Source organism: Pedobacter psychrodurus (genome assembly GCF_004331735.1).
GTDB classification, from domain to species: Bacteria; Bacteroidota; Bacteroidia; order Sphingobacteriales; family Sphingobacteriaceae; genus Pedobacter; species Pedobacter psychrodurus.
Map to the genome: position 1 here is coordinate 57,672 of NZ_SJSO01000013.1, position 99,176 is coordinate 156,847.

The 99,176-nt window shown below is 38.5% G+C and carries 80 protein-coding genes and 1 tRNA gene (1 of these 81 only partly in view); 53 read left to right on the forward strand and 28 right to left on the reverse strand.

Annotated elements, in window-relative coordinates; translation table 11 throughout:
• A protein-coding gene (locus EZ456_RS15650) for a Crp/Fnr family transcriptional regulator (RefSeq protein WP_131531699.1) crosses the window boundary here: on the reverse strand, window positions 1-566 show its 5' portion. Its footprint begins 76 nt before the window's first position; only the first 566 of its 642 coding nucleotides appear in the window; its start codon is at window positions 564-566; its stop codon lies off the left edge, out of view.
• A 78-nt stretch (window positions 567-644) separates the two neighbouring features.
• On the opposite strand from EZ456_RS15650, the gene EZ456_RS15655 reads away from it, so the two are divergent.
• The 15 genes from EZ456_RS15655 (at window position 645) to EZ456_RS15725 (ending at window position 17,767) form a co-directional block, all read left to right on the forward strand.
• Window positions 645-1,340 (forward strand): HAD family hydrolase, encoded by a 696-nt coding sequence (locus EZ456_RS15655; RefSeq protein ID WP_131531701.1) that lies wholly within the window; start codon window positions 645-647, stop codon window positions 1,338-1,340.
• Window positions 1,337-1,981, forward strand: coding sequence for a chloramphenicol acetyltransferase (locus EZ456_RS15660; protein WP_131531703.1), 645 nt, complete (start codon window positions 1,337-1,339; stop codon window positions 1,979-1,981). The genes EZ456_RS15655 and EZ456_RS15660 overlap by 4 nt, the downstream gene beginning before the upstream one ends.
• 77 nt (window positions 1,982-2,058) lie before the next feature.
• The gene (locus EZ456_RS15665) at window positions 2,059-2,259 is read left to right on the forward strand and encodes a hypothetical protein (protein ID WP_131531704.1); all 201 of its coding nucleotides are present in this window, start codon (window positions 2,059-2,061) and stop codon (window positions 2,257-2,259) included.
• A gap of 120 nt (window positions 2,260-2,379) precedes the next feature.
• Window positions 2,380-2,453 (forward strand) — tRNA-Ala (locus tag EZ456_RS15670).
• A 656-nt stretch (window positions 2,454-3,109) separates the two neighbouring features.
• The gene (locus tag EZ456_RS15675) at window positions 3,110-3,688 is read left to right on the forward strand and encodes an RNA polymerase sigma factor (RefSeq protein WP_131531706.1); all 579 of its coding nucleotides are present in this window, start codon (window positions 3,110-3,112) and stop codon (window positions 3,686-3,688) included.
• 140 nt (window positions 3,689-3,828) lie between these two features.
• On the forward strand, window positions 3,829-4,956 hold the full coding sequence (locus EZ456_RS15680) for a FecR family protein (protein WP_131531708.1): 1,128 nt from the start codon (window positions 3,829-3,831) through the stop codon (window positions 4,954-4,956).
• A gap of 127 nt (window positions 4,957-5,083) precedes the next feature.
• Window positions 5,084-8,497, forward strand: coding sequence for a SusC/RagA family TonB-linked outer membrane protein (locus EZ456_RS15685; RefSeq protein WP_131531710.1), 3,414 nt, complete (start codon window positions 5,084-5,086; stop codon window positions 8,495-8,497).
• An 18-nt stretch (window positions 8,498-8,515) separates the two neighbouring features.
• A complete protein-coding gene (locus tag EZ456_RS15690) occupies window positions 8,516-9,976 on the forward strand; it encodes a RagB/SusD family nutrient uptake outer membrane protein (protein WP_131531712.1) in 1,461 nt (486 codons plus the stop codon).
• Window positions 9,977-9,988: 12 nt separating this feature from the next.
• On the forward strand, window positions 9,989-10,681 hold the full coding sequence (locus EZ456_RS15695; RefSeq protein ID WP_131531714.1) for a DUF4843 domain-containing protein: 693 nt from the start codon (window positions 9,989-9,991) through the stop codon (window positions 10,679-10,681).
• Window positions 10,682-10,702: 21 nt separating this feature from the next.
• Window positions 10,703-12,289 (forward strand): PKD-like family lipoprotein, encoded by a 1,587-nt coding sequence (locus tag EZ456_RS15700; protein ID WP_131531716.1) that lies wholly within the window; start codon window positions 10,703-10,705, stop codon window positions 12,287-12,289.
• 137 nt (window positions 12,290-12,426) lie between these two features.
• Window positions 12,427-13,440 carry a TlpA disulfide reductase family protein gene (locus tag EZ456_RS15705; protein WP_131531718.1) on the forward strand — a complete coding sequence of 338 codons (1,014 nt, stop codon included), beginning with the start codon at window positions 12,427-12,429 and terminating at the stop codon, window positions 13,438-13,440.
• A 5-nt stretch (window positions 13,441-13,445) separates the two neighbouring features.
• The gene (locus tag EZ456_RS15710) at window positions 13,446-14,441 is read left to right on the forward strand and encodes a thioredoxin family protein (protein ID WP_131531720.1); all 996 of its coding nucleotides are present in this window, start codon (window positions 13,446-13,448) and stop codon (window positions 14,439-14,441) included.
• A gap of 1,161 nt (window positions 14,442-15,602) precedes the next feature.
• Window positions 15,603-15,959 carry a response regulator transcription factor gene (locus EZ456_RS15715; protein WP_131531722.1) on the forward strand — a complete coding sequence of 119 codons (357 nt, stop codon included), beginning with the start codon at window positions 15,603-15,605 and terminating at the stop codon, window positions 15,957-15,959.
• A gap of 180 nt (window positions 15,960-16,139) precedes the next feature.
• Window positions 16,140-17,222, forward strand: a complete 1,083-nt coding sequence (locus tag EZ456_RS15720) for a sensor histidine kinase (RefSeq protein ID WP_131531724.1) — start codon at window positions 16,140-16,142, stop codon at window positions 17,220-17,222.
• Window positions 17,223-17,455: 233 nt separating this feature from the next.
• Window positions 17,456-17,767: a YtxH domain-containing protein gene (locus tag EZ456_RS15725; RefSeq protein ID WP_131531726.1), complete on the forward strand. Its 312-nt coding sequence runs from the start codon at window positions 17,456-17,458 to the stop codon at window positions 17,765-17,767.
• Between the two features lie 283 nt (window positions 17,768-18,050).
• Here the strand turns inward: EZ456_RS15725 and EZ456_RS15730 are convergent, their stop codons facing one another.
• Window positions 18,051-18,242, reverse strand: a complete 192-nt coding sequence (locus EZ456_RS15730) for a cold-shock protein (RefSeq protein ID WP_131531728.1) — start codon at window positions 18,240-18,242, stop codon at window positions 18,051-18,053.
• A 280-nt stretch (window positions 18,243-18,522) separates the two neighbouring features.
• On the opposite strand from EZ456_RS15730, the gene EZ456_RS15735 reads away from it, so the two are divergent.
• A complete protein-coding gene (locus EZ456_RS15735) occupies window positions 18,523-18,867 on the forward strand; it encodes a hypothetical protein (protein ID WP_131531730.1) in 345 nt (114 codons plus the stop codon).
• Between the two features lie 240 nt (window positions 18,868-19,107).
• Here the strand turns inward: EZ456_RS15735 and EZ456_RS15740 are convergent, their stop codons facing one another.
• Together EZ456_RS15740 and EZ456_RS15745 are read right to left on the reverse strand one after the other, a co-directional pair.
• Window positions 19,108-19,563, reverse strand: a complete 456-nt coding sequence (locus EZ456_RS15740; protein WP_131531732.1) for a MaoC family dehydratase — start codon at window positions 19,561-19,563, stop codon at window positions 19,108-19,110.
• 178 nt (window positions 19,564-19,741) lie between these two features.
• Window positions 19,742-20,821, reverse strand: coding sequence for a 3-oxoacyl-ACP synthase III family protein (locus EZ456_RS15745; protein WP_131531733.1), 1,080 nt, complete (start codon window positions 20,819-20,821; stop codon window positions 19,742-19,744).
• Window positions 20,822-21,339: 518 nt separating this feature from the next.
• On the opposite strand from EZ456_RS15745, the gene EZ456_RS15750 reads away from it, so the two are divergent.
• The 9 genes from EZ456_RS15750 (at window position 21,340) to EZ456_RS15790 (ending at window position 40,324) form a co-directional block, all read left to right on the forward strand.
• Window positions 21,340-22,131 (forward strand): alpha/beta fold hydrolase, encoded by a 792-nt coding sequence (locus tag EZ456_RS15750; RefSeq protein WP_131531734.1) that lies wholly within the window; start codon window positions 21,340-21,342, stop codon window positions 22,129-22,131.
• 20 nt (window positions 22,132-22,151) lie between these two features.
• The gene (locus EZ456_RS15755) at window positions 22,152-23,654 is read left to right on the forward strand and encodes a sensor histidine kinase (protein WP_131531735.1); all 1,503 of its coding nucleotides are present in this window, start codon (window positions 22,152-22,154) and stop codon (window positions 23,652-23,654) included.
• A gap of 490 nt (window positions 23,655-24,144) precedes the next feature.
• Window positions 24,145-26,421, forward strand: coding sequence for a catalase/peroxidase HPI (gene katG, locus EZ456_RS15760; RefSeq protein WP_131531736.1), 2,277 nt, complete (start codon window positions 24,145-24,147; stop codon window positions 26,419-26,421).
• 1,023 nt (window positions 26,422-27,444) lie between these two features.
• Window positions 27,445-30,645, forward strand: coding sequence for a SusC/RagA family TonB-linked outer membrane protein (locus tag EZ456_RS15765; RefSeq protein ID WP_131531737.1), 3,201 nt, complete (start codon window positions 27,445-27,447; stop codon window positions 30,643-30,645).
• Window positions 30,646-30,671: 26 nt separating this feature from the next.
• Complete coding sequence (locus tag EZ456_RS15770; RefSeq protein ID WP_131531738.1) at window positions 30,672-32,228, forward strand: RagB/SusD family nutrient uptake outer membrane protein; 1,557 nt, start codon at window positions 30,672-30,674, stop codon at window positions 32,226-32,228.
• Window positions 32,229-32,985: 757 nt separating this feature from the next.
• The gene (locus EZ456_RS15775) at window positions 32,986-36,129 is read left to right on the forward strand and encodes a SusC/RagA family TonB-linked outer membrane protein (RefSeq protein ID WP_131531739.1); all 3,144 of its coding nucleotides are present in this window, start codon (window positions 32,986-32,988) and stop codon (window positions 36,127-36,129) included.
• Between the two features lie 12 nt (window positions 36,130-36,141).
• Window positions 36,142-38,022, forward strand: a complete 1,881-nt coding sequence (locus EZ456_RS15780) for a RagB/SusD family nutrient uptake outer membrane protein (protein WP_165501347.1) — start codon at window positions 36,142-36,144, stop codon at window positions 38,020-38,022.
• 141 nt (window positions 38,023-38,163) lie between these two features.
• Complete coding sequence (locus tag EZ456_RS15785; RefSeq protein ID WP_131531741.1) at window positions 38,164-39,195, forward strand: LacI family DNA-binding transcriptional regulator; 1,032 nt, start codon at window positions 38,164-38,166, stop codon at window positions 39,193-39,195.
• A gap of 253 nt (window positions 39,196-39,448) precedes the next feature.
• Window positions 39,449-40,324, forward strand: coding sequence for a polysaccharide lyase (locus EZ456_RS15790; RefSeq protein WP_131531743.1), 876 nt, complete (start codon window positions 39,449-39,451; stop codon window positions 40,322-40,324).
• A gap of 217 nt (window positions 40,325-40,541) precedes the next feature.
• Here the strand turns inward: EZ456_RS15790 and EZ456_RS15795 are convergent, their stop codons facing one another.
• Complete coding sequence (locus tag EZ456_RS15795) at window positions 40,542-41,708, reverse strand: chondroitinase-B domain-containing protein (RefSeq protein ID WP_165501348.1); 1,167 nt, start codon at window positions 41,706-41,708, stop codon at window positions 40,542-40,544.
• Between the two features lie 269 nt (window positions 41,709-41,977).
• Here EZ456_RS15795 and EZ456_RS15800 point away from each other — a divergent pair, with 269 nt between their 5' ends.
• The 9 genes from EZ456_RS15800 to EZ456_RS15840 all read left to right on the forward strand — a co-directional run bounded on the left by EZ456_RS15800 (window position 41,978) and on the right by EZ456_RS15840 (window position 52,435).
• Window positions 41,978-42,475, forward strand: coding sequence for a cupin domain-containing protein (locus EZ456_RS15800; RefSeq protein ID WP_025142534.1), 498 nt, complete (start codon window positions 41,978-41,980; stop codon window positions 42,473-42,475).
• Window positions 42,476-42,618: 143 nt separating this feature from the next.
• The gene (locus tag EZ456_RS15805) at window positions 42,619-43,347 is read left to right on the forward strand and encodes an acyl-CoA desaturase (RefSeq protein WP_131531747.1); all 729 of its coding nucleotides are present in this window, start codon (window positions 42,619-42,621) and stop codon (window positions 43,345-43,347) included.
• A 534-nt stretch (window positions 43,348-43,881) separates the two neighbouring features.
• On the forward strand, window positions 43,882-44,211 hold the full coding sequence (locus EZ456_RS15810) for a DUF1475 family protein (protein ID WP_131531749.1): 330 nt from the start codon (window positions 43,882-43,884) through the stop codon (window positions 44,209-44,211).
• Between the two features lie 92 nt (window positions 44,212-44,303).
• Complete coding sequence (locus EZ456_RS15815; protein WP_131531751.1) at window positions 44,304-45,116, forward strand: DUF1295 domain-containing protein; 813 nt, start codon at window positions 44,304-44,306, stop codon at window positions 45,114-45,116.
• 110 nt (window positions 45,117-45,226) lie between these two features.
• Window positions 45,227-46,255 carry an SAM-dependent methyltransferase gene (locus EZ456_RS15820; RefSeq protein ID WP_131531752.1) on the forward strand — a complete coding sequence of 343 codons (1,029 nt, stop codon included), beginning with the start codon at window positions 45,227-45,229 and terminating at the stop codon, window positions 46,253-46,255.
• Window positions 46,256-46,342: 87 nt separating this feature from the next.
• Window positions 46,343-47,587, forward strand: a complete 1,245-nt coding sequence (locus tag EZ456_RS15825; RefSeq protein ID WP_131531753.1) for an NAD(P)/FAD-dependent oxidoreductase — start codon at window positions 46,343-46,345, stop codon at window positions 47,585-47,587.
• A 138-nt stretch (window positions 47,588-47,725) separates the two neighbouring features.
• Window positions 47,726-48,538, forward strand: a complete 813-nt coding sequence (locus EZ456_RS15830) for a DUF1365 domain-containing protein (protein WP_131531754.1) — start codon at window positions 47,726-47,728, stop codon at window positions 48,536-48,538.
• Window positions 48,539-48,548: 10 nt separating this feature from the next.
• Complete coding sequence (locus tag EZ456_RS15835; RefSeq protein ID WP_131531755.1) at window positions 48,549-49,787, forward strand: SAM-dependent methyltransferase; 1,239 nt, start codon at window positions 48,549-48,551, stop codon at window positions 49,785-49,787.
• A 197-nt stretch (window positions 49,788-49,984) separates the two neighbouring features.
• A complete protein-coding gene (locus tag EZ456_RS15840) occupies window positions 49,985-52,435 on the forward strand; it encodes an outer membrane beta-barrel family protein (protein WP_131531756.1) in 2,451 nt (816 codons plus the stop codon).
• A gap of 70 nt (window positions 52,436-52,505) precedes the next feature.
• On the opposite strand, the gene EZ456_RS25830 is transcribed toward EZ456_RS15840, so the two are convergent.
• The 3 genes from EZ456_RS25830 to EZ456_RS15855 form a co-directional block, all read right to left on the reverse strand.
• On the reverse strand, window positions 52,506-52,796 hold the full coding sequence (locus tag EZ456_RS25830) for a type II toxin-antitoxin system RelE/ParE family toxin (protein ID WP_131531758.1): 291 nt from the start codon (window positions 52,794-52,796) through the stop codon (window positions 52,506-52,508).
• Complete coding sequence (locus EZ456_RS15850; RefSeq protein WP_131531760.1) at window positions 52,796-52,999, reverse strand: DUF2683 family protein; 204 nt, start codon at window positions 52,997-52,999, stop codon at window positions 52,796-52,798. The genes EZ456_RS25830 and EZ456_RS15850 overlap by 1 nt, the downstream gene beginning before the upstream one ends.
• A 105-nt stretch (window positions 53,000-53,104) precedes the next feature.
• A complete protein-coding gene (locus EZ456_RS15855; protein ID WP_131531762.1) occupies window positions 53,105-54,739 on the reverse strand; it encodes an ABC transporter substrate-binding protein in 1,635 nt (544 codons plus the stop codon).
• A gap of 46 nt (window positions 54,740-54,785) precedes the next feature.
• Between EZ456_RS15855 and EZ456_RS15860 the strand changes: the two genes are divergently transcribed.
• Window positions 54,786-55,238 (forward strand): substrate-binding domain-containing protein, encoded by a 453-nt coding sequence (locus tag EZ456_RS15860; protein WP_131531764.1) that lies wholly within the window; start codon window positions 54,786-54,788, stop codon window positions 55,236-55,238.
• Window positions 55,239-55,510: 272 nt separating this feature from the next.
• On the opposite strand, the gene EZ456_RS15865 is transcribed toward EZ456_RS15860, so the two are convergent.
• Window positions 55,511-56,848: a sigma-54-dependent transcriptional regulator gene (locus EZ456_RS15865; RefSeq protein WP_131531766.1), complete on the reverse strand. Its 1,338-nt coding sequence runs from the start codon at window positions 56,846-56,848 to the stop codon at window positions 55,511-55,513.
• 204 nt (window positions 56,849-57,052) lie between these two features.
• Between EZ456_RS15865 and EZ456_RS15870 the strand changes: the two genes are divergently transcribed.
• The 6 genes from EZ456_RS15870 to EZ456_RS15895 all read left to right on the forward strand — a co-directional run bounded on the left by EZ456_RS15870 (window position 57,053) and on the right by EZ456_RS15895 (window position 65,479).
• On the forward strand, window positions 57,053-59,521 hold the full coding sequence (locus EZ456_RS15870; RefSeq protein ID WP_131531768.1) for a PIG-L family deacetylase: 2,469 nt from the start codon (window positions 57,053-57,055) through the stop codon (window positions 59,519-59,521).
• 100 nt (window positions 59,522-59,621) lie between these two features.
• Window positions 59,622-61,316 carry a sodium:solute symporter gene (locus EZ456_RS15875; protein WP_131531770.1) on the forward strand — a complete coding sequence of 565 codons (1,695 nt, stop codon included), beginning with the start codon at window positions 59,622-59,624 and terminating at the stop codon, window positions 61,314-61,316.
• Between the two features lie 86 nt (window positions 61,317-61,402).
• Entirely contained in the window at window positions 61,403-62,026 is a 624-nt protein-coding gene (locus EZ456_RS15880; protein ID WP_131531772.1) for a class I SAM-dependent methyltransferase, read from the forward strand.
• A 145-nt stretch (window positions 62,027-62,171) separates the two neighbouring features.
• A complete protein-coding gene (locus EZ456_RS15885) occupies window positions 62,172-62,690 on the forward strand; it encodes a DUF2911 domain-containing protein (RefSeq protein ID WP_131531774.1) in 519 nt (172 codons plus the stop codon).
• Between the two features lie 439 nt (window positions 62,691-63,129).
• Window positions 63,130-65,214: a glycoside hydrolase domain-containing protein gene (locus EZ456_RS15890; RefSeq protein ID WP_131531776.1), complete on the forward strand. Its 2,085-nt coding sequence runs from the start codon at window positions 63,130-63,132 to the stop codon at window positions 65,212-65,214.
• A 73-nt stretch (window positions 65,215-65,287) separates the two neighbouring features.
• On the forward strand, window positions 65,288-65,479 hold the full coding sequence (locus EZ456_RS15895; protein ID WP_131531778.1) for a hypothetical protein: 192 nt from the start codon (window positions 65,288-65,290) through the stop codon (window positions 65,477-65,479).
• A 116-nt stretch (window positions 65,480-65,595) separates the two neighbouring features.
• Here EZ456_RS15895 and EZ456_RS25365 read toward each other — a convergent pair whose 3' ends face one another.
• On the reverse strand, window positions 65,596-66,012 hold the full coding sequence (locus EZ456_RS25365) for a hypothetical protein (RefSeq protein ID WP_205945115.1): 417 nt from the start codon (window positions 66,010-66,012) through the stop codon (window positions 65,596-65,598).
• A 355-nt stretch (window positions 66,013-66,367) separates the two neighbouring features.
• Between EZ456_RS25365 and EZ456_RS15905 the strand changes: the two genes are divergently transcribed.
• Entirely contained in the window at window positions 66,368-66,826 is a 459-nt protein-coding gene (locus EZ456_RS15905; RefSeq protein ID WP_131531782.1) for an NUDIX domain-containing protein, read from the forward strand.
• On the opposite strand, the gene EZ456_RS25565 is transcribed toward EZ456_RS15905, so the two are convergent.
• Window positions 66,815-67,414, reverse strand: a complete 600-nt coding sequence (locus tag EZ456_RS25565; protein ID WP_225876556.1) for a hypothetical protein — start codon at window positions 67,412-67,414, stop codon at window positions 66,815-66,817. The genes EZ456_RS15905 and EZ456_RS25565 overlap by 12 nt on opposite strands.
• Before the next feature lie 3 nt (window positions 67,415-67,417).
• Complete coding sequence (locus EZ456_RS25570; protein WP_225876557.1) at window positions 67,418-67,918, reverse strand: hypothetical protein; 501 nt, start codon at window positions 67,916-67,918, stop codon at window positions 67,418-67,420.
• A gap of 174 nt (window positions 67,919-68,092) precedes the next feature.
• Between EZ456_RS25570 and EZ456_RS15915 the strand changes: the two genes are divergently transcribed.
• From EZ456_RS15915 to EZ456_RS15930, 4 genes are all read left to right on the forward strand, one after another.
• Window positions 68,093-68,947, forward strand: a complete 855-nt coding sequence (locus tag EZ456_RS15915; RefSeq protein WP_131531784.1) for an NAD(P)-dependent oxidoreductase — start codon at window positions 68,093-68,095, stop codon at window positions 68,945-68,947.
• 828 nt (window positions 68,948-69,775) lie between these two features.
• Entirely contained in the window at window positions 69,776-70,165 is a 390-nt protein-coding gene (locus tag EZ456_RS15920) for a BlaI/MecI/CopY family transcriptional regulator (RefSeq protein ID WP_131531786.1), read from the forward strand.
• 33 nt (window positions 70,166-70,198) lie between these two features.
• On the forward strand, window positions 70,199-72,130 hold the full coding sequence (locus EZ456_RS25670; RefSeq protein ID WP_131531788.1) for a M56 family metallopeptidase: 1,932 nt from the start codon (window positions 70,199-70,201) through the stop codon (window positions 72,128-72,130).
• 31 nt (window positions 72,131-72,161) lie between these two features.
• Entirely contained in the window at window positions 72,162-74,609 is a 2,448-nt protein-coding gene (locus EZ456_RS15930) for a TonB-dependent receptor (protein ID WP_131531790.1), read from the forward strand.
• Window positions 74,610-75,603: 994 nt separating this feature from the next.
• On the opposite strand, the gene EZ456_RS15935 is transcribed toward EZ456_RS15930, so the two are convergent.
• From EZ456_RS15935 to EZ456_RS15955, 5 genes are all read right to left on the reverse strand, one after another.
• Window positions 75,604-76,134: a Panacea domain-containing protein gene (locus EZ456_RS15935; protein WP_131531792.1), complete on the reverse strand. Its 531-nt coding sequence runs from the start codon at window positions 76,132-76,134 to the stop codon at window positions 75,604-75,606.
• A 126-nt stretch (window positions 76,135-76,260) separates the two neighbouring features.
• Window positions 76,261-77,550: a gluconate:H+ symporter gene (locus EZ456_RS15940; protein WP_131531794.1), complete on the reverse strand. Its 1,290-nt coding sequence runs from the start codon at window positions 77,548-77,550 to the stop codon at window positions 76,261-76,263.
• Between the two features lie 21 nt (window positions 77,551-77,571).
• A complete protein-coding gene (locus EZ456_RS15945; protein WP_131531796.1) occupies window positions 77,572-77,754 on the reverse strand; it encodes a hypothetical protein in 183 nt (60 codons plus the stop codon).
• A 691-nt stretch (window positions 77,755-78,445) separates the two neighbouring features.
• Window positions 78,446-80,980, reverse strand: coding sequence for an ABC transporter permease (locus EZ456_RS15950; RefSeq protein ID WP_131531798.1), 2,535 nt, complete (start codon window positions 80,978-80,980; stop codon window positions 78,446-78,448).
• On the reverse strand, window positions 80,973-81,662 hold the full coding sequence (locus tag EZ456_RS15955; RefSeq protein WP_131531800.1) for an ABC transporter ATP-binding protein: 690 nt from the start codon (window positions 81,660-81,662) through the stop codon (window positions 80,973-80,975). The genes EZ456_RS15950 and EZ456_RS15955 overlap by 8 nt, the downstream gene beginning before the upstream one ends.
• 104 nt (window positions 81,663-81,766) lie before the next feature.
• Here EZ456_RS15955 and EZ456_RS15960 point away from each other — a divergent pair, with 104 nt between their 5' ends.
• Window positions 81,767-82,450 (forward strand): arylesterase, encoded by a 684-nt coding sequence (locus EZ456_RS15960; protein ID WP_131531802.1) that lies wholly within the window; start codon window positions 81,767-81,769, stop codon window positions 82,448-82,450.
• A 288-nt stretch (window positions 82,451-82,738) separates the two neighbouring features.
• Here EZ456_RS15960 and EZ456_RS15965 read toward each other — a convergent pair whose 3' ends face one another.
• The 9 genes from EZ456_RS15965 to EZ456_RS16005 form a co-directional block, all read right to left on the reverse strand.
• Entirely contained in the window at window positions 82,739-84,532 is a 1,794-nt protein-coding gene (locus tag EZ456_RS15965) for a cytochrome-c peroxidase (protein ID WP_131531804.1), read from the reverse strand.
• Window positions 84,533-84,606: 74 nt separating this feature from the next.
• Complete coding sequence (locus tag EZ456_RS15970; protein ID WP_131531806.1) at window positions 84,607-86,094, reverse strand: PhoX family protein; 1,488 nt, start codon at window positions 86,092-86,094, stop codon at window positions 84,607-84,609.
• Between the two features lie 135 nt (window positions 86,095-86,229).
• On the reverse strand, window positions 86,230-87,111 hold the full coding sequence (locus EZ456_RS15975; RefSeq protein WP_131531808.1) for a hypothetical protein: 882 nt from the start codon (window positions 87,109-87,111) through the stop codon (window positions 86,230-86,232).
• The gene (locus EZ456_RS15980; protein ID WP_131531810.1) at window positions 87,111-88,100 is read right to left on the reverse strand and encodes a hypothetical protein; all 990 of its coding nucleotides are present in this window, start codon (window positions 88,098-88,100) and stop codon (window positions 87,111-87,113) included. Before EZ456_RS15980 ends, EZ456_RS15975 begins: the two co-directional genes overlap by 1 nt.
• A gap of 54 nt (window positions 88,101-88,154) precedes the next feature.
• Window positions 88,155-89,075 carry a hypothetical protein gene (locus tag EZ456_RS15985; RefSeq protein ID WP_131531812.1) on the reverse strand — a complete coding sequence of 307 codons (921 nt, stop codon included), beginning with the start codon at window positions 89,073-89,075 and terminating at the stop codon, window positions 88,155-88,157.
• A gap of 176 nt (window positions 89,076-89,251) precedes the next feature.
• Window positions 89,252-89,704, reverse strand: a complete 453-nt coding sequence (locus EZ456_RS15990; RefSeq protein ID WP_131531814.1) for an ankyrin repeat domain-containing protein — start codon at window positions 89,702-89,704, stop codon at window positions 89,252-89,254.
• A 119-nt stretch (window positions 89,705-89,823) separates the two neighbouring features.
• Window positions 89,824-90,204, reverse strand: coding sequence for a hypothetical protein (locus tag EZ456_RS15995; protein WP_131531816.1), 381 nt, complete (start codon window positions 90,202-90,204; stop codon window positions 89,824-89,826).
• Window positions 90,205-90,494: 290 nt separating this feature from the next.
• A complete protein-coding gene (locus EZ456_RS16000) occupies window positions 90,495-91,019 on the reverse strand; it encodes a hypothetical protein (protein ID WP_131531818.1) in 525 nt (174 codons plus the stop codon).
• Between the two features lie 11 nt (window positions 91,020-91,030).
• On the reverse strand, window positions 91,031-91,360 hold the full coding sequence (locus EZ456_RS16005; RefSeq protein ID WP_131531820.1) for a DUF4870 domain-containing protein: 330 nt from the start codon (window positions 91,358-91,360) through the stop codon (window positions 91,031-91,033).
• Window positions 91,361-91,590: 230 nt separating this feature from the next.
• Here EZ456_RS16005 and EZ456_RS16010 point away from each other — a divergent pair, with 230 nt between their 5' ends.
• The 5 genes from EZ456_RS16010 to EZ456_RS16030 all read left to right on the forward strand — a co-directional run bounded on the left by EZ456_RS16010 (window position 91,591) and on the right by EZ456_RS16030 (window position 96,676).
• Window positions 91,591-93,435: a hypothetical protein gene (locus EZ456_RS16010; RefSeq protein ID WP_131531822.1), complete on the forward strand. Its 1,845-nt coding sequence runs from the start codon at window positions 91,591-91,593 to the stop codon at window positions 93,433-93,435.
• A gap of 704 nt (window positions 93,436-94,139) precedes the next feature.
• Window positions 94,140-94,670, forward strand: coding sequence for an ester cyclase (locus EZ456_RS16015; protein ID WP_131531824.1), 531 nt, complete (start codon window positions 94,140-94,142; stop codon window positions 94,668-94,670).
• A 69-nt stretch (window positions 94,671-94,739) separates the two neighbouring features.
• Window positions 94,740-95,492 (forward strand): SDR family NAD(P)-dependent oxidoreductase, encoded by a 753-nt coding sequence (locus EZ456_RS16020; RefSeq protein ID WP_131531826.1) that lies wholly within the window; start codon window positions 94,740-94,742, stop codon window positions 95,490-95,492.
• A 90-nt stretch (window positions 95,493-95,582) separates the two neighbouring features.
• Complete coding sequence (locus tag EZ456_RS16025) at window positions 95,583-96,380, forward strand: helix-turn-helix domain-containing protein (RefSeq protein ID WP_131531828.1); 798 nt, start codon at window positions 95,583-95,585, stop codon at window positions 96,378-96,380.
• A gap of 47 nt (window positions 96,381-96,427) precedes the next feature.
• Entirely contained in the window at window positions 96,428-96,676 is a 249-nt protein-coding gene (locus tag EZ456_RS16030; protein ID WP_165501349.1) for a putative glycolipid-binding domain-containing protein, read from the forward strand.
• Window positions 96,677-96,779: 103 nt separating this feature from the next.
• On the opposite strand, the gene EZ456_RS16035 is transcribed toward EZ456_RS16030, so the two are convergent.
• Entirely contained in the window at window positions 96,780-97,430 is a 651-nt protein-coding gene (locus EZ456_RS16035; protein WP_131531832.1) for a class I SAM-dependent methyltransferase, read from the reverse strand.
• 225 nt (window positions 97,431-97,655) lie between these two features.
• Between EZ456_RS16035 and EZ456_RS16040 the strand changes: the two genes are divergently transcribed.
• Window positions 97,656-98,648 carry a helix-turn-helix domain-containing protein gene (locus EZ456_RS16040; protein ID WP_205945116.1) on the forward strand — a complete coding sequence of 331 codons (993 nt, stop codon included), beginning with the start codon at window positions 97,656-97,658 and terminating at the stop codon, window positions 98,646-98,648.
• Window positions 98,649-98,906: 258 nt separating this feature from the next.
• Here the strand turns inward: EZ456_RS16040 and EZ456_RS16045 are convergent.
• A partial coding sequence (locus EZ456_RS16045) for a transposase (protein WP_165501350.1) occupies window positions 98,907-99,176 on the reverse strand: 270 nt, incomplete at its 5' end.

The following is a 99,176-nucleotide window of genomic DNA, read 5'->3' on the forward strand; positions in this document are numbered from 1 at the left end:
CCTTTATCTATCATTTGCTTTAAGCTTCTGTTAAAGCTCCTTACGGAAATGCCCAGATAGGCGGCCATGTCTTCTTTGGAGATGGAAATATGTTCGTCGGCCTGCAGTTTGAGCAATTTTAAAAGTGCATACTCTAAGGTGTATAGCTGTTGGAAGGATGCCCGTGTACTGGTTTGTATAATTCTGGTAGACAACTCCTGGAGTAAGATTGTAGTAAATTCGCTACTTTTATCAATTAGTGAAAGGAAAAGATGATCGGGGATAACATAGGCCGTAACCTCACTTATAGCGGTTACATTACACAAACAATCAATCTTTTTTATGGCTTCTAATTCGCCAACCACTTCGCCCTTACCTAAAAATTCGATAATAAAATCTTTGCCGTTTTCTTCAGAAATAAAACATTTGCTAATCCCATCTTTAATAATGTAGATATTGCTGATTTTTTCACCTTGTTCAATAAATCTATACCCTGCTCTAAAGTTTTTAAGTGTAATGGTTTCTCCTTCATTTTCAATACAAAAACGTTCGATAAAGGATAAGAAAGTAAGATTGGTACGAAGCATATTTATTTAGTCGAGACAAATGTCCTTTTTTAACGGTATCGGTTGCTTTACTTTTGTGGCACTAAAGTAAGCATATCCATGAAAAATCAAATTACTGTAATTGCTTTTGATGCTGATGATACCCTTTGGGTAAACGAACCTTATTTCCGCGAAACCGAAGAGCAGTTTGCAGGTCTTCTGGAAGATTTTATGCCTCATCATAGCATCTTAGCAGAGCTTTATAAAACTGAGATTGCCAATTTATCGCTTTATGGCTACGGAATTAAAGGTTTTATGCTGAGTATGGTCGAAACCGCATTGAGGATCACTTCGGGCAAAATAGATCCTATCATTATAAATAGAGCGATTGAATTGGGACAGGAAATGCTCAATAAACCAGTCGAACTGCTTGATGGAGTAGAAGAAGTACTTAAAGCCCTACACGGAAAATACAGATTAGTGGTTGCAACCAAAGGCGACCTGCTCGATCAACAGCGCAAGCTCACCAAATCAGGACTTGATCACTATTTTCACCATATCGAAATTATGAGCGATAAACAGGAGAAGGATTATCAAAAACTGATCAAACACCTGGATTGTAAACCTGAGGAGTTTTTAATGTTGGGCAACTCCTTAAAATCGGATGTTTTACCAGTATTGAATATTGGCGGACATGCCATTCATATCCCCTTCCATACCACATGGGTACATGAGCGTATAGATCATACCATTGAACATGAAAATTTTTATCAGATGGAAAGTCTATCTGAGGTTTTACCAAAATTAATTGAATGAAAGAAAAAATAGATATAAACACCTGGATCAGAAAAGATCATTTTAAATTTTTTAGCGCCTTTGAAGAGCCTTTCTTTGGCGTAACCGTAGAGGTAGACTGTACAGCTACCTACGAAGAAGCAAAAGAACATAACATTTCTTTTTTCCTGCTTTATCTGCACAAATCGCTGGTTGCTGCAAATCAGATAGAACCTTTTAGCTACCGCATTATTGATGGCGAAGTTTGGAAGTACGATAGCGTGAATGCCGCGGCCACCATTAATAGGCCAAATGGCACATTCGGATTTGGCTATATTGATTTCTACAATGATTTTGAAGCTTTTAGAACAGCGGCCAATAAGGAGATTGAAAAGGTGCAGGTCAGCACAGGTTTAATCCCTTCCTCATCAGGCGAAAATGTAATCCATTATTCTGCACTACCCTGGTTAAATTTCACTTCTTTATCGCACGCACGAAATTATGCTTATCAGGATAGCTGCCCTAAAATATCTTTTGGCAAGGTTAGAGATGAAAACGGAAGAAAAATAATGTCGGTTTCTATACATGTAAACCATGCTTTGATGGATGGCTATAATGTTGCCCAGTTCGTAGATCGCTATCAGGAGCTGTTAAACAAAAAAGAGGTTAACGAATATATTTAGCTCAAAACTTTAAGGAATAAAACCTAAAGCATATTTAATGTTCGGTTAATATTAGGAATTTATTTTCGGCGATGTTCATGGCTGCGGTTATTATTCCTTTCTATCTTTTGGCAATTGTAGCCATGTGTTATATGGATACCGCTTTTAAGGCCATTATGTTTTTTGTACTGTTACTTATTGCCACATTTGTACTTTTTCTGTTCATCAATTATCCTATGCAATCGGTTTTTGCGGTAATTTGCTTTATGGCGCTGTTTGCTATTAAACTTAAAGATTAATTAAAAAGATAAATTATCATTTGCATTCGAGAAAGTATTTGCTATTTTTGCTGCTCAAGCAAGAAGCTTGTTTCAATTACTGAATGATTATTTAATTTTTTGGTGTTGAATATTAAAATTGGGGGATTAGCTCATTTGGCTAGAGCGCTTCGCTGGCAGTGAAGAGGTGATCGGTTCGAATCCGATATTCTCCACTTTAACACATAAATATCTTTTTTTTAGATATTTATGTGTTTTTTTTTATTTAATATTTGTTTGAAATTTGCCTGTAAGCAGTAAAATTTGTCTCTAATACTGCCCGATAGTTATCAATTGTCTTTATGTGGAGAATATTGCATTCATTACAATTTAAAGTCAATTTGTGTATTTCAGTTAAAAATATCCATCTTGTTTCATTCCAAACTGTCCAGCTCGATCGGGGACTTTTGTTTTTAGTGCCCTTCCATCCAGACCGGCCTAAATGCCAACACCATTCCTTTTGCGCGGCAAAAGCCCATAAGAACCTTCAGAGTACTAGCGAAAAATGATAATAGATATTGGTCAGACAACGACGGGAACCCTTGTTTTTTAGCGGCTTTTAGCAGCCAGGATTCCTTTACTGCAAACCAACCAATCAATTAGTTAAGAAGGTGCTTTTCAGATATCTAGATAGTTTAATAATTAGCCGCTTTCAGTATGGTCTTTTGGTGAAAAATGGTTAACAGGTAATTTAAGGTTAGCATTATATGCTACTTTAATTTAGCTGATCCGAATTGTTTAGACCATTTAAATTTATTTCTTAAATGCTCCATCAAGTAAATATTTATTATCATTGCGAATATTCATAAATTTATAGCATAAGTTATTGACGATGTTAGACTACAGTAAACATATTGATTCGGACCTTGCCAGGTTATTTCGGTCAGGTGACGACCTTGCGTTTAAAGAAATCTATATCAGGTATGACAAACTACTTTTTCTATATGCCTTCAATAAATTACATAATGAAGAAGAGGCTAAAGATGCCGTTCAGGACGTATTTCTATGGCTACTGAAAAACAGGCATAGCTTCATTCTTAAAACAACACTATCTGGTTATCTCTATAAATCAACCCTTAATAAAATATTTGATATCTTTCGCCATAAGGATATTGTTAAAAAATATATAGATGCAGGAGATTATTATATTGATGTTGACAGTGAAGAAACGGACTATCTTATCCGGGAAAAAGATATCGCCTTACGCATTGAACAAGAAATTTCATCAATGCCGCCTAGGATGAAGAAAATCTATGAATTAAAGCGGAAACATTTTTTAAGTACAAAAGAGATTGCAATGCAACTGAACATCTCAGAAAATACAGTATCCAACCAGCTAAAAAAAGCTTCCAAAAATCTCAAAAACAAGTTGGGTGTGGTGATATATGTATTGTATATATTAAATTCTTAAATTTTACTAAATTTTTATTGCTGATTATCAGTGTTTTATATATTTAATTAACTTTTTGTTAATATTTATTTAAAGCAGAATGGCCAATTCGCATTTCATAAACGCCTTTGTATTAAATCGGGGAAATTATCACAGGTGATATGCAAAGGAAAAACATTAAATCAGTACTTGAAAAAATCAGCTCAGGTGATTTTACTGCAGATGAAGAAATAATTTCGAAATATTGGATACATCAGTTAAATCCAAAAATAGCGTCTGGATATTCAGATGATGAGTTGGAACGCGTGAGCAATGAGATGTGGATTATCCTTAGCAAAGAGAAAGAAATGCAGCCTGCAAAAGTCTATCGCTTGTGGCCGAGAATCGTGAAAATTGCCGCTGCGGTTGTATTGATAATTTTCGGAATTTATTTTTTCAATTACCATCCACATAAAGCTGCTCAAACAACAAATTTAACTACCCAGAAAGTTGTCCCGGGAACTATCGGAGCTACCCTAACCTTAGCCAATGGCAAAAAAATTAGATTAGCTGATGTGGGTAATGGAACAATTGCACAGCTGGCGGGCATTGATATTACTAAAACCGCAAATGGTGAACTGATCTATGAAATCAAAAATAATGCGGGAAGTATTCAAGAAATGAATACTCTTACTACCGCCAAGGGAGAAACTTATATGGTAATACTACCAGATAAAAGTAAGGTTTGGCTCAATGCAGCTTCAAGTTTAACTTATAATGCAACTAATTTTAATCAAGGTAAACGCGTGGTCGAGCTTAGAGGTGAAGGTTATTTCGAAGTTGCAAAAGATAGAGCACATCCTTTCGTCGTAAAGACAACAAAACAAGAGGTTGAAGTATTAGGCACACATTTTAATATCAATTCTTATGTTGATGAACCTACTACTATAACCAGTTTATTGGAAGGTGCTGTGAAGATAACTTCAGGTCAGCTCAAAGAGACTTTGAGGCCAGGCGAGCAATCCATTCTGAAAAATGGAGCGATGCAGATAAGCTTAGCTGACGTTGATGCTGACATTGCCTGGAAAAATGGAGAATTTATTTTTGAGGGGCAAGAATTTAAAAGCCTAATGCGAACCATTGGCAGATGGTATGATGTAATCGTAGTTTATGATTATGAACCAGAAAACCTTCATTTGGGAGGAAAGATTTCAAAATATGAAAGTATACAAGAAGTTTTAGATCTGCTCCAGGGAACTGGTGATGTTAAATTTAAAATAGAAGGAAGGAGGATTAGGGTGATTAAATAAGCTACTTGATCAAAGCCCCTAAGATGTAACCAGGAGTGCTACTAACACTCCTGGAGAGATTGGGCAATAAATTAAATTATTAACCACTGCGGCCTGAGTTAAGCGCCAGCATAAACCAACCAACTAAATGTATAAAAATTTTACCGAATATCTAGGTAATCCGCCTGGTTATGCCTTAAAATTCATATTAATTATGAAAATAACGCTTGCTATTTTTTTTGTAGGAATTTTACAGCTTAGAGCAAATACCTCATTTGCACAGACAATCTCTATAAATGAAAAAAACATTTCATTGAATAAAATCTTTAAACTAATACGTATTCAAAGTGGTTACGATATCATTTATAATAATGATGTAATAAGCTCGCTGAAAAATGTCAGTTTAAATGTAAATCGGGTAAGTGTTGCTGAAACACTTCAAAAAGTACTTGCAGATCAGCCATTAAGTTTTACGCTCAAGGATAAGAAAATCATGATCCAACGTAAAATAAGTTCAGTAGCTGATCCAATTAAAGAAAACAGATCAATTAGGGCCGATACATTAATTACCGGAACAGTTATCGATGCTAAATCGAGAACAGGTATTTCTGGAGTTACCATTTCTGTAAATAATTCTCCTATTAGGGTACAAACCGATAAAGAAGGTAATTTTAGTATAGTTGTTCAAGGCAATTCAAGTTTGCTATTTAATTACGTAGGTTATGAACCAAAAGTAGTGAAAATAGGAAAGTCGTTAAAATTACAGGTTATTTTAACTGAATTAAACCAAACCATGAACGAAGTGGTTGTTACTGGTATTTTCGAAAGAGCGAAAGAAGGATATACTGGTTCAGCTACTACTATTAAAGGCGCTGAATTAAAGCAGTATAGCGCGAATAATTTAGCTAAAGCACTTCAGGCTATAGATCCAAGTTTTAGGGTAATCGAAAATTTAAAAGCTGGATCAGACCCAAATGTCTTGCCAGATTGGCAACTTAGGGGTTCAACAACTGTTCAGGGTACCACAATTACAGGTGCCAATAATGCGGTAGCCTTTAAAGGTGAGTATGCCAGTAACCCAAATCAACCTTTAATTATATTAGATGGTTTTGAGTCTACACTTCAGATCATTCTTGATATTCCAATTGAGAGAATTGAAAGTATTACCCTATTAAAGGATGCTGCAGCTAGTGCAATTTATGGCTCTAAAGCATCTAATGGAGTAGTAGTAATTGAAACTACAAAACCTCTGCCTGGTAAAATTCGCTTCTCTTATAGTGGTAACATTAGCGTGCAAATGCCTGACTTAAGTGATTACAATTTGGCAAACGCAGCAGAAAAATTAGAGTTCGAAAGATTAGCGGGTGTTTACGAAGATCCTAATCCAGCGCAAGGTGGTTTACTAAAGGGAAATAGATACGCGGCATTAAAAGCAGATGTAATAAGTGGAGTGAATACCTATTGGCTATCTAAACCTTTACATGTATCTGTACCAACAAGACACAATTTAACCATGGATGGCGGTACAGAACAATTTCGTTATGGATTAAATTTAGGATTAACCAGCTCTCCCGGTCTGATGAAGGGATCATCTAGAGAAAGTCAGTCTGCTGCATTGAACATATCTTACAGACTACACAAGTTTCTATTTTCCAATCGGCTTAATGTAATCAATACCAGAGGAGATAATTCGCCGTATGGGACATTTAGTCAGTATGCCAGCATGAATCCTTATTACCGTGCATATGATGACAATGGAAATGTGATCAAGGTTTTAGACAGGAATGCCCTAGGGACAGGTACAACTGTGACTAATCCGCTTTATAATTCGACGCTACATCTTAAGGACTATACCAAAGTATTGAACATTATTAATAATATGAGTTTTGAATACCGTCCTACGGCTTATATGAGGTTAAGTACTGATTTGGGAATTACCAAAGATATCGGTGAAGCGGATGTTTTTAAACCAGCACAACATACAGACTTTGCTACCATTACTGATCCCACAAAAAAAGGAAGTTATGCGCTTACCAAAAGTGACAACCTAAATTATACTTTTAATCTTTCAGCTTCCTACAACAGGCTGTTGGGAGACGATCATATGACGGGTATTAACTTTCGTTATACGATGAATGAAGGTAAATCAAATAGCTTACAGACTACTGCAACAGGATTTCCAAATGCATTCTTGGATGATATCCTGATGGGACAACAATTTAACCAGACCATTTCTGGCGCAGAAGGTACGACAAGAAGTATGGGGGTTATTGGTGCATTCAATTATGCTTATAAAAGCCGATATGCATTTGATTACAATATTCGTATTGATGGCTCTTCCCAATTTGGCAGCGATAATCGTTTTGCTCCTTTCTGGTCTGCGGGTGTAAGGTGGAATGTATTCAATGAAGAATTTATGAAACAGGTCAAATTTGTGAATAACCTGACCATTCGTGCAACCTATGGTACCACAGGCTCCCAGGGATTTCCGCCATATCAATCACTAAAGCTTTATACCTATTCGAATTTAACCGGACGCCCATATATTGCATCCAGTGGGTCAGGAGCTGAATTAATTGGATTGGATAACCCTAATCTAAAATGGCAGGACACTAAACAAAGCAATTTGGGCTTGGATTTCTCTCTCGTTAATAATAGAATTTCCTTTCGATTTGATTATTATTCAAAGCATACTACCAATCTTGTAACAGATATGACTGTCGCTCCATCTTTGGGATTTTCAAATTATACCAACAATATTGGTTCTCTTGACAATAAAGGATATGAGGTTAATCTTAGCGTAATTCCGTATCAGGATATTTCAAAACAGGCTTATTGGACTTTGCGTTTCAATGCGGCCCATAATAGCGACAAATTGACCAATATTAGTAGTGCACTTAAGGCATTAAATGATATGAATGCAGCTAATATTACAAGCACACCATTACCTCGTTATGTGGAAGGCGAATCTTTAAGCAGAATTTGGGTAGTTCCTTCATTGGGCATTGATCCCTATACTGGTAAAGAAGTTTTTGTGAAAAGAAATGGCGAGAAGACATACTTATGGAATGCAGTAGATCTAGTTCCAGTTGGCAACACCTCTCCTAAGATTAATGGTAACATCAATTCTAATTTCAGCTATAAAGGTTTTGGATTGAATTTGAACTTCAACTATAATTTTGGTGCCCAAATTTATAATAGTACGCTGATAGACAAAATTGAAAACGTCAGTTTGTATAATAACGTGGATAGAAGAGCTCTTGATTTGCGTTGGAAAACCTATGGAGATGAAGCTTTATATAAGGCAATCTCATTAAATGGATCTTCTACACAGGCATCTTCAAGATTTGTAATGGATGCAGATGAATTTCGCTTAAGTTCGGCATCATTATCTTATCGTTTTCAAGAGCAAACTAGTATGTTAAAAAACTTAAATATGCGTTCTCTTCAGCTCTCCTTTAATATGGAAGATATATTTAGAGTAAGTGGTGTTAAACAAGAACGTGGAACAGAATATCCGTTTGCCCGCGTATTCAGTTTTTCAGTAAGCAGTACATTCTAAACACTAATCGATTAAAATATGAAATCTATTAAAATAAAAATAATCATATTATTTATGCTTTGCAGTGTAGGGCTGTTAACCTCCTGTAAAAAGTGGCTAGATGTAAAACCTAAAACTGCTGTAAAATCAGATGATCTTTTTAGCACTGAATTTGGGTTTGTAGATGCACTTACAGGTGTATATGTGAAAATGGGTGCCCAGACCTTATATGCTAAAAATTTGAGTTATGGCTTTATCGATGTGCTGGGTCAGCGATATGATAAACCCACTTACAACACCGCCGCATGGTATAATTATAAGAATAATGAAGTGCCAAGTAGTGCCCAGTCTACTGTTGGAGGCATTTATAGCAACATGTATAACATCATTGCAAATATTAATAACCTATTGGCGGCTGTTGAAGAACATCCAGATGTGTTAACCACACCAAAATATCATAACCTAATTAAGGGAGAAGCAATAGGTTTACGGGCATTTTTACACTTTGAACTTTTAAAAATGTATGGGCCTGTTTACGTAAAAACACCCAATGGATTAAGCATACCTTACCGTAATACCAATGCTACGGTGGCAACCTCGTTATTACCGGCATCAAAAATTATGGACAATGTAATTGTTGATCTGCTGGAAGCTGAAAGGCTGCTTAAGGACAGTGATCCGAAGAATTTTGCACAAACTGGCACCGATCCTTTCTTGTATCTGCGGCAGTTTAGAATGAATGTTTATGCGGTAAAAGCTTTATTAGCCAGAGCTTACCTGTACCGGTCCGCAGATGGTTTACATGCAGACGACAAAAGCCAGGCAATGGTTAGAGCAAATGATGTAATAAACAGCACCTACTTTAATTTTACTGTAAATAATGCTGATAACAAAATCTTATTCTCAGAGCATATATTAACATTGAATGTGGCTAAGATGACTGACTTGGTATTTCCAGATTTTGGATCATCACTTGCATTAACCAATCTGTACCTATCCTCAAGCTTGCTCAATACTATTTATGAAAAAAATAGTGGAGGAGCTACTGATTTTAGGGGAGGAGATAATGCATTTGTAACGGGTTCTGATGTGAAGGTGACTACCAAATATACATGGGGATTAAGTGCTGGTCCTCATAAGGAGTCTGTCCCCTTGGTTAGGCTTCCTGAAATGTATTATATTTTAGCAGAATGTGATCCTGATCCAGTGAGGAGTGCCTCTTATCTGAATACGGTAAGAAACAACAGGAACATATCGCAGTCGTTTAATCTGGTTCCAGGCACCAATTGGGATTCGATAGAATCTAATGGACAAACCCGCCGCACAAATGAAATCATGAAGGAATATCAGAAAGAATTTTATGGTGAGGGACAATTATTCTATTACTATAAACGGAAAAACTATAGCACATTTTTAAATTGTCCAGTACTGGGCGGAATGACAGACTTGCAATACGTTTTTCCTGTTCCAGACGATGAAATTACTTACGGTAAAAAATAAAGGAGATTAACCATGAAAAAAATATTTTATAGCTTATTGATGACTGCATTATTTTTTGCCGCTTGCAAAAAGCAGGAGTTGAGCCCTTATGACCAACCTGACGGCATTAATTTTGGTAGTAGTGATGCGCTAAAAACAGTGCTTTTTAGTAGTCCTGATGATTTTGTAAATGGGAAAGACAGTGTTCTAGTAACTATTAGTGTTACGCCGATGGGGAAAAAAAGAACTGAAAAAACCACCCTATATTTCAATAAAGTTGCTGATGTAAGTAATATAAATATTGCTGATGTAAAGATATGGAGGGATCCTTTATTGATTGATTATCTGAAAGCTACCTATATCGACACCATTGTTGTAAGAAGACCAAAAACTCCGAAAGCTTTACATGCATTGAATATTACTTTTGATTTTGGCAAATCGACTAAATTCACAACTGGAGTTACAGAAAATCAGACCGTTAGGATTGAAGTAAGTGACAAGTTTGAAGAGCCTTCTTGGTGGTCTTTCTATACTTCACAATTCGGAAGTTTTAGTGACGCAAAATATAGGCTAATGTTGAAGGCAACCAGTGATGTGTACTATTATTTTTCAGTTACAAGTGCATTGAATAAATCAAAAGCTGCATTAGCTGCGTACAATGTATCTAATCCAGGTAAGCCCCTAATGGACGATGCTACTCCTTCAAGACCAATTAGTTTTCCTTAATTATCATCTTAAATAAAAGTTATGAAATCAATAAAATACCTGTTTTCTATTTTGTTCACATCTGCACTTTTACTCGGGTGTTATAAAGACAAAGGAAACTATGAATATACTCCTGTAAATAAATTGAAAGACAGCGTTGTTACTACCTTAGTGGCTCGTATACCAACAAAAGATTCCACTATAGTTGAATATTTACCCCTATTTACTCAAACCATTAATAAAGATGAAAGCAAGCTTTCTTTTGAATGGCAGAAAAGTAATCCGACTGGACAATGGATTAGCTATAGCAAAGTAAAAACATTAAAATTTTCTGTCAAGGCTGGCTCTCTTGCTGAGAGAGATTTCTTCAGGCTTATTACTATAGACAACAGTGTTGGAATTAAATATTACAATGACATCATGATAAACTACGTTCAGCCTTTTGTAAAATGCTGGTTCGTTTTGCAAGATGATAACAGTAAATCCCTACTAGGAACGGTAGAGAACATGGGCCCCAGTGCATTGGTTTCCGCTGATGCTTATGGAAAAGAAAATGCAGGAGCGGTAATTGATGGAAAGCCCAGAGTTTTGATGGTGAATGGGTTATACAACAGCTTTACAAGTACAGGTTCCTGGCCGTTTGCTTCACTATATGTTTTTACAGATCAAGGTGGTAAGTTCTATAATGCGGGGAATTTAACTCCTTTATTGAACTATACTGGTTTTATGCGGCAATATACTGGAACACCAAATCCAACAAAAGCTTATTGGTATACTTCTAGAGAAGCTATATTAGATAAGGGAGAATTATGGCAGCAAGGTGGGGCTACAAGGTTTTACATGGCCCCATTGGATGGAACCTTACCTATCTTATCCCATAATTTTACGGGAGGAGCTTTCATATATAATGCGATGATTTTGTTTGATGAACTAAATAAGCGGTTTCTTTATTTTAACAATGCCGGTAATTCATATAGTTCGTCTAACACCAATCCTGAAAATCCAACAACAGAAAACAGAACTAAAATTACCAATATACCAGTAGCTGGAGCTTACCCTAATAAGTTTAACCCAACTGCAATAGGTGGGGATAAAACCTTTCTTTACGGTGGAATGTCTTATGGACTGTTTAATTTTGAGGCTAAAGCGCTCATTGCAACTTACAGCGAAATCGATGCAAATAAGCTGCATGTTTACGAATTTTCTTCCAATGGGATCCGAACCGGAACAGAAGCAAGCTGCTCAGCATATTGGCCTTGTAACCCTCCGGGCATATCAACAGCCTCAAAACTCGCAACGAGTTTTGCCTTTCAACGTATCTTGTTTTATTCCAGTGGTAACAAAATATACAAACTTGATTTAAATGCTACGCCTGTAAATGCTTCGGTTATTTATCAGCATCCGGATCCAACCGCAACAGTAACTGCTATGCGTTTCCGTACAGAATACAATGGTTTTTCAGATAATGGTACAATCAATTGGCTAGGCATTGGTGTGATGCGCGCTAATGGAGTAGGTTCATTAGTAGAACTTCATTTAAAAGCTAGTGGAGACTTAGTATCTGGGGAAACAGTCCAAGAATATTCAGGATTTAAAAGAATCGTTGATATAGCCTATAACAACAAATAACAAAGAACACACAAATTAGCCCTTTATTCTATATGTTTTCCTTAATGCAGTCTAATTTTCTTACTGCGCCAGAAACTGGGATTAGAAGATTGATTTTAGGGTAACTGTGTATTATAAGAACAATTAAAAAAATAAAAATGAAAAATCTCTTTAAAATTTTATTTCTCTTGAGCCTGATTGGCTCATATGCATACGCACAGAAAAAGCCAGATGATAAGTTTAGTCTTTCAATTGATGTGAGTAATATTCAGCCACAACCAAGAATAGTCATACTAACTTATTTTTTTGGTGGTGAAAATGGCATGCAAGGCAAAAGTGATAGCGTAATGGTAGAAAATGGTAAAGTCTTTTTTGAAGGCAGTATTCCTGAGCCCGCAATTGCCGTGATTGGTACTAAGTACTTTGGCCCAACAGGTGTATTTTGTTTAAGTGCAAATAAAATTGTAATTAAAGCAGGGACAGACATTACGAAATTGGAGGTGAAAGGCTCACCTTATAATAAAGACTTCCAAGAGCTTTTTGAGACCAAAAATTATACCGAACCCTTTAAACAATATATCATTACGCACGGAAAAAAATCTGCGCTAAGTTTATATGCCTTAAGAAGCTATTGGCAGTCTAAAGAATCTGGATTAGATTCCCTATACCAATTGTTAGCTGATGATTTTAAAAAACTTCCCTCCGCATTGATGGTGAAAAAAGATTTAGACTACAAAGCTGACTTATCATTGGGTAAAATAGCACCAAACTTTGCACAGCCAGATGCCGCAGGTAAGGTAGTCTCTTTAAAATCTTTCAGGGGAAAATATGTTTTTGTTGATTTTTGGGCTAGTTGGTGCCACCCATGTCGAGCAGAGAGCCCGTATATCATTAAGGCATACCAAAAATTCAAAGATAAAAACTTTGATATCCTAAGTGTTTCGCTTGATGACAAGGGAGGTCGTTCTGCCTGGTTAAAAGCAATTAATGATGATAAAGTGGGATCTTGGACACATGTATCTGATTTGAGTGGCTTTAATAGTGAGACTGCGAAAATTTATAAAATTAAGGCTATTCCTACAAATTATTTATTAGACCCTGATGGCAAGATCATAGGAAAAGATTTGCGGGGTGAACAACTGGAAAAGAAATTAAATGAAATTTTAAAATAGAAAATATGCAATTTATTAAAATATTCAAGCCTTTAACTTTAATCCTTCTGTTATCCGCAATTACCTTATCCAGCACTGCTCAAGAAAAAATAATAACGGCTGAAAAAATGCTGCAGCAGGCTTCAGTTAAAGCAAAGAAACAAAAGAAAGACATCTTGATTGAATTTTACGCTTCTTTTAATCCATGGTCAAAAATATTGCGTGAAAGTTTAGATGACCCTGAAATTAAACGAATTCTTGAAAAGCATTATATCATTTGCCCAATGCAAATCAAGGAGATTTCATTAGCCACGAGAAAAAGAGAGACCCCAGGAGGAGTTGAAATTTTTGAGCGTTTCGATAATTTTGTAGATACCAGCTACTACAGGGAGACAAGAAAGGTTCCAACACTGATTTCATTAGATGCCGTCTTAAAAAAGACTGGGCAGTATACAGGATTTCCTGCGACGGATAAGGAAACGCAAAATTTTGTCGATATGCTAAGGCTAACTTTAGAGGAGAAAGCGGTGGTGAAAGCAAAGATGATGGCTACCTATAGGGAATTAGGCCCTCCTAACGCGAAGGATATCATGGAAAGGGCAATGGAGGAGGCCAAGAGGGACCACAAAAAGATTTTCCTTTCCTTTACCGCTTCTTGGTGCCACTGGTGCCATGTGCTAGATACGGCGATCAATCATCCTTTATGCCAAAAAATATTTAAGGATAAATATGTTTTTGTTCATTTACTTGCCCACGAAGACGATCTTGAGATACACAAGCAGCAACTTGGCGCTTCGGAGCTTTTAGAGCGTTATCAGGGTAGGAATAGACGAGGTATTCCCTTTTCTGTCATCTTTGATGAAAATGGAAAATATCTTGCAGACTTTAATGGCTTTCCAAGCACAAATTCCAAATATGCAGCTGAATATAGTGTATTTGAGGAGATGCTGAAAAAAACCGGTGGGATCACTAATGAAGAACTTAAGATTATTAAGCAGGCTTTTTCATTAGCTAGCCCGTAGTGATCGTTCTGCATCATCTTATAGCAAAGGTAGCTTCCATATCCATACTCAACTTGATAAAGTGCTGAATTCCTAGGAAGAAATGAACAAGAAAATACATTTGATAATAGCATTGGTTCCACAAACGATTGAGAATAGGCGAGAAATTTAAATACGTAATATAAGGAAATGTTAATTTGCATACGCGGGAATAGTCAATTTTGGCTGCTCCCGCTTTCTAGTATGCTAGGTTTGGCAATGAGCTATAGGGTGAAAGTCCCGAATACATTTTGCAATAGGATGTGTTAGTCAATAGCAAGGGTGTCGTGTGGGCAACTGCGAATCTGACGGCAAATATGAACCATCTGAGTCGGAACTACATATAAGGCGAGATGATGGAGTGTTGCAAGACAAACATAGTGTTGTCACGGTAAAGTGGAAGTCTACTCCACCAACTCGGTACTTTCGGTAAGTGCGGTCACCATCCCAAAAAACTCTGCCAGTAAACCAAAAATTTTAGAATATTTTTTGCTCAAAATTCATCCATGGAAAGATGCAATAAGTGCTGATTTTTCTATTAAATTCCAGTTTTTCTATGAGATTTTTTAGTGAACCATAACATATTCGCCACATTATAAGTATTTAAATATGGTTTTTAAGCGGTTTAAACGGTGTTTTTTGTTTATCTTTATTTTAGCTAATCGATTGAAAACTCAGCCAGAACTCAGCCAAATTGCCCAATATGACGAATAAAAAACCGCTTTTAAAGCACCAAAGACAACGTTTAAGTAACGCAATTGATGAAATTTCAAATCCGATATTCTCCACAGTAAACTTAAATCACTGAAAAGCAGTAGTTCAACTGCTTTTCAGTTCGATAACTCTCCCCGTAAATGCCCAGGGAGCCGGAAATTATCCTCGTCCGGCAAGATGAAAAATCAAAACCTTACCAGTCAAAATCCTGAAAACATTGGGTATTCCAAACGTAAGTCCCAAGGGAAAGTGAAGTTAAATTTTAGGTATTTCTATCAAAATATGGCTGCATTTTTTTTTAGAAAGTGCTACTCTTTTCCACTTCAAATCTGCTGGCTATGTTGAGTGTCAGCTTAATTTTTATGGATTTTTTTATGTTTTTTCAAACGAAAGTGGCCTTACCTTGTTTGATAGTAACAAATAAATCATATGGCTAGGATAATTTTATTGGAGGACGATACAGATATACGAGAAGTGGTACAATGGATACTGGAATCCGAGAACTATGAGGTTTTTGGTTTTGTGAATGTTGCTGACTTCATGGACCGGGACCTAAATCTTGTTCCTGATCTATATATATTAGATGTTATGCTTCCAGATGGCTCAGGCCTGGATGTATGTAGCCATATTCGCAATGAAAGCAGAGATGCCCAGGTACCCATCATCATCATGAGTGCCCATGCCAGCCTGGAACAGGTAAGTAGTGGATGCGTGGCTGATGCCTTTATCCAGAAACCATTTGATGTAGATAGCTTGTTGAAAAAAGTAAATGAACTTGTTAACTAATGATAGGGAGTCTTCGTTGTCAGTTCAGCAGTTCTGTGCTGAGTTTTGAAATCAGGTCGTGCAATGATTATAACAACATGTCACTTAATCAATAGAAAAAATAAAAAATTTCATCAGAGGATTAATCAATGATTTTGATATTATCCTTTAAATAAATGCAACTCCATAAAGAACAACGATATGGGAAATGAAAAGCAGAAAATAAGCGCATTGATAGAACTTAACGATGAGCTTGAAAACTATTTCCAGAATACTATAATCCCCCAACTTTTCGTGGATGCCGATTTTGTGCTGAGAAAATTTACGCCACCGGCCATGAAACAGTTTAGGCTCCGTCCGGATGACATAGGCCGGCCGCTTGCCGAAATAAAGGACAATTTTCGCTTTCCAAGCATTCTCGAAAATATCCAGCATGTTATTGAGACCGGTGAAATCCTGGAGAAGGAAATCCAGACGACAGACATGAGCTGGTTTCAGATGAACATCATCCCTTATGTGATGATCAGGGAAAAGAAAACAAATGGGGTGATTATCACATTTGTAGACATTACTTCGCGAATTCGGGAACTAAAAGATCAGGAAAGCTTAATCCTGGAGCACGAATTACTCCTGGACACGATTTCACATGACATAAAAACTCCATTGACAAGTTTGGGATTAACGATTGAAATGCTTAAGAAGATCCCCGAAAAGGGAATGGACAAGTTCCCTGTATTGCTTGAAAAAGTTGAAAATAGCCTTTTTAAAATCAAGGACATCATCATGGACCTCACAGAGTCGCGCAGGTCTGATCAGCACTATCAGGCGCGGGCAGAACTTCTCGATGTTGAACAGATCCTTGAAGATGTACGGCTAACCCTGGCACCCCAGATACTGGAATCCACAGCGAAGATCAGCTGGGAAGTTCAACAGTCCGAGCTCTTTTTCGTCAGGCGTAAGCTTAGGAGTATCCTCTATAATCTCATAGGCAATTCCATCAAATACCGCTATAATGGACGCATCCCGGAGATCAAGATCAAAACCTATGTGGATGAGGATTATACCGTATTCACCATTACAGACAATGGCCGGGGAATTGCAGAATGGGACCAGGAGAAGATTTTCACCAAGTATGAGCGGATTTCAAGAGATGTGGAGGGAACCGGAGTTGGACTTCATCTAGTGAAGGAATTTGTATACCTATCGGGCGGTAGGATTGAAGTGGAGAGCAAGTTGGGCAAGGGTACGCAGTTTAAGCTTTACTTTAAAAACCATAACCATTAGTAATGCAACTATGCCGCTGTGTTATAATAATTGCCCTTCATAACCTGGGTTTTGATAATTTGATTTGGGTAATTTGGTAATACAGGGCTGGCTTTTTATGGTTGGCGATAAAAAAAGCGCACCTTTCGGTCAACAGAAATTTTGATAAGTTTACTAATAGCGAAAATACATAAAAACTCAAAACAATATGCCAAATCTTTGGTTTTAAGATAGAAATATTAATCCATTTAATTATGAACGACAATTCAAAAACAGTAGTAGCATTATTGGCAGGCCTTGCGGCAGGTGCTGCTTTGGGTATATTATTTGCACCAGAAAAGGGCGAAGAAACGGTAGACAAGCTATCACGGTCTCTCCGGGATTTAAAGGATAGAGTTGTCGATAAGGCGCAAAGTGAGATTGAAAGCTTGGGAAGGATTGGCAAGGAATATGCTGACAAAGCTGTCGACACCTTGGGAATTAAAAGGGACGAGGTGAGAGATGAGTTGGTCGCAGTCAAAGAAGACGCAAAGGACGCCCTAACGGATTCGATCGAAAAAGTATAATGTGGTAATTGCCTGCTCGGTAAATTGAATTACACAAATAAATATATAAAGCGGTTATACCGCTTTTTTTTGTTTTATTAGCCCGAATTAATAGGCTATAAGGGTTTATTTTGGGTTAATGCTATAGGATATAGTTGGTACTATCACCGACCCTCTACAGGATCATGGTGTTAGTAATGATACAGTGGCAAGTCAGCATCAATATCCAGTATCTTTAAACAGGGCAAAAAAAAACATCTGCCTTATGGGCAGATGTTTTTAACAATGTATGAAGGTTATTATCTTATCCTATCTTAACGTTGATTGCGTTCAGGCCTTTTCTGCCCTCTTCTACATCATAGCTTACTGAATCATTCTCACGAATGTTGTCCAATAGGCCAGATACGTGTACAAAAAGTTCTGCATCGCCATTAGCTGGTACGATAAATCCAAAACCTTTTGTTTCATTGAAAAATTTTACTGTTCCTTGTTGCATTATATTTTATTTAATTATTTTCAAATATAACAAAATTATTTGAAAACCAATGAATTATATTGCATGTGATGATTGAAAGATAATCTAATGCCATTGTCTCCTGGAGCAAAAATCATAACTATGGTCCGCTTCACCAAAAATAAATTTACTTAGGCCGATTGCAATCGGTTAGATGGGAAGCGGAGCTTTCTGGTTTTTCACTATAATGTTAGGTTCTGGATGCAGAAATTAAAACATAAGGGCATTTAATCTGTTCTTTTAGTTAAAGCATAAAAAATATATGAACGAAGATAAAAGACAAAAAGCCCTTGATCTGATTAAACAGGGACTGGAAACGGTAAGAGACAGGGAATACACTGAAATTGCTGAAATCCCTTCAGATGATCTCAATCTGTTACAGGTGAAATACAGTTTTGTGCATGACGGCATAGAAGGGATTTTTACCGTAATCGGTCAAAGCCATGAAGAAGAATCTGATACCGGAGAAGGTTTATTGAAATATTCCTTATTTAGCCAGTTCGATGAAGATTCCGTTCATTATCAGTCAATGACCGCTAAAGAACAGGTTGACAATGATCTGCTCAATGTTGAAGAATACCTTCACCGGCACATCAATGAGGGATAGAAGCATAAGTGTTGTCAGTCTGAGCCTGTCGAAGACTTTTACTAGTTGAAAGCAAAAAAATATTTGTCCTTCGACAGGCTCAGGATGACAATATTTTTTTTGCTTTCTCCTTAACTTAATGTCATTGGGCTCTCCGTATGATTCCTTTGGGCAGGATGACAATTCTATAATTTATGAAACAGCCTCATCTTTAATGATAAATTTTGATTTCTGCTAACAGCCTATTGCCCGGCACTCATTTCAATTAAAGTGGTATAAAAACACCACATTCCCCGTGTATGCCATTTTTGTCTGCCCCATAATGTCAAGATCAGCCTGGATTACAACTTTTGTTATGCCCCTTAGGTCTGAAATTGAAATCAGCTTCGCACGGAGCTGGACTTCATCATTGACCCGAACGGGAAGGTTAAACCTAAATTTCTCGATGCCATAGTTAACTTCCATTTTAACATCCCTGATGTCCGCAATCTGCTTCCACAGATATGGGATAAGCGATAGTGTAAGATATCCATGAGCAATGGTGGAGCCGAATGGGCTATTTAGCGCTTTATCCGCATCCACATGTATCCATTGAAAGTCAAGCGTTGCCTCTGCAAATCTGTTGATCTGCTCCTGATCGATCTTATGCCACATAGATTTGCCGATCTGTTTCCCCAGATAGGCTTTGTATTCTTCAAAACTGTTAATGATAACCATAAATATTTGGAATGTTATATATCAAATAGCATACAATATATTACTCAACTTGTTTGCCAGACAGTTAAATATGCTTTAAATTTTAAGGCTGTCTGAAGCGATCATCCATGCCCAATTGTCCGCTTTAGTCCTGTTAATAACAGATCGCCTAATAAATTTCAATTTTTAGGGTGTATGATCAGAATCTGTACAGGAAGGCATTGATGTGCATCCCCGCCCCGACTGATGCAAATACTGCAACGTCGCCCTCTTTTACGCTGTAACCCTTGATTTGCCCATGTAGTACCAGATCCAGTAGCGTAGGTACCGTTGCTACTGAGCTATTGCCAAGCCATGAAACGGTCATTGGTACTAGTCCCTGCGGCACACTGTTCCTGCCGTATAGCTTGAACAGATTTCTCATTATTGCAGCATCCATTTTTTCATTAGCCTGGTGCACAAAGATAATGTTGATGTCTTCAAGGGCCAGACCTGATTTTTCGATCGCTTTCTGGATTACCAATGGCACCTGTACAATAGCGAACTCATATAGCTTTCTGCCGTTCATCTTCATGAAACGATTAGCATCGTCTGCTGTAGGATCATTGGTTTTACCCATATACAGGTGGTTACCATGGCCCATTGCAAAAGTCTGTGTTTTGTGGGCCAGGATACCTTTGTTCTGTTCTGCCTCTTCGCCTGCCTCAAAAATGACCGCGCCCGCACCATCTGCAAAGATCATGCTGTCACGGTCGTGCGCGTCTATGATCCTGCTTAGTGTTTCGGAGCCGATAACCATTACTCTGCGCGCATCTCCACTCCTGATATAATAGTCTGCCTGTATGGAGCCCTGGACCCAGCCCGGGCATCCAAAAATAATATCGTATGCAACACAGTCTGGGTTCATAATGCCTAAGTGCTGTTTAACCTTCGAGGCCAGTGAAGGCAGAAGATCACTTCTGTTTGATCCTGGTTGGATGTCCCCGAAATTATGGCAGAAGATGATATAATCAAGGGTTTCTTTATCTATTCCCGAATCGTTCAGTGCCATTTGCGCCGCGCGGGCTGCAATGTTGCTACACAGCTCGTTCTCACCGGCATAGCGCCGCTCCAAAATCCCTGTGATCTGCGAGAACTTATTGATGACCTCAGCATTGGGCTTATCCAAGGGGACCCCGTTCTCAAAAAAAGTGGCATCCATAAAATATTCACTTCCAATTACTTTTTCGGGTATATAACTACCCGTGCCCCTAATAACAGACCTTGTCGTTTCTTTCATGGTATAGATGCGTAAGCGCTTAAATTTTAGGTTTCAAAAATATTATGAAATGTGATAAAAAAAAATAAAAATTGCAGATTAACCATCTGATCCCTTTTTTCTATAACGGAAAGCACTGGCAGCGCTTTCTATAATCCATTGGTATATAGTCACAATCGGGAAATCTGTAGAACACTTGCCAGCTGTAGCCGAAATAGTTTCACTGTTAACTTTAAGATCAATGCAGAACATGGTTAAGTAGGTACCAGAACACCCGCAAACGGACAACCGGAGACTATACATTAATCTGCACTTTGGCCCGAATTTAAATTGGTTATTCATTAACGTGGTATGCTTAACCTGATCGTTTTGACTTCGGTAGCTACCTGATAACCTGGAGATTCCGAATTGGTTGTCCGCTTTGCACATTAATCTGTTATTGTAAACTTTTTTCCAAATTCGCTGTTTTACAGATGTTAAGTGTTGATCGAAAAGAAAATTATATAGATTTGTCTGCATTTCTCTTGACAAACTATTTTATGGATATTTTAAAACGAAACAATGTAAAAGTATTTGGCGAAGGCAATACGACGATGGTATTTGCCCATGGCTATGGATGCGACCAGAATGTATGGCAGGATATCATCAATACCTTTGCTACCGGTTACCGGGTAGTCAGCTTTGATTACGTCGGCGCTGGCCTATCTGATCTTTCCGCTTATGATCCCGCGCGCTACAGCACTCTTGAAGGATATACCCAGGATATCCTGGAGATCTATGAAGCGTTGGGACTGACCGATACAATCCTCGTAGCCCATTCGGTAAGCAGTATGATCGGTCTTCTGGCAGGTATTAAGCGCCCTGATTATTTCAGGAACATTGTTTTTGTAGGCCCCTCACCCCGTTATCTGAACGATGGTGAATATTTTGGTGGTTTTGAAAAGGAAGACCTGGATGGCCTGTTCGAGATGATGGACAACAATTACCTTGGATGGTCTAGAGCACTTGCGCCGTCGATTATGGGCAATGCCGAGCGGCCGGAACTTGGTGAACGCCTGACCAACAGTTTTTGTGCGACCGATCCGGAGATAGCCAAACAGTTTGCCAGGGTGACCTTTTTGTCGGATAACCGTGCCGATCTACCCCATTTGACTGTGCCGAGCCTGACCTTGCAATGTAGCAACGATATGATCGCACCGATTGCGGTAGGTGAGTACATGAACCGGAACATGCAGGGCAATACCCTTGTTGTTATGGATGCGACGGGCCACTGTCCTCATATGAGCGCACCTGGGGAAACGATCAAGGCGATCAAAGACTATCTTAACTAACCACGATAAATCCTAACAGCTTGGAGCAATCTACAAACGATGATTTTTTAAGGGCGCTAACCGACCCCGAGCTGCTGTATGAGAATGCGCCCTGCGGCTATCTTTCCTTTGCTGCAGATGGCAAGATCGTGAAGGTTAACCAAACCCTGATCTCCTGGCTGGGATTTTTCAGAGCAGAAGTGGTGGATAAACTGACCTTCAAAGACCTGGTATCAAAGGGTGGAAAAATCTATTATGAGATGTTTTATATGCCGCTATTGCGCATGCAGCCTATGGTGAACGAAATCAACTTTGATTTTATCAGGAAGGATGGTTCAGCCTTCCCTGCGCTGATCAATTCCAGTGTATTCCACAACTCGGAGGGCAAGGTAGTGGCGGTGAATGCAACTGTATACAACATTACCGACCGCAAAAAATACGAGAAAGAACTATTGGATGCCAAAAAACAGGCCGATTCCGAACGTAGCAAATTTGAACTGCTTGCAGACTTTACACCGGAAATAATCTTTACTGCGGAGCCCGATGGGGAGATCAGTTATGTCAACCGGCGTTTCACCTCTTTCTTTGGCCTGCCCGCAGGAGGGTTTAAAACCCGGGATGTGCTCAGCAAAGTCCATGCGCAGGATCAGTTTAAGTTAATCAGAAACTGGACTGCTGCTGTAATGGCAAAAGTGGACTTTCAGATGGAAATCAGGCTGCAGACACTAAATAGTGAATCCCACTGGCATATGGTACGTGCCCTTCCCATCATCTCCGCCACCGGAAATGTAGAGAAATGGATGGGTTCCTGCACGGACATCAATCAACATATCAAAGCGATCCAGCACCTGGATGAGTTTATCACGGTGGCCAGCCATGAACTGAAAACACCCATTACCAGTTTAAACGCCTCGCTGCAACTGATGGAAAGGATGGTGGAGGTGCAAGGTAATGCCAAGCTATCCACACTCATGTCTCAGGCTAACCGGAGCGTGCAGAAGGTGCGCCACCTGGTTGAAGACCTGTTGCATACCGGGAGCATCAAAGAAGGGCAAATTTCCTTACAGAAAAAAGTGTTCAGCATATCTGACTGGTTGGCTGGGAGCTGCGGACATGTTAAGCTTGAGGAAAAATTCAACTTGCATATCGCCCCATCAGGGATTATTTTTGTAGAGGGCGATGAGCAAAGAATCGATCAGGTTTTAGTGAATTTTGTGAACAATGCGATGAAATATGCACCAGGTTCTACTGATATCTATATTTCCGCTGAAATCCTGGGTGAAAGGGTAAAAATTTCTGTTCGGGATCTGGGGCAGGGTATTCCTGCCGATAAGCTTCCCTATCTGTTTGACCGCTATTACCGGGTCGATTATACAGGCGGCAGTGCCTCCGGACTCGGACTTGGGCTGTACATCTGTTCAGAAATTATCAGGCGGCACGGCGGGGAGATCGGTGTAGATAGCCATCTTGGGGAAGGCAGTACCTTTTGGTTCACTTTGCCACTTTTTAAACCTGATCTTGAATATCAGCGTAACATGAACTGACTGGAATACCATAACCATTGACCCCTCTTCGCCGAAGCCTGTTAGCCCTTTGCTTTTCTTTGAGAATAACATTGCCAATACGAAGCCATAAACATAGCCATTCCTACCAGCAGCATTCACCAAAAGCGCTGATTAGGAGGAACTGGAAACACAGGTGCTGCCTCCATTCAGTGCTAAGCCCAAAGCGATCAAATATTGGGTTCCCAAAAACCTTTAAATTTAAAACTTTTAAAAGTATCTCGATAAAATTGTATTAACTACTAATGGGGCATTTTAATTTTAAGAAAGAATTAATATCAGGTTAAATTTTAATTGATCCAAGCCCTGGCATCCTTCTAAATTGCTGATATAGAACAATAATAGATTCTAACTATTCCATTATAGAATTAAATGATTGTGATTAGTTGTTCCAATTTTCTAAATTTATAATAATCCTGTTTAACCTGTTACAACGGATTAGTATTTCACTAACAAAATAGCATATATATATATGGAAAAAGAATCGAACGATATTAGCAAGTGCCCGTTTCATAATGGCAGCATGAAAAGTAATGTAGGTGGTGGTGGTACCAGAAATGGCGACTGGTGGCCAAAGCAGTTAAAACTGGGTATTTTGCGTCAACATTCTAACTTATCCAATCCAATGGACGGCGAATTTAGTTATGCCGAAGCTTTTAAAAGTTTAGATTTAGCCGCATTAAAAGCAGACCTTCATGCACTGATGACCGATTCACAAGATTGGTGGCCAGCAGATTTTGGTCATTATGGAGGTTTATTTATCCGCATGGCATGGCACAGCGCCGGAACCTATAGAGTGGGCGATGGCCGTGGTGGTGCAGGTGCCGGGTTACAGCGTTTTGCACCGCTAAATAGCTGGCCAGACAATGTGAGCCTTGATAAAGCCCGCAGATTGCTTTGGCCAATTAAACAAAAATATGGCCGCAAAATTTCGTGGGCAGATTTAATGATCTTAACAGGAAATATCGCCTTAGAATCGATGGGTTTCAAAACCTTTGGCTTTGCTGGTGGGCGTGAGGATGTTTGGGAGGCAGATGAATCGGTATACTGGGGTTCCGAAACAACCTGGTTGGGAGGCGATCTTCGTTATGCACACGGTTCAGACGGAGCTAATAAAGCACATGGTGTAGTGGTTACTGATGATGATGCCGATGGTGATGTTCACTCCCGTAATTTAGAAAAACCACTTGCAGCAGTGCAAATGGGATTAATATATGTAAACCCTGAAGGACCGGATGGAAATCCAGACCCAATTCTTGCCGCTAAAGATATCCGCGATACTTTTGGTCGCATGGCCATGGATGATGAAGAAACGGTGGCATTAATTGCAGGTGGACACACTTTTGGTAAAACCCATGGTGCAGCTTCAGCAGATCATGTAGGCAAAGAACCTGAAGCCGCTGGTATCGAAAGCCAAGGTTTGGGATGGAACAACAGTTATGCTTCTGGTAAAGGTGCTGATGCCATTACGAGTGGATTAGAAGTAACCTGGACCACAACGCCAACGCAATGGAGCAATAATTTTTTCGAAAACCTGTTTGGATTTGAATGGGAATTATCGAAAAGCCCTGCTGGTGCACATCAGTGGAAAGCTATAAACGCAGCGGCCATTATTCCTGATGCATTTGATGGATCAAAAAAACATTTGCCAACTATGCTTACTACCGATCTTTCTTTAAGATTTGATCCGGCTTATGAAAAAATATCAAGACGTTTCTTAGAAAACCCTGATCAGTTTGCTGATGCATTTGCAAGGGCATGGTTTAAATTAACCCATCGCGATATGGGACCTTTGGCGCGTTACCTGGGACCAGATGTGCCACAGGAAGAATTGCTTTGGCAAGATCCAATACCTGCTGTTAACCATGCATTGATCAACGAAAGTGATATTGCAGCATTAAAAGCAAAAGTATTGGCCTCAGGATTGACTGTTACTGAACTGGTTTCTACCGCCTGGGCTTCGGCTTCTACTTTCCGTGGTTCTGATAAGCGTGGTGGTGCTAATGGTGCACGGATCCGTTTGGCACCACAAAAAGATTGGGCCGTTAACAATCCTCCACAATTGCAAAAAGTATTGGGCGTATTAGAGGGGATTCAAAAAGAATTTAATGGTGTACAAGTTGAAGGCAAAAAGGTTTCCTTAGCCGATTTAATTGTACTGGCAGGCACTGCCGCAGTAGAAAAAGCTGCCGCCACTGCCGGACATTCAGTTACAGTTCCTTTTACGCCAGGCCGTATGGATGCTTCGCAAGCACAAACCGATGTAGAATCTTTCGGTTATTTAGAGCCAGCAGCAGACGGTTTCCGTAACTACCGTAAATCAAATTCTTCTGTTCCTACAGAAGAATTCCTGATTGATAAAGCCCAGTTGCTTAATTTAACAGCACCTGAGTTAACGGTGTTAGTAGGCGGTTTACGTGCTCTCGATACCAATTTCGACGGTTCAAAAAATGGTGTTTTAACCGAAAAGCCTGGTCAGTTAACTAACGATTTCTTTGTGAACCTGTTGGATATGGAAACCGTATGGAAAGCTATTGCTGAAGATAAAGAACTTTATATTGGAAGCAGCCGTTCTACTGGTCAGCCAAAATGGACAGCAACCCGTGCTGATCTGGTATTTGGTTCGAATGCAGAATTAAGAGCAATTGCAGAGGTATATGCAAGTACAGATGCTCAGCACAAATTTGTAAAAGACTTTGTGGCCGCCTGGAATAAAGTAATGAATTTAGATCGTTTTGATTTGAATTAATCTGAGGGTACAAAACTATTTTCATCAAGGCATCGCAAATCGCGATGCCTTTTTTAGTATAGGGCAAGTATAGGACAATTTGGAAGCCTATCAGTTCGAACGGGGTTGGTTCGGGGTTAGTTCGGACTTCAGACAGCGTTGTGACAATTGTATCCGAACAAACTCCGTTTTGAAATTGTATAAACTGCTGCTTAATAGCTTAAATGTCTTTTCAGGAAATTGTCTTTTGCCTTGGGAGGGTTTGAGAATGGTAGTTTGAGCGGCTTCTATTTTTCTTGAATAACCCAAATACAAAAAAATATTAAAGATTTTTTTTATTTATTAAAAACAAATCTCAATCTTATTTGTCTTTTATTTTCATTAGTTTGTTTGGTTTAGTTTTATTGGTGGATGCTAATAAGACAAAATAATTGGCCTCATAGAAATATGGGGCTTTCTCGTTTATTTACGGCAATAGTCCATTACACCACAATTGGAAATAGCAATGCTGATAAAAGTTATTGATCAGAAAACTGATGTCCTTTCTTTTGAAAAAAACTAAAATTTTTTACCCAATTCTTAAAAATAGACTTAAGTAGGTGAGGGATAATGAATTTCAGCTAAGCTGTTTTTTATTTATCCAAAATATTTATCCAAAAATTTTAGTGCCTGTAAAAGTAATCATACTGTAATCGGATTTGTACGATCGAGTATTTCTAATTACCAAAATAATATTCTTGATTTTGTGATAAAATATTTAATATTGATTTGATAAATCGTTTTATCAACAACCGAATATGAAGATGAGCTTAGGTACATTTACTCGCCATGGTGCGGTATATGTCTGTGTAGTTTATTTGCGTGTAGTTTTTAACTTTTCTAAAAATACGATCTCCCATCACGCAATTGCTTTTAACTCAAAGCCTTCAGATTAGAAATGATTATTTGCTGTCGATTGTTTTTATTGAATAATCGATAAAACGTTTTAGCTATTAGCAGTTGAATTATATATTATTAACTAACCATTTACTAAACCTAAAACCGATGAAAATCAATCTACTAAAGATTTCAGGGCTTTCCGTGCTTTTTTTGCTCAATAGCCCTGCTTTTTCAATGAATCCGGTTGCTGAAAAATCCGAGGGGTTTTCCGAGCTAAATATGCCTTTAATGCATATTCAAAACCGAAAAGTAATTACAGGAACCGTATTAGATGAAAAAAACATGCCTATTCCAGGAGTTGGCATCAAAAACATTTCTTCAGGTAAAACTGCTGTAACTGATGAAGCTGGTAAATTCAGCATTGAAGCCAATCCGAATGACGTGATCCGTTTTTCTTATATAGGCTATCAAAATAAAGATGTTACAGTAGGCAACGAAGCTAACATTAGCGTTAAAATGACACCTGCCGAAGCCAATAAGTTAGATGAAATAGTGGTAATTGGTTATGGATCGGTGAAAAAAACAGACCTTACGGGTTCTGTTGGTGTGGTAAAAGCCAGCGAACTACAAGAACGTCCGTCCTCATCGCTAAACCAGGCACTTGCGGGCCGTATCTCCGGCGTACAGGTAAACACCAACTCCGGTAGGCCCGGCGGTCAAACGAATATTAAAATCCGTGGATTTAGCTCAATCAATACCAGTAACAACCCGCTTTATGTGGTAGATGGTGTGGCTTTGCCAGTGGGGTCGCAAACGCAGAATAGTAATGCTATCGATTACATTAACCCCAGCGATATTGCTTCGGTAGAGGTGTTAAAAGATGCTTCTTCAACGGCCATATATGGTGCAAGGGGTGCAAACGGGGTAATTTTAATCACCACCAAAAAAGGAACAGCAAATACCCAACGCATTACTTATGATGCTGATTTTGGTGTAAATACATTGGCAGCACACCACGTTAAGATGCTTGATGCCTTCGAGTATGTTAAAGTGCAGGATCTGGCCTACGAGAATATTAAAGTTTACGATCCGGTAGGATGGGCAGCAGGAAATTATGCATCCACACCCGTTCCAAAAGCAGCCAGAATTGCTTTACCTCAGTTTTTCAATAGCAATGGAAATCCATTATACAACACCGATTGGTTAAAGGAATCTACACAGAACAAACTTTCGCAAAATCACCAGCTGGGTTTTACAGGTGGAAATGAAAATAGTACCTATGGCGTTTTTGCAGGTTATCGAGATGACCAGGGACTTTTGCTAAACTCTTATTTAAAACGTTATTCGGGCAGATTCAATTTCGATAGTAAAATTAAATCCTGGTTAAAAGTAGGCGGTAATTTGAGTTACAATAACCAGGATGAAAACATAGTTGATCAGGGAACAGGCGGTTTAAATTCTGTCCGCATGATTACTGAAGCATTTCCTTTTTTACCAATTAAACTGGCAGATGGTAAATGGGGCGATAATAAATTGATTCCATGGGCCGAAGGTGGCTCTAACCCGGTGCACATCTTAACGGATCAAAAATATGGCATGATCACTCAAACTGCCTTGGGAAGCATTTACTCTACCATTAGTTTTAACAAAGACCTGGAGTTCCGTACCCAGTTAGGTGCCAATATTGTGAGCCGTAACATTAATGAGTATAATGCCAAACAATTATATGGTATATCTGATGGACAGAATGGAACAGCCAACGTAACCAATGATAGGGAAACCTTCTGGTCATTAGAAAACTATTTAACCTATAACAAACGTTTTGCCGAATCGCATGCCATTAATGCGTTATTGGGTATTTCTTGGCAGGCCACCAATTTCTTTAGCAATACCAGCCATGCCGAGAATTTTGTAACCGATTTTTACGGGAACAATAATATGGGTTCTGGAAGTAAATCGATTACGGTTGGTTCTAGCCGTAACAGATCCGCTTTTAACTCTTATTTTGGAAGATTAAACTATGCTTTTAAGGATAAATACCTGGTTACTTTTACAGGTAGGGTGGATGGATCATCCAAATTTGGAGATAACCATAAATTTGCATTTTTCCCTTCAGCGGCACTGGCTTGGAAAGCTTCAGATGAAGATTTTCTTAAAGGAAACAAAACCATTTCTAATTTGAAATTAAGAACCAGTTATGGTTTAAGTGGTAATTCGGAACTTCCTGCTTACCAATCTTTAGCTACATTGGTTAATAACGCTGCCATTATTAATGATAGTAGGGTAACTGGTATAGGTATAGGCCGTTTGGCAAATCCAGATTTGGTTTGGGAAAAAACAGCACAATATGATGCTGGTTTAGAGTTAGGCTTATTTAATAACCGGATTAATTTAGAGGCCGATCTTTATTACAGAAAAACAACCGATATGTTATTGGATGCACCTGTACCACGTACCACAGGATACTCGGTGATCAGGAAAAATATAGGGTCTATGCAGAATAAAGGTTTAGATTTAGGTATCAATACGGTAAACGTACAAACTGATAATTTTACCTGGAAAACCAGTTTTAACATCTCCCTAAATCGTAACAAAGTACTTTCTTTGGCCACTCCTGATGATATTTTTGGTGTGGGTAATCCGAATTTTACCAATCAAACTGGTATTATCAGAGTTGGTGAGCCTGTGGGTTCATTCTGGGGGCTCGTACGTTTAGGAACCTGGAGCGAGGCCGAAAGGGCAGAAGCAGCTAAATATGTAAGTTATCGTGGTGGTAAAACTTTACTTCCGGGCGATATTAAATATTTGGATGTAAACGGTGATCATGCCATTACAGATGCCGACCGTCAGATTATTGGTAATGGAACGCCAAAAGGCTGGGGATCATTTGGCAACTCGTTCCGCTATAAAAACTTAGAGCTGATTGTAGAACTTCAATATTCTTATGGTAATGATGTGTTGAATATGACCCATCACTCGGGTGAAGACAGACAGGTACAGGCCAATAGTTTTGCCAGCGTATTAAATGCCTGGACCCCTCAAAACCAGAATACACCGATTGCTGCAATCAGGGATCAATCTGCCGGATATGTAACCAATGTAGATACCCACTGGTTAGAAGACGGTTCTTTCATCCGTGGAAAAAACCTTTTACTCGGTTATACTTTTGATAAAACACTTGTTGAAAAATTACGCTTAAGCAAACTCCGCGTTTACGCGTCTGTTCAGAATTTCTTCCTGGCCACCAAGTACACGGGTAATGATCCTGAGGTAACTACTTATGGAAATGCATTTGCGCAGGGACAAACATTTTTCGATTATCCAAAGCCAACTACTTTCATGGTAGGCTTAAACATTGGATTATAAATATTAACTAAAGAAAGGATATCAAAATGAAAATAAATATAAAAAATATCGCTGCTTTGTTGTTGCTAAGCGGTGCTATAATCGGGAACTCGGGATGTAAGAAGTTTTTAGATGAAACAGATCCCACCAATCTTTCGCCCAATAGTTTTTATACTTTACCAGAACATGCAGAAGCAGGTATTGCCGCTGTTTATGCAGAGATCAGGTTTATTGGAAACGGTGCTGGTATTTACTCCAACAACTGGCAGATGCTTGATGCACCAACCGGGATACAATCTACCGAAACAGCACAGAACTCCGATCTGAACAATTTGTATTCGTTAATCTATGACGGAACAAACCTGCACGTTAACCAAACCTGGAACGGATTTTATAAAGTAATTGCGCAAACCAACCTGGTGTTGGATAAAGTTCCGGGCATTAACCCGATGGATAATGCACAGAAAAAAAGGATTTTAGGCGAGGCTGCTTTCATCAGGGCCTGGGCTTATTTCTACCTGGTACGTTTATGGGGCGATGTGCCTTTGATTACAAAACCCATTACCAGCCCTAACGATCCTAATTTTTCTCCTTCCCGTACGCCACAAGAACAGGTTTACAAACTGATTGTTGATGATCTGGTTGCTGCAGAAGCGGCTGGTTTGCCTTTTATGGATGCAAGTGGACGTGTTTCTACAGCAGCAATTAAATCAGAACTGGCAAAAGTATATTTAACCATGGCCGGACAACCCCTTAACAAAGGAGCTGCATATTATAAATTAGCTGCAGATAAGGCCAAAGAGGTAATCGATTATTCAACCGGGAATCCGGCAACACTTGGTTTGTTTCCAAGTTATGGAGCCCTGCACGATGCGAAGAATGATAATAAAATGGAGCATTTATTCGGAATCCAGTACAATGATGCTGCCGGTTCCGGTAACCCTTTACAGTCGTCGTACCTACCATTGCACCAGCCCTTGGTTTCTAAAATTGATGGAATTGGAACTTCTATTCCAACCGCTAGTTTTTATGGCTCGTATGAGGCAGGAGATTTAAGGGCTAAAAACAGAGAAGGTTATTTCTTTACCGATTATTATACCGATGGATTTAAAATGCCGCTGGTTAACCGTGGTAAACCTTATGTTTTCAAACACTTTGATCTGATTGCAAATGGAACACTGGGGGTAGAAGGCACCAGCAGGAGCGACCTGAATATTCCACAGATCCGTTATGCCGAAACATTACTGATTTATGCCGAAGCACAAAACAGGGCAGATGGTAGTCCGAATGTTGCTGCCTATGCTGCGGTAAATACCGTGCGAAAAAGAGCTCAATTGACTGATCTTGCAGGTTTGAGCCAAACACAGTTTGAAGAAGCTGTATGGAGAGAACGCTGGCACGAGCTATGTTACGAAGGCATTAGCTGGTTTGATATGGTGAGGTTGCGTAAAGTGTACAACGAAACCACTAATGGTTTTGATAATTTTGTTGGCCACATTAATAAAAGTGTAAACCAACCTTTGCAAACCAAACATTTATTGTTTCCGATTCCTACTTCAGAAATCAAAAATAACCCTAACCTGACACCAAATCCAGGTTATTAAACTGAAAATTTCAATAAGAAAATGGTGCCGAAAATATTTTCAGGCACCATTTTTTTGTTTAGAGGGGTTTAATGAACGTTTCGTCATTCTCGCGCAGGCGGGAATCTTAAAGCTTATTGCATTACGATTCCCAATCAACCCGATAGCTTTCGGGTTGGGAATGACGATTCCACGCAATAAATAATCCCGTAGGATAACAAACGTGTAGGCATTCCGTGTGCTGAGCGCCTCCGTAGCTAACTATTAAGAATACGCTAATAAGATATTTGTGCTCATCTGTGGTTAAATACACAAAAAAGATCCTTCGACTCCGCTCAAGATGACAGACGATTGAGTGTTTTGTAATCTCTGAGCTTCCGTGGCTAATTACTAAAAAACACACTAATAAGATCTGTTTTTATCTGTTCCATCTGTGGTTAATGAAGCCAATGAAGTATAAACCCGAAATTAATTACATCGTTGTAAATCCAATCTGATGCAGATTTTGGGCTTATTCGGATTATAGTTTTTTACATCTCGCACCACAGATTTTTATATTAGATAAAATAAGTCTAACCAAATCATCTATGTTCAAGAGTCAACCAATATACCCACATGCCGGTATTATTCATTTTTTCTCTGGCTAATATTTCTTTCAATTTCAGCAGCCAATTTGCCATTTAACTTATTGTGATCTGAAGTTTTACAGATAAGCATTTGGCAGGTTCTTATCATGATAAGGGTCATTTAACAGATAATCATTAACTAAAATATAAATATGAGTAAAATTTACAACCAAAGAGGAGTATTGCTATACCTTAAGCGCATCGGTGCGGGTAAAGCAAAAATTTTAGCGGTTTTGCTTCTGGCGCTGTTCGGGAGTTTTAGCGCTTTTGCCCAAACCGCCATTGTGGGTACCATTAAAGATAACAAAGGCATAACACTTCCAGGTGTAAGTGTAAGGATAAAAAATACGTCGGTTGGCACCTTAACCGATGCTGCGGGTAAGTATATCATAAAAGCTCCCGATGGCAATCAAACATTAATTTTCACCTTTATCGGCTTTACTACGCAAGAAGTTGCCCTAAATGGTCGTACCACCATTAATATTACGATGGATGACGGTGCGCAAGGCCTTAACGATGTCGTGGTAATTGGCTATGGAACTGCACAGAAAAAAGATGTTACCGGTGCTGTTTCGAGCATTAAAGCTGCGCAATTGGAAAACGAAAATCCAAATAGTGTTACCGATATCCTTCGTGGTAACATCCCAGGCTTAAGTGTTGGTTTTAACAATAGTGCTAAAGGTGGAGGAGATCTGCTTGTGCGCGGAAAAACTACGCTTACAGGTACTACAACACCGTTGATTGTGTTAGATGGGGTTATTTTTATCGGTCAGCTGTCTGATATTAACCCTAACGATATCGAATCGGTCGATGTGCTTAAGGACGCCAGTTCACTTGCGGTTTACGGTGCTAAAGCGGCAACAGGTGTGGTAGCCATTACCACTAAAAAAGGAAAAAGCGGCGCGCCAACCATTACGGTAAATACAAACTTTGGGATGGCTACCCTGGCTCAAGATCAACCTGTGTATGATGGCCCGGGTTTTCTAAACTGGCGTGCCGATGTACAGCGCAGTGGGGGGGTAAATCCACCTTACATCTACAATGATCCAAATAATTTACCGGAAGGAGTAACGCTTACCCAGTGGTTAAATGGGCAAACCACCACCAACCCAACTGATCTTTGGTTAAGCCGTCTTGGTCTTTTGGCTAACGAGAAGGCCAATTATCTTGCAGGAAAAACAACAGATTGGTACGATATGCTTTTTGTTACCGGACAACGCCAGGATCATACCCTAAGCCTTAGCGGGAAAAAAGAGGAGGTTTCCTATTACATGTCCTTAGGCTACCTTAAAAATGAAAGCATTATTGCAGGTGGAGGTTTCAGTACTTTCCGTACCCGGTTAAACCTGGAAGGAAAAGCGGCTAAGTTTTTAACCCTTGGCATGAATCTGCAATTTGCCGATCGTGATGAGGGTGCTATTGAAGCGCAGTTCTCGCAACTGCCAGATTTATCTCCTTACGGCGATTTTTATAATGCAGACGGTTCTTTAAGAAGGATCCCTACCGATGATAATGGCCTCAATGCCCGTAATCCTTTTCTTGACCGAACTTATAATTCGAGGTTGCAAAAACAAAGCACTTTATTCGGTAGTCTTTATGCCAAAGTGCAATTGCCTTTTGGTATTACTTATCAAGCTAATTTTAGTCCGGGTTTAGATCAGTACCGCACCTTTAATCACCAATCTTCTAAAAATCCAAATGTAACCATACCGGGTGGTTCGGCATCGAGGGCCCAGGAAACCAGGTACAACTGGCAGCTGGATAACCTTTTAAAATGGAACCGAACTATAGCAACAGATCATAACATTGATGTAACGCTATTGGTTAATGCCGAAAAATACTCTACGTGGTACACCTTTGCAAGTAATGAGGGCTTTGCCCCAACCGATGTATTGGGTTTTCATAACATTCAAAGCGGTAACAAACCTACCGTAAGCAGCGATGATAAAGTATATACAGGAGATGCACTATTGGCCAGGGTAAATTATTCATACAAAGGCAGGTATGCTTTAACGGGCTCTGTCCGTAGAGATGGATACTCTGCTTTTGGAGCCTCAAAAAAACGTGCTAATTTTCCAGCAGCAGCAGTGGCCTGGACAGTAAGTGAAGAAAGCTTTTTGAAATCGGTTAAATGGATCGACTTTTTAAAACTGCGCTTATCTTATGGTATCAATGGAAATAGAGAAATCAGGGATGTTAACAACGTAATTGATCCTTATGTTGCTATCCAGACTTTAACCGGAGGTAAGTATCAATCGGTTAGCGGCAGTGGTACACCAGGAGAGGTAAATACGGTTGTAAACAGCTCGCGTTTGGGCAATCCAAACCTGGAGTGGGAAAAGACAAAGTCATTAAATCTTGGTTTGGATTTTGGATTTTTGAACAATAGAATCAACGGATCTATTGAACTTTATGATAAGAAAACATCAGATCTTTTAATCGGTCAGTCTTTATCATCCGTATCGGGTTATGCAAATGTTATTGCCAATTTAGGCCGTGTAAATAACAGGGGTTTTGAGTTGAGTATCACCAGTAAAAACTTTACTGGCGGAAATATCACTTGGAGCACTTCTGCAAACCTTTCACTTAACCGCAATAAAATTGTTGGCCTGGCCACACCAAATGATGATCCGGGTAACGGATGGTTTATCGGTAAAGACATCGATGTAATTTGGGAGTATAAAATTTTAGGGGTATGGCAGGAAAATGAAGTAGCAGAAGCTAATAAATTTAACAAAGGAATTAAACCGGGCGATTTTAAATTATTGGATGTAGATGGGAATTATGTTTACAACGATCTGGATAAACAGTTTATAGGCTACAAAAGTCCAAGGTTCAATTGGTCGTTCCGCAACGATTTTAATATCTATAAAAATTTCGATTTTTCATTCCAGTTCATATCAAGCTGGGGCCAGCTTAGGGCCGATAACCAAACCAAAAACCAGCCAGGAAGTGTAGGCTTTGGGCGATCGAGCTCTTATGTTGTATCTTATTGGACACCAGGTAATCCTATTAATGATTATGCCCGCCTAAACTCGGGTTTAAGTGGGGTAAGTTTTAATGCTTATCGTAAAAGCTCGTTCATAAGGTTAAATACCATTGCGCTTGCTTACAGCCTGCCAAAAGATTTTCTGGGCAAACTCAGGGTACAGAACGCAAAAATATATGCCAATGTAAGTAATGCAGGTGTATATGCGCCAAACTGGAACCAATGGGACCCGCAAACTGCAGATAATAACGGAAATCCTGTTCCAACACCAAGAGTTTACACTTTCGGACTGAATGTTACCCTTTAAAAAATGACGAAGATGAATATCACATATAAAAAAATAATTCCGTTTGTGGCCCTGGCTGTTCTATTATCAGCAAATGGATGTAAAAAATCAAATCTCGATTCAGAATTATTATCACAATTAGAACCTCAAACAGCTTTAACTGGTGTAGCGGCTATGAAAGCGGCTATAGCAGGTATTGGAGCCAATGTGAGGAGAGAATTTACTGGCGATATGGCACCGATTGTTACCGAATCTATATTCTCTGAAGTGGCTGTAGATGGAACAACCGATAAAACTACACAGGCTCAGGATATGGATACCCGGGTAACACCAGATGCCAATCTGGACAATCCTGATTTTAACAGAATCGGTTTTTACTGGACCGAAGGTTTTAGAGGGGTACGCATGGCCAATACCGTTATTACTTACATTGGTAATGTAACCTTTAAAGATGAGGCCGAAAAAAATGCAATTCTTGGCGCTGCATATTTCTATCGTGCTTTTTACTATTATCGTCTGGTTCATCAATTTGGCGATGTTCCTTTAAATTTAAAAGACATTACCTCACCAAAACTTGATTATTTCTCCACCAAGCGCGAGGTGATATTGAAAAAAATGCAGGAAGATCTGCTATTTGCCGAAAAATGGGTAAAGGATAATGTAGATCGCGGGGATGTAACCAAAGGTGCCTGCAGCCATCTGCTTACCAAAGTTAATCTTGCTTTGGGCGATTTTGATGCAGCCATCACCTCAGCCAACAATGTAATCAACAGTGGAACATATAGTTTAATGCGAAACCGTTTTGGCAGTACCGCCGGAGATGCAAGTAAAAATGTGGTGTGGGATTTGCACCGGATGGATAATAAGGCCATTGCAGCTAACCGCGAAGCGCTTTTCTTAACCATTGATCGGGAAACCCTCGCTGGTGCCACCGAACTTGGATCGCAGGTCATGCGTAATTGTGTGCCAGCCTGGCATTTTGCCAATTTAAAAACCCCATCTGGTATTACACAGGCCATTGTTGATGGCGTTAATGTCGAAATACCACTAACCCTGATGTATGGAAGGGGAATTGGACGTTACCGTGGTACATCTTATAGCACTAAAAACATCTGGACAGATAATACCGATTACCGCCATGCACCAGGCATGTGGATGAACATGACCGATCTGGTGTATAACAACCCTGCACTTAAATCATCCACTAACCCGTCTGAAAAGGCATTGTATGGCAAACCATTGGTTGATGTGACCCCAGCTAATGTAAATAACATGTTTCTGAATAAAGGTTTAGATACCATCCGCCATTTTTTCGGCTGGCCACACTATAAAACTTTTATTAATTCTACAAATGCACTTGCGGTTGATAAATATTGGACGCCGCCAAGAGGAACCAATACCGACTGGTATATCTTCCGTTTGGCCGAAACCTATCTGTTACGGGCAGAAGCTTACTATTGGAAAGGCAACCTCGCTTTGGCCATGGCCGATTTAAACCAGGTGCGTTCGCGGGCTAATGCAGCTTTGCTAACCGATGCTTCGGCAATTACCATCGGAACAATATTAGACGAAAGAGCAAGAGAGCTGTATTATGAGGAGCCACGAAAAACTGAGCTTACCCGCATTGCCTATATCTTTGCAACAACAGGAAAGCCGGCTTATAATGGGAAAACCTATACCCTTGCCTCATTTTCTGATAATAATTTCTTTTACGACAGGATTATCGAAAAGAACGATTTTTACCGTAATAAAGTACCAACTGTATTGGGCGTAAACTTCAGGATTTCTCCATACCACGTGCTTTGGCCAGTTCCGGCAGCGGCGCAGCGTTTTAATACAGAAGGCCGTATCAATCAAAATAAGGGGTACACAGGTTACGAAAACAATGTTCCGGCATTGGATAAAATTCCATAGATAGTTAATTGTTTAGCGGGTTAGGGGTTAGTTATGTATTAAACGCTAACCCCTAATCCCTAACCTTTAAAAAGTTTACGAAATACTAAACGCCACACGCTATCCGCTCACCTCATTGTAACGCTTAAACATCCTTTACCTATGGAAAATAAACCTGTTACATTAAAATTAATTGCAAAAGAATTAAAGCTGTCTATTTCTACCGTTTCCAAATCGTTAAAAGATTATCCACGGATTAAAGAAAGTACAAAGTTGCGGGTAAAAGAACTCGCCGCCAGATTAAATTTTACGCCCGATATTTCTGCGCTAAGGCTTAGGGACCGTAAATCGAGGATTATTGGTATTATACTGCCAAATCTTTCCGACCATTTCTTTACGCGTAGCATTTATGGCATGGAACAGTTGGCCACAACAAACGGTTACAATATTATTATCAGCCAATCACACGATAATTTTGAAATGGAGGTAACTGCTGCGGCTACGCTCTTAGGATCGAGGGTAGATGGGTTAATTGTAGCCATTTCCAAACATACTTCCGATTTCGCCCACCTCGATCAATTCGAGAAAATTGGGATTCCAGTAGTTTATTATACCCGTAATCCAAGTTTTAACCTTAACTGCCATAAAGTTTTAGGCAATACACATCAGGGGTGTTACATGGCCACCGAATACCTGATTAACCGCGGGCATAAAAGAGTGGCTTACCTCGGCGGACCAAAAATGGTAAATTTTAGTCATGATCGCTTCTCTGGATACATTAATGCACTTAAGGATAACGATATCTCTTTTAATGCTAACCACGTGGCCTATACCGATTTTGATGATGAAAATACCCTGGTAGCCATTAAAAACCTTTTTAGCGATCCTGAAAACGGACCTACAGCTTTAGTGGCCTTTAAAGAGAAGTTATTGTTCGATACGATTAAATTTTTGCGTTCAGTTGAACATCCTTATGCTAAAAAACTCGAATGTATCGGTTTCGGTAACGATCCAATTATTACTTATCTCAGTGCTCCGCCAATTGCATCGATCGAAGAAAACCCTGAGGCCTTAGGCGAACAGGCTGTAATGTTGTTGGTTAAACTCATTAATGGTGATATTGAAGCCAGGGATTATAAAAAAGTAATTGTGAACTGTAGTTTAAAAATCCACGAATCTTACGCCCTGTTATAAAATAAGGTTTGCCAATATATTAATCGCAAATATTTCAATCGTTGTAACATCCGTTAAATCGCATTTAGCTGTTTTTAAGGTAGTTGATGTCTGTTTGAGATTACATTTTTGATTAGGTTAGCGTATCAGATCAAGCTAACCAAAAGAATAAAAAACGGCTACTAAATTAAATCAGTAATACACTATCAAGGATAGTGTATTGCACCTCATTCAAAAAATCACTAACCAAATTTAAATCTAAACTAAAATTAACATGAGTCAGAAAATGAATTCAATGCACTTTATTGCATCAGTGGTACTTGTACTTTCCCTTAGCCTTTACGGTTGTCAGAAAGACAAAGTAGCAGAACCAATCTTAGAAAACATTGAGGTTGTAGAGCAATCAACTGCCAAAGCCACTACAGAGGCTATTCCAAGTAGTATCAATACCGGTTTTACCCATGCCGATGGCACATACACCTATGACGAGGCCAGTGCCGATTTAGGTGGTGCAACCTTAACAGGCTGGAACGAAAGCAGGGCCTATATTTCGGGTAATTGGGCCAGGGCTACCCTTGCACCTAATTCTGTTTCAAATGGTTTAATCGCTGGCGCCGATATATCAGACGGTTCGGCATACGAGGCAACCTTTAAAGTACGTTTCCATAGTCAGTTCGATTGGAGCCGGGGCGGTAAAGTTGGCTTCGGGTTCCTGATCGGAGAAGGTAATACCGGATGCGATATTGCCAGCGACGGTAACGGTGGAAGCTTGCGTTTAATGTGGTACAATACCGGTAGCCGTGTGTTTTTTCAGCCTTACGTTTACCACAGAGATATGGCTGGTCCTTGCGGCGATACCTTCGGCAAGTCGTACCCTTCATCAGGCAGCCTGGTTAAAGGCGATACTTACACGGTTCATTTATATGTGAAAAGCAATACCGGATCGACTAAAAATGGTCAGGTACAGGTAATCATCAATGGAACAACCGTATTGGATCAAGCTATCCGTTGGACGACCAACGATGCACAACGTTTGATTAAAAGGTTATCATTTCACAATTTTAGAGGTGGAAAAGATGTTGCAGTATGGGGCTCTAGCCAAACCAGCTACATTTATTTCGATGATCTTGTTGTGAACAAAATTCAATAGGTCATTATAATTGATTAAAGAAGAGATTGTATTTAAAGTAGTTTGACTAATTTAATTGCGGAATAATATTTCGATGGTTCGTCATTCCCAACTTGATTGGGAATCATAATGCATTAGCTTTAAGATTCCCGCATGCGCGAGAATGACGACAATGCCAGAATAAATCTGCTTTAATTCTTGTACATAACTTTCGGTACAATCTCTTTTTTGTTAAATGTTATTTCCTTATTACTTCAGCCTTAACATTCTTAAAACGGTTCTCTCCAATAGTATTGTCAAAAGGAGCAACACTTTGCATTACTGGTGAAGGATACCTTTTGGTATCAAATTTTCCTGTCCAATTGGCATCTTTGCTATCGCCAACCAATATTCCAGTAGTGGCGTTAGCTATTGTATTATCTTTTATCATACAATTGCTCGCCGCGATATAAAAGCCAACTTCTTCCTTTCCTTTCGCCATGCCATACATTAACCTAATGGCCGTTTGGATACCAACAATTTTATTTTTGATCACTGTGTGCCCGGTTCCATTAATTCTGATAGCACCCGTACCTCCTTTAAATGTATTATCGGTAATTACACAATCATGTCCACCACGCATCACCAACTCTCCATCGTTATCTTCGAAATAATTGTTCAGGTATTTATTGCCGCTGCTTTTATTGCTAATCACTTCGTTTTCGCCATTACAACGGATAAACCTGTTTTTGCGTACAGTACTTTCCGGACGCTGATTTCCCAATAATACCGGATCTTGACCTATTTGTACACACTCACCACCATTACCATTTTGCCAGCTCACTTTCACTTTATCACTAAAAATATTGTTTTCAATCAACGTAAATTTAGGATAAGATTCTTTGGTGATTTTAACCTGCACATCCTGGTTATCTACATTTGCTATGAAACTACAGCCTTGAACAATATTGTTGCTACCATTTCCTGATACGACAACTAAAGGCGTAAACTGCGATTTAACCTGGTTTGCAGAAAAATTACAGTCTGATATCCTGCAATTATTGGTCTTATTTAACTCAATCAATATACCCGTTTTACTCAATACACCATTTTTGAAATTAATCCCATTTATAAAAATATAATCTCCTGAAATTTTAAAAACTGGTTTAGTAATACTCCCTGAAAAAGTAACCAATCCCGATTTTTCTGCACGGATAATAATCGGTTTGGCCAAAGTACCCTTCGAGCTGATGACTATCGCCCAATCGGTATAATTTCCACTTTTGATCTCTACCTCATCACCTGCAACCAAAATAGATTCAATTGCCTTAAATTCTTGTTCGGTGCCGATATGGTAAACTTTGGCTGAGATTTTCTGGACGAAAACAAGAAGAAGGAAAATATAGATTACGTTTTTTTGGATCATTTTAACAGCTATTAAATGTTTATCAAACATACAAAAGCGAAGGGGTGATATCATACTCACAAAAGGTTTTTAGTAGTAATTTTACAGCCTTTAATCTGTGTATCGGCAGATTTTATGTTAATAGTTAAATTGAGTTTAAAAAAATAAAAGGTACGAAAGGGCTTTTTTAATTTATTAGGCTTATTTTTGCGGCAAATTATTGAACCACACGGGAGATTAATTAATGCCTGTGAACCTCGACAATCATTAGAAAAACTAATATTTTATCAATGACAAACGACAAAAAAGAAATATTCGAAAGCGTAGCACAACGTTTAAAAATTGAAGGTTTTAATGTAGTAAACCGCGATGAAACCCGCCCATGGGGTGGTTTCTTTGTAATAGATGAAGCCCAGGCGCAACAATTTGCAGATACTTATTTTGATGGATTAAATGTTGAAGACCTTAAAATAGGCGGTAAATTAAGCCCAAAAATTTTAATCGTTGCCCCAAACACACGTCTTTCGTGGCAATACCACCACCGTAGAGCTGAAATCTGGCAAGTGGTAACTGGTACGGTTGGCATCAAAACCAGCCAAACTGATGAAGAAGGTGAAGTGAAAAAATACGCTCCAAAAGACCAGATTAAATTACAACAAGGCGAACGCCACCGTTTAATTGGTTTAGAAGATTGGGGTGTTGTAGCAGAAATATGGCAACATACCGATGCTTCAAACCCATCAGATGAAAGCGATATCGTACGTGTTCAAGACGATTTCGGTAGATAATAAAATAATTTTAAAAATGGAATCCTGTTCTATACCTTTGAACAGGATTCTTTTGGTCTAAACGCTTAATCCAGAGTAGTTTTTACACAAGATGAAAAACTAAACGCCCTCAAAATACGTTTATATAGCATACACACGCATACATGATTATCTTCATTTTTTTTCTTTGCCATTGGTTTTTATCCCTGTTTAGTCAAACCTTTTTTCTTCACCGTTACTCATCACACAAGATGTTTAAAATGGAGCTTTTTTGGGAACGGTTTTTCTATCTGGTATTGCTGATTTCGCAAGGCTCATCATTTTTAAACCCCAGGGCTTACGCCATTCTACACCGGATGCACCACGCTTATAGCGATACGGAGAAAGATCCACACTCTCCGCATTTTTTTAAGGATGTTTTCGGGATGATGATTGCAACGAAGAACATGTATATGGATTATTTACAATTTAAAATACAGCCAGAACCAGCTTTCCAGGGTAATTATCCCGAATGGCCGATTGTTGATAAAATTGGAAATTCATGGGCTTGGAGAATTGCATGTGGACTGTTTTATATTGGTTTTTATGTGGCTTTTGCCAACCACTGGTGGCTATTTATCTTATTACCGATCCACTTTTTAATGGGCCCATTACATGGGGCAATTGTGAACTGGTGTGGGCATAAATACGGCTATTCTAACCATGATAATGATGATCATAGTAAAAACTCACTTCCCTGGGATTTCTTGTTAATGGGCGAGCTTTTTCAGAATAACCACCACAAAAAACCAAACAGTCCGAACTTTGCTACCAAATGGTGGGAATTTGATCCAACCTATCCGGTAATGAAAGTGTTGCACTGGATGCGTATTATTAAGATCAGAAAGGTTTAAAAGGTAAAGCTGAAAGACTAAAGCTCAAAGACTAAATTGCTAACTCGCCAGCAGCAATTGTCTAGCCACTCAGACCGGGATGCATTAAAATCACTGAATTAACCTGCATAATTTGTCATCCTGAGCCTGTCGAAGGACTAGCACGAGTCCTATTTGATGAATTTTTGCATCTAGATTTCTGTTTCTTGCACAGTTCTACATTATCTAAACCTGACAGCAGTGAAAATCCTTTTTGTTTGCAGTAACCTTGAATATGCTGTCATGCTGAGGCACGAAGCATCCGTTTCATATGCTGCAGATGCTTCGTGCCTCAGCACACCAGCAGCTCAAAAAGATTGAAGCAGGACTTCGGGAACCGACACGAACAGGAACCTGCTTTTCTAAAAAAAAAAACGTACTGAAAATGCGGAATATAATCTGCGTTTTGTCACTCTGAGCGGAGTCGAAGCGTTACTCAGGATTTTATAATAAAATCCCTTTTGCCTATCTTACCGTATATAGGGCAATCTGTTTTTTATAATTAATTTCCATACTATGATCAACTTTCTCAAAATTGTTTTTTCTGCACTACTTGTTTTTATGTGTTACAAGGTTATTACTACATCATTAGAGAGCAACCTATTCGATCAATGGGATTTTCTGGGTAGCATTCCTTGGATGCGCGCCACATTGTGGGATTTTTATGCTAACATCTTCATTATCACCCTTTGGATGTTTTATAAAGAAAAAAGCATTATTCTTAAAATCTCTATTACCATTTTGTTCGTATGTTTAGGTAGCATAGCAACTTTGGCTTATGTTTTAGTGCATTTATTCAAACTAAAAGAAGGCGAAGGTGTTAAAGAATTACTTATTAAGGCATAGGGTGTAGGATTGAGGGTGTAGGGTGTTGTGCTTTGAAGTTAATAGCTAAGCTAATAGGCTTTTGGCCTTAAACCCCTTTTACCTTATACCTTATGCCTCGAACCGAACATCTACTTTTTATCGCCCTCATCTCTTTAATTGCCTGCTGTTTAATTATGACCATGGTTTGGCTCTGGGCAAAGAAAATCAAAAACGCTGGTGTGGTTGATGTTTTTTGGGCATTGAATTTTCCCGTGATTACGTTGATTACTTTTTTCCTGTCGGATGGGTTTGAACCCCGAAAAATTTTAATTTGTGGTATGTTTTTACTAGCCGAATTGAGATTGGGTATTCATCTTTGGCAGCGCGTTATTGGTCATTTAGATGAGGAGGAGGGAAGATACGAGCAGCTCCGTAAAGAGTGGGGTGAAAAAGCCGATCGGAATTTCTTTGTGTTTTTTCAATTTCAGGCGATATCTAATGTTATCCTGGCAGTTCCATTTTTTATTATTACAGCCAATCCTTCACAGGCAATTTCTAGTTTAGAATATATTGGTGCTGCAGTTTGGGTAATTGCGTTCTTTGGCGAAATGATTGCCGACAGGCAGCTTGCAGCATTTAAAAAAGATCCCAGTAACAAAGGCAAGGTATGCGATACCGGATTATGGTACTACAGCCGTCATCCAAACTATTTTTTCGAATGGTTAACGTGGATGGCTTATTTCATTTTCGCCCTGGCCTCACCTTGGGGTGTCCTGGCCATCATCAGTCCTGCTATTATTTTGTATTTATTAACCAAGGTTACCGGCGTTCCGAACAATGAAGAGCAAAACTTAAGGAGCAAACCTGTAGCTTATAAAAAATACCAACAAACAACGAGTTCATTTTTTCCATGGGGGAAAAAGGATGGAAAAGGGAAAATGTAAGATGGACGAAGGACCATGCAATTCGCAAATCCATCATCAGCTTTACATCGTAAATCAACCATTTTCCACCATACACATTGTTCCATTAACCATCTTACATTTTCCATATCATGTGGTACGATAAACTTTTAGAAAACGATAAACTTCCTGATACGGCATTGCGTATTGGCATTAGAAAATTATGCAAACAACGCTTGGATGATGAAACGCTGGGCAACGAAGAATTACAGCAGGAAAAATTTATGGATCTGGTGGCAGAGCTGAAGCAATCGCCTATAGCTGTAAATACTGCCGATGCCAACGAACAGCATTATGAATTACCTACCGCATTTTTTCAGTATTGCCTTGGCAAAAACTTAAAATACAGTAGTGGCTATTGGAAACCCGGTGTTAAGGATATTGATACTTCGGAGGATGATATGCTGGCTTTAACCTGCAAAAGGGCTGACTTACAAAATGGCCAGAATGTTTTAGAACTGGGCTGTGGCTGGGGTTCGCTTTCGCTTTATATGTCGGCAAAGTTCCCTGAGAGTAGTTTTACAGTAGTATCTAATTCTGCTACGCAGAAAATTTTTATTGATGATACGGCAAAGCAGCGTGGAATACAGAACTTAACCGTTTTAACTGCCGATATGAATACATTTACCATTGCAGATACATTTGATCGGGTAGTATCGGTAGAAATGTTTGAGCACATGCGCAACTATAAATTCCTTTTAAACAAAGTTGCTTCCTTTATGAAACCTGATGGCAAGTTATTCGTTCACATATTTACGCATAAAAGCTTAGCCTACAAATTTGAGGTGATCGACGAAACCGACTGGATGAGCAAATACTTTTTTACCGGAGGCATTATGCCATCCAATCACCTGTTTTTTTACTTCAACGACGATCTCAAAATCGACAAACATTGGGTAGTTAACGGAACCAATTACGGTAAAACATCTGAAGCCTGGTTAAGTAATATGGACAAGCATAAAAAAGAAATTATGCCTATTTTAGAAAGTACCTACGGTAAAGATCAGGCTGTGAAATGGTGGGTTTATTGGAGGTTATTCTACATGTCGTGCGCCGAACTATTCAATTACAATAAAGGAAATGAATGGATGGTGTGCCATTATTTGTTTAATAAGGTTTAACCCAGTGCGTCACCCTGAACTTGATTCAGGGTCTTTCTAACAGATGCTGAAATAAATTCAGCATGACGTTAATTCAAATCTATCAAAATGCAAAAAATCGCCATTACCGGCTCAGGAATAGCAGGTATGGGTTGTGCCCATAAACTGCAACATAAATATGATATTACACTTTTCGAAGAAGCCGATTATATTGGCGGACATACCAACACGATAACGCTCGAAGAGGATGGAAAACCCATTTATCTGGATAGTGGTTTTATGGTTTTTAACTACCAAACCTATCCAAACTTGACCGAAATGTTTGCAGAAATCGATGCGCCTGTAATTAAAACAGATATGTCTTTCAGTGTTCAGTTTCTGCCTAAAAAGTTAGAATATAGCGGTTCGAGTTTAAACCATTTATTTGCGCAGCGAAAAAATCTGTTTAACATTTCGTACCTGAAAATGCTCATGCAGATTAACCGTTTCAACAAACAAAGTATCGAGATTTTGGATAAACCAGAATATCAGGATTATTCTATTGGAAGGTTTTTTGAAACATTTGGTTACAGCGAAGATATGCTTTGGCAGTACCTGATTCCGATGAGTGCTGCGGTTTGGAGTGCGCCAATGGAACAGATTCTGGATTTCCCTGCCGTTACCTTGATTCGTTTCTTTAAAAATCATGGTTTTTTGGGCTTAGATACCCAACATCAGTGGTATACCCTGCAAAATGGTAGTCAGGCTTACCGCGAAAAACTAATTGCACCTTTCCGCGATAAGATTAAAATTAACAATAAGATTATTTCAGTAAAACGATTAGAAAACGGTAAAGTCGAAGTCAAAAACGACAAAGGCGAAATATTCGAGTTCGATAAGGTAATTATGGCTACTCATGCCGATCAGACTTTCGAAATTGTAAAAGACAAAACCAGGCTCGAAACCGAACTGCTTTCTAAATTTAAATATCAGCTGAATAAAGCTGTTGTACATACCGATGAAAAACAGATGCCTGAAGCCAGGTTGGCCTGGAGCAGCTGGAATTACCGCGTAGAAAAACAGGGCGACCAGTTATTGCCGAGTACCATTTATTGGATGAATAACTTGCAGGGGGTTTCTAAAAAACGAAATTACTTTGTTTCCATTAACCCGACCGGAACTTTAAATCCTGAAACGATAGTTAAGGAAATCGATTACCATCACCCTTTGTTCGATGTTTCGGCCATGCAGGCACAAGAACAATTACATAAGTTAAACGAAACAGGGCCTATATATTACTGTGGCAGCTATTTTAAATATGGTTTCCATGAAGATGCATACAAAAGTGCCGTTGATTTGTGCATAGAGCTATAAATCATTTCGTCATCTCGACTGAAGCGCAGCGAAATGGAGAGATCTGCTAGTTAGATTTCTCGACTGTGTTGCACTTCGCTCGAAATGACGAACTCAAAATGGAGACATGAACTATAAATTTTGTAAATTGTAATATTAATGCAAATCAACTCAAACATATATACTGCAAAAGTGATGCACCATCGCCTGGCTCCAAAAAAACATTCTTTTTGGTACAGGGTGTATATGTTCTATATCGATCTGGATGAATTGGAGCTACTTGCAAAAAAACTACGATGGTTTAGCCATAATAAATTTAACCTCTTTTCTTTTCGGGATGCCGAGCACCTTCAATTACCGAAAGATAATCCCGATCAAACTAAAAATACCCGCCAGCATTTAGAAGATTACCTAAAAGAAAATGGAGTAGACGGTGCCGAACTGAAAATAAAATTGCTTACCAACCTTAATGTTTTGGGCTATAACTTTAATCCGGTTTCGTTTTATTATTGTTTCGATCAACAAGACAACCCAGTTTGTTGCGTGGCCGAAATTAGTAATACCTATCGCGAAATGAAACTTTTTTTCTTCGGAAAAGACGAATTGCAAGGCGATACCTTCAAAAAAATAACCACAAAATATTTTTATGTTTCGCCATTTATAGATCATGATGATACATTCGATTTTAAATTAAAAATACCGACTAATACACTCGATATTAAAATTGATGATCTGGATAAAAATGGTAATCTGTTTTTTATCAGTACCTTAAAAGGAGAGAAAAAAGCGTTAACCAACAGCAATATGCTGAAGTATTTTTTCTCCATACCGCTAATTCCTTTGCAGATAATGGGCATGATTCATTGGCAGGCTTTTAAACTTTGGATAAAAAAAATACCTTTTCACCCAAAATCCAAAAACCCTGAACTGCAACGCAACGTATATAAACCCTATAAACCACAAATAAAATAGATTAAAGATTATGAATACGCTTGCCGCTACCAAAACATCTACCGGTTTTTATGAAAGAGTAGTGCTTAATGCACTTTCTAAAATGACTCTGGGTAAACTAGAACTATCACTGCCCAACGGACAAACGTTGGTTTTTGGTAATGGTGAACATAAAATTGAAGCGAATATCCAGGTAAACCATCCCGATTTTTTTAAATCGATAGCACTTTATGGCGATATCGGTTTTGGAGAGGGCTATACCGCTGGTTTGTGGGATACAACAAATATTACTAATGTAATTAAATGGGTAATCCTGAATATCGAAAATGCCCCCTCTATTACTGGTAGCAAAGTAAAATCTGTTGCACTGAATATTTTTAAGTGGGTAAATAAAATTTATCACGTGCGTAGGGCGAATACCCTGGCCGGATCACAAAAAAATATTTCAGCGCACTACGATCTCAATAATGATTTTTTCGCTACTTTTCTCGATAAAACAATGACTTATTCGAGTGGTTACTTTTCTCCGGAGAACTTAAGTTTAGAAGAATCTCAATATGCCAAGTACGATCGATTGGCGAAACAGTTAAAGATAAAACCCACCGACCACGTTTTGGAAATTGGAAGCGGATGGGGCGGCAACGCAATTTTTTTAGCCAAAAATTACGGCTGCAAAGTTACCTCGGTTACCATTTCGAAAGAACAACAGAAACTAGCGCTAGAAAGAGTAGCGGCTGAGGGATTGGCCGATAAGGTTGCTATCATTATTCAGGATTACCGTAAAATTGAAGGCACTTTTGATAAGATTGTTTCCATCGAAATGCTCGAAGCCGTTGGTCACCAATACCTGGAAACCTATTTCGAAAAATGCCAGGAGTTATTAAAACCCGATGGGATTTTTGCCTTTCAGGTAATTACCTCGCCCGATAGCAGGTATGATAAATTGAGAAACGGTGTAGATTGGATTCAGAAGCACATCTTCCCCGGGTCACTTTTGCCTTCGGTAGCGGCAATAAATAAGGCGATAAATGAAACTGGTGATTTAACGCTTGTTGATTTAAAGGATATGGGCTTAGATTATGCCCGAACATTACATTTATGGTTTATCGAATTTAATAAGAACCTCGATAAGGTTAAGGCATTAGGCTTTGATGCGACCTTTATCCGCAAGTGGAATTATTATTTAAATTATTGTGAGGCAGCCTTTGCCATGCGGAATATTAATGTAATGCAGATGGTTTATTCAAGGCCTAACAATATTTCGAGGTAATTGTGTAATGTAAGCGGTAAGGTGGATGATGGGAAAATTCCATCATCCATTATCCATTTTACATTTTCCATGTTTTCTTTCACCGATAATTCCATGTCGTTTGCCGACTAATTAAAAGCGTTGGAGTGAAAAGTATAGGTTATAATTGTAACAAAATGCAATTTGCGTAGACTAATTACAAAAGACTAACTCTTAACATGAAAAAACTTTTACTACTTACCTTCATCCTTGGATTATTTTTTACCGCACAGGCCCAGTTTACTGGTGGTGGCTTTGGTGGAGGACCAAAAAAATCTACTGTTACCGGACGTATTACTGCCACTATACTCGATTCACTTACTAAAAAACCAATTGATTACGCAACTATATCGTTGGTAAATACGAAGGATAATAAATCTGTTAATGGTGGTGTAACCGATGAAAAGGGAAAATTAACTTTACAAAATGTATCGCCTGATTCATATAAACTAATGATCGGTTTTATGGGCTACAAAACAAAATCTGTTTTGGTTACCACAACGCCATCAAAACCTGATAATAATATGGGTACAATCTATATTTCATCAAGTGAAAATACTTTGGCCGATGTGCAGGTTCAGGGAACAAAAGCGGTTATCGAAAATAAAATCGATAGAATGGTTTATAACGCCGAAGCTGATGGTACAAACGCTGGTGGCGATGCAACTGATGTAATGCGTAAGGTACCTATGTTATCGGTAGATGTTGATGGAAATGTTCAGTTACGTGGTGGTGCCGTTCGTGTATTAATTAACGGTAAACCATCTGGTACTATGGCCAGCAGCGTTGCCGATGCACTAAAAATGATTCCTGCAGAGCAAATTAAAAGTGTGGAGGTAATTACCAGTCCATCTGCAAAGTATGACGCAGAAGGTTCGGGCGGTATCATCAATATCATTACCAAAAAATCGAATGCGCAAGGTGTAAGTGGTACGGTAAATGCATCTGCAGGTACACGTCAAAACAATGGTGCATTTAACCTAACTGCAAAAACGGGTCGTTTAAGTGTAAATGCAAGTTTGGGTACAAACTTAGCGTATGCTCAAGATTCGAGAGTTTTGTTTGAAAATAGTACCCGTACTGATACCATTGGCAAAACAACGATAACCAATATCATGCAGGATGGAGTTTCTAAATGGAGCCGTAAAGGGTATAATGGCAGTTTTGGTGTTGATTATGATTTTAATGCCTATAATAACGTAAGCTCCAATATAAAATACAATAACTTTTCAAACGGTGGTCCTGGAAGTGCAGATTATGTTTTAAATGGGGTGCCATTTAAAAACATCAGTGATATGGATATGGGCTTTAATAACTTCGACTGGAATGTAGACTATAAGCATACCACTAAAAAAGAAGGAGAAGAATTCACGATTTCTGGCCAATTATCATCAGGAAGAAATACAACAGATTTTCAAAACGAAATTATTGGAAGTTCATTTCCTGCTGTAAATAATAACAATACAGGTAAAAATCAAGAATACACTATACAAACAGACTACACTTATCCATTTAGCAAATCGACCATTTTAGAGGTAGGTGCAAAGGGGATTTTTAGAAACATCAATAGTGAATTTTCTAATAATGCAAACCAGGATTTTGAATACAAGCAGGATGTAGCCTCTGCATATGGGGTAATCAGCTTTAAATTGAGTAAAAAATTAAACTTTAAAGGTGGGCTAAGGTCAGAATATACCAGTATCGATTTCAATACTGTTAACCCGGGCATCCAGAAAAACAACTATTTCAACATATTTCCAAGCGCCATCATTTCGCAAACACTTAAAGGTAATGCAACTTTGAAATTAAGCTACAACCGTAGGGTACAAAGACCGAGTTTAGCTTATTTAAACCCTTTCCGTAATGAGAGCGATCAGTTTAATATCAGACAAGGAGAACCAACATTAAGTCCTGAGTTAAGTGATAACCTTGAACTTGGTTATTCAACCTTTATTAAAGGATCTGTGATCAATGCATCAGTATTTTACCGTCGCACAGGTGGAGTAATTGAAAGTTCTATAACTCCATTAAAAGAGAATGGGTTTGAGAAAACATTATCTACTTATATTAATGTGGGGGTAGCACAAACTTATGGTGCGAACGTTTTTGCCTCATACAATCCAAAACCAAAATGGACTTTAATGACTAACCTTGGTGTTAATACCTACGAGGTAAGCAATACACAAACAGGTTTAAGTACAGGTACCTTTTTAAACTATAATATATTTGGCCGTTCTGCATACGGATTTGGTAAAGGTTACAATTTCGAGTTGTTTGGTGTGGTAAACTCGCCAAGAAGAACTTATCAGGGTAAAACAGATGCAATGGTATTTTACGGTGCATCATTCAAGAAAGATATCTTAAACAAAAAAGGCTCAATAGGTATCAATACCTTAAATCCATTTACCCGCGATTTGCATATTAAAACTGTAAATAACTCTGTTACTACACTTGGAAATAAAACAAGTACGCTCTACCAAAGTACCAATATCTATTATCCATTGCGTTCTTTTGGAGTTAACTTTAGTTACTCATTCGGTAAACTTAAATTTACAGAAAAGAAAAAGATCAAAAACGACGATGTTAAACAAGATCAACAACAAGGCGGTATGGGCGGCGTTCAACAATAAAACCCAATCTAAATATACAGTTCAGGCCTCTCGATCAAAATCGGGAGGCTTTTTTAGTTCTAAAATTTAATTAAATATTTAGGGGCTCTTGCAGATTATTCCAGAAAAATAATATATGGATGGAATTATTGGTGACGCGATAAAAAACTGAAGTCTGTTTTGTAATCAGACCAATCCTAACATTTACCTCGAATGAGGATTCTTTAAACATATAAGGTTGTTCCGAAATTAATTTTATTGTTTTTTCCGTTTTTTTGATAAATTTATCAGCAACATTACCCCCAAACTTCTGTTGTATGAAAAGATAAACCGAGGTAATTGTTTCTTTTGCCCTTTTAGTATAAAAAATACTTAAAGCCATTAATTGCCTAACATTTCCTTTATACCGGTATATGGTGTTAGATCACCCGAATCGGCCTGTTGCAAAGATTCTTTAACGCCCTTTATTACTGCTTTGGGTATCACCTCACTTTTTTGTTCAAAAGTGATTTTCATAACTTTCATAACTGCTTTCAAAGCAGTCAGCTGTTCTTTATTCTCAGGGTAAACAATCAAAGCATCCATACTCAAAATTAAAGATAATTATTGCCATTAACAATAAAGCTTTGTCATTCTCCAATTAATAAAAAAAAATCTCTTTACAGTGGAAATGAAAAGCAACATTTTTTTCTAAGTTTTCTTGATCCGCTTTAAAATCATCAAACTCAGTGGATTGAAAGAATATCCACTAATATTGTTTTGAAGCATTACAACCGATTGATCATAAAAAAGAGGGACAACCGGAGCATAGTCCATTACCATCTGATCCATTTTCCGATACAGTTCAAAGCGTTTTTCATTATCGGTTTCGTAATAGCTTTTCTCGAACAACTGATCGAATTCTTTATTGTAAAAAGCAGTATAATTTGGCCCATAAGGGACTTTATTTTTTGAATAAAACATAGAAAGGAAATTCTCGCCATCGCCATAATCGGCCAACCAGGAACCACGGAAAAAGTTAACATTGTTTTTCGACATTAAATCCCTAAGGCTAGCACTTGGGCTTACATCAATTTTAGCTTTAATGCCTACCGCCGTAAGCTCTCCCTGGATAAATTCGATCAGATCTTTATAAGTTGTGGTTGTATTTAAGGTTATTTCTCCCATGCCTTTCCCTTCTGGGAAACCAGCTTCCGTTAAAAGTTTAGCAGCAAGTTTTGGGTTATAGGCATATCCCTGAACGGCCAGGCTATCAAAACCAGGCATGCCTTTAGGAATAAAACCAGAGGTTGCCGCTATGCCAATGCCATTTCTTAAGTATTTGATTAATCGATCACGGTCTATAGCATAATTAATAGCCTGCCTGATTTTTTTTAAGCGCAATGGCGATTTCTTCACAATCGAAAGATTGGTGTCAACCAATATACCAACATACTCTGTACACAGGTATGGGCTTTTGGTTAGCGTGAATTTTCCTTTGTATTTCGAGGTCATCTTTCCGCTTTTAGTCAGGATATCATCGCGGTAACTGCCGTCTACATTATAGTAAAAATCCAGATCCTTTTTCAGGAAACTCATAAAACCACTTTGTTTATCGGTAATGAAGCTGGCTTTTACGGCATCAAGATAGGGTAGTGCTATTCCTTTGACATCTTTTTCGAAATAATGATCATTTTTTAAAAGCACCAATATTTCGCCTTCTTTCCAATATTTAAATTTAAATGGGCCAGTACCAACGGGATGACTTCTGAAATCTTTACCATAATGTTCTACAACCTCCTTGGGTACAACAGAGCAATATTGGGTAGTGAGCAAACTCATAAAGGGCGGGAAAGGACGCACCAGCTTGATCTGAAAAGTAGAATCGTTTAATGCAATAAAATTATGTTTATCCTTCACTTTGTCGCTAAAAATCCACCCACCTGATGAGGCTACTTTTGGATCAATTAAGCGATAAAAACTATATGCAAAATCACTAGCAGTTACTTTGCGCCCTTTACCGTTCTTAAATATAGGATCGTCATGGAAGTAAACATCCGTACGCAGGTTAAAAGTGTAGGTTAATGCATCTTCCGAAACCTGCCAGCTTTTGGCTATACAGGGAAGTGTTTGCAAGGATGAATCGATCTGTACCAAACCATTAAAAATCTGGTTGGTCATCCAGATGGCATTCTGGTTCCGTGCAAAGGCTGGATCAATGGAGGTTAAACCCTGATCAAGATTAATATTGAAGACTTTTTTGTCTTGATGATTAGCATTCTCCTTACAAGAAAAGAATAAGCTTACACAAAAAAACCAAAATATATAATTAAATGAGCCTCGCATGCGATCAGGAATGTTATTTTTGCACAAATTAATAAATTTAATGCAGATGTCTTTTTTAAACGATTTATTTATTGGCCTCGATGCTGCTAAACAAGAAGAATTACAGGAACGTTTAGATCTAGTAGAACACAAGATTAAATTTATGGATAAAATGCCCGTAGCCTGCCTGGATACGAGCAACAATCCGGCTTATTTTTTATCAGAAGAAATTTCGCTGGCAGGCGGAATGATAGAGACTGACATACTTAGCGCTGTATTTATTATTTATTATCAGCCCGGGAAAACTTTAACCGATTTAATGAGAGAAGTGCCTACGGCATTAAATACCGAATGGCAAGCTGTGCAAAATAATCGCATCATTTTATTGAATGATGATGTAGACCGCGAAAGGACTGCCGAAAATGCTATTTCGCTTATAGAAGATATTGCCGAAATGTTACACCCTGGTTCTTTTATCTTCGGCCACGAAGGTGATAAATGGATCAGGTTTGGGGCATAGGTAATGTGAGATTTGAGACATTAGATAAGAGATGTAAGACGGATAAAAAAACGAAAATTCAATGCTCGCACCCATTTTCAAACGAGCGCATAGATAGCATACGATTTTATCTTTAGAAAGATGATCTATTCAAGAGGCTGTATCATAAATATAGAATTGTCATCCTGAGCCTGTCGAAGGACCTGTTTAAATATCTCGAAAGGCGTTTCGACAAGCTCAACGTGACAAATTCGAATGGAATTACAACTTTTGATACAGCCTCTTAGCCGAATCTAAATCTCCTTTATCTGGTATTCTTCTATTTTACGGTAAAGTGTAGTTAAGCCGATTCCCAAAAGTCGCGAGGTTTCTGTTTTATTCCCTTTAGTGTGGATGAGTACTTTTTGGATGTGCTGTTTTTCCATCTGTTGTAGATTATAATCGTTTTCTATCGGTGCAAATTCAAAAAATTCAGGAGGTAAGGCAGTAGCGCTTAAAGTATCACCATCTGACAGGATTACCAAACGTTCTATCACATTTTTAAGTTCCCGAATATTTCCTTTCCAGCTATGATTGCCCAATATTGATAATATTTTATCATCCATTTTTGGTGCTGATCGGTTTACCTTATCGGCAAATTCTTTCAGGTAATGTTTTGCTAATGCAGGTATGTCTGTTTTGCGCTCGCGTAGCGGCGGTAAAGTGATGGTAAAGACTGAAAGCCGATAATAGAGATCGGATCGGAATTTTCCAGATGAGGCATCAGCTTTTAAATCTTTATTTGTGGCGGCTAAAATCCGAACGTTTACTTGCTGTGTTTGGGTATCGCCCACTTTGATAAAAGTTTGGCTTTCGAGTACGCGCAATAATTTCGCCTGTAAATCGAGGTTCATCTCACCGATTTCATCCAGTAACAATGTGCCACCGTTGGCCTCTTCCAATAGTCCTTTTTTATCTTTATTGGCACCTGTAAAAGCCCCCGCTTTGTATCCGAATAATTCGCTTTCCAGTAAATCAGGACTAAAACCGCTGCAATTTAAGGCAACAAAAGGTTTTGCAGCCCTTGGGCTTTCGTAATGAATAGATTGAGCGAAAACTTCTTTTCCTGTCCCTGTTTCGCCTAATAACAAAACAGTAGTATCGGTTGCGCTTACTTTTTTAGCCAGATCAATCGCTTCCATTAAGGACTTTGATTGACCAATAATGGTTTCGAAACTGTGTTTTTTAGCGATTTTGTTTTCCAGGTCTGAAACCCTGCGTTGCAGATTTGATTTATCCATGGCCTTGTACAAAAGCGGAATAATCTTATCGTTATCATCGCCTTTTACGAGATAATCAAATGCCCCGTTTTTAATAGCCAGAACGCCATCGGCAATGGTGCCGTAAGCGGTAAGGTTTATAATTTCGACATAAGATTTTATGGCTTTAATATCCTTAACCAGCGCAACTCCATTAACATCAGGAAGTTTTACATCACTAATTACAATACTTACATCGTTATTTTTAAGCAATTTAAGGCCTTCTTTTCCAGTATTGGCCTGTAAGGTTTTAAAACCCTCTAATTCTATAATCCTGGAAAGTAAACTGCAGATTTTCTTTTCATCATCGATGATGAGGACCGTCCCATTCATAGGTTAAATTTATGCTGCAATATTAAGTATAAAAATGCCGAAAGATGATGAGGTGGATAAAATAAACGGCTTTGGACTTTAAGATTTGGACTTTAGACTCCAGATTTAGGACTCACAACTCCCAACTTATTTGTACCTTTTTCGTTTCCGAAGCATTAAAGTAAAAGCTTTTTAAGCATATTTGGTTTTTGCAAAACAAATTCTATGTTTAAGAGACTAACCGCAATATTCATATTTTGCTTTCCGGCAGTTTTTTGTGCTGCCCAACAAGTACGCCCAGCCAAATCTTCAGAAATTTATAGAGAGATAAAAACGTTAAAACATCTTCCGAAAGTTTTATACCTGGCTGCTCACCCCGATGATGAGAATACTGGTTTATTATCTTGGTTAATTAACGATCAAAATGTAGAAACGGCTTATTTATCACTTACCAGGGGAGATGGCGGACAAAACCTTTTGGGCACTGAACAAGGTGCGGCCTTAGGCCTGATCAGAACACACGAACTTTTGGAGGCCCGTAGATTAGACGGTGCACAACAATTTTTCACCCGGGCTATTGATTTTGGATTCTCTAAAAACACCAACGATACTTTTAAACAGTGGGATGCCGATAGCATTACAGCCGATGTAGTTTGGGTGATCAGAAAATTTAGGCCCGATGTGATTATCTGCCGCTTTCCACCGACTGCAGCTGCTGGCCACGGGCAACATGCTGCTTCAGCTGTTGTTGCAGAGAAAGCATTTAAGGCTGCTGCCGATAAAAATATGTTTCCAAACCAGCTTAAATATGTTTCTGTTTGGCAACCAAAAAGACTATTGTGGAACACTTTTAGATTTGGTTCCGTAAATACCACAGCCGAAAATCAATTAAAGGCAACAGTTGGTCAATACGATGCTCAATTGGGAATGGGTTATGGTGAGTTAGCGGGATTAAGCAGGAGCTTGCACAAAAGTCAGGGGGCAGGAACACAGTCGGTTGCAGGTGTACGTTCCGATTATTTTACAAATGTTTTAGGTGATCCAGCCAAAAGAACCTTGTTCGATGGTATAAACCTCAACTGGTCGGAAAAGGGAATTGGCGATATTGATGAACTGATCGATATTATTCTGTTATCTTTCAATTATAACCAACCCGATAAGAGCCTGCACGGACTGTTGATGCTGAGAAAGAAAATTGCAGAATTGCAGGATGTAGCCTTGAGAAAAGATAAACTCGCTGCTATTGATAATATTATTTTAAGCAGTGTAGGTTTTATGGGCGAGGTGGTAACCAACCAACCTGAAGCGATTGCTGGCAACAGTTATAATTTCCGTTTAAACTTAATTTCAAGATCGGCTACTCCTATAACTATAGAAAGTGTAAACTGGTTAAACCAAACGGATAATTTAAATAGAAAGCTTGCTAACGATTCATTGATTACGATTGAACGTAAGATCCAGATTCCTGCAGATGTGGCACAAACGGAACCTTATTGGTTAGCGAAGCCCGCAAAAGATGCAGCAACATTCAGTGTAGCTAATGATACTTTAATCGGACTTCCGGAAATGCAATCACCTGTTAATGTGCTATTGTCACTGAAAATAGAATCGGAAAAATTTGAAATCAGATTGCCTTTATCTTATAAAAAATTAGATCCGGTTAAAGGTGATGTTGTAGAAGCCTTAAGGATCATCCCCGCACTCGATTTAAGTTTTACCGAGCCTGTTTATTTTGCCAAAGAAAAGGAAGCGTTGAACGTAACCCTTCGTTTAAAGGCCAATAAAAACATTAATTATGGTAAGGTTAGTTTTAAAATCGGTAGTCAGGTGGTAAAAGCTTTCCAAGGCATTAATCTGGCCGAGAATACCATCAATACGATGAATTTCCTTCTCCCAGTTGAAGATTTAGCCAGAATTAAAACCAGCCAGAATAAACTGGAAGCTGTTTTTTCATCAGAAGCGAATGAATATTCAAAAGGGCAGGTATTAATTCAATATCCTCATTTGCCAACCCTACAGTATTTTGTTCCAGCCACAACATGGTTGATAAAAGGAGATGTAAAGGTACTGGCCAAAAAAGTTGGGTATATTGAAGGTGCCGGAGATCTGATTCCAGAATTTTTACGACAGGCAGGTTTACAGGTTGATGTATTAACGGAAGCAGATATCCTAAACACAGCAAAACTGGCCAGCTACGATGCTGTGGTAACCGGAGTAAGGGTAATCAATACTGAAAAAAGGATTAAAAACTGGCAAACTGCTTTGCGCAGTTATGTAGAAAACGGTGGCACCATGGTGATGCAGTACAATACTACACAAGATATGGCCCTACAGGATTTTGGTGTTTATCCATTTAGCATCAGTGGTAAAAGAGTAACCGAAGAAAATGCCGAGGTTAAATTTTTGAAACCCGAACATAAACTGTTAAACTACCCAAATAAAATTACCGCTGAGGATTTTAAAGGCTGGGTGCAGGAGCGTGGTGCTTATTTCCCTGATAAATGGGATGCCAAATACGAACCGCTTTTCGAGATGCACGATACCGATGAAGAGCCACTTCAGGGATCAACACTTTACGCCAACTATGGCAAAGGGAATTTTATTTATACGCCTTTAGCCTTTTTTAGGCAATTGCCTGCCGGGAATGTTGGTGCAGCCAGGTTGTTCTTTAACTTTTTATCAGCTGGGAAGTGATGAAAAATCAACTTAAAAACTGGAATACCTGGTATGTTTTACTGGCTTTGGCACTGTTATTCCAAATTGTATTTTATTACCTGTTTACTAAATTCTGGGCATGAGTAATATCGATTGGGCAGTACTGATATTTACCTTGCTTGCTGTGGTAACCTATGGTGTTTTTATTGGTCGTGGGCAAAAAAGCAATGCTTCTTATTTAAAGGCCGATAATAAAATGCCTTGGTACATTGTGCTATTGGGTATTATGGCTACGCAGGCCAGTGCCATCACTTTTTTATCAGCACCTGGGCAGGCTTATACCGATGGCATGCGCTTCGTGCAGTATTATTTTGGCCTGCCGTTGGCAATGATTGTTATCTGCATTACTTTCATCCCGATTTTTCAAAGGTTGAATGTATATACAGCTTACGAATACTTGGAGAACCGTTTTGATAAAAAAACAAGGGTTCTAACTTCATTGCTATTTCTGTTTTCGCGGGGACTATCTACTGGGATTAGTATTTATGCACCAAGTATCATCCTCTCCAGCGTTTTAAACTGGAATATTTATTTAACTAATATTTTAACAGGTGGGATTCTATTGATTTATACTTATGTTGGTGGCGCAAAAGCAATTGCGCATACACAGAAACTGCAGTTTTTAATCATTTTAGGAACAATGGCCTTTGCCGGATACCTTTTGGTGCAAAATATGCCTAATGGAATCGGATTTAAAGACGCCCTTTACCTGGCAGGAAAATCGGGTAAATTAAATGTGATTACCACCGAATTCGATTGGAAAGATAAATACAACATCTGGAGTGGTTTAATTGGAGGCTTTTTCCTTGCGCTTTCTTACTTCGGTACAGATCAGAGTCAGGTTGGAAGATACATTACCGCGAAAGACAATACCAATGCTAAAATGGGATTACTGTTAAACGGTTTGGTTAAAATCCCGATGCAGTTCGCTATCCTGTTAATCGGCGCGCTATTGTTTGCTTTCTTCTCTTTAAAGCCCGCACCTATTTATTTTAATGAACGTTCCTACCAATATTTAAAAGAAACTCAGCCCCAACAGGCAGCCAGTTTCGAAAAAGAACACCATGCTTTAGCGCAGAAATTTAACCAGCAATCAAAAAATATCCTTGTAGAAAAGGAAAAGCAATCACCATCTCTAAATTCTTCGATAGAGAATTTTAAATCTACCCAGGAACAGGTGAAAGAACTGCACGGTAGGGTAGAAGAGGCAATCAACAAGTCGAATTACAATGCGGAGAAAACTGATACTAATTATATCTTTTTATACTTTGTAAAGAATACCCTTCCGGTTGGTATGATCGGCCTGCTTTTCGCCGTAATCTTTTTGGCCAGTTGGGGGTCTATTTCTGCGGCATTGAACTCATTAGCTGCCTGTTCGTTAAAAGATGTACACCTCATTTTTAGTAAAAAAGAAGTAGATGACGAAACTGAACTAAAATATAGCCGTTTGCATACTTTGGCCTGGGGCATTTTTTCAATAGCTGTTGCCATGTTTGCTACACAGATGGGTTCGCTAATAGAAGCTGTTAATGTACTGGGCTCACTTTTTTATGGACCAATCCTTGGTATTTTTCTGGTGGCATTTTATTTTAAAAAGATAAACGGACCAATCGTATTTATTGCTGCAATCTTGTCCGAAATTACTGTTGTCGCTGTATATGAGTTCGATATTGTTTCATTCCTTTGGCTCAATGTAATCGGCGCAGCAGCAGTAATTATGTTTTCGGTAATTGGTCTCTTGTTTTCAAATCCAAAAACCGTAGCTGACAAATAATTCTAATTTTTACGCGCAGCAGATATTCGCTTCACGAGCGCAAGCCTAAAATTTAATACCTTTATTTTAAACAAAATAAATTATGTATGAACGAAGCTTGGGTTGATAGGTGGAATGACAGATATAGTACCGATGAGTTTGCTTATGGCGAACAACCGAATAACTATTTAAAAGAGCAATTGACTCAGCTAGATACCGGAACAATACTTTTCCCAGCAGAAGGAGAAGGCAGAAATGCTGTTTTTGCAGCTAAGCTCGGTTGGAAGGTCTCAGCCTTCGATATCAGTACTGAGGGAAAGAACAAAGCACTTCAACTCGCAGAAAACAATAAAGTTAGCATTAATTATCAGGTTGGCGAGCTTCAGGAGCTGGACTATAAAGCTGAACAGTTTGATGCCATTGCTTTGATTTATGCACACTTTCCATCGGCAATTAAATCAGCGTACCACAAAATACTGGGCAATTATTTGCGCAAGGGCGGTTTGGTTATTTTTGAAGCTTTTAGCAAGAAACACCTTGATTATCTTGCCAAGAATGAAAAAGTTGGTGGACCAAAAGAAATTGATATGCTATTTTCGATCGAGGAAATAAAATCTGATTTCGATAATTATGAGATTATCGTACTAGAAGAAAAAGAAATTGAACTGAATGAAGGCTTGTTTCACAACGGACTGGGCTCGGTAATCAGATTTGTTGGAAGAAAGAAATAAAGCAGTTTGATCTATACTTGGAAATAAAATCTAAATCTTAAAAGTGTCACTCCATTTTTTTTCGACACTAGGATTATAGTTTTTATCAACCTAAAGCCATAAATTCGTAAAATTAAAAACAACAAAAACATATAAATATAATACTATGAAAACGATGATTAAATCAATCGCTTTGCTATTTACAGCAATTACTATTTCTGTAAGTGCAATGGCACAAGATGCGCAGCCTAAACCAAGTCCTGCGGCTACAGCAACAGGAAAAGTAAAAGGTGCAACCATTACCATTACCTACAGCAGTCCAGCTGTTAAAGGACGTAAGATTTGGGGTGGTTTAGAAGCCTTTGATAAAGTATGGCGTGCAGGTGCAAATGAGGCTACTACTTTCGAAACTGATAAAGATATCGTAGTTGAAGGCAAAGCTTTGGCAGCAGGAAAATACAGCTTCTTTTTAATCCCTAAAGAAAGCGGAACCTGGACAGCTATCTTTAACAAAGAACCAAAACAGTGGGGTGCTTACAAATACGAAGAAGCTAAAGATGCTTTACGTGTTGATGTTAAAACCAAAGCATTAAAGGCTACACAAGAACGTTTGGTTTACAAAATTACCAAAAGCGGCTTCGCTTTAGAGTGGGATAAAATTTCTGTTCCAGTTAACATTAAATAATAAGATAAAATTATTTTAGAGCCGTCCCGATTTCACATCGGGGCGGCTTTTTTATGCGCTATTTTTGAAAATGACTGGCTTGTAATTCTTGGCGGTTTGAAGTCCCGCTTTCCATTACAAGTCCTCGCTGCGCTGTGGGCTTTTCATTGCAATCGGGTTTAGAACCAAGGGTTTATGTACCCTGCAACCCAACAAATGAAATGCTCCCTCCCTCAATAGCCCCGTTTGCAGCGTTACCCTGCAGCAACGAGGTACGAGGCAGCGAAGCGTAAAAGCGAAAAACGGGAAGGCACTTCTTATTCTGTACAGGGCTTGCGCTCCAAAATAAAAAATCATATTTTGTTAAAGCTTTTTCTCCCCTTTTGTAAAGAACCTAAAACATAATATCTACTTCATGTTAAAATACTATTTTAGGGCGATTTAAAAACAAACACAAATAATGAAGCTTTCCGTTAAACTACTGGCATTATTGCCCCTCATTTCATTAAACGTTTTAGCACAGCAAAAAGAACAGAATTTTTCTGTTAAAACTGCCAGACCTGTAGATCAGGTAAATGTTTTTTTAGGATCTTCAGCAGATCATGGGCAAATGTCGCCAGCGGCATCGGCTCCATTTAGCATGTTGAGCATAGGCCCTCAAACTTATCCTAAAACGCATACTGGTTACGAATACTTGGCCAAGAAATTTGAAGGCTTTACCCACAACCGTTTCGAAGGAGTAGGCTGTCAGGGTTCGGGTGGTAACATTTTCATCAAACCGTTTTTAGGTAGTGATCCGGCGAAGTCAGAACTGATCAAGACTTCTGAAAAGGCAAGTCCGGGTTACTATGAAGTTGGTTTTGAAAATAAAATTAAAGCCAGTTTTACTGTATTGGGTAAAGCCGGGAAGCATACCTACCAATTTCCGAAAGGGGCCAAAGGTTTTTATCTCGATTTGGGTTATGCTTTTAACGGTGCTTTTGTAGCCGAATCGCACGAGGTAAACGGTAATGCTGTAAGCGGGTGGATTACTTCAAAAACAACCTGTGGAGCGGGTAAATATAAATTGTTTTACCATATGGAAATTGACGATAATGTATCGTGGAAAGTAATCGACGATCATAAAATGATTGCCATGCTTAACGGAGAAGTAACTTCGATAGGAATTAATATTGCACTTTCTGCTGTAAGTGTCGAAGCGGCAAAAGCTTCTATCAATAAAAATCTGTTCAATGCCGTAAAGGAACAAAGCCAAGCCGATTGGAATACAAACCTTTCTAAAATTGCCGTAAATGGCGATCTGGAAAGTGCAAAGCTATTCTACTCACTTTTATACCGTACCATGCAATCGCCTTATGTAATTTCTGAGACTGATGGAACATATCGCAATACAAAAGGCGAAATTCAGAAAGATAAAGAAATCCGCTACAACGGATGGGCCATTTGGGATAACTACCGTACACAATTGCCTTTGCTATCTTTAATAGAACAGGATAGATATGCCGGAATGATAAGTTCTATTGCCGATCTCTATAACTCCGGCAAAAAAGATTACGCTGGGCAGAATGAACCTTCTAACACCGTACGTTCTGAACATGCCATTGTAGTTTTGCTCGATGCTTATCGAAAAGGTTATCCGGTAGATTTTAACAAGATTGCCGATTCGTTAGTGAAAGAAGTAAATGGCCTGGATTATAAATCTCCAGATAAAGCTTTAGAATCGAGTTACGATAACTGGGCACTGGCAGAAATCTTCGAAATTTTAAAGAATAAAGAAAAATCAGATTTTTATCACAATAAAGCCTTAGAATACAAGAAATACTGGAATAAAGATTTTAAAGATATGACCAAAAATGATGTCGACCGCATGCAGGCCCGTGGTTTATACCAGGGTACCATTTGGCAATATCGATGGTTTGTACCTTATGATTTTAAAGGATTAATTGAATTGGACGGAGGAGAGGAATCTTACCTGGCAAAACTTGATGAATTTTTTGCCCGTGATTTATACAACCATGCCAATGAACCAGATTTGCAGGTTCCATTGATGTATAATGTAACCAAGTCTGGTTATAAATCGCAATATTGGATGCATCAACTGGCGGCTGATACGGTAATCCAGAATTATTTTAACGATAACAGCCGAGGAATTGGTAGTTACATCGGTAAAATTTACATGAACCAGCCACATGCTTATTTGCGTACAATGGATGATGATGCCGGAGCGATGAGTGCCTGGTATGTATTTGCTGCAAGTGGTTTTTCTCCTGCCTGTGTAGGGTGGCCAATTTATTATTTAAACGTGCCTTTATTTCCATCGCTAAGTTATAGCCTGCCTAAAGGAAAAACTTTTACCATCGAAACGGAAAATTTTAGCTTGAAAAACAAATACATCAAGGCGGTGTTCCTCAATGGAAAGCCTTTCAAAAAGAACTATATCACCCAAGAGGATATTAATGCCGGAGGGGTGTTAAAAATCGTTGCTTCGGGTATCCCAGTTAAAATTTCGGATACGGAAAACTGGATTTCGAATCTTGAAAAATAATTTTAAAAAAGTGACAAAAAATAGCAAACTTATTTCAGGTAATCCTGTTGTTGTAGTATAAATTTCAAGAATCATGGCACCTTTAAAATTAAGCGAAGAACAAAATGCTACATTAGGCAATAGAAACACATTAGAACAAGTTAACGAACAACCTTTAGCACTTCACCCAGAAGCCTACAAGGTCAAAGGCCCATCTCCGGATAAGATGAAAACGGTATCATCATCTTTAAGGAATTATGCTCACGGGTTGTACGGGTTGTTGTAAAACGCCTCCGATAAAATCTCATCATACCAGATTATATAAAGCAGTCAAGATTAAAAAACTTGGCTGCTTTTGTTTTGATAAGAAGTCAAGTTTTTAAAACTTGACTTCTTTGGCAACTATTCCATTTGATGATTGCATACGTAGAAGTATTGGCTTTGAATTTGATGCTGTTTAACAAAATTATTTCTACCATTAAAAAAATCTAAAACTTCTTCTCTTTTCAATATTGTCTTTTTCTCTGAAAGAATTGTTTGAAAGGATGACCATTTATAATTTTGAAATTCTGTATAAATATTATGTTTTAATGTATTAGCGTGTATATAAATAATTAATTGATATAAATGTACTTCATCGCTAATTCTTACCCGTCGAAAAGGATTGACAAATAAAGATCCGGACCTGTTATTTTTCTTATTAAATGCCATAGCATAAGCAATGAAAAAATCTTTCATCTGAAATTCCACAGCTTGGTTATAACAGATTTCATTACGCAAATATTTTTTCTGATGTGTTTTTAATAAATCTTCACTCAAAGATCTTAAATAAGATTTAAGCTCGTTAGAATTAGTACATTTTACTAAAAAATGCGAGTGATTATCCAGGAGGATATACGAATAAGTACTTAAATAACCAGTTGAATATTGAGCGTATTTTTGAAGAAAGTATAATTTGTTTTCTTCGTCTTTAAATAATACCGAGCCACTAATGGATTTGCAAATGATATGCATAAAATCATTTTCGACGAAATCTTCAATATATTTTTCATTTATTGGCATAAATGAATTTATCGAAATTTCTTTAGAGCGTCAAATTTTTAATAGTTCAATTTGAAAGAAGTCAAGTTTTTAAAACTTGACTTCTTTGAATACAATGCATACCTTACCCTTTATGAAACAAAGTGCCGGAATATTGCTCTTCAGAAGAAAAGATCAGCAGGTAGAATTTTTTCTGGTTCATCCTGGAGGGCCGTTCTTCGCTAAAAAAGATCTAGGCTTTTGGACAGTGCCCAAAGGAGAATTAAATGAAGGTGAAGAAGCTTTAGCGGCTGCCATCCGCGAATTTAAAGAGGAAACAGGTCAAATCTTAACTGGCGACTTCATTGAATTAACACCCGTTGTACAAAAAGGAGGTAAAAAAGTGTGGTGTTGGGCGTTAGAAGGAGAACTTGATCCTTCAGTGGTTGTTAGTAATACTTTCGAAATAGAATGGCCGCCCCGATCGGGTAAAAAGCAAAGTTTTGCTGAAATAGATAAAGCTGAGTGGTTCGCCTACAGCGATGCTGTTAAATACATCAACGAAAATCAGATCGCCTTACTCGATGAATTAAAATCCAAACTAAGCCGTTAATTCGAAGTGTGAGATTTCCTTTTCGGCACCATTGATGATCATCGAAATCTGGTGGTCGCCCAAATGAAATTTACGCGTAGTAATCAGCACGAATTTTTGTTTTCGGATAATGTTTATTGTTGCACCTGCAGGGTAAATACGCTCAGAAATCTTGTACACTTTTTTAGTGTTCTGTCCATTTTGCTTTTTATAGTAAATGGCATATTCCAATCTCACTTTTTGTTCAGAAGGATTTTCATTGAGAATAGAAAACGAAAATTCCAGGCTTTCACCGATTTGGATCCGGGGTGTTAAGATTTTGAAATCTTTTAATAAAATCCCTCTGTCATCTAATCCATAATGTTTAAGGATATCGGTATGGCCTTGTTTAAGTAATGTGCGGCTACCATGTTTAATAATAGCATCTGTTTCGCTGCCCAGACCCGACCAGTTTTTAGCAACATTTAAAACAACCTGAGGGTGATCTTTGGCAATGTCGTTTAAGCTATTGGCAACACTTCGTCTTACATATTCAGATGTATCTGTTTTAAGGTTTTCCAGTATTGGTAAAATGGAAGCCGGGTCTTTTTTCAAAAATGGAATGCCCATGGCCTAAGGTAATCGCGGACGACTGCCTTCGCTGGCGAGCCTTCTCACTTTATGGCTTTCGTGCAACGACCATTGCTGCATTTTTAAAATCATCTTATTTTCGTATTTTAAAATAAAAGGACGAACGGCAAATTCGCAGCTTACAAACTGCGTAACAAATTCGAGTGCATCAACTGAACCTTCGAAATCATCAATACCATAGGTTTCAATATAATCAGGTAGAAACATGTAGGCCAGGCCATCTTCTCCAATGCCCTGGATCCTTAATTGTTCGATTGTTTTTTTAATCAGTGCGATCGTTTGAGGATAATCTTCTGGTAAAAAATCGTATAATACCTTTGAGGTATGTTTCATCCGTTCTTTCAATTCTTTTGATTCAAATTCGGGTGTGAAAATCTTTTTGATAAATTTCCTTTTGTCGAAACCCGGAATGGTAACCGCCAGTACATGGGTTAATCTATCATAAAAAGCAGGAGAATATAAATCTTTAAGCAGGCTGGCCATATTGCTTGGTAATTAAGTATTGGAATATCAAATGTATAATACGTTGCTAATTTACTAAAAATATTAGTATTAAAAAGCGACCACCGTGATAATTATTTTATAGTATCATTTTTATGTTTGTTTAATAATTTCAGCTTTTTCTTTGGCACATTTGTTTATCATAAAAACAACGAAATGAATCATACAAAAATAGGTTGGATCGGGTTAGGGAACATGGGCATCCCGATGGCAGAACAATTGATAAAAGCAGATTATGCAGTTACGGTTTATAACAGGAGCAAGGGCAAGGAAGCTTCGTTGAAAGAAATGGGTGCATCAATCGCCAAAACACCTAAAGATCTGATTGCAATTACCGATGTAATAATCGTTATGGTTTCTGATGATGCTGCGATAGAACAAATTTTTAAGGGAGAGGAAGGTCTTTTTAGTGTAGAAACTTCGGGTAAGGTTATCGTCAATATGAGCACTGTTTCTCCTTCGATTTCAAAAGGAATGGCGGCGCAGTGTAAAGCAAAAGGAAACCTTTATTTAGACGCACCAGTTTCAGGAAGTGTGAAGCAGGCAGAAACTGGTCAGTTGGTTATTATGGTGGGTGGTGAAGAAGGCGCATTTGATCAAGTAAAGCCGATTCTTGAGAAAATAGGCAAACTTGCCAAACTTGTTGGCGGCAATGGTGCGGGAAACAGTGCAAAACTGGCCATCAATTCGCTTTTGGCTTTATACGCCCAGGGCTTGGCAGAAACCGTTTTGTTTGCCAACCAGCAGGGAATTAAAACAGAAGATTTATTGGAGCTCATCAACAATGCAGCCATTGGCAATATTTTTACCAAAATTAAAGGTGATGCCATTATTGCTGATCATTACAAAGCTGCTTTCGCCCTTAAACATATTGTAAAAGATCTGAACCTGGCTAAAGCAGAGGGTATTTCATCGCCATTGGCTAAAACTGCATTGAATACTTTCGGAGAGGCGGCTGCGAAATATGGAGAAGAGGATATTATTGCAGTAATTAAACAGCTTAAGGAATAAAGCGACGTTATACTTATAGCTGCTTGTTGTCATCCTGAGCCTGTCGAAGGATAATAATTTGGTCTATCGGTTGGTGTCTCACCGACCGAAATTAAAGAAGAACCTATTGGGATAATAATGTTTTATGATTAGAAAATGAGTGGCTTGTGGTTCTTGGAGGGCTTTAGTCCTGCCATTTGCTATAGCTCCGATAGAAAAATCGGAGGCTGTCGCTGCTGTCAGGTTTAGGAACAATGGTGGGTGCACCAAACAACCCTAAAAATGAAAAACTGTTTTCGCCATCTAGTCCCGGTTGAAGTGTTACCCTGCAGCAACAAGGCACGAGGCAGCGAAGCGTAAAAGCGTAAAAGGAAAGAGAATTATTGTTTGTACCAGCCTTACGCTCCAATTATAAGTTGTTCATATATAAAATTAGGAAATGAAAGGATTGTGATTCTTGGCGGTTTGTAGTCCCGCTTTCCATTACAAGTCCTCGATGTGCTGTGGGCTTTTCATTGCAATCGGGTTTAAGAACAAGGGTTTCTGCACCCTGCAACCCTAAAAAATGAAACACTGTCTTAGCTGCTTAGCCCCGGTTGCAGCGTTACCCTGCAGCAACGAGGTACGAGGCAGCGAAGCGTAAAAGCGTAAAACGGGAAGGAACTTTTTGTTTTGTACAGGCGTTGCGCTCCAAATGATAAACATGTTTTTCTTTAGAAAGAAAAACCTTACCAATCTCTTATTAATTTATTTTTATTTAAGTCATTTAAAATGAGGTATTTGTATTTTTTTTATAAAAATAAGTAACATAGTATTTGTATCGTACGAAAAACATCGTACCTTTGGTTTATGAAAAGTAATCAAACTGAAAATAATCTGCCCGAACCTACTAAAGCTGAATTAGAAATTCTTCAGGTATTATGGGAATTCGGCCCATCTACAGTTCGGTTTGTAAACGATAAATTGAACGGGCAAAGAGAGGTGAATTATACATCAACTTTAAAGCAGATGCAGATCTTAACCGAAAAAGGAATATTAAAGCGTGATGAAAGCCAAATGAAGCACATTTATATTCCGGTTGAGGCAGAAGAAAAAACCAAAGTTCAGTTGTTAGACCGTTTTGTAAATACCTTATATAAAGGATCTGCTTCACAGTTAATGATGCAGCTTTTGGGTAATGAGAAAACATCTAAACAGGAAATAGAAGAGATTAAGCGGCTATTGGATAGCATGGACTAATTAATAACAACGACTCCTAAAAGAACCACAATAATGGAATTTAAATTAATTAACCTTTTGCCAGAAAACTGGCTTCATGCCCTCGGTGCTACATTATTCCACTCACTATGGCTTGGGGTACTATTGGCCTTGCTTGCCGGTTTGGTGATGTTTACTACCCGCAAAGCGCGTGCAACCATGCGCTATAACTTACTTACCATCTGTTTGGCTTTGTTTGTTGTGGCCATAAGCGTTACCTTTTCCAAAGAACTTCAAAAGCCTGTCGAAACAAACTTAAATCAGATCGTAATTAATCTCCCAAGCGGAGATGCAAATCAGCTTGCAATTTCAAACGTCCAAAATGATATGTATTTTGGGCTGAATAAAGTGCTTACCTTGTGGAATGCCTATGCTTATCAGATTGTGCTGATCTGGTTTCTGATCATCTGTGGAAAAAGCATTCAGCTGGTGGTGGGCTTAAATGGCGTATTTCATTTGCGTAATCATAAAACCTATGCCGCGGGTAAAAAATGGGATGAAAAGTTAGCTGAACTTTCCCAGAAATTAGGTTTAAGTAAACCCGTTAAAATCATGCAATCAGGTATCGCTCAAGTGCCCATGGTAGTAGGGCATTTTAAGCCATTGATCTTAATTCCGTTGGGTTTGCTCAATGGTTTATCGAACGCAGAGGTGGAGGCAATATTATCGCACGAACTTGCGCACATTAAACGTAAAGATTATCTGGTAAACCTGTTACAAAGTTTTATCGAAATCGTTTTCTTCTTTAACCCAGCGGTACTTTGGGTATCACAATTAATAAAAACAGAGCGGGAGCATTGCTGCGATGATTTGGCCATCGCCTGTGTAAACGATCGTAAAAACTATGTTCAGGCCCTTATCGTATGTCAGGAGTTTAAGCAGCGTGCACCTGCTTATGCCATGGCCATTACGGGCAGGAAAGGTAGCCTGCTGCACAGAGCTAGCAGGATGTTATTCAACACCAATTCAACTTTAAACAAAATGGAAAAAACAATATTAACCATCGCCCTGGTATCGGTAGTGGTTTGTACTGCCGCCTTTAAAAGCGTGGGCAATGCAAAAACAGTTACCAAAAAAGAGTTATCCAATTTAGTACAGACTAAACAGGACAGCACTAAAAAATCTAAAACTCCCGAAGGCAAATCTGCAGATCAACTGGAAAAAGAGATCAATGCAAAAATGGACCGCCAATTGAAACAGTTGGATGAGAAGCGTAAAAAAGGTGAAACTGATGAAGATGTGAAAGCCAGAGCTGCAGATAAAAAAGCGATAGAAGGTGATATCAATAAGGCTAGAGAAGATGCAAGGGTGAGGAAAGAAGATGCCAAAGCCAGAATTGCTGACGAAAAACTGAGGATAGCGAACGATAAACTTGCTAAAGAAGACGCTAAATTAGCTCAGGAAGACGCAAAATGGGCAAAAGAAGATGCCAAGTGGACAAAGGAAGTTGATAAATGGGCAAAGGAAGACGCTAAATGGGTTCAGGAGAATAAAGGTGGCGATGGTCCACGTGTACCAAGAGCACCACGTCCGCCGCGCCCACCTAGAGCACCAAGGGCACCCCGTGCGTATGCTGTACCGCCGGCACCACCGTTGCCTTCGGTTCCGTCAGCTCCAACGAATCCTCCAGTTCCACCTATGCCTCCAACGCCCCCTGTATATAACCCAAAAACTAGTACAAGAACAGGCGTACAAAGTACGGTTACCTCGAAAACCGTAACCAACGGAGATGGTCACGATTATACCAACCAAATCAATCAGGAACTAATGAAAGACGGCATTATTAACAGCACTAATAAATTATCGTACAAACTCAATAAAGACGATTTAATTGTAAATGGCGTAAAACAAAATGCTGATGTGCAGAAGAAATACAAGCAAAGATTTTTGAAGAACGAAAATCATTCGCTGATGTATAATTTCCTGATCGAAAACAATAAAAACTAAGTTCTAAAAGCGCTAATCCAATCAACACATCATGAAATGTAAGCTCATGGCTTTTTTAGCCGTATGGATGAATATTGCCCTTACCTTTGCTCAAACCCAAACTCCTCAATCCAGAATTTACGGTCGTGTATTGGATGCCGAAGGAAAAAATATAGAATTTGCCACAGCTGCCCTGCTTAAAGATTCGGTATTGGTTAAAACAACCTTCACCGAAAAGGATGGACTGTTTAGTTTTGATAACCTTGGTTATGGAAAATACCTGATTAAAATATCGGTAGTCGGATCGCCAATTTATCAAACTGATACATTGGTGCTGACTGCCAGCCATGCCGTTATTGCATTGTCAGCTATCAAAATAAAAGCTGGAGTAACCAATTTAAAAGAGGTAACTATTTCAGGGCAGAAGGCTTTTGTAGAACGAAAAATAGACCGTACCGTTGTTAATGTTGATGCTTTAATTTCGAATGCAGGCACAACCGCATTGGATGTGCTGGGTAAATCGCCTGGTGTAAATGTAGATCAGAACGGTGTAATTTCGCTGAAAGGTAAAAACGGGGTGGCTATTTTTATCGATGATAAACCAACTTATCTATCGGGTTCCGATCTGCAAAATTACCTGCGTTCGCTGCCTTCCTCTTCGCTTGATCAGATTGAACTGCTGACCAATCCTCCTGCCAAATACGATGCTGCTGGTAATGGAGGTGTAATTAACATCAAAACCAAGAAAAGCAAAACCGCTGGCTTTAATGGCGGGATTAACCTGAGTTTGAACCAAGGGGAATTAAGCCGATCGAACAACAGTTTTAATTTTAACTACCGAAAGGATAAGATTAATGTTTTTGGAAACCTGAGTTACAATTTGAACAACAGTTTTACTGATCTCGACCTGAACCGGAAATATAAAAATGAAGATGGTAGTGCCAAATCCTACTTTAATCAAAATTCTTATTTCCGCAGGCATGGCAACACCTTTAATTTAAAAACAGGGCTTGATTATTATTCGTCAGACCGTACAACCTGGGGAGTGGTACTTACCGGAATGAACCGGATTTCCAAACAGGTAAATAACAATACCAGTAATCTGTCTAATGCGTCAATGCAGTTAGATTCGGTAATCAGGGCTGAAAATATCGATCAGATCAAATATCAAAATGCAGGTGTAAATTTAAATTACAGGCACAAATTTAAGCAGGCAGGACGAGAATTAACCTTCGATGCTGATTACCTGCTTTACCGAAATCAAACTGATCAAACTTATTACAACTTCAGTTACCTTCCTGGCGGAACATTAAAATACCAGGATATTTTAACAGGTAACCTACCTTCGGATATAGATATCTATACTGCTAAAGTGGATTATACTCATCCGCTCGAAAATAAGTGGAAGCTTGATGCTGGTGTTAAAACCGCTTACACTAAAACGGATAATATTGCCGATTACTTTAACACTGCGAACGGGAAAACCAGTGCCGATTACGAAAAGAGCAATCACTTTTTGTATGAAGAAAATATCAATGCCGTTTACCTGAATATGAGCCGTGAAGGAAAGCGTTTCTCGCTTCAGGCAGGATTGCGATATGAAAACACGGTTTCTAGCGGTCATCAGCTCGGGAATCTGATCAAACCTGACTCCAGTTTTAAAAGAACCTATAACAGCTTATTCCCGACGGTTTATTTCTCCTATAAACTCGATACCGCTGGAAATAATCAACTGGGGCTGAATTATGGAAGAAGGATCGATCGTCCGTATTATCAGGATCTTAATCCATTCTTTTCTCCTTTGGATAAGTTTACTTATTATGTTGGTAATCCTTTTTTAAAGCCTTCATTTACCCAAAGTATAGAACTGTCGCATACTTTTAAAAATAAGATTACCACAACATTTGGTTACAGCTGGGTGAGGGATGAGGTGAACGAAACCATCGAAATTTTAAACGGCACGTATTACAGCAGGCCAGCAAATGTGGGCAAAACGACTGTTGCAAATGTTTCGGTAAATGCAGAGATCGACCTCACGAAATGGGTCAAACTGAATGCGTATATGGAATTTGCGAAAATGGTTTCCAAGACCGACTTCTACACAGGTTTTTTGATTACCAATGGCAGTTACTTCAGGACAAACCCAAACTTGCAGTTCAAGATCAGCCCAACCTGGAATGCTGAGCTAAACATGAGTTATCAAAGTAAATTTTCTAATGTTCAGTTTTTACTGGGATCGGTGCATGAGTTTGGTGCAGCAGTACAGAAAAAGCTTTCTGCAAAAAGCACCTTGAAATTAACAGCGAACGATATTTTTAGAAATCGGATATTTAATGGAGTAATCAATAATTTAGCGGCTACCGAGGCAAACTGGACAAATAAGCAAGATTCGCGCACGGTTGTGCTGAGTTATAGTTATCGTTTTGGTAAGGCATTTTCTTCCCCGGCTAAACACGAATCTTCTGGTGCCGATGCAGAAAAGAACAGGGTGAAGAATTAAGATTTTAGATAGTTCCGTCATTGCGTGGCGCTAAGCAATCTTACAAAGATGGGTAAAGGCAATCAAGCTTAAGAATCGTCATCCCGACTGGAGCGTAGCGGATCGGAGGGTCTATAGCGTTGACCATTTTTTTTGGAAAGCAGTTCCTGTGGTGCTTCGGTTCCGCTAGTCCCGCCCTTTGCTTAATCCTGTGAAGGGCAGGATAATGCTGTCGGTCGGGTTTATTTTACGCTGGATAGCAGTACTATTTAGGCCTCCTAACCCCGATCGGAGCGGGATGCCAATTCCTTCCAATTGGCAGAAGCGGGAGCGGGGCTGTTTTAACCTAAAAGCTTCTGCTTTCCAAAAAAAAATATTACCAACTGATAGTTCGTCATTTCGACTGGAGCAAAAGCGTAATGGAGGAATCTTTGAGCTTGATTTAAGAACAATAGATAGATTTTTCGGCTTCGTTGCACTCCACTTGAAATGACGATTCATGGATTTTCTTACACAAACTGATTCAACACCAGCACATCGATAAGGCCCAAAGCAAAACCGGCTAACAATAAAAAAACTAATAACGAATGTTTTTTATATTATAAGTTGAACTTCTCGCGCTGTTCGTCAGTAATAGTTACTGATTGACTTACTTTTAACATAATGTCAATATAGGCTGTTTCAGATATAGATCCCTTATACCTATGTGGTTCCCGAAAAAGTAAATCCTTTAAATATTCTTTTGAAAAAGCGATAATGAATCCACAGTCGACGTGACTAATGTGATCAAGGAAGTGATACTCATTCGGATCAATAATTACGTGATTATTTCTAGGTGAAGGATTAGTATTTATGCAAACAGCGGAAAACTCATCGCCTTGGATCGAGGAGGTAAGCAGAACAATATATTTCTCATGGTTAATATTGAATTAAGGAATCTTTATAATGATTATGGAATCAGCCACAACCAGTTCTTCAGCGTGTTTTCTTCTATATTCTTCCGAAAAGTGTTCAGTTAGTTGGTTAGGCATTTTGAGAGATTAACTGCCTGATAATATTCTTTAATATACCCAATCAAGCTTGGGTCAGCCCCTTCTTGAATTGCAATATCTTCTATTGATAGCCACTGGATGCCATTATCGAACGCATTATGATAAGCTTTGTCGTGCGATTTTTTCTTTAATTCTCCGAATGTCAACTCTTTGTTTTCCTTGATTGATTCATCTAGGCATAAAATGTCGCTTTTCGATAGCTTTTTCAGGTTTGGTTCTTCGTTAGGAATAACTTTTTTATTATCTATTTGTGTAAAGGAAGCTCCATAATCCAGTAGGTCATAACTGCTGGATGGAACAGGACCAAATTTCAGTGCAGCAAATCGATCATTCGTGATCAGTCTACCAAACTCAACCAAGTGTTTCTTCTCTGCAAAGTAAAGAATCTTAAGTGCTGCATATTTATCGGACATACCATCAGCATCGGATATTTCTCTTGAAATATACAACAGTGCTGCGTTAGCTTTGTCTTTATCGAACTGATATGAAATCATAGATTATTCAATGTATTTACGATACAAAAGTAAACAATTTAAGTGTCCAAAACAAAATAAAGCTAATTTTTTTAGTAAACAATAGTTTGTTAAGATGTTGATAATGTTTGTTTTGTTTTAAATTTTTTAAATAATTTGATTCAACAACAACACCCCAATAAGCCCTAAAACAGAAACCAGGCTTTCCATCATGGTCCAGGTGCTAAAAGTTTCTTTGAGGCTTAGGTTAAAATATTCTTTAAACATCCAGAAACCGGTATCGTTTACATGCGAAAACATTAAACTCCCTGCACCAACTGATAATACCATTAACTCAGGAGGTGTTCCGGGCCCAATTAAAGGGAGTACCATACCCGAAGCGGTGAGTGCTGCCACTGTTGCTGAACCCAAGGTTACCCGCAGTGATGCGGTGATTAACCATGCGAGTAATAATGGCGATAAATTTAGGCCGCCAGTAAGCTGTTTTACGGTTTCACCCATACCACTATCGATCAAAATCTGTTTAAAGGCGCCGCCTGCTGCAATAATTAAGATAATCATCGCAATACTTTTAACACCCTCGGCGCACGATTCCATGGCTTTTGTAATGGAAGTTTTTTGAAGTGCCAGCGCAATAATAACCGAAATTAATAGGGCAGCGGTAGGATCAGCTAAAAATATAAATAGCGGTTTACCCATATAATCGATTTTAATACTGCTTCCAAGGGTTCCGGCGATGATTAGAAATACCGGCAACAATGCGGTAATGAAACTCCTTGAAGCGGAAGGAAGGTTTTCTTCTTCGCCGATGCTGAAGTTTTGAACAGTTACAGATTGATCGCGTTTGAGAATCAATCGTGGGAAATAGATTCCGGCAATAACCGCAATAGGTACGCTTAAAGTTAAGCCGTAAATTAATGTTTTGCCAATATCGGCATGGAAAATACCAGCCAGTGCAACTGGACCAGGGTGAGGCGGTAAAAAACCATGTGTTACCGAAAGTGCAGTAGCCATCGGGATGCCAATGTATAATTTTGATAGCCCTGTAGTAGCCGAAATGGCAAAAACCAAAGGGATCAACACCACGAAACCAGCATTGTAAAACAAAGGAATCCCCACCAATAAACCCGTTAACAGTACGGCCCACTGAATGTTCTTTTTACCAAAAGCCCCGATCAAGATGAAAACAATTTTTTTTGCTGATCCGCTATCTTCAATCAATTTGCCCATCATTGCGCCAAGCGCTAAAACCATTACCATGCTGCCCAGCGTGCTGCCTATTCCATTGCTAATGGAGCTCATTACCTTTGTGGCAGGCATCCCCAATAATAAACCTGTAATAATCGCCACGGCAATCAGGGCTATCATTGGGTTGATCTTTTTCAAGATCAGGACGAAAAGCAACAGGATGCCGAAAAGCAGGATAAATAATGACATTTGGTTAGGACTTAGGGTAGTTTACTTTTTAACGGTAATGGTTCTGCCGGTAACGAGATTAAATTCATAAACCCGGTACAGGCCGTCATCACTAATCTCTATATTTTCCACCAAACCTGTTTTGCTAAAGGTATCGGTTACCATATCACCAATTTTTACATCCTGAAGTATATCGCTTGGTGTATCGTTGTTTAATCTAATCATGAAGGTAAAAGTATCGATTATTAATAAAACTTGTAGGATTGTTTTTAATCCGTTGTTGAGCTTGTGCAGCTTGAACAGTAATGGAATAACACTTAAGCCTAACATTTGGTGTCATGTTAAAGATTATCTTGCTTTGTGGCTACAATCATCAAAGCGAAAGCCGGTAATGATGCAATGTAGTGGTTCGATTCCAAAGAACGGTCGTCATTCCCACGTAGGCGGGAATCTTAAAGCTTATGGCATTATCCCAAAGGGATGCCTTTGGCACGATTCTCAATCAAGTTGAGAATGACGATACCTCAAGACTATTCCTCCTTAAACTTCCCTGTCATTTACTTTTATGAATAAATCATTCTTCAGCCCCGACAAACGCAGAGGCAATCATTAAAGAGAAAGCCGGTAATGATGCAACATAGCGGTTCGTGAGGACACGAACCACGGAATCAGTTCAAAGATCTCTCCACTCCGCGTTGCTTCGGTCGAGATGACGACCTTTCTATAGGGATCTGCAAAAAGGTCTTCGACTACGCTCAGACTGACACACGGAGAGTCAATCGTCAAAGAAAGTTGGTAATGATACAAGGCGGTGGTTCGTTAGGACACGAATCATGGAATCAATGTACTGTTCTGTACGCTCTATGCCTTTCTCTGTTTACTCGGTGGTTAATGCCTCGCATCAAACGCTCACCGCTTAACTTTCCGTTCTTAAAATCTTTAACGGTGGCTGGTTCAGGATGCTTCTTGTACTTAGCACACCTGTAATTACCACGAGCAATACAATTGAACCAAATAACAATATGGTTGGTATAAATGGAGGTACGAAGGTTGCATCAAAAGTAAATTTAGCTAATGCCCAACTTCCACCAATGGCTAAAATTAATCCGGCGCCTGCTGCAAAAGCACCCAGAAAGAAATACTCAATGGCATTTATTGCTAAAATCTGTTTTCTGCTCGCGCCCATGGTCCGTAATAAAATACTTTCTTTTATCCGCTGGTTTTTACTGGTTAATACCGAAGATATTAAAACAATCCAACCGGTAACCATGCTAAAGCCAGCCATAAACTGAATCACAAAACCAATCTTGCTTAATAGCTCATCTAACAGTTTTAATACCAGATCTAAATCGATGACTGAAACATTTGGAAATTTTTGCACCACTTCTCCCTGGAAACGAGCTGAAACTTCGCCCGATGGTACCCTGGTCATCAATACATGAAACTGTGGTGCTTCTTCTAATACGCCTGCCGGAAAAACAACCCTGAAATTGGTCTGCATCCTGCTCCAGTTTACTTCCCTCAAACTTCCAACAACCGTAGGAATCATCATGCCCTGCACATTAAAAAGGATTTTATCATTCAGTTCAACATGGATTTGCTGGGCATAACGCTGATCTAGAGAAATATAAACCGTTTCGGTGGGTTTTATTTTTCCGATCCATTTACCCGAGGTAATTTTTTCTGCTGCGGTTAAAGTATCTTGATAAGTAGCCCTGATTTCGTTGCGATAAGCCCTTCTGTTATTGGTATCTGCACTGGCTTTCTTTCCGTTAATTTCTTCAATGCGCATGGTAATTACAGGCACCTGGTTCATTAATGGCAATTTGAAAGCTTTGGTTAAACTGTCTAATCCTCCTTTTTGTGTATTCTGGATATCGAACATCACCATGTTGGGCTGGTTAGTACCTGATGAAAGCGTAACGCGACTCATTAATATCCCCTGAACAAAAAACAGGGTGCAGATAAATGCTGTTGATAAACCTATAGAAACGGTAAGCATCAAGGTTTGGTTATTCGGGCGGTAGAGGTTAGCAAAGCCTTGTCGCCATAAATAATTGGATGAGTTGGGCAAGAGTTTTCTCACCAGAAACATCAACAGTTTAGACAATATAATTAACAGCACAAAAGCGATGGCAATACTTGCGGTAAAAGCCAGCGTTTGTACCCATGTTTTCATCTGCAAGTGCGTAAAAGCCGTAATAAAGACCGCCATAAGCAGGTATACCAACCAGGTGAGTGGATCTCTTTTCCCAGCAGCTTTTTCGAAAGATATTCGGATGGCATTTAACGGTGAAATTCTTCTAACGGATAGGAGTGAGGGAAGGGCAAAGAGGATCGAGATGATAAGCCCCAATAAAATACCCTGACCAACTGCCAGCCATGAAACTTGCATAGTGATGTCGATCGGTAGAAAATCTTTTAACACTAGTGGAAGCAGAAATTGTATACCTGTGCCTAAAGCTGCCCCTAAAACAGAGGCAATTAAGCCAATAAAAAAGACCTGGATGAGGTAAATTAAAAATGCATGACGTGATTTTAGTCCTAAACACCTCAGCGTAGCAATAGCGCTTAATTTTTCCTGGATGTACACATGGATTGCACTACCCACACCAACACAACCTAGCAGTAAGGCGATAAAACCTGATAAAGCCAGAAAACGGTTTACATCTTTAAATGATCTTCCGGTCTGTTCTTTTCTCGATTCAACTGTATCGGCATCGAAACCTTCTTTTTCTAATTTGCCGTCCTGTTTTTTTACCCATTCATCTATTTTGGACGGATCGTTATACCTGAAATAAAATTTATTATTGATCCGGCTTCCGGTTTTAATCAGATTGGTTTTTTCGAGGGTTTGTAATGGAATATATACGGTAGGTGCAATGCTTGCGCCAATACCAGTTTGGCCTGGGGCTTTGGTTAAAGTTCCCAGTATATTAAAATTAAGATCGCCTATTTTTACCGAATCGCCCACTTTTGCATTAAACTGCAACATGAGGGTTTGATCTACCAATGCGTTTCTTCCCGATTGAAAAAGCTTTGCGGCGGCCAGTGGAATGGTTTCTATCGTGCCATAATAAGGGTAATTCCCCTCAAGGGCTTTCATTTGTACCAAACGGCTGCCTCCACCTTTCTGAAAATAAATCATCGAAGCAAAGGTTTTCTCCTGCGATCGTTCATCTCCAAGAGTGTCGAGCATTTTTTGCATGGCTTTGCTCACACCCTTGCGGCTATCTAAAACCAGATCGGCCCCGGTAAGTTCTTTTGCCTGCGCATCGATATCCTTTTGCAGGTTATCCTTAAACGAATAAACCGCAACAAGGGCTGCAATGCCCAAAACAATGGACGAGATGAAGAGCAATAAACGTGCGCGGTTTTTCCTGCTATCGCGCCAGGCCATTTTAAACAGCCACGAAAACTTAATAGATTGTTTTGGCAGGGTATTAGGCATATGTAGGGTTTTCGTCTGAAATGATTACGCCACCTTTTATTTTAATGCTTCTTGCTGTTCTGGCAGCCAGTTCAAGATCATGTGTTACAATAATCAAGGTGGTTCCCGCATCTTTATTTAAATCAAAAAGCAATTTGATTACTTTTTCACTGGTTTCTGCATCAAGGTTTCCAGTAGGTTCATCTGCAAAGAGAATAGCAGGTTGATTCGAAAATGCCCTTGCCAGCGAAACGCGTTGCTGCTCGCCACCTGATAATTGTACGGGATAGTGATGCGAACGATCGGCCAGGCCAACTTTATCCAGCAGCTCTAATGCATGTGCGCGGATATTTTTTGCGCCCCTCAATTCTAAGGGTACCATTACATTTTCGAGCGCGGTTAAAGTGGGCAACAGTTGAAAGTTCTGAAAAATGAAACCCACATATTGATTTCTAATAGCTGCCCTTTCATCTTCACTCAGTTTCTCTAAGGCAATGCCATTTAGCTCAACTGTTCCGCTGCTGGCCCTGTCTAATCCGGCACATAAACCGAGCAAGGTTGTTTTTCCACTTCCCGACGGACCTGTTATGGCTACAGTTGAGCCAGCCGTTATCGAAAAATTAATGTTATCCAAAACGGTGAGTTCCCGTCCGGCACTTTGGTAAATTTTGCTTACATTTCGGATGTTCAATATGCTTTCCAATAGCTGAATTTTTAGGGTTTGCGTGTAGATTGTAGCCAAACATAACAAGGCGCTGCCTGTTAAGGTAATGGTTTAAATAATAATTAGATATAGATTAATTAGATATGTTACGAAAACGATTAATGGGGCTATTTGTTTTAAGCCTTGTACTGCTAAGCTGCGGAAACCGGGAAAGTAAAGACAATAGGGATAAAACTTTAGATTCGGCTGACCGAAAAACGGCAATTGCGGCTACTGAACGGAAGAATATCCTTTTTTTTGGTACCAGTTTAACGGCGGGTTATGGGCTCGACCCAACAGAAGCGTACCCGGCATTAATCCAAAACCGGATTGATTCTTTACAAATGCCTTACAAAGTAATTAATGGTGGTTTAAGTGGAGAAACTTCCGCTGGTGGAAAAGGGCGGATTGATTGGTTACTTAAACAGCGTGTGGATATTTTTGTGCTCGAACTCGGCGCCAATGATGGTTTACGTGGATTACCTGTATCGCAAACCTTTAAAAACCTTCAGGCGATTATTGATCGTGTAAAAGCTAAATACCCGGATACTAAAATGGTGCTTGCTGGTATGCAGGTTCCTCCAAATATGGGTGCAAAATATGCTACAGACTTTAAAAACATGTTTCCTGATCTGGCGAAGAAAAACCAAATGGCCCTGATCCCATTTTTATTGGATAAAGTAGGCGGTGTTCCGACATTAAACCAGGCCGATGGTATACACCCAACTGCCGAAGGAGATAAGATCCTTGCAGAAAATGTTTGGGTGGTATTGAAGGATTTGTTGTAAGGGATACTATTAGGTCTATACCTTGCATCATACTGTCCCGAATGTTGGGGATCAGTATCTATCATGCGATTAAGATCCTGAGATGAACTACCATTGACAGATTTAAAAGACCGAGCGTCATTCCCACGCAGGTGGGAATCTTAAAGCTTATTGCATTATCCCAAAGGGATGCCTTTGGCACGATTCCCAATCAAGTTGGGAATGACGAACCGCTAAAACCTGTTATTGCAACTCCAATGTTTTTCAGTTTAAAAACTGACTTCTCAGGATGACGCGAGAATATTTGATTTATTGAACATCCTCAAGTGTGCCTAAAAATGCAATAACCTGTTTGATTTCCAGTTTGCTTAAGTTTAGCTTATCGGAAGATAAAGTCTGGTTTTTAATATTAATCCCCATGCCTGCGCCACCACCTTGGTTATAAAAATCCATCACCTGCGCTAAGGTTTTATAAACACCGTTATGCATATATGGGCCTGTTTTAGTGATATTTCTTATGGTTGAGGTTTTAAAAGCATGTTTATACTGTGGGTAGGCATAAAGGGCATATCGGCCCAGGTCAGTATCTATTTTAGGTTTTAGGGTATCTGTAGTAGCTGGTACGCCTAAAACTTCTGCTTCACTTTTAATAAAGAGCGGTGCCTGGGTACCATTAAATAGGGGTGCAAAATGACAGCTACCACATTTGGCTTTTCCCATAAAAAGATTAAACCCCTCTTTTTCTTCTTTACTTAACTGTTTTTTATCTCCCTGCATATAGCGGTCAAATCGAGAGCTAAATGGAGATAACGAACGGATATATGATGCCAATACATGCTGGATTTTCCAGGGATCGGCTTTCGCAGTTTTATCCTTATAAGCGCTTTGGAAAAGGGCAACATAGTTTTTTGATGAATTGATTCTTGCCGCTGCTTGTTCGAGTGAACCGTTCATTTCCTGTTTATGATGAACCACATCAAGCGCCTGATCTTCTAAGGTTCCGGCCTTTAAATCATAAAAGAATCCACGCTGTAATCCTGCATAAGCTAAGGTTGGTGTATTTCTCAATAACAATTTTCCTTTTGAAATTCCTGCTGCTTTGGTTAAGCCATCGGTAAAGGCGAGTGATTGTTGATGGCAGCTGGCACAGCTCCGGTTATTTCCATTAGAAAGTACAGCATCGTTGAACAGGATTTTTCCAAGTGCAATTTTATCATCATTAATAAATAGGGTACTATTGCCTACAAATTTGTTTACATTAAAGGCGTTTACCTGAAACATACTTGTAGCATCATCGCGCAGCGCAGCACCACTAGCAGCAGTCGATATTTTCTTCTCTAAACGAAGTTTATTGATCTGTCTGCTGATTGGATCAAGATATTCGGTTATAAAAGTTAAGCGATCGAAATGATTAAAATCGGGGTTTTTATCCAGGTAGCTTATCGCTGAATGTATCAATTTATCTGATGCATTATTTTCATACTTTGCCAATACGTAAGCTATTCCCTGAAGTGCCGAAGCCGTTTCGGGTATCGATTGTAAAGCATTTGGCGTATCAAAACCAGTAATGCCTAAACTGGTAATCCTGAAAATTTCTAAACGGATGGCATCAAATAATTGTGCATCGGTAATTTGGTATTGTTCATTAAAACGGCTAACACGTTGCAGGTTGAGCTGCATTTTTTTTACCTCATTAAGTAATTCCTTTCGGTTTTCTGCTGTTGGTTCCTCATAGATTATTTCTTCCATTACCTGAAAGCCTGTTGGGTTTTCAATGAGATTTTCACCCAGTTCAATTTCATCTATTGGGGCACCGTTAAGCAGGGCAGAAGTTGAAGGAAAAAAATATTCAATATAATACTCCAACTGTTTGTATTTTATTCTTGCCTGTAAAAAAGATTGTTTAATTGCCTTTTCATCCCTGTTTTGAACAGCCTTCGATAATTTCTGATCAACAATGCTTTGAAATTCGGTAAGCTGTTTATCAAAATCTGCTTTCACCAGTTCTGCATTTGATCTGTTTTCTGTTTTGCAGAAAATGGATAACAGAGTAGTGATGGTAATAAATACAACAAAAAAAACAATTTTTTTAAGGCTAGACATGCGTAGTAGGAGTTGAAATAAAATAGAAAAATCCCTTCCGGTGTTTACCGAAAGGGATAAAGAAGTGATTTAAGTTATTTAGAAACGCCGCGAACGATTACTACTTGTCCGCCTTCGTTATTATTTACCAATCTTGTTGTACCACCATCAGCATTTTTGTATTTATCGCTTGTCCAGGTATGTGGGTGTAAATTAATTATGAATGTATCGGGGATCCCAGTTAGTGCAGAGATATCATACATCGCGCCATATTCCCAACTACTTAATAGTACACTGTTTGATGGGTTGTATTTAGCGTTAAAGGTCGCATCAGTTCTGCGGTGGTTCATTTGTAACATCGGTTTTAACGATTTTGAAGCCATTGCAAATTGCCAGATGGTTCCATCATGGTCGTTGTTTTTGTAGAACGAATCTCCATCTTCCTGGATGTAAACATAGTTTTCGGTTACACAAAGGTTGTCTGGATTTACAATGCTTTTTCCAGGATTGTCATTTCCATCAACAGCAACTTCTAATTTACCTTTTAAAGGATTACTTGCGTCTAATACTAATTTGTAAACACGTCCCCACATGGTTTTTCCACTTACTGGAGTCAATTTATCGCCCTGGCTAACACCGGTTGCAGTGAAATATACTTCGCGTCCGTTTGCTGCACTACCTTTTCTGTAATCGATATCTTCTACACGGGCTAACATTAGTGCTTTTTTATCGATTGTTTGTTGCTGTAATTGTGCGCCAGTACTGCTTTTTACGTTATCAAGCTCTACAAATTCCACATCGTAGCTTTGTCCTTTGTCCATGTTGGTTTCTATCGGATCGTTATTGCTGCGTTTCATCACATATAACTTTCCATTTTCTAGGTCACCTTGGGTGTTGGACACATACATAGCCAATTGCCCATCGGTTTCATCTTCACCAATCAGGATAACGGTTTTGCCAGCATATGATGCTTTAGGAAGAGGTACTGCATTTTCGGCGCTCCATCTGCCTAGTGCACTAACTGTTCTTTGTTTATTCTTTTTATCTGCTGCAGCAAGTGGGTCGATCGCGTGGATCATAGATTCTGCACCGCTTTCTCCGGCAGTTAAGAAAACTGGTTTAGAAAAGCCATGTTCTTCTGGGGTTACCATTGTAGCAGAGCATAAACGGGTCATGCCACCATCAGAATCTACAATATATTCTCCTTTTACAGGTTTGAAATTTTTATCTAAATATACTCTCGATACCGATTGAAGAATTTCATGGTTATTAATCATGATAAAACCTTCACCAGCTGGATTTTTGATAATTCCTGCTCCATCAGGTTGAGCACCAAATATAAAATTTGGCGATTCTGCCAGCACATCATCCGAGCTGATCAAGGTTGTAATATTCAGGCTTTCAAAACCAGGCATGGTCTTTACCAATGAAGGATTTACTGAATAATCTTTTAGGGTAACTGGAGCGGTTTCTGGGTTTTCTGCCTCGTTATTTTTTTTACAGGCACTGATCACAACAGCCGAAGTAACGAATGCGGCAACAGCAAGGGCCAATGCCTTTTGCTTTAGTAATGTTTTGTTCATAAAGTTTTGTTTTCCGTTTGATGCAAAATTACATTGCCTATGTTTCCAGAAATTAAAGTATATGTTAAGCTAGACTGCATTGTACTATTTAGAATTGTTCTTTTGATCAGCAGATTAGCTAGGCCCATTCATGTTTCACTCTTGCCTAAAACTTTTAAGTGTTCCATCATTATTAAACTGAAGATCATAACGTTCTCGGCTGCCGTTAATGGTTGATGGAAACCAGCGCATGCCATTATCCCAAATGGAAATGTAAACCGTAGTGGTGGGCTTTGCACCTTCAATCTCAGCGGCCTTATCATTGTAGATTTGTATCACTTTTTGTGCATCTGCGAAATTCATTTTACTTAATGGAAATGTTCTGCGTTCAATGTTTCTAGCCAGTACAGGTTTTGGTTCAGACCAAGAGCCATCTTTGTACTTGTATGCATCTACATATTTAGGATTTTCGGGATGTTGTAATGCCAGGTTAATAGAGCCGTCTTCGTAAAAATGTACAGATTCATACATCATAATTTCTTTGTTGTGGTACTGTGGTAGTTTTCTCAGTTTCTCTTCTGCCTGTTGTAATTCCGAGGCCGTTAACATTCCTTCTTTTGCTTTTACTACCGTTTTTTCTGCGCCAATATTTTTCTTTCCAGTTGGTGGCAGGTTCATTTCCTTTAAAAATTCATTTACCCTTTTTTGGATTTCCTTACCGTTAGCTGGTGTTTGCTTTTGTTTCAGCAATTCAATATCATGAAAAAGATCTTTTGCCTTTCCTTGAAGTTCAGTTGTGTTAACCGTATCGCCATTGATGACCACAATTTTCTCCTGATGATGCTGTGTAGAAGTTGTTGTTTTAGTGGTGCCGGTATATTCTCCATTTGTGCCAAAATGATTTTCTTTATTATATTTTCTGACTAAAGAATCGTTTGGATGAAAAGTTTCATCTACACTTTTTTTGATTTGTTTACAACCAAAGCCAAGGAAGCAGCACAGTATCATCAGCGAAGAAATATTGGTTAAGTTTTTCATCAAAATTCTCCGTTAATTTCGTTTAAGTCTTTTTCAAAGGCAATTTTTTCTGGATTTTCTTTGAGGTAAAAAATAGATATATGTTCCTGTTTGGTTATATCAAGATCGAGCAGGTTTACAATTTTTTTAACATTTGCTTTGTACTTGTGGTTGTACTGATCGGTAAATTCCAGTTCAAAATTAATCATGGGCTGTTCATTTATGTAGGTTCCGGTTTGGCTGGCCTTAATCAAGCGCGCAGTTACCTGTGTGCCCTTAAATTTAATGAGGAATGACTCTTTGGGTTTGCCCAAGAATTTACTGAAAATAAAAGTGGCTATAAAACGGTAAAAAAGGAGAACGGCTGGGCAGATTAATAAGGGGTGTCCGAAGCTCATAAAACGCCAGCCCATGCCTTCGCTTTCTGATTGATAGGAATATACAAAATAACCAGCAACAATACATGCAATTGTGAGCCAGCCGAGGTTAATCAACGCAACAATACTTTTCTTAATACTTACCTCTGTACTGGCGAAAATGAAATAGGGAATCTTGTTCACGTCCTTATCCAGTAATAAACCCACGGTTCTACCAACCTCATAACGGCGTTCGTAAGGTTTTGAATCATTTACGGCTGTTTTTTGCCTGATCTCGCTACCCACCAGATTTTTAAACTGAAGGATAAGTTCATAGGTATCGTAAGCGGCACCTGCTTTTGATATTTTTGTAGCTTCTACTATTTTCGCCTCACGGGCCTCGCCTGTAGTTTTAAGTTTTTCTATATTCCGTTTTATTGAAAAATTACGGAGTACCCATTTGCGGTAATATCCTGTTAAAAGAGTGATCCACAATAGGATAGAAACGGCTACTAAGCTCAGTGCAAACCAAGGATCGGTATTTATCAAATTGGGTATGTTGTCGCTCTTGATGTTATAATATAACAACATGGGAAAAGGAATAGCGAAAAACAGCATGTAAATTATCCAGAATATCGAAAGCCCTTGTCGCATAATTGTCTAGGTTAGGTACATTACCAACTATTTACTGTTAAAATGAGTTTTTATTCAATTGTTTGCTTTGTATTGCTCAAAACTTTCGTCGATTGCAGTACAAAATGTGGTGTAGGTTTCATCATTAAAAGGAATAGTGGCTACCCATTGTTTTTGTGCTTCCCAATCAAGGCCTTCATGATACGCTAGTTTCCCCAATAGCATATAAAATTTCACTTTTAAACCATAATTCGAGTCAAAAGGGCTAAGCATAAATTTGCGCAACTGTTCGTTTTGTATTAATTGACTTTCCCATAAATGGCCGTTTAATGCGGTTTGTACAAAGGCCAATACGTTATCAACATTATTTGTTAAGGGCTGCCAAAGGTTAATTAGGTAATGATGATCATTTAGCCATTTTATTATCATTAAAATTAAGTTTACTTCGTAGTTCCATTTACGGTCAAATTCTGTGGCATGATACAATTCGTACGTTTCTTTTACAGCGGCAAAATAACCACTCAGCCTATTCTCTGCTGATATCAGACTCACAGTGATAGCTACATGTTCATTAAATGGGAAGTATATATTTGGGTATTTTTTGGCCCGGTCAAATTTACCGAAATGGTTTTCGATATTTTCTATACTGCTATCAGGTGGCGGACTAGCATTCCAAAAGCTATCGGGCTCTTTTCGTTGCCGCTTTTGGTAGAGTTTACCGTCAAAAACAATTTGGGTTAGATATGGAAGGTAGTTCTTCCCTTCTTTTAAAAGTGGGAAATCTTCATTTAATACTTCTGAGCTGAAACAATATGACAACCCCCATTCATGGTCTTTTAAGCCATTAGTGTTTTTTAAACCAAGTGGTGAAGTGCTATTGGGTTTTACAATGGGGATAGTATGTGGAGGAACAAGATTTCGCTGTACAAAGAAATCGATGATCTTTGGATCGGACACAGGTAAGCCCAGTAATGCTAGTAAATCTTTTTGTGTCATAGGGTAGGTGTTTAATTTATCTTTCACTGTTTTTGAATCAGTTTCTCAATTTCAGTTAAAACGTTGTTTTCAAATGCCTCCTGCCGTATCTGGCTTTTGCCGTTGTTAAGCAAGGAAGCTAAACTGAATCATTACAAATAAATATTAATCGAACTGGGGTTATAAAACTAGCTTTATTAATTATTTTTAAACATGTTTTTGAAATCGGGTGGTGAAACTGGTTTTGCCCCATTATTCACTAATAAAGTCACAATTTCGGGGTTACAATTATTGTATACCCCCATAGTCAAAGCGGTATTTCCATTAACATCGGGGTTGTCAACCTCGATGTTGTTTTCTAAAAGTACTTTGATAATATTTATTACATTTTTTTGTACAGCAAAGTGCAATGCAGTTCTGCCACCATTGTCTTGATAGTTGATGTCGGCACCATTTTTAAGTGCCCATTCAACTAATGGTTGATTGTCGTAGCAGCTTGCATTTATTAGAAGCGTCCTTCCGTCTCTATCAGGTGCATTGATGCCGACTTCCAAAAATAGCTTTTTAACAGCTTCATTATTTTTATCTGTGATGTTGATAAAGCTCGAGTCTATTCTTTTATCGACCTTTTTCTTTGCTTGCTTAGCCATATTATTAAATGATTTTGTTTCTTGAAAACCCCTGCAGACTATTTACAGTTTTGCATGGATGGTATTCATAAGTTATCAAAATGTTTAAATGCTTTTTTATTATTTCATTGTAGTTGACGTTAAAGAATACGATTGATTATTATATTTTCATTTCCCTCATCATCGGCTTCGAGATATAGCTTCCAGTTTAATTTTTCGGATACTTTTAAAAAAGTTTTAATGTAAAGCTGCTGATCTATATTTTTTCCTTTGGCACAAACAATGGCAATCAAATTGATAAACTCTATTTTCTTTACTGACGAAACATAGCTTCCTTCTTTTGCCTCTACCAAAGTAATCTCAACCCAGGGAAAATGATTGGCATTGCTCAAAGTCTGATGGTTTTTCTGTACAAAATTTCCGGTTTGGAACAGCGTATCCATTACACTTTTGGTTGCTACTTTTTGGGTATGCTCCTGATCACTTTTTATGTTGTAATAGTTGTACCTATCGCTCCACATTGTATGTTTTTTTAATTAGTAGATCGCATAAAATGCCCCCCTAGCCGTTTACTTGGGTAAAAGGTAATAACTTGTTTAAAAAGTTTTCATTTTCACTCCAACTTTTCACTCCCGATTTGTCGTCAATTAAACACCAGCCTTGAACAAAATTTTCGAAAGAATAGATGTTGTTTTGGAACTAAACCAACTTTCTCAGCCTGATCGGAACTTTGGTTAGCCCTAATTTTTTTTTAAATTCTTCTATGTTTACCATAGCGTTGGGGTAAGTGGGTAGTTGAATGACAGAATGACTAAAAAGGCATCTTTTTTACCTCAATGTTATTGTCTTTAGCATATACATCAGCAAGTTTCCACAGCTTATTGTATTTCTCTATAAATTCGTTATAGCGCTTGGTATCTAGTGCTGTTAAAGCCTTGATAATCTGTTCTTCCGGCTCATGCTGATCTATCATTTTAGCTATTTTAAGGTGCTCAGTTTTGTAACTTGTTAAAACATAATTGTACAATATTATAGAAGCATCTAGCATAGGTTTCGTCGCCGAAGTTGGCCTTAGGTTTTTTACTTTTTCCAAATTCTTTTCGGCATGCAAAATGGAATTTTCAAGATATTTTTCGCAAGTCATACCAGCTGTGCCAGATACGTTTTTAATATAAAATTGGTAACCTTCGAAATAGTAGGTGCCAAAGCGCGATATCTCATTAGAATTTAAGGCTGCCCGGTCAAAATATTCTTCTGGTGTGTTGAATGAAAATTCGCATGCGGTGATGGTCAGGACCATCACCATAAGCATGACATTTTTGATGTTGAGGCGCATAAACATCTTTATTAAAATTTACCAACAAATGAAGATTTGTCTTCGAACCATTTACCGATAAGCGGAATGGGTTTCAGTGCACCATTCGCTGCGTTGATGATGCCCATAATCCAAAGAATGATAAATGCATAACCTACAAATCCCAAAAATGATAAGCTAGGCACTATAAGGGCAATGATGGTAAATGCTATGTTGAAAATAATACTTACAATGGCAAGACCTAACGACTGCCTTAAATGATACTTAAGTAAAGTATCAGCTTTATCCTTTCCACTGAAATAAGCTACTAACCACCCAATAAGGGTGATGTAAGAAATGATTGAAAGGGTTTTGTTGTCCATGATTTCTGTTTTTTTAGATTGAAAAATTATTTAGATCAAATTTGGGGTTAATCATCGTTGCTTAAAAGAATTTGCCGCCTACAGAGCATCTACCATATTTAATAAAACGTCTACAATACATCTACGGATGTTTTTAACTTGTTGATTATTAGTGTTTTGTTTGTGTGTGCTGTTTTTGGTTTTTAACTTCAATTTTATCGAACCTTCAATCTTTATGTTAATTTTACGATATGAAGCATCAGGTTTTTAAAAACATAATATTCTTAATAGGCATTAACATATGTTTCTTCACGGCCCGGGCGCAAACATTATTAGACAGCACAGCACTTGATAATTTAAGTGAAAAAGATAAACCAGCCCTGCTTACGCAGTTGGCAGAAAGATATAGGGTTAATGCAAATTATGGAGCTGCTATTGTAAAGGCGCAACAAAGTGTAAGTTTGTCAATAAAACTCAAAAACTTTACCGAAGCCACAAAAGCATACGCTATGCTGGTTAATGTTTATGCAAATACGAAGCAGTTTGCTTTGTTGAAAAAAACAAGCGATACCACTTTAACTACTGGGCAACAGGCACAACAGCCCATTGCTTTAGCTTATGCTTATTACGCACAGGCTTTGTTTTATAATGCTATTGATAATAATGAATTGGTAACCAAGTATTGCCAGATGGGGCTTAAAATGTTGGAGAAAAAATACGATCCTTATCTTACTGCTAAAATATATTACCAGTTATATGCCCTGAATACGCGGTGGGACGATGTGAAAAATGTAAATAAATATGCCCAAAAGGCTACTGAAAGTGCACTGAAGACTACCGACTATAATCTGTTGAGCAACTGTTATATTGCCCTGTCGGTAGCTGCTGATTACAATTTTGTAGCAACCAAAAAAGAATTACAGCGAGATAGCATTATTTACTACTTAAATAAAGTACAGCATCTTTATAAACAATACCCTCAATATGTTGCCCGAAAAACATACGCCATGTCTTGTATCAATAGCGCTGATTATTATTTGAGGTATTTCCCGGATACGGACAAGGCTGCGAAGGCAAATGCCATTCGGTATGCAAGTATGGCCAACGAGGTAATGAGAAGGGTGCTAAATGGAGAAGAGGTTCGGGCGAGTAGTTTAGGTATTTTGAGCGAATATGCCAAAAGAGATAAAAATACTGTAATGACTGAAGGATATTTACAGGAAGCGTACAATATGATGAAAAGCCAGCAAACCCCATATTATTATACACTGATCAATATCGTAACGGCACTATCCAACTTTTATGAGCAAAATGGAAATTACGGAAAGGCGCTTGAGTTTCAGAAAAAGGCAACAGCATACAATAGCAAACTTTTTGATCAGAAGCAGGCTTTAAATGCTCAAAAACTGGAAGTACAATACGAAACTGAAAAAAAAAACAGTGAGGTGAAGCTATTAAAGCAGAGCGAAAAATATGCGCAGCAGCAAAAGTACCTGTACATTGGTATTGCAATTGCTTCGCTGTTGGGACTAATATTTATGTTCAGGTCTTACCATTTTAGGTTAAGATATTCGTTACAGCGCGAAAAACAGTTGCATTTGGAAAAAAAGGATGCAGAATTGCAGATGAAACTCGAAAAAGAGGCGCAGGCAAGACTGAAGGCAGAGCAGCAATTATTGGAAAGTCAGCAGCAGCAGTTGCAGAAAGAAGTAATGGCCAGCCAATTGCAACTGGAACATAAAAAAGAGATGCTTTTTCAGATTAAAGAAAAATTTAATGACAACCATCAACTGAATATTAATAAAATATGGAATGAAGAGCTCCTTTTAGATAATGATTTTGAAGAGGCTAAATTTCAAATCCAGCAAGTACATCCAGAGTTCTTCTCTTTGCTAAACCAGCGCGCTCAACAAAAACTCACCACACTCGATCTGAAACTGTGTGCTTATCTCCATTTAAAAATGGATACAAAAAAAATTGCGCAGATGATGCATATCGAGCCTAAAAGTGTGCGAATGAGCCGTTACCGGATTAAACAGAAGTTAGGTTTGGGGAAAGAAGAGGATTTGAATCTGTTTTTACAGAATGTAGGTTAACCGTATTTCAATCTAGCATGTTATTTTAGGTAGTTAATAGCCTTATCGAATCCTATTCGGGCAAAAATACCTGGCAACTGCCATAAACCTGAATTTTGCCCCGCTTGAATATGTTTTAAAGGTTGTTTCAAAAATGTGATTCACCGAATCACTCACCAACTTTTTTGAGTGCAAAGTGTATGTTTATAATATACGGAGATTTTTTATAAGTTTAAAATATAATCTACTGAAGGACGTTCAATCCATCAATAGAAATCTATATGTTAGGTTTTTTACCAATCATTTTCGGTAATGGGTTCGAGCCCCATCAGCCACCCTGTATGGGGCAAGAGATTTTTCGAAATCTTTTGCCCTTTTTTTGTTTAATAACTCATTGTTTTTCAAGTAGATAAGCTGATTGTTTCGTTCATTAAAAGTGTTCGATAAGTGCCATTCGTATGTCAATTTCTGCTGAAAACACTATGCTGATCAAATATCTTTTTCCCTCGATCGAAGATTTATCATAAAAAACATCCAATTGTTCAATATTTCCAATAGCTTTTAGGAGTAAAGCTTCCATATCCAGCACGGCCGCATCTGTTGTTAGGCGTATCCCGCTATGATCAAATTGTTGAACTTTAAAAATTGAGCTTTACAACAAAGCATGTAGATTTTTACAGCATTACATTTGTCCTATAAATTCATAACGATAAAAATTTAAAAAAATGAAAACAACAATTAAAATGATCCTATCTGGAATCTTAGCATTAAGTACCACAGTAGCTTTTTCTCAAGGTTCTTTGAACCCACCAAAAAAAACAAATCCGGTAGTAACACGCCTTGAAACAAAGAACACTGAAGTCGTCAAGAAATTTATTGATCAGGTGATTAATGGCGGAAAGGTTAACCTTATTGACAAGTTCTGGAATCCAGATATGGTTTGGAGAGGTGGAAGCCTTGGAGAAATTAACGGTATAGCCAACTATAAAGCATTTGCAAAAGCAAATATTGGTGGCGCATTTACCGATATGCATCTCGAAGTCAAAGATATCCTAGCCAAGGGGGATAAGGTTATGGTGAATTTCACTAACAGTGGAAAGAATACTGGAGAATTCATGGGTCGAAAAGCTACTGGAATAAATGCTAAGTGGAACGGAATGGGTATGTATAGGCTAAAAGACGGTAAAATAACTGAAGCCACATTTTCTGAAGATATTCTTGATTTACTAATGCAGCTAGGGATTTTTAAACTGTAGCGCCAAAGTGCATTGATTTTTTGGTGACGCACACTTATACTATAAATTAAAAAATAAAAATAAAAAAAAATGGAAAACAAGACAGTAATTGTTACAGGAGGTTCGACAGGAATCGGAAAGGCAACAGCTTTGGCTTTTGCAAAAAATGGGTACAATGTTGTTATTTCTGGAAGAAATAACAAAGCAGGTGAAGAAGCCCTAAAAGAGATCAAGGAAACAGGTGCTGAAGCACTATTTGTAGCAACAGACGTAACTAATGAGTTGGATGTTGTTAACTTAATTTCAAAAACGAAAGATACATTTAAAACAATAGATGTTTTTGTTAATAATGCAGGAATAGCCGGTGCAACTGAAGGTTTTTTGGCAGATTCAAGCGAGCAAAATTTAAGAAATCTGTTTGAAACTAATGTTATGGGAGTATTCTTCGGAATGAAGCATGCTATAAAGTCGATGCAGGAAGCAGGCGGAGGATCTATTGTTAACCTTGCTTCCATTGCAGGATTAAACGGAATTCCTTATGCTGCACAGTATTGTGCTTCAAAACATGCTGTAGTAGGGCTTACTAAAGCAGCAGCAGTCGAGTATGCCACACAAGGCATTCGCATCAATGCAATTGCTCCTGGAGCAATTAAGACCGACATCTTGAAAAGCGCAATTGAATCGGGTAGTTATAGCGAGGAAACCATTGCAGCAATTCATCCGATGAAACGATTAGGAACTGTTGAAGATATTGCCAATGGTATTTATTATTTAGGTTCATCAGAATCTCCATTTATGACAGGGCACGTGCTTGCTGTTGATGGTGGGTATAATGCACAATAATTATTTTATTTTAGTCGGCGTCGACATTTGAATGATGTCGATGCTTATTATAACTAATTTCGTTTTATTATACACTTAAATACTTTTGTTATGGATGTGATGCCAGTTGCTAAATTTGTACACGCGTGTTATTCAAATAAAAAGCTTGTTACGGATCCTTTTATTACAGAATTCGCAATAATGCACATTAAATCAGGTAGTTTTATAGTTTACGAAGCGGATAAAAAGCAGATTTTTACTGCGGGCAGCATTATATTCTTTAAAAAGAACCATCTCGCAAAACTTATAAAAGTGCCTGAAGTAGATAAGAATTTCGAATCGGTAAGCATGATCTTGAATGATACAGTAATTAAAAATTATATTTCAAGCAATCACTTAATTATGGAGGAGAGATACAAAGGACGAAATATTTTTGCGTTAAAAAACTGTACACCGCTTCAGGATTATTTTGATTCCTTGTATAAATATGGAAACGGATCAAACGAAGGAAAGCTGATTGAAAAATCTATGGTCTTGCTTGATTTGTTGTTGTTGCATGCACCTCAATTACAAAGTGCCTTATTAGATTTGGGTATGCCCGGTAAGATAGATCTTGAAGCTTATATGAGTAAGAATTTTATGTTTAATACTGAGATTAAAAATTTTGCTCATCTCACAGGAAGAAGTCTAGCAAGTTTTAAAAGAGATTTTAACCGACTGTTTTTTACCTCACCGCACAAATGGCTCCAACAAAAAAGACTTGATATGGCTTTCTTTATGTTAAAAGAAAAAAGCCTTAAGCCTACACAGGTTTATCTTGAAGTAGGCTTTGAGGACTTATCACATTTCTCTTTTGCTTTTAAAAAGACTTTTGGAATTCCTCCATCCATGATATATTCAGGCGAATAGGTTGTGGGCAACCTATTTTGTTGGAATAAATGTCATATTGGACAGAAATGAAAGGACGCTTCTTGTGGAGAAAAAAGATGGCTGTTGGCTGGTTAACAATACAGCTGATCATCGATTTGATGGTTTGTTTGGATATCGATATTTCATTAACGCCTTTTACCAACACATTATCGATAAGAAGGTTAGTTTTTAATGGGCATTTGAGAAATAGAATCGAAGTGGTATACATAGATATTATAGCCGCTACTATAGTGCCTGCAATGCAGTATTATTCCAGAATATCAGAATCGGTATAGCTGTATGAAAACGAAAAAACAACATTTAGTGCCGAGCTAAAAACCGATTCTTACGGATTGGGAATTGAATACCCGGAGTTATTCATGGAAAAATAGCTCTTTCCTATTTCTGGCCAGATATCATTACAAATGGCCGTGTTATTTCTTTTCCATCTCTACTGGTTATTTCTTCGGTCATTTGCTTCACCTCAACATTTACAAACCCCGATCGGTTGAAAAAATCTTTCACCTGGCTGATTTCATAAAATGTAAAATCCATTTGTGTCCAGGGAAGATCCCCTCCAAATTTTTTTTCAACAATGGCAAGATCAAATTTTCCTCCTGGGTAGAGTACACGATAGATTTCCATGAAATATCGCAACGGGTTTTTCCAGAAATAAAGGCTATTTGCTGAGAAGCAACAATCAAAGAAATCATCTTGAAATTCCAATCTTCCATCTTCTTCAATTTTGATAAATTGACTCCACTTTTCTCTCGTTGTTAATACCTTGCTTGATAATGCTTTCTGCAGCAACACTTCCGAAGTGCTGGCGCCATAATAACTGATCCTATCTGCCTTTTGAAAAAGAAAAGGAAGATGTTCCATATCATCCGAGCCGATTTCCAGTAGTTTAACATCAGCTTTCAGTTTCAGGCAGTGTAATAGTTTGAAAATGATGGTGTTGTTGGTGTGAGGGATATTGTTTTTAGCCGATGTGCTATTGGAATAGTCTGCCTGCTCACACTGTTCTGTAAAATCTATATGCTTATCCATGGCAACACTATTATTCTCTTTTATGATGTTTTTGTTATTTATTTCAGATCCTTTTTAAAGCGGATAGATTGATAAAACCTGCTTTGTTCAGACCATTTACAAGTTTGGCAAAAGTGAAGAATAGCCATTGTATGCATTTACACAAAAAGGATTTTCTTTTACAGAAAATAGAATTGTTTATAATCGTTTTGGAAAAAATCCGTTTTTTTTATGATAATTGCCATTATGGGAATCAATGTAGGTAAGGATTATGGGAGTTGGAAAAAGGTAGGGGGCAGTTTTGATGAATTTCCGGTTCAGGAGCGGTTGGTAACAGAAAGAAAGGAGAAATACAGATTTTCTTTTAGTGATGCAGAATTGGTGCAGATCAATACCCGCGATATTTATATCGTATATGGCGACATTTTGTTTAAACAGCATCAAGTGTATTTTAGGCCCACTTACGATGTTCCGGAAATGATAAAGTTACGTTTTACACTAGCTGGTAAGGGAACAATATTCAATCAGGTTAACAAGCAGAAATATATTTTTAGTTCCAATCAGCAGAATATTATTTATATGCCCGAACTTGATGGTACAGGTGAATACGATACCGCACATAACTACCGTTTCTTTGAAGTACATTTTGCTAAAGAAAAGTTTTTACAACTGTCTGAAAACTCATGTAAAGCGCTCCAGGTTTTGGCCGAACATACAGATGCCGGCCGTTATGCACAGATAGCAGAACAGAACCTTCCCATCTCATGGGCGATGCATAGCTGCATACAGGATATTCTCAATTGTAATTATACAGATAGATTAAAACTCATGTTCCTTGAGTCTAAGTGTATAGAGTTGCTTGTTCTTCAGGCTGAGGCTTTTGAAACTGCTGTTACAAAAAAACAGCATGTAGCCTTACAGTCTACGTATGATAGGGACTGCCTATATTATGCCAGAGACTATCTTATTGAGCACATTCACGAGCCACCCTCAGTTGCCGAGCTTGCAAAATTATGCGGTATTAATGAGTTTAAACTTAAGCAAGGCTTTAAAGGTTTGTTTGATAATAGCATATTTGGTTACTTAAGTGATTATAGGCTAAATTGTGCGAAAGTGCTGTTACTTGAAGGTACACCGATAAAATCTGTTGCATTCGAAATGGGTTATTCTTCTGTTCAGCATTTCAGCAATGCCTTCCGGAACAAATTTGCAATATCGCCAGGCAAGGTGAAAAGTTGAGTGCTTAATAAATGTTTGCGCAACCGCCCGGTAAAATTAAAAATGGGATCTTAAATATTCAAAGCCCAATTTTATTTTTGATTTATTGTTGTTGCTTTTGCTGTTTTTTAACGTTCCGTAAATAGCTATTTCCGTGCGAAGAACTTAGGTCTTTACCTGTACAGGTTTTGTAGGCTCGCCATTTATCAGTGTTTGGTTTCAGGAAAATCTTTAATGGGTTTTCTTTTATGGATCAAGCAAAAAAGTTGGGGATTAATACTAGGCATAAATCTTAGCTAATCTGAATAAGAAAAACTTTACACTTCTTACTCCCCTAAACTGTGCTCTGAATGCTTTTATTTTAGCATTGAAAGATTCAGCAGAAGCATTGGTACTCCTATTTGTAAAGTAGTTTAATATGGTTTCATAGTTGTTCTGTATCGTTCTTGAAATGGTGTTAAACGACTTGAATCCAGCGGCTTCTACCTGATTATACCAAATTGCCAGTCTTTTAAAAGCAACTATTCTGTCTTTGGATGTACTGAGTAT

Bases quoted from the DNA above. Each gene is read 5' to 3' on its own strand.
- EZ456_RS15745 (WP_131531733.1), bottom strand. From the start codon at position 20,821: ATGAAAGAAACGACAAGGTCTGTTATTAGGGGCACGGGTAGTTATATA.
- EZ456_RS15725 (WP_131531726.1), top strand. From the start codon at position 17,456: ATGAACGACAATTCAAAAACAGTAGTAGCATTATTGGCAGGCCTTGCG.
- EZ456_RS15705 (WP_131531718.1), top strand. From the start codon at position 12,427: ATGAAAAATCTCTTTAAAATTTTATTTCTCTTGAGCCTGATTGGCTCA.
- EZ456_RS15775 (WP_131531739.1), top strand. From the start codon at position 32,986: ATGAGTAAAATTTACAACCAAAGAGGAGTATTGCTATACCTTAAGCGC.
- EZ456_RS15960 (WP_131531802.1), top strand. From the start codon at position 81,767: ATGTTACGAAAACGATTAATGGGGCTATTTGTTTTAAGCCTTGTACTG.
- EZ456_RS15765 (WP_131531737.1), top strand. From the start codon at position 27,445: ATGAAAATCAATCTACTAAAGATTTCAGGGCTTTCCGTGCTTTTTTTG.
- EZ456_RS16030 (WP_165501349.1), top strand. From the start codon at position 96,428: ATGAAAGGACGCTTCTTGTGGAGAAAAAAGATGGCTGTTGGCTGGTTA.
- EZ456_RS15970 (WP_131531806.1), bottom strand. From the start codon at position 86,094: ATGAACAAAACATTACTAAAGCAAAAGGCATTGGCCCTTGCTGTTGCC.
- EZ456_RS15985 (WP_131531812.1), bottom strand. From the start codon at position 89,075: ATGACACAAAAAGATTTACTAGCATTACTGGGCTTACCTGTGTCCGAT.
- EZ456_RS16000 (WP_131531818.1), bottom strand. From the start codon at position 91,019: ATGCGCCTCAACATCAAAAATGTCATGCTTATGGTGATGGTCCTGACC.
- EZ456_RS16010 (WP_131531822.1), top strand. From the start codon at position 91,591: ATGAAGCATCAGGTTTTTAAAAACATAATATTCTTAATAGGCATTAAC.
- EZ456_RS15990 (WP_131531814.1), bottom strand. From the start codon at position 89,704: ATGGCTAAGCAAGCAAAGAAAAAGGTCGATAAAAGAATAGACTCGAGC.
- EZ456_RS15795 (WP_165501348.1), bottom strand. From the start codon at position 41,708: ATGATCCAAAAAAACGTAATCTATATTTTCCTTCTTCTTGTTTTCGTC.
- EZ456_RS15660 (WP_131531703.1), top strand. From the start codon at position 1,337: ATGAAAGAAAAAATAGATATAAACACCTGGATCAGAAAAGATCATTTT.
- EZ456_RS15800 (WP_025142534.1), top strand. From the start codon at position 41,978: ATGACAAACGACAAAAAAGAAATATTCGAAAGCGTAGCACAACGTTTA.
- EZ456_RS15740 (WP_131531732.1), bottom strand. From the start codon at position 19,563: ATGGTTATCATTAACAGTTTTGAAGAATACAAAGCCTATCTGGGGAAA.
- EZ456_RS15815 (WP_131531751.1), top strand. From the start codon at position 44,304: ATGCCTCGAACCGAACATCTACTTTTTATCGCCCTCATCTCTTTAATT.
- EZ456_RS25570 (WP_225876557.1), bottom strand. From the start codon at position 67,918: ATGGCCAGCCTGCTTAAAGATTTATATTCTCCTGCTTTTTATGATAGA.
- EZ456_RS15840 (WP_131531756.1), top strand. From the start codon at position 49,985: ATGAAAAAACTTTTACTACTTACCTTCATCCTTGGATTATTTTTTACC.
- EZ456_RS16025 (WP_131531828.1), top strand. From the start codon at position 95,583: ATGGATGTGATGCCAGTTGCTAAATTTGTACACGCGTGTTATTCAAAT.
- EZ456_RS15935 (WP_131531792.1), bottom strand. From the start codon at position 76,134: ATGATTTCATATCAGTTCGATAAAGACAAAGCTAACGCAGCACTGTTG.
- EZ456_RS15930 (WP_131531790.1), top strand. From the start codon at position 72,162: ATGAAATGTAAGCTCATGGCTTTTTTAGCCGTATGGATGAATATTGCC.
- EZ456_RS15785 (WP_131531741.1), top strand. From the start codon at position 38,164: ATGGAAAATAAACCTGTTACATTAAAATTAATTGCAAAAGAATTAAAG.
- EZ456_RS15735 (WP_131531730.1), top strand. From the start codon at position 18,523: ATGAACGAAGATAAAAGACAAAAAGCCCTTGATCTGATTAAACAGGGA.
- EZ456_RS15770 (WP_131531738.1), top strand. From the start codon at position 30,672: ATGAAAATAAATATAAAAAATATCGCTGCTTTGTTGTTGCTAAGCGGT.
- EZ456_RS15945 (WP_131531796.1), bottom strand. From the start codon at position 77,754: ATGATTAGATTAAACAACGATACACCAAGCGATATACTTCAGGATGTA.
- EZ456_RS15875 (WP_131531770.1), top strand. From the start codon at position 59,622: ATGAGTAATATCGATTGGGCAGTACTGATATTTACCTTGCTTGCTGTG.
- EZ456_RS15920 (WP_131531786.1), top strand. From the start codon at position 69,776: ATGAAAAGTAATCAAACTGAAAATAATCTGCCCGAACCTACTAAAGCT.
- EZ456_RS25670 (WP_131531788.1), top strand. From the start codon at position 70,199: ATGGAATTTAAATTAATTAACCTTTTGCCAGAAAACTGGCTTCATGCC.
- EZ456_RS15810 (WP_131531749.1), top strand. From the start codon at position 43,882: ATGATCAACTTTCTCAAAATTGTTTTTTCTGCACTACTTGTTTTTATG.
- katG (WP_131531736.1), top strand. From the start codon at position 24,145: ATGGAAAAAGAATCGAACGATATTAGCAAGTGCCCGTTTCATAATGGC.
- EZ456_RS15880 (WP_131531772.1), top strand. From the start codon at position 61,403: ATGAACGAAGCTTGGGTTGATAGGTGGAATGACAGATATAGTACCGAT.
- EZ456_RS15830 (WP_131531754.1), top strand. From the start codon at position 47,726: ATGCAAATCAACTCAAACATATATACTGCAAAAGTGATGCACCATCGC.
- EZ456_RS15915 (WP_131531784.1), top strand. From the start codon at position 68,093: ATGAATCATACAAAAATAGGTTGGATCGGGTTAGGGAACATGGGCATC.
- EZ456_RS15850 (WP_131531760.1), bottom strand. From the start codon at position 52,999: ATGGATGCTTTGATTGTTTACCCTGAGAATAAAGAACAGCTGACTGCT.
- EZ456_RS16035 (WP_131531832.1), bottom strand. From the start codon at position 97,430: ATGGATAAGCATATAGATTTTACAGAACAGTGTGAGCAGGCAGACTAT.
- EZ456_RS15895 (WP_131531778.1), top strand. From the start codon at position 65,288: ATGGCACCTTTAAAATTAAGCGAAGAACAAAATGCTACATTAGGCAAT.
- EZ456_RS15980 (WP_131531810.1), bottom strand. From the start codon at position 88,100: ATGCGACAAGGGCTTTCGATATTCTGGATAATTTACATGCTGTTTTTC.
- EZ456_RS15950 (WP_131531798.1), bottom strand. From the start codon at position 80,980: ATGCCTAATACCCTGCCAAAACAATCTATTAAGTTTTCGTGGCTGTTT.
- EZ456_RS16015 (WP_131531824.1), top strand. From the start codon at position 94,140: ATGAAAACAACAATTAAAATGATCCTATCTGGAATCTTAGCATTAAGT.
- EZ456_RS15820 (WP_131531752.1), top strand. From the start codon at position 45,227: ATGTGGTACGATAAACTTTTAGAAAACGATAAACTTCCTGATACGGCA.
- EZ456_RS15995 (WP_131531816.1), bottom strand. From the start codon at position 90,204: ATGTGGAGCGATAGGTACAACTATTACAACATAAAAAGTGATCAGGAG.
- EZ456_RS25565 (WP_225876556.1), bottom strand. From the start codon at position 67,414: ATGGGCATTCCATTTTTGAAAAAAGACCCGGCTTCCATTTTACCAATA.
- EZ456_RS15780 (WP_165501347.1), top strand. From the start codon at position 36,142: ATGAATATCACATATAAAAAAATAATTCCGTTTGTGGCCCTGGCTGTT.
- EZ456_RS15860 (WP_131531764.1), top strand. From the start codon at position 54,786: ATGTCTTTTTTAAACGATTTATTTATTGGCCTCGATGCTGCTAAACAA.
- EZ456_RS15685 (WP_131531710.1), top strand. From the start codon at position 5,084: ATGTATAAAAATTTTACCGAATATCTAGGTAATCCGCCTGGTTATGCC.
- EZ456_RS15835 (WP_131531755.1), top strand. From the start codon at position 48,549: ATGAATACGCTTGCCGCTACCAAAACATCTACCGGTTTTTATGAAAGA.
- EZ456_RS15905 (WP_131531782.1), top strand. From the start codon at position 66,368: ATGAAACAAAGTGCCGGAATATTGCTCTTCAGAAGAAAAGATCAGCAG.
- EZ456_RS15680 (WP_131531708.1), top strand. From the start codon at position 3,829: ATGCAAAGGAAAAACATTAAATCAGTACTTGAAAAAATCAGCTCAGGT.
- EZ456_RS15865 (WP_131531766.1), bottom strand. From the start codon at position 56,848: ATGAATGGGACGGTCCTCATCATCGATGATGAAAAGAAAATCTGCAGT.
- EZ456_RS15885 (WP_131531774.1), top strand. From the start codon at position 62,172: ATGAAAACGATGATTAAATCAATCGCTTTGCTATTTACAGCAATTACT.
- EZ456_RS15825 (WP_131531753.1), top strand. From the start codon at position 46,343: ATGCAAAAAATCGCCATTACCGGCTCAGGAATAGCAGGTATGGGTTGT.
- EZ456_RS15790 (WP_131531743.1), top strand. From the start codon at position 39,449: ATGAGTCAGAAAATGAATTCAATGCACTTTATTGCATCAGTGGTACTT.
- EZ456_RS16005 (WP_131531820.1), bottom strand. From the start codon at position 91,360: ATGGACAACAAAACCCTTTCAATCATTTCTTACATCACCCTTATTGGG.
- EZ456_RS15870 (WP_131531768.1), top strand. From the start codon at position 57,053: ATGTTTAAGAGACTAACCGCAATATTCATATTTTGCTTTCCGGCAGTT.
- EZ456_RS15750 (WP_131531734.1), top strand. From the start codon at position 21,340: ATGGATATTTTAAAACGAAACAATGTAAAAGTATTTGGCGAAGGCAAT.
- EZ456_RS15690 (WP_131531712.1), top strand. From the start codon at position 8,516: ATGAAATCTATTAAAATAAAAATAATCATATTATTTATGCTTTGCAGT.
- EZ456_RS15655 (WP_131531701.1), top strand. From the start codon at position 645: ATGAAAAATCAAATTACTGTAATTGCTTTTGATGCTGATGATACCCTT.
- EZ456_RS15700 (WP_131531716.1), top strand. From the start codon at position 10,703: ATGAAATCAATAAAATACCTGTTTTCTATTTTGTTCACATCTGCACTT.
- EZ456_RS15975 (WP_131531808.1), bottom strand. From the start codon at position 87,111: ATGAAAAACTTAACCAATATTTCTTCGCTGATGATACTGTGCTGCTTC.
- EZ456_RS15805 (WP_131531747.1), top strand. From the start codon at position 42,619: ATGATTATCTTCATTTTTTTTCTTTGCCATTGGTTTTTATCCCTGTTT.
- EZ456_RS15715 (WP_131531722.1), top strand. From the start codon at position 15,603: ATGGCTAGGATAATTTTATTGGAGGACGATACAGATATACGAGAAGTG.
- EZ456_RS15675 (WP_131531706.1), top strand. From the start codon at position 3,110: ATGTTAGACTACAGTAAACATATTGATTCGGACCTTGCCAGGTTATTT.
- EZ456_RS15665 (WP_131531704.1), top strand. From the start codon at position 2,059: ATGGCTGCGGTTATTATTCCTTTCTATCTTTTGGCAATTGTAGCCATG.
- EZ456_RS15890 (WP_131531776.1), top strand. From the start codon at position 63,130: ATGAAGCTTTCCGTTAAACTACTGGCATTATTGCCCCTCATTTCATTA.
- EZ456_RS16040 (WP_205945116.1), top strand. From the start codon at position 97,656: ATGGGAATCAATGTAGGTAAGGATTATGGGAGTTGGAAAAAGGTAGGG.
- EZ456_RS16020 (WP_131531826.1), top strand. From the start codon at position 94,740: ATGGAAAACAAGACAGTAATTGTTACAGGAGGTTCGACAGGAATCGGA.
- EZ456_RS15720 (WP_131531724.1), top strand. From the start codon at position 16,140: ATGGGAAATGAAAAGCAGAAAATAAGCGCATTGATAGAACTTAACGAT.
- EZ456_RS15855 (WP_131531762.1), bottom strand. From the start codon at position 54,739: ATGCGAGGCTCATTTAATTATATATTTTGGTTTTTTTGTGTAAGCTTA.
- EZ456_RS25830 (WP_131531758.1), bottom strand. From the start codon at position 52,796: ATGGCTTTAAGTATTTTTTATACTAAAAGGGCAAAAGAAACAATTACC.
- EZ456_RS15710 (WP_131531720.1), top strand. From the start codon at position 13,446: ATGCAATTTATTAAAATATTCAAGCCTTTAACTTTAATCCTTCTGTTA.
- EZ456_RS15965 (WP_131531804.1), bottom strand. From the start codon at position 84,532: ATGTCTAGCCTTAAAAAAATTGTTTTTTTTGTTGTATTTATTACCATC.
- EZ456_RS15695 (WP_131531714.1), top strand. From the start codon at position 9,989: ATGAAAAAAATATTTTATAGCTTATTGATGACTGCATTATTTTTTGCC.
- EZ456_RS15940 (WP_131531794.1), bottom strand. From the start codon at position 77,550: ATGTCATTATTTATCCTGCTTTTCGGCATCCTGTTGCTTTTCGTCCTG.
- EZ456_RS15730 (WP_131531728.1), bottom strand. From the start codon at position 18,242: ATGCAACAAGGAACAGTAAAATTTTTCAATGAAACAAAAGGTTTTGGA.